At 39.8% G+C, this 115343-nt stretch carries 91 protein-coding genes, 1 pseudogene and 1 riboswitch (2 of these 93 running past the window's edge); of the genes and pseudogenes, 49 read left to right on the forward strand and 43 right to left on the reverse strand.

All coding sequences use genetic code 11. The features are described 5' to 3' along the window. From radA to panC, 5 genes are all read right to left on the reverse strand, one after another. Positions 1–325, reverse strand: partial view of a DNA repair protein RadA gene (gene radA, locus MWU84_RS01990; RefSeq protein WP_246897626.1) — the 5' end (the start) only. 1037 nt of this gene lie to the left of the window's left edge; only the first 325 of its 1362 coding nucleotides appear in the window; its start codon is at positions 323–325; the stop codon falls past the left edge of the window. A 231-nt stretch (positions 326–556) separates the two neighbouring features. Then, a complete protein-coding gene (locus tag MWU84_RS01995; protein ID WP_246897628.1) occupies positions 557–1699 on the reverse strand; it encodes an alpha/beta hydrolase-fold protein in 1143 nt (380 codons plus the stop codon). A 25-nt stretch (positions 1700–1724) separates the two neighbouring features. Beyond that, entirely contained in the window at positions 1725–2690 is a 966-nt protein-coding gene (locus MWU84_RS02000; protein WP_246897630.1) for a lysylphosphatidylglycerol synthase transmembrane domain-containing protein, read from the reverse strand. 2 nt (positions 2691–2692) lie between these two features. Continuing rightward, positions 2693–3043, reverse strand: coding sequence for an aspartate 1-decarboxylase (gene panD, locus MWU84_RS02005; protein ID WP_072860413.1), 351 nt, complete (start codon positions 3041–3043; stop codon positions 2693–2695). Between the two features lie 77 nt (positions 3044–3120). Then, positions 3121–3963, reverse strand: coding sequence for a pantoate--beta-alanine ligase (gene panC / locus MWU84_RS02010; RefSeq protein ID WP_246897633.1), 843 nt, complete (start codon positions 3961–3963; stop codon positions 3121–3123). A 103-nt stretch (positions 3964–4066) separates the two neighbouring features. Here panC and MWU84_RS02015 point away from each other — a divergent pair, with 103 nt between their 5' ends. The 7 genes from MWU84_RS02015 to MWU84_RS02045 all read left to right on the forward strand — a co-directional run bounded on the left by MWU84_RS02015 (position 4067) and on the right by MWU84_RS02045 (position 14404). Then, positions 4067–4876, forward strand: coding sequence for a glycogen/starch synthase (locus MWU84_RS02015; protein ID WP_246897635.1), 810 nt, complete (start codon positions 4067–4069; stop codon positions 4874–4876). Positions 4877–4881: 5 nt separating this feature from the next. Beyond that, positions 4882–6720 (forward strand): DUF4270 domain-containing protein, encoded by a 1839-nt coding sequence (locus tag MWU84_RS02020; RefSeq protein ID WP_246897637.1) that lies wholly within the window; start codon positions 4882–4884, stop codon positions 6718–6720. A gap of 127 nt (positions 6721–6847) precedes the next feature. Beyond that, positions 6848–8695 (forward strand): glutamine--fructose-6-phosphate transaminase (isomerizing), encoded by a 1848-nt coding sequence (glmS, locus tag MWU84_RS02025; RefSeq protein ID WP_246897640.1) that lies wholly within the window; start codon positions 6848–6850, stop codon positions 8693–8695. 245 nt (positions 8696–8940) lie between these two features. Then, entirely contained in the window at positions 8941–11751 is a 2811-nt protein-coding gene (locus MWU84_RS02030) for a TonB-dependent receptor (RefSeq protein WP_246897642.1), read from the forward strand. A 194-nt stretch (positions 11752–11945) separates the two neighbouring features. After that, positions 11946–13454 (forward strand): F0F1 ATP synthase subunit beta, encoded by a 1509-nt coding sequence (gene atpD / locus MWU84_RS02035; RefSeq protein WP_246897644.1) that lies wholly within the window; start codon positions 11946–11948, stop codon positions 13452–13454. A gap of 80 nt (positions 13455–13534) precedes the next feature. Then, positions 13535–13813, forward strand: coding sequence for a F0F1 ATP synthase subunit epsilon (locus MWU84_RS02040; protein ID WP_246897647.1), 279 nt, complete (start codon positions 13535–13537; stop codon positions 13811–13813). Positions 13814–13858: 45 nt separating this feature from the next. Then, the gene (locus MWU84_RS02045; RefSeq protein WP_246897649.1) at positions 13859–14404 is read left to right on the forward strand and encodes a hypothetical protein; all 546 of its coding nucleotides are present in this window, start codon (positions 13859–13861) and stop codon (positions 14402–14404) included. Positions 14405–14886: 482 nt separating this feature from the next. Here MWU84_RS02045 and MWU84_RS02050 read toward each other — a convergent pair whose 3' ends face one another. The 5 genes from MWU84_RS02050 to MWU84_RS02070 form a co-directional block, all read right to left on the reverse strand. Beyond that, positions 14887–15897: an amidohydrolase family protein gene (locus tag MWU84_RS02050; RefSeq protein ID WP_246897652.1), complete on the reverse strand. Its 1011-nt coding sequence runs from the start codon at positions 15895–15897 to the stop codon at positions 14887–14889. 149 nt (positions 15898–16046) lie between these two features. Then, positions 16047–17153 (reverse strand): Gfo/Idh/MocA family oxidoreductase, encoded by a 1107-nt coding sequence (locus MWU84_RS02055; protein ID WP_246897654.1) that lies wholly within the window; start codon positions 17151–17153, stop codon positions 16047–16049. A gap of 80 nt (positions 17154–17233) precedes the next feature. After that, positions 17234–17530, reverse strand: coding sequence for a putative quinol monooxygenase (locus MWU84_RS02060; RefSeq protein ID WP_246897656.1), 297 nt, complete (start codon positions 17528–17530; stop codon positions 17234–17236). A 106-nt stretch (positions 17531–17636) separates the two neighbouring features. Further along, entirely contained in the window at positions 17637–18746 is a 1110-nt protein-coding gene (locus MWU84_RS02065; protein WP_246897658.1) for a serine hydrolase domain-containing protein, read from the reverse strand. 190 nt (positions 18747–18936) lie between these two features. Then, positions 18937–19308 carry a VOC family protein gene (locus tag MWU84_RS02070; protein ID WP_246897660.1) on the reverse strand — a complete coding sequence of 124 codons (372 nt, stop codon included), beginning with the start codon at positions 19306–19308 and terminating at the stop codon, positions 18937–18939. Between the two features lie 502 nt (positions 19309–19810). On the opposite strand from MWU84_RS02070, the gene MWU84_RS02075 reads away from it, so the two are divergent. From MWU84_RS02075 to MWU84_RS02095, 5 genes are all read left to right on the forward strand, one after another. Next, positions 19811–23089, forward strand: a complete 3279-nt coding sequence (locus tag MWU84_RS02075) for a TonB-dependent receptor (RefSeq protein ID WP_246897662.1) — start codon at positions 19811–19813, stop codon at positions 23087–23089. Positions 23090–23096: 7 nt separating this feature from the next. Beyond that, on the forward strand, positions 23097–24965 hold the full coding sequence (locus tag MWU84_RS02080; RefSeq protein ID WP_246897665.1) for a RagB/SusD family nutrient uptake outer membrane protein: 1869 nt from the start codon (positions 23097–23099) through the stop codon (positions 24963–24965). Between the two features lie 95 nt (positions 24966–25060). After that, positions 25061–28369 (forward strand): VCBS repeat-containing protein, encoded by a 3309-nt coding sequence (locus MWU84_RS02085; RefSeq protein WP_246897668.1) that lies wholly within the window; start codon positions 25061–25063, stop codon positions 28367–28369. 124 nt (positions 28370–28493) lie between these two features. After that, positions 28494–29693: a cytochrome c family protein gene (locus MWU84_RS02090; RefSeq protein ID WP_246897671.1), complete on the forward strand. Its 1200-nt coding sequence runs from the start codon at positions 28494–28496 to the stop codon at positions 29691–29693. Positions 29694–30032: 339 nt separating this feature from the next. Then, positions 30033–31934 (forward strand): AraC family transcriptional regulator, encoded by a 1902-nt coding sequence (locus tag MWU84_RS02095; RefSeq protein WP_246897673.1) that lies wholly within the window; start codon positions 30033–30035, stop codon positions 31932–31934. A gap of 366 nt (positions 31935–32300) precedes the next feature. Here MWU84_RS02095 and MWU84_RS02100 read toward each other — a convergent pair whose 3' ends face one another. The 16 genes from MWU84_RS02100 to MWU84_RS02175 all read right to left on the reverse strand — a co-directional run bounded on the left by MWU84_RS02100 (position 32301) and on the right by MWU84_RS02175 (position 64695). Continuing rightward, positions 32301–33842 carry a RagB/SusD family nutrient uptake outer membrane protein gene (locus MWU84_RS02100; protein WP_246897676.1) on the reverse strand — a complete coding sequence of 514 codons (1542 nt, stop codon included), beginning with the start codon at positions 33840–33842 and terminating at the stop codon, positions 32301–32303. Positions 33843–33867: 25 nt separating this feature from the next. Further along, positions 33868–37014, reverse strand: a complete 3147-nt coding sequence (locus MWU84_RS02105) for a TonB-dependent receptor (RefSeq protein WP_246897678.1) — start codon at positions 37012–37014, stop codon at positions 33868–33870. A gap of 390 nt (positions 37015–37404) precedes the next feature. Then, positions 37405–43041: a T9SS type A sorting domain-containing protein gene (locus tag MWU84_RS02110; RefSeq protein WP_246897680.1), complete on the reverse strand. Its 5637-nt coding sequence runs from the start codon at positions 43039–43041 to the stop codon at positions 37405–37407. 3 nt (positions 43042–43044) lie between these two features. Further along, complete coding sequence (locus tag MWU84_RS02115) at positions 43045–45105, reverse strand: hypothetical protein (protein ID WP_246897682.1); 2061 nt, start codon at positions 45103–45105, stop codon at positions 43045–43047. Between the two features lie 31 nt (positions 45106–45136). Further along, positions 45137–50152 carry a hypothetical protein gene (locus MWU84_RS02120; protein ID WP_246897684.1) on the reverse strand — a complete coding sequence of 1672 codons (5016 nt, stop codon included), beginning with the start codon at positions 50150–50152 and terminating at the stop codon, positions 45137–45139. 109 nt (positions 50153–50261) lie between these two features. Then, entirely contained in the window at positions 50262–50858 is a 597-nt protein-coding gene (locus tag MWU84_RS02125) for a transposase (protein WP_246897687.1), read from the reverse strand. 159 nt (positions 50859–51017) lie between these two features. Next, positions 51018–51368, reverse strand: coding sequence for a hypothetical protein (locus MWU84_RS02130; protein WP_246897689.1), 351 nt, complete (start codon positions 51366–51368; stop codon positions 51018–51020). A 142-nt stretch (positions 51369–51510) separates the two neighbouring features. Beyond that, a complete protein-coding gene (locus MWU84_RS02135; protein ID WP_246897691.1) occupies positions 51511–52083 on the reverse strand; it encodes a transposase in 573 nt (190 codons plus the stop codon). Between the two features lie 95 nt (positions 52084–52178). Further along, positions 52179–52742: a hypothetical protein gene (locus tag MWU84_RS02140; protein ID WP_246897694.1), complete on the reverse strand. Its 564-nt coding sequence runs from the start codon at positions 52740–52742 to the stop codon at positions 52179–52181. After that, on the reverse strand, positions 52742–57562 hold the full coding sequence (locus MWU84_RS02145; RefSeq protein WP_246897696.1) for an ADP-ribosyltransferase domain-containing protein: 4821 nt from the start codon (positions 57560–57562) through the stop codon (positions 52742–52744). The genes MWU84_RS02140 and MWU84_RS02145 overlap by 1 nt, the downstream gene beginning before the upstream one ends. Positions 57563–57619: 57 nt before the next feature. Continuing rightward, complete coding sequence (locus MWU84_RS02150) at positions 57620–60049, reverse strand: outer membrane beta-barrel family protein (RefSeq protein ID WP_246897698.1); 2430 nt, start codon at positions 60047–60049, stop codon at positions 57620–57622. Positions 60050–60445: 396 nt separating this feature from the next. Continuing rightward, positions 60446–61393 carry a HipA domain-containing protein gene (locus tag MWU84_RS02155; RefSeq protein WP_348647828.1) on the reverse strand — a complete coding sequence of 316 codons (948 nt, stop codon included), beginning with the start codon at positions 61391–61393 and terminating at the stop codon, positions 60446–60448. Continuing rightward, positions 61380–61715 (reverse strand): HipA N-terminal domain-containing protein, encoded by a 336-nt coding sequence (locus tag MWU84_RS02160; RefSeq protein WP_246897700.1) that lies wholly within the window; start codon positions 61713–61715, stop codon positions 61380–61382. The genes MWU84_RS02155 and MWU84_RS02160 overlap by 14 nt, the downstream gene beginning before the upstream one ends. After that, positions 61712–61921 (reverse strand): type II toxin-antitoxin system Y4mF family antitoxin, encoded by a 210-nt coding sequence (locus MWU84_RS02165; RefSeq protein ID WP_246897702.1) that lies wholly within the window; start codon positions 61919–61921, stop codon positions 61712–61714. The genes MWU84_RS02160 and MWU84_RS02165 overlap by 4 nt, the downstream gene beginning before the upstream one ends. Before the next feature lie 430 nt (positions 61922–62351). After that, the gene (locus tag MWU84_RS02170) at positions 62352–62885 is read right to left on the reverse strand and encodes a GNAT family N-acetyltransferase (protein WP_246897704.1); all 534 of its coding nucleotides are present in this window, start codon (positions 62883–62885) and stop codon (positions 62352–62354) included. A 1-nt stretch (position 62886) separates the two neighbouring features. Continuing rightward, positions 62887–64695: a PDZ domain-containing protein gene (locus MWU84_RS02175; RefSeq protein ID WP_246897706.1), complete on the reverse strand. Its 1809-nt coding sequence runs from the start codon at positions 64693–64695 to the stop codon at positions 62887–62889. A 124-nt stretch (positions 64696–64819) separates the two neighbouring features. Between MWU84_RS02175 and MWU84_RS02180 the strand changes: the two genes are divergently transcribed. The 8 genes from MWU84_RS02180 to MWU84_RS02215 all read left to right on the forward strand — a co-directional run bounded on the left by MWU84_RS02180 (position 64820) and on the right by MWU84_RS02215 (position 72503). Further along, positions 64820–65971, forward strand: coding sequence for an 8-amino-7-oxononanoate synthase (locus MWU84_RS02180; protein WP_246897708.1), 1152 nt, complete (start codon positions 64820–64822; stop codon positions 65969–65971). A gap of 3 nt (positions 65972–65974) precedes the next feature. Beyond that, entirely contained in the window at positions 65975–66358 is a 384-nt protein-coding gene (locus tag MWU84_RS02185) for a DUF2007 domain-containing protein (protein WP_246897710.1), read from the forward strand. Position 66359: 1 nt separating this feature from the next. Continuing rightward, positions 66360–66971 (forward strand): dethiobiotin synthase, encoded by a 612-nt coding sequence (gene bioD, locus MWU84_RS02190; protein WP_246897712.1) that lies wholly within the window; start codon positions 66360–66362, stop codon positions 66969–66971. Between the two features lie 139 nt (positions 66972–67110). Then, positions 67111–68379 (forward strand): adenosylmethionine--8-amino-7-oxononanoate transaminase, encoded by a 1269-nt coding sequence (bioA, locus tag MWU84_RS02195; protein ID WP_246897715.1) that lies wholly within the window; start codon positions 67111–67113, stop codon positions 68377–68379. 3 nt (positions 68380–68382) lie between these two features. Then, a complete protein-coding gene (locus MWU84_RS02200) occupies positions 68383–69552 on the forward strand; it encodes a beta-ketoacyl synthase N-terminal-like domain-containing protein (RefSeq protein ID WP_246897717.1) in 1170 nt (389 codons plus the stop codon). Positions 69553–69913: 361 nt separating this feature from the next. Then, positions 69914–71008: a biotin synthase BioB gene (gene bioB, locus MWU84_RS02205; protein WP_246897720.1), complete on the forward strand. Its 1095-nt coding sequence runs from the start codon at positions 69914–69916 to the stop codon at positions 71006–71008. 74 nt (positions 71009–71082) lie between these two features. Continuing rightward, entirely contained in the window at positions 71083–71940 is an 858-nt protein-coding gene (locus tag MWU84_RS02210) for a cupin-like domain-containing protein (RefSeq protein WP_246897722.1), read from the forward strand. A 65-nt stretch (positions 71941–72005) separates the two neighbouring features. Beyond that, positions 72006–72503 (forward strand): porin family protein, encoded by a 498-nt coding sequence (locus MWU84_RS02215; RefSeq protein ID WP_246897724.1) that lies wholly within the window; start codon positions 72006–72008, stop codon positions 72501–72503. 51 nt (positions 72504–72554) lie between these two features. On the opposite strand, the gene MWU84_RS02220 is transcribed toward MWU84_RS02215, so the two are convergent. After that, complete coding sequence (locus MWU84_RS02220; RefSeq protein ID WP_246897726.1) at positions 72555–73037, reverse strand: regulatory protein RecX; 483 nt, start codon at positions 73035–73037, stop codon at positions 72555–72557. A gap of 218 nt (positions 73038–73255) precedes the next feature. On the opposite strand from MWU84_RS02220, the gene MWU84_RS02225 reads away from it, so the two are divergent. Beyond that, positions 73256–74194: a DUF1080 domain-containing protein gene (locus MWU84_RS02225; RefSeq protein WP_246897728.1), complete on the forward strand. Its 939-nt coding sequence runs from the start codon at positions 73256–73258 to the stop codon at positions 74192–74194. Positions 74195–74271: 77 nt separating this feature from the next. On the opposite strand, the gene MWU84_RS02230 is transcribed toward MWU84_RS02225, so the two are convergent. Together MWU84_RS02230 and MWU84_RS02235 are read right to left on the reverse strand one after the other, a co-directional pair. Continuing rightward, the gene (locus MWU84_RS02230; RefSeq protein WP_246897732.1) at positions 74272–75819 is read right to left on the reverse strand and encodes a ribonuclease E/G; all 1548 of its coding nucleotides are present in this window, start codon (positions 75817–75819) and stop codon (positions 74272–74274) included. Between the two features lie 273 nt (positions 75820–76092). Further along, entirely contained in the window at positions 76093–76383 is a 291-nt protein-coding gene (locus MWU84_RS02235; RefSeq protein WP_031445631.1) for an HU family DNA-binding protein, read from the reverse strand. A gap of 130 nt (positions 76384–76513) precedes the next feature. Between MWU84_RS02235 and mutY the strand changes: the two genes are divergently transcribed. From mutY to gldD, 4 genes are read left to right on the forward strand one after another with little or no spacing between them, the layout of a single operon-like run. Continuing rightward, a complete protein-coding gene (gene mutY, locus MWU84_RS02240; RefSeq protein ID WP_246897734.1) occupies positions 76514–77551 on the forward strand; it encodes an A/G-specific adenine glycosylase in 1038 nt (345 codons plus the stop codon). A 24-nt stretch (positions 77552–77575) separates the two neighbouring features. Then, positions 77576–78043 (forward strand): single-stranded DNA-binding protein, encoded by a 468-nt coding sequence (gene ssb, locus MWU84_RS02245; protein ID WP_246897737.1) that lies wholly within the window; start codon positions 77576–77578, stop codon positions 78041–78043. A gap of 25 nt (positions 78044–78068) precedes the next feature. Next, positions 78069–79397 carry a gliding motility-associated protein GldE gene (locus tag MWU84_RS02250; RefSeq protein WP_246897739.1) on the forward strand — a complete coding sequence of 443 codons (1329 nt, stop codon included), beginning with the start codon at positions 78069–78071 and terminating at the stop codon, positions 79395–79397. Next, positions 79387–79941 carry a gliding motility lipoprotein GldD gene (gene gldD, locus MWU84_RS02255; protein WP_246897741.1) on the forward strand — a complete coding sequence of 185 codons (555 nt, stop codon included), beginning with the start codon at positions 79387–79389 and terminating at the stop codon, positions 79939–79941. Before MWU84_RS02250 ends, gldD begins: the two co-directional genes overlap by 11 nt. A 7-nt stretch (positions 79942–79948) precedes the next feature. On the opposite strand, the gene MWU84_RS02260 is transcribed toward gldD, so the two are convergent. Then, the gene (locus MWU84_RS02260) at positions 79949–80368 is read right to left on the reverse strand and encodes a hypothetical protein (RefSeq protein ID WP_246897743.1); all 420 of its coding nucleotides are present in this window, start codon (positions 80366–80368) and stop codon (positions 79949–79951) included. A 422-nt stretch (positions 80369–80790) separates the two neighbouring features. On the opposite strand from MWU84_RS02260, the gene MWU84_RS02265 reads away from it, so the two are divergent. The 3 genes from MWU84_RS02265 to rpmA all read left to right on the forward strand — a co-directional run bounded on the left by MWU84_RS02265 (position 80791) and on the right by rpmA (position 82168). After that, positions 80791–81246, forward strand: coding sequence for a DUF4199 domain-containing protein (locus MWU84_RS02265; RefSeq protein ID WP_246897745.1), 456 nt, complete (start codon positions 80791–80793; stop codon positions 81244–81246). A 100-nt stretch (positions 81247–81346) separates the two neighbouring features. Beyond that, a complete protein-coding gene (gene rplU, locus MWU84_RS02270; protein ID WP_246897747.1) occupies positions 81347–81883 on the forward strand; it encodes a 50S ribosomal protein L21 in 537 nt (178 codons plus the stop codon). 24 nt (positions 81884–81907) lie between these two features. Next, entirely contained in the window at positions 81908–82168 is a 261-nt protein-coding gene (rpmA, locus tag MWU84_RS02275) for a 50S ribosomal protein L27 (protein ID WP_031445623.1), read from the forward strand. An 81-nt stretch (positions 82169–82249) separates the two neighbouring features. Here rpmA and MWU84_RS02280 read toward each other — a convergent pair whose 3' ends face one another. Beyond that, positions 82250–83353 carry an SDR family oxidoreductase gene (locus MWU84_RS02280; RefSeq protein WP_246897749.1) on the reverse strand — a complete coding sequence of 368 codons (1104 nt, stop codon included), beginning with the start codon at positions 83351–83353 and terminating at the stop codon, positions 82250–82252. A 110-nt stretch (positions 83354–83463) separates the two neighbouring features. After that, on the reverse strand, positions 83464–84780 hold the full coding sequence (ahcY, locus tag MWU84_RS02285) for an adenosylhomocysteinase (protein WP_246897751.1): 1317 nt from the start codon (positions 84778–84780) through the stop codon (positions 83464–83466). Positions 84781–84972: 192 nt separating this feature from the next. Here ahcY and MWU84_RS02290 point away from each other — a divergent pair, with 192 nt between their 5' ends. From MWU84_RS02290 to MWU84_RS02325, 8 genes and pseudogenes are all read left to right on the forward strand, one after another. Continuing rightward, the gene (locus MWU84_RS02290) at positions 84973–85605 is read left to right on the forward strand and encodes a 4'-phosphopantetheinyl transferase family protein (protein ID WP_246897754.1); all 633 of its coding nucleotides are present in this window, start codon (positions 84973–84975) and stop codon (positions 85603–85605) included. A gap of 302 nt (positions 85606–85907) precedes the next feature. Then, positions 85908–86546, forward strand: a pseudogene (pnuC, locus tag MWU84_RS02295) (nicotinamide riboside transporter PnuC). Beyond that, positions 86501–87064 carry an ATP-binding protein gene (locus tag MWU84_RS02300; RefSeq protein WP_246897756.1) on the forward strand — a complete coding sequence of 188 codons (564 nt, stop codon included), beginning with the start codon at positions 86501–86503 and terminating at the stop codon, positions 87062–87064. The pseudogene pnuC and the gene MWU84_RS02300 overlap by 46 nt, the downstream one beginning before the upstream one ends. Then, positions 87064–88602, forward strand: coding sequence for a DUF4301 family protein (locus tag MWU84_RS02305; protein ID WP_246897758.1), 1539 nt, complete (start codon positions 87064–87066; stop codon positions 88600–88602). The genes MWU84_RS02300 and MWU84_RS02305 overlap by 1 nt, the downstream gene beginning before the upstream one ends. A 278-nt stretch (positions 88603–88880) precedes the next feature. Next, positions 88881–89192 carry a hypothetical protein gene (locus tag MWU84_RS02310; protein ID WP_246897760.1) on the forward strand — a complete coding sequence of 104 codons (312 nt, stop codon included), beginning with the start codon at positions 88881–88883 and terminating at the stop codon, positions 89190–89192. A 359-nt stretch (positions 89193–89551) separates the two neighbouring features. After that, the gene (locus MWU84_RS02315; RefSeq protein ID WP_246897762.1) at positions 89552–89854 is read left to right on the forward strand and encodes a hypothetical protein; all 303 of its coding nucleotides are present in this window, start codon (positions 89552–89554) and stop codon (positions 89852–89854) included. Positions 89855–90231: 377 nt separating this feature from the next. After that, positions 90232–90534, forward strand: coding sequence for a hypothetical protein (locus MWU84_RS02320; RefSeq protein WP_246897765.1), 303 nt, complete (start codon positions 90232–90234; stop codon positions 90532–90534). 149 nt (positions 90535–90683) lie between these two features. Further along, positions 90684–92042 (forward strand): sigma-54 dependent transcriptional regulator, encoded by a 1359-nt coding sequence (locus MWU84_RS02325; protein WP_246897767.1) that lies wholly within the window; start codon positions 90684–90686, stop codon positions 92040–92042. Here the strand turns inward: MWU84_RS02325 and MWU84_RS02330 are convergent. Further along, the gene (locus MWU84_RS02330; protein ID WP_246897769.1) at positions 92017–94488 is read right to left on the reverse strand and encodes an ATP-binding protein; all 2472 of its coding nucleotides are present in this window, start codon (positions 94486–94488) and stop codon (positions 92017–92019) included. The genes MWU84_RS02325 and MWU84_RS02330 overlap by 26 nt on opposite strands. A gap of 124 nt (positions 94489–94612) precedes the next feature. Then, positions 94613–94707: riboswitch (TPP riboswitch) on the forward strand. A 107-nt stretch (positions 94708–94814) separates the two neighbouring features. On the opposite strand from MWU84_RS02330, the gene MWU84_RS02335 reads away from it, so the two are divergent. Beyond that, entirely contained in the window at positions 94815–96986 is a 2172-nt protein-coding gene (locus MWU84_RS02335; RefSeq protein WP_246897771.1) for a TonB-dependent receptor, read from the forward strand. 128 nt (positions 96987–97114) lie between these two features. On the opposite strand, the gene MWU84_RS02340 is transcribed toward MWU84_RS02335, so the two are convergent. The 3 genes from MWU84_RS02340 to MWU84_RS02350 form a co-directional block, all read right to left on the reverse strand. Beyond that, entirely contained in the window at positions 97115–98491 is a 1377-nt protein-coding gene (locus MWU84_RS02340) for a Gfo/Idh/MocA family oxidoreductase (protein WP_246897773.1), read from the reverse strand. Positions 98492–98547: 56 nt separating this feature from the next. After that, entirely contained in the window at positions 98548–99549 is a 1002-nt protein-coding gene (locus MWU84_RS02345) for a PmoA family protein (RefSeq protein ID WP_246897775.1), read from the reverse strand. 148 nt (positions 99550–99697) lie between these two features. Next, the gene (locus tag MWU84_RS02350) at positions 99698–100294 is read right to left on the reverse strand and encodes a DUF1080 domain-containing protein (protein WP_246897777.1); all 597 of its coding nucleotides are present in this window, start codon (positions 100292–100294) and stop codon (positions 99698–99700) included. Between the two features lie 453 nt (positions 100295–100747). On the opposite strand from MWU84_RS02350, the gene MWU84_RS02355 reads away from it, so the two are divergent. Next, positions 100748–101737 (forward strand): Gfo/Idh/MocA family oxidoreductase, encoded by a 990-nt coding sequence (locus tag MWU84_RS02355; protein ID WP_246897779.1) that lies wholly within the window; start codon positions 100748–100750, stop codon positions 101735–101737. 6 nt (positions 101738–101743) lie between these two features. Here the strand turns inward: MWU84_RS02355 and MWU84_RS02360 are convergent, their stop codons facing one another. Further along, positions 101744–102181 carry a hypothetical protein gene (locus MWU84_RS02360; RefSeq protein WP_246897781.1) on the reverse strand — a complete coding sequence of 146 codons (438 nt, stop codon included), beginning with the start codon at positions 102179–102181 and terminating at the stop codon, positions 101744–101746. A 111-nt stretch (positions 102182–102292) separates the two neighbouring features. On the opposite strand from MWU84_RS02360, the gene greA reads away from it, so the two are divergent. Both greA and MWU84_RS02370 read left to right on the forward strand, forming a co-directional pair. Further along, on the forward strand, positions 102293–102766 hold the full coding sequence (greA, locus tag MWU84_RS02365) for a transcription elongation factor GreA (protein WP_246897782.1): 474 nt from the start codon (positions 102293–102295) through the stop codon (positions 102764–102766). Positions 102767–102948: 182 nt separating this feature from the next. Further along, positions 102949–103341: an HIT family protein gene (locus tag MWU84_RS02370; protein WP_246897784.1), complete on the forward strand. Its 393-nt coding sequence runs from the start codon at positions 102949–102951 to the stop codon at positions 103339–103341. Here MWU84_RS02370 and MWU84_RS02375 read toward each other — a convergent pair. After that, entirely contained in the window at positions 103334–103684 is a 351-nt protein-coding gene (locus MWU84_RS02375; RefSeq protein ID WP_246897786.1) for a hypothetical protein, read from the reverse strand. The genes MWU84_RS02370 and MWU84_RS02375 overlap by 8 nt on opposite strands. A gap of 4 nt (positions 103685–103688) precedes the next feature. Further along, positions 103689–104837, reverse strand: a complete 1149-nt coding sequence (locus MWU84_RS02380; protein ID WP_246897788.1) for a HAMP domain-containing sensor histidine kinase — start codon at positions 104835–104837, stop codon at positions 103689–103691. 118 nt (positions 104838–104955) lie between these two features. Between MWU84_RS02380 and MWU84_RS02385 the strand changes: the two genes are divergently transcribed. From MWU84_RS02385 to aat, 3 genes are all read left to right on the forward strand, one after another. Beyond that, entirely contained in the window at positions 104956–105858 is a 903-nt protein-coding gene (locus MWU84_RS02385; RefSeq protein WP_246897983.1) for a flavin reductase family protein, read from the forward strand. Positions 105859–106026: 168 nt separating this feature from the next. Further along, the gene (locus tag MWU84_RS02390) at positions 106027–106404 is read left to right on the forward strand and encodes a DUF3127 domain-containing protein (protein WP_246897790.1); all 378 of its coding nucleotides are present in this window, start codon (positions 106027–106029) and stop codon (positions 106402–106404) included. A 138-nt stretch (positions 106405–106542) separates the two neighbouring features. Beyond that, positions 106543–107178, forward strand: a complete 636-nt coding sequence (aat, locus tag MWU84_RS02395; protein WP_246897793.1) for a leucyl/phenylalanyl-tRNA--protein transferase — start codon at positions 106543–106545, stop codon at positions 107176–107178. Positions 107179–107204: 26 nt separating this feature from the next. Here aat and MWU84_RS02400 read toward each other — a convergent pair whose 3' ends face one another. The 3 genes from MWU84_RS02400 to MWU84_RS02410 are packed head-to-tail and all read right to left on the reverse strand — an operon-like array spanning position 107205 to position 109140. After that, complete coding sequence (locus MWU84_RS02400; RefSeq protein ID WP_246897795.1) at positions 107205–107771, reverse strand: hypothetical protein; 567 nt, start codon at positions 107769–107771, stop codon at positions 107205–107207. Next, positions 107761–108324: a DNA-3-methyladenine glycosylase I gene (locus MWU84_RS02405; protein ID WP_246897798.1), complete on the reverse strand. Its 564-nt coding sequence runs from the start codon at positions 108322–108324 to the stop codon at positions 107761–107763. Before MWU84_RS02405 ends, MWU84_RS02400 begins: the two co-directional genes overlap by 11 nt. 60 nt (positions 108325–108384) lie before the next feature. Beyond that, positions 108385–109140: a slipin family protein gene (locus tag MWU84_RS02410; RefSeq protein ID WP_246897800.1), complete on the reverse strand. Its 756-nt coding sequence runs from the start codon at positions 109138–109140 to the stop codon at positions 108385–108387. 259 nt (positions 109141–109399) lie between these two features. On the opposite strand from MWU84_RS02410, the gene MWU84_RS02415 reads away from it, so the two are divergent. From MWU84_RS02415 to MWU84_RS02435, 5 genes are all read left to right on the forward strand, one after another. Continuing rightward, on the forward strand, positions 109400–109570 hold the full coding sequence (locus MWU84_RS02415; RefSeq protein WP_246897802.1) for a hypothetical protein: 171 nt from the start codon (positions 109400–109402) through the stop codon (positions 109568–109570). Between the two features lie 102 nt (positions 109571–109672). Then, positions 109673–110989, forward strand: coding sequence for a gluconate:H+ symporter (locus tag MWU84_RS02420; RefSeq protein WP_246897805.1), 1317 nt, complete (start codon positions 109673–109675; stop codon positions 110987–110989). A 14-nt stretch (positions 110990–111003) separates the two neighbouring features. Further along, positions 111004–111468, forward strand: coding sequence for a RidA family protein (locus tag MWU84_RS02425; RefSeq protein ID WP_246897807.1), 465 nt, complete (start codon positions 111004–111006; stop codon positions 111466–111468). 16 nt (positions 111469–111484) lie between these two features. Continuing rightward, entirely contained in the window at positions 111485–112597 is a 1113-nt protein-coding gene (locus tag MWU84_RS02430; RefSeq protein ID WP_246897809.1) for a D-TA family PLP-dependent enzyme, read from the forward strand. A gap of 63 nt (positions 112598–112660) precedes the next feature. Beyond that, positions 112661–113725: a membrane dipeptidase gene (locus MWU84_RS02435; protein WP_246897811.1), complete on the forward strand. Its 1065-nt coding sequence runs from the start codon at positions 112661–112663 to the stop codon at positions 113723–113725. Between the two features lie 22 nt (positions 113726–113747). Here MWU84_RS02435 and MWU84_RS02440 read toward each other — a convergent pair whose 3' ends face one another. Continuing rightward, positions 113748–114665 carry an AraC family transcriptional regulator gene (locus MWU84_RS02440; protein ID WP_246897815.1) on the reverse strand — a complete coding sequence of 306 codons (918 nt, stop codon included), beginning with the start codon at positions 114663–114665 and terminating at the stop codon, positions 113748–113750. Between the two features lie 248 nt (positions 114666–114913). Here MWU84_RS02440 and MWU84_RS02445 point away from each other — a divergent pair, with 248 nt between their 5' ends. After that, positions 114914–115343: the start of an aldehyde dehydrogenase family protein gene (locus MWU84_RS02445; protein WP_246897818.1), read on the forward strand. 1094 nt of this gene lie beyond the right edge of the window; the window shows 430 of its 1524 coding nt (coding positions 1–430); its start codon is at positions 114914–114916; the stop codon falls past the right edge of the window.

The following is a 115343-nucleotide window of genomic DNA, read 5'->3' on the forward strand; positions in this document are numbered from 1 at the left end:
ACAATAAGGTACTTTTTCCAACACCAGGTTCCCCGCCCAAAAGGGTTAGGGATCCAGGAACCAATCCTCCGCCGAGCACTCTGTTAAACTCCAAATCGAAAGTGTTGAGCCTAATTTCCCGGTCCGTACTAATTTCATTGACCCTTAAGGGTTTTGCAACCTTTTTTGCAGAAGGAGAAGTACTTTTCCAAGATACTTTTTCCTCTTTTTGGATAACTTCCTCCACTACGGTGTTCCATTGCTTGCATGCCCCACATTGTCCTACCCACTTGGCGTATTGTGTTCCACAGTTCTGACAAAAAAAGGCGGTTTTTGTTTTGGCCATTATTTAAATTATGGTTTGCGCTAAGGTAATAAGAAGTTTGAAAAGGAGGTAGCGTTTTAAGCACTTGGGTTAAAATGATACCAAGTGTATTATAGTTAAATAAGTAATAGGAAGATATATTCCCCAACAACACGGATTAATGGTTATAGGATAGTGCCAATAGCTGGAATATAAACTTCTGCTTTTCAGGATTTATTAGTTCTCCCTATGCATTAAGGGCAAAGCTTTTTTTTAGTATCCAAAATCTGCTTTGAGGGCATCAATTTTTTCCAAGGCCATTTCTTTGGTAAGAAAATCTATTTCTTCCATGCCAAAAGCCTTTTCAAAAGTCCTAAGGGCTTTTTTAGGTTCGCCCAATTGCTCGTAATATTCACCTTCAAAATAAAAGCCCAACATGGTATTTGGATACTCTTTTTTACAGAGGTCTGATAAGGGCTTCAGGGATTCAAAGTCCTCCTTTTTTCTTGAGGCGGCATAAATAGCCATAATATCGTTTAGGCTAGTTGTTTTTCTAAAGCCGAAAAGATTTTCGATGGACGCTTGTTTATCTGCCAAATAATCAAATACAGGTCCTACTTGGGTCAAAATCTTTTCTTTGTACTCCTTCGGACTTATGGGTTTGAACATGCCGAAGATATTGTCGAAGGCTTTTCCAATACCGTAGGTGGCTACCGAAATATGGTCGGCATTCTCGTACTGATCAAAGAAATATCGGAGATTATCAGATTCCATACCTTTTAATGTTTCGTTCAGCGCCAATACTCTATTGCTATTTTCACTTTTTTCGCCTTCCAAAATCAATTGGTAGAAAATTTTCTTTTTCATGACCGATAACCTGGAAGGTACCCTGGTTTCCATTTCTGGGGCCAAATAGGGCGAAATGCTTATATAGGCATTAAATAAGGAATCGTCCTTAAATAGGTAAAAGTTTCCGAAATTGGCGGTAATATCATATCCCACGAACATTTTAAAAGGGGCCGTACTGAATTTGGTTTCCAAATAGGGAATAAGTTCCATCCCCAAAAATTCGAAAAACAATTTGCCCTTTTCGGAGGGTAGTCCACTATCGGGCTCAAAACCACAATCCAGATTCCTTAAATTATTTTTGGATTGTTGAACACCAACTACAATGGCTTCGGGCATACCGTGAAAATTACTGTAAAATTTTGCATTGGCCACCACTTGATCAAACAGGTATTCCCCATCTAGAACTACAATGATCGGATATTTTTTCTCGGCGGTGTAGCTTTCAGGAAAGTAGTATTGTACATCCCTTCGCTCCTGTAATTTAAAGGATTCGAATATTTCTTGGGTTACCTGTGCATTGCTGCCAAAGTAGACAAACAAGGCCAATAGAGTAAAAAAACGTTGCATAGAACAGTATTTGGGCAATAGAAGACTATTTGTTTCTGTTCCATAACGGTAAAATCAGAAAAGATATTGCACCAAAAACTACTATCATTAAAGTTTGTGAAATCCACATAATCCATCCAAAAGCATCCCCTGAAACCTTGCTAATGCCAAATATGGCCAATGCGCTACTGACGGCAATGGGATAAATACCAATTCCGCCATTGGTGGCAGACATGGCAAAGGCTCCTGCCACAAAGGCTACCAATAACTGACTTACGCTCAGGTCCACGGTTTCCAAAACCGTATATTTAATTACCCAAAACATGGCTATATAGGCGAGCCATATAAATAGGGTGTGTAAAACAAAACCCCATTTATTCTTTATTTTAAAAATGCTGAGGATGCCCTCTAATAGCCCTTTTAAAAATGTTTTTAGTTTTAGGGCAAATTTTGATTGTGATTTTTTTACGAGATACATCCCCAATGTCATGGCTATAATCGCGCAACCAAGTAGTACTAGAATGAATACAAGATTAAAGCCTTTTTGTTGGAGGAAATTCCATATAATTTCGGTTTGAAGAATGAGTGCTATGGCCACGATCAGAAAGAGCATAACCAAATCGATGACCCTCTCTGTAACAATGGTTCCAAATCCTTTTTGGAAAGGAACATGCTCGTAGGTGGCCAATGCGGTAGCCCTTAATATTTCTCCTGACCTTGGTATGCCCAAGTTTGTAAAATAGGCCGTTAATATGATCAATATATTGTTGAACAGTTTTGGCTTATATCCTAAGGGATCCAACAAATAATTCCACCTTACTGCTCTGGATAGGTGTGTAAGGATTCCTAAAAAAACGGATACCCCTACCCAAAAAAGATCGGCATTTTTTATGTAATGAATAATTTCCGATCTATCCTCCTCAGAAGTGGAATAGTAGGAATACCAAACTAAAAAAACACCCAATAGTATTGGGAGAATTGTTTTTAAGGTATTCTTAACGGAAGACTTCAAAACTAGGTCAAAAGATTGGTTTCCTCATTGGGGAAAACCAAGGATGGGTTGAATTTTTTGGCCAATTCAATGTCCATGGTAGCATAGGTTATTAGAATTAAAACATCGCCAACAGCTACCTTTCTGGCTGCAGCGCCGTTCAGGGTTACCTCACCACTACCCCTTGCTCCCGGAATAGCGTAGGTCTCCAGTCTTTCGCCATTGTCGTTATTGACAATTTGAACTTTTTCACCTCTAATAATATTCGCCGCGTCCATTAAATCCTCATCAATGGTAATACTGCCTATATAGTTGAGGTCAGCACCAGTAACTTTTACGCGGTGTATTTTAGATTTTACTACTTCTATTTGCATGGGACAAAGTTAATAATTTATGCTGATTACATTTCCAATTTAATTATTGGAAGCATTTTGGAATTGGCTTACAAACTTTATAGGGCAATGTTATCTATTAGTCTAACATCTGCGGCATAAACGGCAATAAAGCCCCTGTATTTTAATTTTTTATTTTTTCTTACAACTGGTTTCAATTGGTCTACATCGGCTATTTTAAAATATTCCAGTTTTAATTTTGGATGGGCGTTAAATTGTTTTTTAACCCAATCCAATACAAAATTAGCACTTTTCGTGCCAAATTTATGTTTGGCAGCTCTTAAGGTTTTGTAAATAAAGGCAGCCTCTTGTCTTAGTTCCTTGTCCAATCGTTCGTTTCTGGAACTCATGGCCAAACCGTTGGCTTCCCTAACAATAGGGCAGCCTATTATTTCTATAGGTAAATTGGCTATTTCGACCAGTTTTTTGATGATTCGAAATTGTTGAAAGTCCTTTTCACCAAAGTATGCCCTTGTTGGTGAGATCAAGCGCAATAGTTTTTCAACAATAGTTCCCACACCGTCAAAATGTCCTTTTCTAAATTCACCTTCCATAACATTTTCCAATCCTTCGAAATCGTATGTATTGGAGGTAACTTCACCGGAATATATTTCGGAGGCAGTTGGGGCGAAAACTACTATCTTATCCGTAACTGCTTTTAATAAGGTTATATCGGCTTCCAATGTGCTTGGGTACTTCTCAAGATCCTCCTTGTTATTGAACTGGGTAGGGTTTACAAAAATGCTTACCAGTGTAAGGTCATTTTCTTCAACCGATTTTTTAACCAAGGATATATGCCCCAAATGCAATGCCCCCATAGTAGGTACCAAACCTATTGTTTTTGTTTTTCCCTGGGAGGATAGATACGCCTTAAGTTCCTTTTTAGTGTTAATTAACTGCATTCGATTTACTTAAAAGAGAGCAAACTTACTATAATTACTGCTAATCTGCATAATTTTTGTAATTTTGCACTTTCTCTTACTCTATTAATAAAATATTGCTTTTATGAATGGCAAAAAGATATTGTTTGTATCTTCAGAATTAGTACCCTATCTTCCAGAGAACGAAGTTTCCTTAATGTCTTACGAAACCCCAAGAATGGTCAATAGCAATGGCGGCCAGATAAGGATTTTTATGCCGAGGTTTGGGAATATTAATGAACGTAGACATCAATTGCACGAGGTAATAAGATTATCCGGGATGAATTTGGTGATTAATGATATGGATATGCCATTGATCATAAAAGTGGCCTCCATTCCCAGAGAGCGTATCCAGGTGTATTTCATTGATAATGATGAATACTTTAAAAGAAAGGCGACCTTTACCGATGAGGATGGAAACTTATTTCCGGATAATGACGAAAGGGCTATTTTCTTTGCCAAGGGGGTGGTAGAGACGGTCAAGAAATTGAATTGGTCCCCGGATATTATACATGTTCATGGTTGGATGGCGTCCTTGCTTCCACTTTATCTTAAAAAATTCTATGCCGATGAGCCTTTGTTCTCCGAAAGCAAGATCATAATGTCTGTTTATGGGCAAGGTTTTGATGGTATATTGGATAAAGACCTTGTTAAAAAGATTGTCTTCGACGGTGTTCCGGAAGAAAGTATAAAAGCCCTTGCAGAGCCCAATTATAATAATTTGTTAAAAGTTGCTGTGGATTATGCCGATGCTGTTATTTTAGCGGCAGAAGATATTCCGACTGAATTGGAAGACTACATATCCAAGCTCGAAAAACCTGTTTTGCCATTTGTCCCCTTACAGGAGTTTGAGGAAGCTTACATGAATTTTTATAACACCAAAGTATTAAAATAATCTAAATGAATTTACTGAAAGGATTAAAATTACCTACTGTGGTAGGTATGATGCTTGTTGTGGTCCTTGGCTCCTGTGAGGAGGATCTGACAACTATCGGCAGCGGTGTGGTGGGAGATGTGCCATTTACTGCAGGCAGGGCCGTGTATGATGTTTTTGCCTATAACAAAAAAATAGAGGCAGTTAGGACCAATAAGTTACCGGTTTATCAATTAGGGAATTTTAACGACCCTCTTTATGGGAAAACGGAGGCGAGTATAACTACTCAAGTTCAATTGTCATCGGCGAATCCAATTTTTGGTAATTATTCTGCGAGTGTAGAAGAATCCGCTGATACGGATTCCAGTACTCTTACCATTATGGAGAACGAAACAGTTGAGGAAGTAATATTGTTTATACCATTTTTGACAAACCCAACAGGGGATATTGATCTGGACGGGGTGGCGGACAAGTTTGATGCTGATCCAGAGGATGCCAATAGTGATAGTGATGGTGACACTTTAACGGATATTCAAGAGAAAGCTTTGGGTACCGATCCATTGAATGCGGATACTGATGGGGATGGAACAAATGATAGTGTGGACGACGATACAGCGGTAAATAGGTTTCCGGTAAAATATGATTTGGACAGTATTTTTGATGCTGCGGGAAATATTCCTGAATCTTTTAATTTTAAGGTGGAACGATCTACCTATTTTCTTAGGGATTTAGATCCCAATACCAATTTTCAGGAAGCGCAACAGTATTATTCATCCCAAGTATTTTCCCCGACCTTTGTCTCTGACCAATTGTTTGAAGGTACTGTGGAGGTTACGGATGTAGAAGAATTAATTTTTCAGGAAGACGATCCCGAAACCGAGGATGTGGATGAATCAGAAGAAGCTCCTACCCGAATTGCCCCAGGTATAAGGGTTGCTTTGAATCCATCGTTTTTTCAGCAGAATATTTTAGATAAAGAAGGTTCCTCGGAATTATTGAGTCAGGCCAACTTTGCTGAATTTTTCAGGGGTGTTCATTTATCCGTTTCGGATGATGTTTTGGTGTTGTTGGATATTACCCAAGGTAATATTACCATTAAATATAAGTATGATAGTGTAACCAGCTCTGTAGATGACACTATTATAGAAAACGAGAGGGAATTTGTATTGAATTTTATTAGGCGAGATACTAGTACAGGTTCTGTAATAGGGAATGCCGTAAATACTTTTGTCAATGAGGCCTATCCGGCTGAAATTACTAGTGGGCTGGACAATGGGGAAAATGCATCTAAGATCTACTTAAAAGGTGGGGCGGGAAGTTTTGCCCAAATTAAACTTTTCGACCAAATAAATGGAGACGAGATCATTAATCAGATCAAATCCAAGAATTGGATCATAAATGAAGCAAATTTGGTGTTTTACGTAGATCGAAATACTTTGGATGCGGCCGGTAATGTTATTGAACCTTCAAAATTGTATTTGTTCAAGGACAATACCAATGGACCAGTCTATAATCAATTTCTGGAATCGGAAGAAGATTACAACGCTGGTAATTTCACTAATTATGATGGTAGTTTAAACAAAGTAAACGGCAAGGGTAAGAGTTATAAGATTAAGATCACCAACTATCTTAACGATATAATAGTAAGGGATTCCACTAATGCAACCCTTAACTTAACATTGACTTCTGATATAAGGATTAGCGCTACGGGAAAGGCCATGTTAGCCAATAGTACTGAGGGGCAAGTACCGGTAATGTCCTCTGTAAATCCTTTCGGGACTGTGCTTTTCGGTAGTGATAATTTACCTAGTGGGCAGGAGGAAAATAAATTGAAACTCGAAATTTTCTACACCAAGGCAAATTAAAAGCAAGAAAAATACCACTTATAGGTTTTTTACGTTAATTAACTAAAAGTTTAAAGGTTTTGTATAACAAGGTGCTAAATTTGTTATGTAAAACCTTTTTTTATTTACTAACCATTAAACTTTAATTATGTGTGGAATTGTTGGATATATTGGGCATAGGGATGCCTACCCCATTATTATAAAAGGACTTCAGCGTTTAGAGTACAGAGGCTATGACAGTGCCGGTATAGCATTATACGATGGCAACGAAATAAATTTATCCAAAACCAAGGGAAAGGTTGAGGATTTAAAGAATAAGGCCAAAAGCACCATTTCCGTAGAGGGGAAAGTGGGTATTGGCCATACAAGATGGGCTACACATGGTGTCCCCAATGATGTTAATTCACATCCACATTATTCCAATTCCGGAGATTTAGTTATTATCCATAACGGAATTATTGAAAATTATGATTCCATTAAAAAGGAATTAAGTAAAAGGGGCTATACTTTTTCTTCCGAAACCGATACGGAAGTCTTGGTTAACCTTATAGAGGAAGTGAAGCGCAAGGAAGGGGTTAAGCTTGGAAAAGCTGTGCAGATTGCTTTGAACGAAGTGGTGGGAGCATACGCTATTGCCGTTTTCGATAAACAAAAACCGGATGAAATAGTAGTAGCCAAATTGGGAAGTCCGTTAGCCATTGGTGTTGGGGAGAACGAGTTTTTTATAGCTTCCGATGCTTCACCGTTTATAGAATTTACCAACAATGCCATTTATTTGGAAGATGAGGAAATGGCGGTCATTAGACTGGGTAAGGAAATTAAATTACGAAAAATAAAGGATGATGCCATAGCCTATCCCTCCATCCAAGAATTAGCACTTAATCTGGAGGAAATTGAAAAGGGAGGTTTTGATCACTTTATGCTAAAGGAGATCTACGAACAACCAAGGGCAATTCTGGATACTTATCGGGGACGCCTTTTGGCCAAGGAGGGGATTATTAAAATGGCAGGTATTGACGATAACCTGGAAAAGTTCCTAAATGCCAATCGTATTATTATAGTGGCATGTGGTACTTCTTGGCATGCAGGATTGGTGGCAGAATATATTTTTGAGGATTTGGCTAGGATTCCCGTAGAAGTGGAATATGCTTCAGAGTTCCGCTATAGAAACCCGGTTATAACGGATAAGGATGTGCTTATTGCCATTTCGCAATCTGGGGAAACGGCAGATACGCTGGCGGCCATTAAATTGGCAAAGGAAAAGGGAGCTTTCGTGTTTGGGGTGTGTAATGTGGTAGGTTCTTCCATAGCTAGGGAAACAGATGCAGGTGCCTATACCCATGCCGGTCCAGAAATTGGGGTGGCCTCAACCAAGGCTTTTACTACGCAAATAACGGTACTGACTCTATTGGCATTAAAATTGGCTAAGGAAAAGGGAACATTTGATAATAGGAGATTCCATGAGTACTTGAGCGAATTGGAAAATATTCCTTCCAAGGTGGAAAAGGCTTTGCTTTCAAATACATTGGTAGAAATAATAGCCAATGTCTATAAGGATTCTACCAACTGCCTGTATTTGGGTAGGGGGTATAACTTTCCGGTAGCTTTGGAAGGCGCTTTGAAATTAAAGGAAATCAGTTACATACATGCCGAAGGGTATCCTGCGGCGGAAATGAAGCATGGGCCCATTGCCCTTATAGATGAGCAAATGCCTGTTGTTGTCATAGCCACCAATAAAGGCCATTATGAAAAAGTAGTAAGTAATATACAGGAAATTAAGTCCCGAAAAGGTAAAATTATCGCTGTGGTTACTGAAGGCGACGTGCAGGTTAAGGATTTGGCGGACCATGTTATTGAAATTCCTGAGACCTTGGAGAGCCTAACACCTTTATTGACTACTATTCCATTGCAGTTATTGTCGTATCACATTGCGGTAATGAGAGGGTGTAATGTAGATCAACCCCGTAACTTGGCAAAGTCGGTTACAGTGGAATAAAATCCATCTTAAAAAGGTTAAAACGACATCCATAAATGGTGGTTATTATAGCTACTATTTATGGATGTCGTTTTTTTTCAACCTATTTTTTGTCAAATTTTTATTAAAAAATGTTAAATTTTGAACAAAAAATACTATGCATGCATAATTTATTTGATTTTTTTATCGTCAGATTGAAATTTGGTGTATATTGGCTATTAGGTGATATCTTACCAATAACTAATACTAATTTAACTCAAGACTTTATGAGATCAACGCTTCTATTATTCTTTTTCATGTTTGGAATGTTGGCGCATTCACAAACGACAATTAAAGGGAATGTGGTGGACCAGAACAATGACCCGGTGCCAGGAGCCAATGTTGTAATTATGGGCAAAGCCATCGGTACAGTAACCGATTTTGATGGTAATTTTATTTTGAACACTAGTGAAGCCCCCCCTTTTACCTTAAATATAACTAGTATTGGGTTTGTAGCTTCTACAGCCAATATTACCCAAAGCAATCAGACTATTTCGATTGTTTTAAACGAAGAGCAGACCAGTTTGGATGAAGTGGTAATTTCTGCCTCCAGAACCCCTGAGCGTATTTTTGAATCCCCGGTTACGGTGGAAAGATTTGGGCTTAAGGATATCCAAAATACTGCCTCGGCCGATTTCTATGACGGCTTGGAGAATCTAAAGGGAGTGGACATCAATACCAATAGTCTAACTTTTAAGGCCATTAATACAAGGGGTTTTGCCACTTTTGCCAACACGAGATTTATGCAATTGGTAGATGGGATGGATAACTCTACGCCTGCTCTTAACTTCCCAATGGGGAACTTGATCGGGATGATAGAGACGGATGTGCTTAGTGTGGAATTACTTCCAGGCGCTTCTTCTGCCCTATATGGTGCCAATGCCTTTAACGGAATACTATTTATGCGCAGTAAAAATCCTTTTGACCATGCAGGTATAAGTGCCTATGTCAAAAGAGGAATTACTTCCCAAGAAGCAGCTGGCGATAATTCTTATACCGATTTTGGTATTAGGGCCGCGCACAAGTTCAGCGATAAGTTTGCCGGAAAAGTCAATTTCTCCTATTTAAGGGGAACAGATTGGGCAGCCAATAATGAAATGGGAAAGATTGGTGGCGGAGCCACGAGGGCTTCAACTGATTATGACGGTATAAACGTATATGGTGATGAAGTTTCCGAAAATATGCAGGTAGTGGCAGCTTCAATGGTGGAAGCTGGCCTATTGAACCCAGCTGCCGTAGCTTTAATTCCTTCCCAAGTAGTAAGTAGGACCGGATATAACGAAGGGGACCTTACCGATTATAAGGCGGAAAGTATAAAGGCGGATTGGGGCCTTTATTATCGTCCTTTTGAAGATGATTTTGAAATTGCCTATGTAGGTAAAGTAGGTAGGGGAAATACCATTTATCAAGGAACAAATAGATATAATATTGATGGGTTTTTTATGCAGCAGCATAAATTGGAAATCAGAAATGATAACTTCTTTATCAGGGGTTATTTAAATGAGGACAAAGCTGGAGGCTCCTATGATATGGTGTTTACTGGCGTCAATGTCAATGAAATTTGGAAGGACAGGAACACATGGTTCGGACAATACGTGGGTACCTACGTGGGAGCCGTATCCCAAAATGTTCCTTCTGAACAAGCCCATATTCTGGCCAGACAAGCTGCCGACACAGGACGTTACCTTCCAGGTACCCCAGAATTTGAAAGTGCATTTAATAGGGTAATCAATGATCCCGATCTAACAAAGGGGTCCAAGTTCCAGGATAATTCCAAGTTTTATCATGCGGATGCCAATTATAATTTTAGTCATTTGATCAATTTTGCGGAGATTCAGTTGGGCGGGTCTTACAGGCAATACCGACTAAATTCTTCTGGAACTATCTATACGGATGCAGATGGACCTATCACCTATTCTGAATATGGTCTTTATACCCAGGTGCAAAAGAAATTTATGGAAGATGACCGTTTAAAATTAACTGCTTCCTTGCGTTATGATAAATCAGAATTGTTCGATGGGTTTTTCTCTCCAAGGTTGTCTTTGGGATATACCGCGGGTGAAAGTGGAAATCACAATTTCAGAGCATCCTATCAGACAGGGTTTAGAAACCCTACCACCCAGGATTTATATATTGGGTTGAATGCGGGTAGGGGTATTCTTGTGGGTAGTGCTCCAGACAATCCGGCTAGAGATGTCAGGCCTTTTGATTTAAGTCCAACAGGAACCGCCATAACTGGAAGTCCAACTATTGATTTTAGTGGCGAAGGGGTATACAACAATTCTTTTACGGCCAGTTCGGCTACTGCTTTTTCCCAGAGTCAAAATCCAGCAGACCTGCAAATTGCCAACCCAGATTTGGTAAAGCCCGAGCAAGTAACTTCCTATGAAGTTGGGTATCGTGGTAAATTGAACAAGGTAACTTTAGATGTTAGTGCCTATTACAGTGCCTATAAAGATTTCTTGTCTGGTGAGAACGTGGTTGTGCCTTTTTACGGTGACGTTCAACTTACCCAGACGGTCCCAACTCCTGGAGGTCCATTGCCTGCCGCTATTGTGGCATTGGCCAGTGGCGATTGGCAAGGATATCAGTCTTACACCAATACGGATGCCAATGTAAATTCCTATGGAGCGGCGCTTGGCGTTGAGATGAAAATTTGGGGCAATTATGACCTTGGAATGAACTATACCTATGCAAAATTGGATTTTGATCAAGCGGATGATCCTGATTTTGTAACCAATTTTAATACCCCCGAACACAAGGTAAAGGCCAGTTTTGGAAATACGGAACTATTTAAGAATTTTGGGTTCAATGTAGCTTGGAGATGGAGTGATACCTATTTATGGGAAGCTACTTTTGGTGACGGACAGATTCCGGCCTATCATGTCGTGGATGCCCAAATAAGCTATAATGTGCCAAGTATAAAATCAGCATTTAAACTTGGAGCCTCCAATGTTTTGGGAGATGAATATTATACAGCATTTGGGACAGGTTATATAGGATCCCAATATTATGTTTCCTGGACCATTAATCCATAAACTTGGACAATCAACTATAAATATTTTAGCAAAAAATGGCGTCAAATTAATTGACGCCATTTTTCTTGGTAAAAAAAGGAGAAAAGTAGTTTCCATTTTAAGAAGTAAAACATATCTTTGCAGCCTTAAAAACAAAGCGGTAAGTCGCACTGTTTTTATTTTAAAGATATCAGTAAAACGTAAATACTCGAGTAATGTCTAAAGTTACAGGTAAAGTTTCCCAAATCATCGGCCCGGTAGTTGATGTTGAATTTCAGTCCGGAGCGGACCTTCCCAAGATTTATGATTCTTTGGAAATCATCAACAAGGATGGTTCCAAATTGATTTTGGAAGTACAGTCCCACGTAGGTGAAAATACGGTTAGGACTATTTCTATGGATTCAACGGATGGGTTAAGTAGAGGTGTTGCCGTTGAGGCTACAGAAAACGCCATCCAGATGCCAATAGGTGACGATGTATATGGTCGTCTATTTAATGTAATTGGAGATGCCATTGATGGTCTTGGAGATTTGCCAAAAGCTGGTAAAGATGGTCTTCCTATTCACAGGGATGCACCTAAATTTGAGGATTTGTCGACTTCTACGGAAGTTTTGTTTACTGGAATCAAAGTAATCGATTTGATCGAACCTTATGCAAAAGGTGGTAAGATTGGTTTATTCGGTGGTGCTGGTGTTGGTAAAACAGTACTTATCCAGGAATTGATCAACAACATTGCAAAAGGACACGGTGGACTTTCTGTATTCGCAGGAGTAGGGGAGCGTACCCGTGAAGGGAACGATTTGCTTCGCGAGATGTTGGAGTCCGGTATTATAAAATACGGGGATGATTTCTTGCATTCTATGGAAGAAGGCGGATGGGATTTATCCAAAGTAGATAAAAAAGTAATGAAGGACTCCAAAGCGACATTCGTTTTTGGACAAATGAACGAACCTCCTGGAGCACGTGCACGTGTGGCCTTGTCTGGTTTGACAATTGCAGAATATTTCCGTGATGGTGCAGGTGAAGGCCAAGGAAAGGATGTTCTATTCTTCGTAGATAATATATTCCGTTTTACGCAAGCAGGTTCCGAGGTATCGGCCCTTTTGGGACGTATGCCATCAGCGGTGGGTTACCAACCAACTTTGGCAACAGAAATGGGCGCCATGCAGGAACGTATTACATCAACCAAAAGAGGTTCAATTACTTCAGTACAGGCGGTTTACGTACCTGCGGATGATTTAACGGATCCAGCACCGGCAACAACCTTTGCCCACTTGGATGCTACTACCGTATTGTCTCGAAAAATTGCAGAGTTGGGTATTTATCCTGCTGTGGATCCTTTGGATTCAACTTCAAGGATTTTGACCGCTGAAATTTTAGGTAAAGATCATTATGCCTGTGCCCAAAGGGTAAAGGAGTTATTGCAACGTTATAAGGAACTTCAAGATATTATTGCCATCTTGGGGATGGAAGAATTATCAGAAGAGGATAAATTGGCCGTAGGTAGAGCTAGACGTGTACAACGCTTTCTTTCCCAGCCATTCCACGTAGCAGAGCAATTTACTGGTATTCCGGGGGTTTTGGTAGATATTAAGGAAACTATTAAAGGATTTAACATGATTATGGACGGAGAGTTGGATCATCTTCCAGAATCTGCCTTTAACCTTAAAGGAACTATTGAGGAAGCTATAGAGGCAGGTGAGAAAATGCTTGCTGAAGCGTAAATGAGTAGGCAGTAATCAGTTAACAGTCCGCAAATTGCGACTGAAACACTGAATACTGAACACTGAATACTGAAAAGAATATGTATCTAGAAATTGTATCACCAGAGGCTACTTTGTTTGCCGGAGAAGTTACTGCGGTAACAGTACCTGGAATTGATGGTGAATTTCAAATGTTGAACAATCACGCCCCTATTGTTTCCCTTCTTCAGGAAGGAAAGGTAAGAATAAAGGGTAACGTTGTCCTGGAAGAAGATTATGAGGATAAATTTTCCAAAGCGGCCAATGGCGACACGGTTTTGGCAATTACCAGTGGTACCGTGGAAATGAAGAACAATAAAGTAATTGTATTGGCCGATTAACCAGCAATTACGTCATAATGAATAAGCAAGAGCCATACGATAAGTATGGCTTTTGTCGTTTTAGGGCCAATGGAGGATAAAAAAATAATCATTTCGGAAGGGGTTAGACCCTTATGGCAGACCTTGATAGCTGCGACTTTCTTTACATTGGCTGTAATAATGTTGGGAATGTTCTTTTTTGGATATGAGCCTTTTCCGGTAGATGGGATTTCCAATAAGGGTAATTTTGGGGTATTCTATATTGCTACGGCCTGTACTGTACAGGGGATTTTGTTTTCCAGCGTAAAAAGTATTTTATTCGATATAAGGAAAAATAGATTTAAGAAGGAATATGGTGTAGGACCTCTTAGACTGGGCAGGTGGAAAAAATTACCCAAGATAGAGTATGTGTCGGTTTTTAGACAATTAAAGGAGAACAGCTCCCATACTTACGAAGTTAATATGTGGATGAAGGGGAATAAAAGTTTTACTATTTATGAAAGTGGGGATTTGGAAACTACATTTGCGATGGGGGAAAACACAGCCAAGTCCTTGGATGTTAATTTGTTGGATGCAACAGCGCCCAATGATTTTAAGTGGGTAGATCTTTAGATTTCGTTATTCCCAACTTTTTTTAGATTTGGATTGTGTTGTGATTTCGATTAAATGTTGGTTTTATTTTGAAATTTTATTTCATGTGTTCCCTCCAATAAACTTGGAATTTTACAAGTGATACCTTTTGGTCTTTTGCAATGCGTTAGGGACCGCGGCGGCATCCCCGCAGCAACACTAGGGATATAGCCAAGGGCCCGCCCGACGAAGGAGGGAACGCCCAAAAAATACATTAGGCAAGGATAGTTCAATTTGTATTTAATGGTTAATGAGTTATTTATGATTATTTTGTCCTGTCTAGCTTGCATATAATTAGACAGGTACATCCCGATGGTTATCGGGAGAGACCTCAATTAAAAAGTCGTTATAGTACAATAACCTCTCGACTCCTCGAGGGGACAGTAGTAATTTTTTAATTTACACGAAATCAATGTCTTGTAATTATTTTTTATGTCGAATTCACCTTAGGCAGTGTTGGGTGGTTAATCCGTTTTTTTTCCGTGGTGTATGGCAATTTCCTCATCACTAAGGCGGAGAAATCTAGCTGCATTGTTATAAAGAATGTCCCTTTTTTGTTGGGTATCCAGAAAATCAGCTGTGTTGATAGCTTCTAGACCAACCTCTATAGTTTCGGGCCAATTCATTTGGTCCGATCCAAACATAACCCGTTTTCCAAAACCTGCTTCAAAAATACGTCTTAGATATTCGTGAAAGGCATTTCTGGGTATGGCGTAACAAATTACACCTACATCTACATACACCTGTGGATGTGTCCACAGAACGGCAAGAAGATCGTCGATCATAGGATATCCCGCATGCATTAAATAGATCCTGAGTTTTGGATGGCGCATTAGCAGTTCCTCTACAACTAGGGGACTGTGAAGCTTGGCCCTATAGTTTCCAAGACCGGGTAGATAAGCGGCACCAGGAGGACCGGTGCCAACGTGTATTCCGATGGGAATATCCAATTCTTCGGCAATTTGCGCATAGGGTTCAAATTTAGGATCGCTGGGGGAAACGCCATTATATTGGATGGCCACTTCCCCAAATACCTTGTATTTTCCCATAGATAATGTTTCCCTTACTTTTTCTGGAGTCTTATCGGGCATAAAAAAATTGAAATGTAATGCCGGAAGTATACGTTCTCCACCATTGGCCATATAATCATCTATTAAGGACCCGCTGGTTATTCCGTAAATATTATGTTTATTTAGAATCTCCAGAGTTTTGTCCATAACTTCCTTATCGGTAATTGGTCCCCATACGGCATTTTCGCAGTCGGGATTTTTTAGATATTCAGTGAATCCATCGGCCCAGGAACGTAGGGGATCGTGAACGGGCATTTCTTGGGGTGGAGCACAAATGGCAGTGGGTGGAGGTCCATTGAGAGCAGCGGGAAGTGCATGCAAGTGCATATCCAATATAGGAAGATTGTCCTGGGCATGCCCAGTAAAACATAGTAATATCGCAAGACATAGCATTGTAATCCTCATTTTTGTATGCTTTTCAGTTCAACAAAATGATGGAGGGATTATAGTGTTGTAACCTATGGCGGGAGAAGAGAATATTATACAGTTCTAATATTCATTAAGATACAATTAATTTTTGATTTTAGTTTTCCTAAATGCCTTTTGGTCGCCAACTATTTATTTAGCTGTACGCTGCGCTGTGTTTGTGAACTTTCAACGGCAGCATCCAAGATTTCCATGGTAATCATATTATTTTCCAACGAATAGGGATCGTATGGGCCTAGGGTAGTTTCGCCTCTGATCACGGAAGCGAACAGGGCGAAGGGTTCGTCATAAGGGGCATCCCTTTCACCAAGTTTAAAAATTTCCTCGTCGTAACCGCTGTACCCTTCCGCAATACGTAGCCGAAGGTCATATCTGTTATCGGCATAGATGGCCCCTTTTTCCCCATAGATCTCCATATCCTTTCGTCCAATGGGCCAGTTCCATGAAGGTTCCAGAATAGCCATAGCACTATTATAGGTAAGTATTATGGTGGCATCATCGTCCACTTTGGGGTTGTTTTCTGGTTGTAACTGCTGCGTAACCGCTGTAACGGAATTGGGTCTTTTTCCTTGTTGTATCCAAGTCATTAGATTTGCCCCGTAGCAGCCAAAATCCATAATAGCTCCACCCCCATTAAGCTTAGGATCGGTTAGGAAATTTAAAAATTCTGAACTCACCCCTATTTTTTTGGGACCTTTATGTCCGTCCCTGACAATCACCTTTCTAAGATCGCCTATAGTGCCTTGTTGGAGAAGCTCATAAGCCTTTATATTCGTAGCATACCAGGAAGTTTCATAATTGGTAAGTAGATGAATATTGTGTTTTTTGGCCAAGGCCTCCATTTTTTTGGCGTGTTCCAAACTAACGGCCAAAGGTTTTTCCACCATTACATGGATCCCTTTGGGGGCACAGGTTTCTACAATAGACAAGTGGTCGTATATGTTCCCGAAGCCTGCCACAGCTTCTGGCTTTACGGCAGCGATCATTTCCTCCATGGTATTAAATACCATTTCCATGGGAAAGCCGTGCTTTGCTGATAAGCGCTGTGCCAGATCTCGATTGGTCTCCACTATGCCTACCATGATGATATCGTCTTTTGCCTCCCTGTTTAAAATCCAGCCAACATGCCCATGGGTAAGGCCTACAACGCCTAATTTTACGGGCTTTTTCTGAGAGAATGCGCTGGTAAGCGTCAATAAGATGATACAAAGGGATGCGGCAGTGGAGTTTTTCATGTTTATAAGTTACTTAGGGACTACAGTAAATGTGTTTACCGTGGTCCTTGAAAGATACTACATTTTTAATTGCAAAATAATTAACTGACCGGAGTTAATTGACCTATAATTACCTCTGCTACGGCCCCCTCGGTAGCCTTTCTGTGTGCCGCTATATGGGCGCTGTTATTATGTATCTGCCAATGATCATAACTGCTCCAATTTTCATAAAAGAAAAAACGATCTGGGTTTTGATTGTCCTGGTGTAGGTCGTAGTTAAGGCAGCCTTCCTCCTTAAGGGTAGGAGGAATAAGTTTTAATAAGGCTTGCTTTACAAATTCGCGTTTTTCGGTTTTTGCCAAAATACTGGCGGTGATGGTCAATTGCTTGTTGCTCATAGGTCATTATTTTTAAGTATCTAAATATACGGAACTCTTATGGGTTGCAAATAGATATTTTTGTTGTTTATACTATTCGATATGGGTTTCCGAATCTGCTGGTTTATTATTCCGTGTTTTTTAGACTTTCTATTAAGCGTGTACCAAGGTTGTCAATGTTCATACTGTTTTTATGTGCCGCTGAAATATTGGAGAGAATAATTACCCCGTTTTTGTTTTCTATATCAATTATAAGAAAGGATCTATAGCCTCCGGTTCCACCACTATGGGAGAAACTTTTTTTACCCAAATCGGTTTTAATGGCCCATCCCAAACCTATGCCCGATTTGTTTTCTTGGGTCGTAAAGGTCGATTTTCTGGTCAAGGCCAATACCTGATTGGAATTATTGAATTGTGCTAGCGCAAATTTTGACAAGTCGGAAACGGATGATACGATCCCGCCAGCACCCACTAAAACATTTAAATCCCAGTTTGGAGTTACGTTACCATTAGGGCCAAGCCCAATAACCAATTTATCCGCAATTTTTTTTCTATCGGTAGTGGTATGGTCCATATAGTATTGTGTACATATTTTGGCTTGGAGTAGGTCCTCATAGGAAGTACTGTCTATTTCACTCAAAATAAAGCCTAATAAGCCCACGCCCAAGTTTGAGTATTCGAATTTTTCCCCTGGATTTTGATGCAGTTCAAGATCTTCGCTCATATACTGTTTCAATTTTCTTTCGTCATAATCTTTATAGGGGTTCTGCAAGTCAACAGAATCTGGCAGCAGGTTAGAGGGCAATCTTGGAAGCCCAGAGGTATGGTTGGACAACTGTTTGAACGTTATTTTTACATCGTCCTTTAGTGGCCAGTTCAAATAATTGTCGATATTATCATCTAAATTAAGCCTTTGTTTCACCACCAAATCTGCCAATAGGGTAGCTGTAAATACTTTGGAAATAGAGCCAATTTCAAAAACACTCTCTCGATTGTCTAAGGAGATAATAGTATCGTTCTCACGTTTAATCCCATAAAATTGTGCTTTCCCATCCTTTATCATGGCGAGGGCCAACTGGGTGTTATTGGGAAAGTCTTTGCTTTCTGCAAAAATATATTTGGACTGAGGTTCCGTTAGGTATGGGGTGTAATCTTTCTGACCGTTTACGGCAATTTTTACCTTGCCACATCCGCAAGTGATTAAAAATAATAAGATGCAGATAAAATTATTTTTCAATGGCTTTAATTTTGTAAATGCTGCCAATTTAATTTTTTAGATTTTAAGTAGTGAACAAGTAGGGCTATTAGGAACAAAACTGGCAGTACTGTCAGTGGCTTCATACAATGGAGAATTTGTTGGCTTCAAAGTGTGCATCCAAGGCTGGCAGAGTTAAATTTCAGGATTTACGAATCGGCTGATTTCAATATTAGACATGCTGGTCTATTAAGATCTGATTTCCATCAGGGTCGGTCAGCATTATACTTGCCGGGCCGGTGGATTTTTCATCTGCCTCCTGCTCCAGTGGTAGATTTTTACTTTTTAAGTCGGCCTGAATTTTTCGTACATCATCAAAAGTTGTAAGGGTGTTGGCATTTTCATCCCATCCTGGATTAAAGGTAATGATGTTCTTGGGAAACATGCCTTGAAAGAGCCCCACCAAGGCATTTCCATTTTTCATGATCAGATAATTCATGCTTATATCCCCTGCGAAAACGGAGAATCCGAGTTTTTCATAAAACGCCTTCGAATGGTTAAGATTTTTAACATTAAGGCTAATTGAAAAGGCACCTAGTTTCATAGTTCTTTGGTTTTTCTAGCTAATAATTTCTTTAAAATAGGCTTGGGGGTATCCTACAGGGGAGCGTTTATCCTACTAATATAGGGAATTATTGGGATTTATGGTATGCCTACTGCTACTTGGTAGATTATAGTAATCTTAATTGATAGTAAAAGGGCAGTCCCTCGTATTATTGTGAACTTATTTAACAAGTTAGAATTTTTTTTAACATAAAATTGTATTATCTTAACAAAAGTTTAATAAATTTTATACATTTGCTAAGTAAGCGTTATTCTTACGGTTATTGTATGTTGAAAAAAGCAAAAGTTAAAAATAGGATGACTTTTGGTTTAAAAACCTGTTTGAAATAATAAAATTCCCACACACATTCATGAATTAATACCTTGTTTTATAGGGTCAATTGAAAATTGTATTGGGGATTCCATTTGCCAAACAAGACAAAACAGCATATCAAAAAACTAGTGGTAAGCGCTTTTAACTAACTAACTAAATAATGAACATTATGGAGAAAAAAACCTGGTTTTCTGTTCAAACAGAAATCATTCAAAGAAAAAAGCCCAAAACGAAGCTTTTGGTTTTGATGTTTGCCATGGCCTTGTGTAGTGTACGGGCATTTGCAAATTTTGAAACCGAGGTGATTAGTTCAGTTTGGGATCAACAGACAGTTTCCGGTGTGGTATCGGATGCCAACGGACCATTACCCGGGGCCAGTATTGTGGTCAAAGGGACCACCAACGGTACCCAAACGGATTTTGACGGTAACTATACCCTATCGGATGTTGCTGACAATGCGGTATTGATATTTAGCTACATTGGTTTTAAAACGCAGGAAATACCTGTGAACGGGCAATCTACCATTAATATTACCTTGGAGGAAGATGCCAGTCAGCTGGAAGAAGTGGTGGTTGTAGGTTATGGGGTGCAGAAAAAAGCAACCTTAACAGGATCTGTAGCCACAGTAGATGGGGAAGCGCTTGAGAAGTCTTCCTCTCCAAACTTAGGAGCTGCTCTAGCTGGAAAAGTATCTGGATTGTACATTGATACAGGACAGGCGATTCCTGGGGCCGATACACCTGGGATTAGAGTTAGAGGGACCAATACTTTTAATAATTCATCTGCTTTGGTCGTTGTAGACGGTATTCCGGATCGGGAGGGTGGAATTTCGAGAATTAATCCGGCAGACATTGAAAGTATCTCTGTACTTAAGGATGCATCAGCAGCTATTTATGGGGCCCGTGCAGCCAATGGGGTAATCCTTGTTACGACTAAAAGAGGTAAGGTCGGAGCTCCAACAGTTAAATTGAGCTCTACCTATGGATTACAGAGCTTTACAACTACCCCAGAGATGTTAACAGGCGCCGAGTATATGGATTTGGTGAATGTACTTAATGTGTACAAATTACCTGTAAGTCAGTGGAATGCAGCGCATGCTAGCAGGGGCGCTCCATTTACTAGGACAGACAATGGGGAAGTGGTAAATCCTACTTTTACAAACGATCGAATCCAGCAAACTGCTGCTGGTACCGATCCATGGTTGTATCCTGATACGGATTGGATGGAGGAAGTAACCACGACCGGAGCACCAATTTCTAGGCAGAATCTGCAAGTTTCAGGAGGTACCGAAAGCGTTAGGTATATGGCTTCATTGGGTTATATGAGACAAGATGTAAACTTTAACAATGCTCCAAAGGGATATCAGCAATTTGACTTGAGATTAAATTTGGATGCTAAAATTAGCAAGTCCTTAAGTGTTGATCTTGGATTATATTCAAGACAAGAAAATAATCGTCAGGCTACTAGGTCGGCAAACGGAATATTTGATGACTTGGTAAGACAATATCCATGGTTTCCTGCTTTCTGGCCTTCTGGGGAATTGGGGCCGGATATCGAAAACGGGAACAATCCGGCCGTACGTGTTACCGAAGGACCAGGTTATATAGACCGTGGTAATAACTTTGTACAAAGTAATATAGGTCTAACATATAAAGTGCCAGGTGCTGAAGGACTTGAATTTAGAGGGAGCGTTTCCTATGATAAGGCCAATTATGAATTTAAACAATGGGATCGGCCTTGGACACTTTATACATGGGATGGTGTCAATAGGAATTCTTCAGGGCTTACCGAAGCTGAACGGGGTCCTGTAGATCCAAGTTTGAGACAACAACATACTACCAAAACAGATGTCACAACTACCATGACCGGATCCTATGAAAAGGAATTTGGAAATCACTATTTTAAATTGTTGGGCGGTATTACACGTGAGCAGTCGGAACAGCAGTTTTTTGGTGCGTTCAAGCGCTTTTTCTTATCTAGTGATTTGGCCGAATTGGATCTAGGAGGTACTGAAGGTCAAAGTAGTGAGGGGAATGGATATGAAACTGCGAGGCTAAATTATTTTGGACGTTTGAACTATACCTTTAAAAATAAATATTTATTGGAGTTCTTATTTCGTTATGATGGATCATATCTTTTTCCAAAGGAAAATCGATTTGGATTTTTTCCTGGACTCTCTGCAGGTTATATCCTTAGCGAAGAACCCTTTTTCAAAAATGCCTTGCCATTCATAGATTACTTTAAATTGAGGGGTTCATGGGGGCAATTGGGTAATGATAACGTTGATCGCTTCCAGTATCTTAACGCCTATGAATTATCGCAAACTGGTTTGGAGTCCGTTGTGACAACGGCTTATGAGAGCAACGTGGCCAATCCGAATATTACTTGGGAAACGTCTACCTCCCAAAATATTGGATTCGATTTAAGAACCTTGAACAATAAACTTACTATTGGTTTCGACTTGTATAAAAATTCTAGAGAAGATATTTTAACTACCCCGCTAAGAACATTGCCGGAATATAGCGGTATTGCGGCACCAGCGGTAAACATTGGTGAATTTGAAAATACTGGTTATGAAATAAGCTTGGGTCTAAATGGAGGTAATCAAGATGGATTTAGTTATAACATTACCTTTAATTTTAGTGATTCCAATAATAAATTGGTATTCTTTGATGAGCCTCTTTTGGCAGATAGACCTTGGCAGAGACAAACAGGAGGAGAAATTGGAAGACCTTTACTTTATAAATTTGATGGGGTTTTTAGGTCCCAGGCGGAAATTGATTCCGAATCTTTGGACTATAGTGGAGTAACTTCCCTATTGAAACCAGGTGATGCGCGCGTGGTAGATGTTAGTGGAGATGGTAAAATTGGCCCTGAGGATAGAACTAGAGTTGGCGGAAGTGCTTTTGCGGATACGCAATTTGGATGGAATACTTCTTTAGAATATAAGAACATAGACTTTAGTATGTATTGGAATGGTGCTGCTGGTGGTTATAGTATGTATGAATGGAGTTTTATGTCGGGTACCCTTGCCAATGTACAACGGGAGGTTAGGGATCGTGCCTGGTCTATAGACAATCCTGATGCTTACGGTCCACGTTTGGCGGATAGGGGTGACCAATGGTACTCTGGACAGACGGATGCCTATCTTATAACACGAGATTATTTTCGTTTAAAAAACTTGGAGCTAGGTTATACTTTTGACAAGGGAATAATTGAATCAATTGGTGCAGATAATTTGCGTATTTCGTTATCAGGTACTAACTTAGTTACATTCACAGATTTCCCGTTTGATCCAGAAGTATTACAGGTAAGCAATGAAGAGCTTTCGGGTAATGACGCTGACAATGATGATGGTGTGCAAGGGGTTAGTGGTGGCCGGACCAATAATGGTGGGTCCTATCCCATGTTAAAGACTATTAATGTAGGATTTCAAATAACTTTTTAAAATTACTATGATGAGAAGAAAGTATATATTAAAATTAACAGCGCTGGTTGTTTTCACCTTTTTCATTGCTGGTTGCAGTGAGGATTTTTTGGAGACAACACCGCTCGCTCAGGCCTCAGAGGAAAATGTGTGGTCTGATAAAAAGCTTGCCGAGGCAGCTGTATTGGATTTGTATCAGGGAACATGGGCTGGAACCATGACTCGTGAGGAGACTACGGATGCTTTTACAGATCAAGCTGTATTTACCCATCCTGGTCGTGGCGTAGATGGCTACACGGAAGGAAAAATGAACCCTGCCGGTAACTTTATGGATATGCAATGGATGAGTTGGCCACAGTTATATCCCTTTATTAGAAGTGCCAATAAAGCTATTCAAAAACTTACAGAGAATGAGGCCGGCATGGCGCCAGAATTAGTGGATCAATTATTGGGAGAGGCCTATTTTATGAGGGCCCATTTTTATACCCAGCTGATGCGACAATTTGGAGGCGTAGTACTTTTGACCGAACCTTTAACTTTGGATAGCGAGGCCAATAACCCACGTGCCACTTTTGAGGCAACGGTCAACCAGATTATAGAGGATTTAGATAACGCTATAATTCTTTTGGAAGACGTACCTGTATCAAAGGCAAGGGCACACAAGATTACGGCTTTGGCTTTAAAATCCAGGGTGCTGACCCATGCGGCCAGCGATTTATATGAGCCTTCCAAAACTGGAGGTATAGCTACGATAGCAGGATATAGTAATCCAGAATTGATCCAATGGACAAGTGGATCCCAATTGCAAAGATGGGAAGCGGCCAAGGTTGCCTCTAAAGAATTGCTTGATGCAACTTCAGGTTATAAATTGGACTTAACCTCACCCGCATCTTTTGAAGAAGCCAAACAAAATACTGAGGATATTTGGTTACAAGGTTATCAAAATCCAGAGTTTATATGGGGTCGAATAGTCGATAACTTTGGATTTGATTCGCGTACCTATAACGCTACCGGTAACAACGGACCTGCAAGGCTAGCGCAGTTTCATGGACCCAATGGCTACCATGAATGGGCGGGAACAACTCCTACAGAGGCCTTGGTTGCTAAATATACCATGGCAGATGGTACGGAGTTCGATTGGGACAATCCCACACATGCCGCAGCACCCTATGATAATCGTGAGGCCCGTATGTACACAACCATTCTTTTTGATGGTGCACCTTGGAAACAACGAACAGAAGATGTAATCAAATTTGATAATTTCAATGAACTTCAAACTGGTTATTATACCCTATCAGATGGAACTACCATCAATGGTGTGGATACCAGACAGGGGCCTATCGAAGATTGGAACGGTTCAAGAACAGGTTATTATTTTAGAAAATTCATGGACCCGCGTTTACCAGCTTCATGGCCAGGGAGCCAGCAAAAAATTCCGTCGCCGTATATTCGATATACCGAAATTTTGTTGAATTACGTGGAGGCGAATATCAATTTGGGAGAAGAGGGAGAAGCTATTACTTGGTTAAATAAAATCAGGTATAGGAATGGTCTGCCAGCGGTCACCGAGTCTGGCGCTGATTTATATGAACTTTATAAAAGGGAGCGTGACAAGGAATTGGTCAACGAAGATGCAAGGCTTTTTGATATGAAAAGATGGTTGGAAGGCCCTAGATCACTGAACCAGCAGGTACAACGAGTGGACATTCAGGCTACCCAAAAGCCGGGTACCACCGTTACGAATTACAGAAAAGACACTGCATTATTTGATTATGAGTATAGGCCAACTAATATTGTTTTTGAAAATAGAATTTGGCAGGACCACGTGTATTTTATGCCCATAAAGCAAGAAGAAATAGACAAAGATCCTTCTATAATCCAGAATCCGGGCTATTAGTAATTGCAAATATTAATTAACATTTAAAATGAATAACCCTTAGCACATATGTGCGGGGTTATTCTTATTTTAGGGATGTTATGTAATACCGATTTATGATGCAAAGATTTATTTATTTTATTTTTTTGATACTCTTAATGGTATCATGTGAACCAAAGTCGTCCCAACTGTTTTCCAAATTGGATGCTACCGCGACTGGGGTAGATTTTAAAAATAAACTCACGGAAACCCATAAGTACAACTACTTTACCTATCCCTATATGTATTTGGGGGGAGGAGTTTCTGTAGGCGACGTAAACAATGACGGACTGGAGGATATCTTTTTTACCGGGAATATGGTGGCCAATAAGCTCTATTTAAATAAGGGTGATCTGAAATTTGAGGATATTTCAGAAAGTGCCGGTATAACGGGCGATGAGCGTTGGTATTCGGGGACTACATTTGTAGATATCAATAAGGATGGTTATTTGGATATATATTGTTCCGTAGGGGGGAAAAATGGTCCCAACAATAATGTACTTTATATAAATAACCAAGACAATACCTTTACCGAAAAAGCCGCGGAATACGGAATAGATTGTGATGGTATAAGCATGCAGTCTACCTTTTTTGATTATGATAATGATGGTGATCTGGATTTATACGTAATCAATTATCCTCCTACCAGTTTTATAGCACCTGTGGAGTATTACGAATATATGTTGGACAATCATGAATTAAAAGACTCCGATAGGCTATATCGAAATGACAACGGCCATTTTACGGATGTAACACTAGAGGCGGGTCTAAGTACTTTTGGTCTTAGCTTGGGGGTTGTTGCATCGGATGTAAATAACGATGGCTATATGGACATCTACGTTTCCAATGATTTTAGTGCCCCGGATTTTTTATTTATCAACAACCAAGATGGTACTTTCACCAATCAAATCAATTCCTCACTGCAGCAGACTTCTTTTTATGGCATGGGCGCGGATATTGCCGATTTTAATAATGATGGGTTTATGGATATTTTTCAGTTGGATATGTCTGCCGAGGACAACTTTAGATCCAAGGCCAATATGTCCTCTATGAATCCAGAAGCATTTTATAGATCGGTAGCGGTCGGTTTTAACCATCAATATATGCAGAATTCCCTTCAAATGAATAATGGAAATGAAGCTGGTGAGCTACCCCTGTTCAGTAATGTAGCCAGACTGGCCGGGGTATCGTCCACAGATTGGAGTTGGGGCGGACTTATGGCAGATTTTGACAATGACGGTTGGAAAGATCTGTTTATTACCAACGGTATCCGTAGGGATGTAAACAATAAGGACTTCTATGCCAAGCATAGGGAGTTTTTCAATAAAATGGAAAAGGATCCAGAGTATAAAGATAAGGAAGAGGAGGTCGGGTTGTTGGAATATTTGGAACAGTTGCCCTCAGAAAAGTTGAGCAATTATATGTTCCAGAACAACAGGGATCTGACCTTTACCAAAAAAACGGATGAATGGGGTTTTGAAGAAAAGACTTTTTCCAATGGAGTGGCCTATTCAGATCTGGACAATGATGGGGATTTGGACCTGATCATCAACAATTTGGAAGATTCGGCCAGTATTTATCGCAACAATTCAATGGGTAATAATCAATTGTCCATAAGCCTCAATGGAGGGGAAAAAGTGTTGCCGAACGGAAGTAGGGTCTCAATTTTTACAGATGATGGAATGCAAGTGCAGGAATATAGTACGGTGCGCGGATATTTATCTTCCGTCACCCCTTTAATGCATTTTGGTCTTGGTAAAGTCAAGGAGGTCGATAGTATAGTGGTGCATTGGCCTAATGGAACAATTACGAAATTAAATCAAATTAAGGCCAACCAACGATTGAACATTAATTATGAAGTTAACAAGGTCGTCAACTCCCACCCTGACAATAAAAAGGAAATCAAACAATTTGAAACGTTGGAAACACCAACTATTTTTAAGCACACTGAAAATAAATTCGATGATTTTGAGGCAGAGGTATTGCTGCCTCATAAAAACTCTACCTTGGGGCCTGCACTGGCCACAGGGGATTTAAACGGGGATGGTTTGGACGATTATGTGGTAGGAGGTGCAGTTGGTCAAAGAGCGGCTGTTTACACACAAACTACAGAAGGAGAATTTGTAAAAATAGAAGTTGATGACCTGGATGATGACCAGTATTATGAGGATTTGGGGATTTTGATCTTCGATGCGGACAATGACGGGGATAATGATTTTTACATGGCCAGCGGGGGCAACGAATATTTGCCACAATCGCCTGGATATGAGGATCGTTTGTTTGAGAATATGGGAACAAATAAATTTAAGCGCAACACAGAAGCTTTACCCGATTTTAAAATAAGCGGGATGAATGTTACAGCTTCAGATTTCGACAAGGATGGGGATCTAGACTTATTTGTTGGCGGTAGGCTTGTTCCCAAAAAATACCCCTTTCCGGCGGATTCCTATATCTTGGAAAATGTTAGTACGGCCAAGGGGATAAAATTTATTGATGCTACAGACAAAGTCTTTCCCGGCCTAAAATCTTTGGGACTGGTAACCTCCTCCACTTGGGTCGATTTTGATAATGATGGATGGGAAGACTTGGTAATCGTTGGGGAATGGATGCCCATCAAATTCTATAGGAATGTAAAAGGTGTTTTTGAAGATGTATCCGATCAACTGGTTCAAGGCAATACTTCAGGTTGGTGGTTCTCGGTAGAAAAAGGGGATTTTGACAATGATGGGGATCAGGACTTGGTAGTAGGTAATTTGGGTAAAAATTATAAATATCAGGCCAGTTCCAAGTCGCCCTTTAAAGTGTATTTAAATGATTTTGACAGCAATGAAACTTCAGACATAGTGCTTAGCTATAAGAAAGGGGAAACGGAATTTCCGGTTAGGGGACGGCAATGCTCTTCCCAACAAATGCCAGCTATAAAGGTGAAGTTCCAGGACTATAATTCGTTCGCAAGTGCAACATTGAAGCAAATCTATACTCCTAAGATGTTGGAGGAATCATTGAGCTATGAGATTAATTCTTTTGCCAGTATTTATCTTGAGAACAATAATGGGGTGTTTACCGCAAGGCCATTGCCCCAATTGGCGCAGATTTCAAGTATCAACAAATTCGTGGTAGACGACTTCAACAAGGACGGAAACTTGGATGTGGTCTTGGCGGGTAATTTGTATAATGCCGAGGTGGAAACACCCAGGGGCGATGCTAGTTTTGGACTCTACCTTCAAGGGGATGGCAGTGGAAATTTTATGGCCAAGACCATGATGGAATCCGGTTTAAAAATTGTGGGAGATGTTCGCGGCATGGAGCTATTAACTGTAAAAGGTCAAAAACATATTTTGGTGGCCAAAAACGACGATTTCATGCAAATGATAAAGGTGAACTGATTAGTTGGTAATAAAATTAGACCCAACACTCAATACTAGTGTTGGGTTTATTTCAGCATAAAAAAGAAAAGCGTAGGGGTTTTATATGGCTATAATCAATAAAAAATTCTTTAAGAATGTCATAATGGTTATAGCGCTGTTGGGTCTAAGCACTTTCGTGTATTATTGCAAAAATGTAAAATCGGAATCCGATTATTACAATCCCCAAGTATTGGCAACGCATGACAATGGAGGGCATTTTGTAGGTTCCAAAACCTGTATGGAGTGCCATGCGGACATTTATAACACCCACTTAAAGACAGCACATTTTAATAGTGGGGCCATAGCGGATTCCTCCAATATAAAGGGTAGTTTTGAGGAAGGTTCAAACATTTTGGACCTTAAGAATGTGGAGTTTGTTATGAGGGCGGATGGGGAAGATTTTTATCAACATACCAGGATCAAAAATAGGAGTGCCGAGATTCCACCTGCAAAATTTGATATTGTCATTGGATCGGGAGTTAGGGGGCAGTCCTATCTTACATGGGAAAAGGACAACTTATATCAATTACAAACTTCCTATTATACGCCTACGGACAGTTGGGTGAACAGTCCGGGCTATCCTACCTATTACGATGAGCCTAGGCCCATACGGGATGCCTGTCTTAAATGCCATATCACCTTTGCTAAAAGTGTAGAACCTTCCCCTAAAGGCAACCACTTTGACAAATCGCAGTTGATTTATGGGATAGACTGTGAGCGCTGCCATGGCCCGTCTGTTGAGCATGTAGTGTATCACAGGGAGAATCCCGAGGCAATGGAGGCTAAATTTACCCTAAAAATTGAGGACTTAAACCGCCAGCAGCGCTTGGATCTATGTGCCCAATGTCATTCTGGACCACGAAGCATAGTTTTGAAGGGGAATTCCTTTTCTTACGCTACGGGAGAAGATCTGGACCAATATACCAAGAATGTTGATCGGGGAGATAGGGTAGCTAAATTGGACGTCCACGGCAATCAATATGGGCTGCTGACCAGAAGCGAATGTTTTAAGCAGACCGCTACAATGGACTGTAGCACCTGTCATGATCCCCACAAGAAAGAGCGGGGAAATACCTCATATTTCAATGCGAAATGCATAGGATGCCATAGTAAAGACGCTATGCTATGTTCCAAGACTACCACGGACAAGCATATAATGGCAAACAATTGTATTAGCTGTCATATGCCTACTACCCCTTCCCAGGCCATGATGGTACAGTTGGACCAAGATAGTCTGGAAACCTCTTTTAATATTAGGACCCATTTAATAGCGATCTATGACAAAGAGTTGTGGCGGGATTAGGGAGAGGGTTAACTTGAATGGATACCTCCATGCCAAGAAAGTGCACGTTCTACCAATTATATACAAGATATCATTGACTTCGAGACCGAGACCCTAATTTTATCTAAATAGGAATTTATGCAAACCTTTGCATAATTAATACAAACCTGTCTATAATTTTACATTATATTTATCTACCTATATGTATATTTAACAATATTTTACTGACATACAGATGTTAAGACTTTAGTATAATATTTTTGACCGTTCCAACAATAAAGGCATCATATGATCTAAAAAAATAATAGATAAGGTTCGCTTAAGTACCCCCAAAGACATTAAGAATTAAAAAAACCAACCATGAACTTGACCAAAACCATATTTCTGCTGTCCATATTTTTCTTTTTTAATCATTTATGCGCTATTGATAGGCAGATAGATTCTGTGGACCACTATTTAAATGCTGTCGAAAATTTAGTCGATTATAGGGATGTCTTTAAGGAGGAGTTTTTGGACATTGAGTTTTTGCTCCAGAAAAATGAACATGCTCAGGGCAAGGACAAAGCGTTAACTTTATTAAGCCTATACACTGCCTATATCTATAAATCTGCCGAATTGGCCAACAATTATAACGATCAGGCCATGGCCCTTTCGGAGAAATTGGCATTTAGGGAAGGAGTACTCAAGGCAAACTACAACAGGGCCTATTTTTTGTTTGTCCTAGGTGATTTTGAGGAGTCCATGAAAATGGTCCTTGAAATTCAAAAAGTAGTTGGCACTACAACTTACCCGGAGATTTTCGCTGATATTTCAACTTTAAAGTCCTACATTTATACGGAACGTGGAGAATATGACAGGGCACTGGAAACAGGTCTAAGACTTTTGGATAGCGGAGAAAAAAGCAAAAACGACTATCTTTTAATGAAGGCCAATTCCGCTTTATCCCATTATTATTTAAGAATAGAGAACTATTCAAAATCCTTGAGCTATTGCCTCAAAGGCCTACACTATATCCTTAAACTCAAGAAAACGCAATACATCTACCCAAAAATAGATGAAATTGCCCGAATGACGGCCAAATTGAACGACCCCAAAGGAGCCCTAAAAGTATACGCATTTTTTCTAGAAATGGAAAAAAAACTCCCTCCTGCAGGCAGTTATATCTCAGCCTCCGTACATAGTAATATGGCACATATTTACATGACCACAGGGGAGCATGAAAAGGCCTTAAACCATATTTCCAAGGCATTGGAAATTAATTTTGAAAATAATTATCGTTTTAGAATTCCAAGGGCATTGACGGTACAAGCTGAATTATATTTGAAGACCAAGGACACCTCTGAGGCAATTATAAATTATGAAAAAAGTATTGAAGCAGCTGAGAACATCGATGCTTTCGACGTTATAAAGCGCAACAGCTTAGTACTGAGCGAACTTTACGAAAAAACAGAACAGCCAACCAAATCCAAGGATTATAAAATATTATACCAAGCGCTAAATGATTCACTTTTCTCCAATGAAAAGGAACAAAAAATTGTAATTCTAGAGACTAAAAGAAAAATAAAAGAGGTGGTGCAAAGGAAGAAAATCCTGGAATTGGAGAATATAGCCCAGAAAGCAAAATTTAGGGGCATCATCATTATTTTAATTCTACTGCTGATCACTAGTAGTATTTCACTTTTCTCTTATCTGAAAGTGAAAAAGAAAAATAAATTATTGCTTCTCAGAACGGTCGACCTGGCAGCAATTCAGCTGAGAATGAGTGAAAAACTCAGTGAAATTCAATTTGCGGAAACCCAATGGTCCGTAGAAAGAAAAAGTGCGGATATCCCAAAGACACAGCCTAGAATTGACAAGGATATTAAAAATATTATTTTGACCAAACTGGCAAACTTGGAAAAAGAAAACTTTTTCTTGGACCCACAATGTAATTTACATCAACTTTCCGAACAATTAAAAACCAATCCCAAATATTTATCACAAGTCATAAATCAGGAAAAAAAATCCAACTTCAACAACTATATAAACGAACTAAGGATAAACTTCCTACTGCCTAAATTACTCAAGGATATAGAATTCAGGAACAGTAAATTGAGTTATATCGCGTTTTCTTTGGGCTATAATAACTTAAACACCTTCAACGCAGCTTTCAAAAAAAGGTTGGGTATTCTGCCGTCCAACTTTATCAATGAACTTAACAACAGCTTCGAAATTAAGAATAAATCCCTTAAACCTCCATATAAATTAAAAAGGATAGGCTAGTAAGGCAAACAGTATATTTAAAAGATAGTTATATTTTAAATGGCTCATTTATGGTCCTTTGTTCTTCAAAGCTTTGTATTCTGGTTACTGCTTATAAATCAATAGAAGTTCATAAAATACCTTACAATTGGTCCTGTCCCAAACCATACCGTTTTTTCCAAGTACAGTAAGTTATAAGTTAAGTGGCCCCATGTGTTTAAATAAGGCTGATTACCATCCGTTGGTCGCATTCCTATATCAATAGGCATAACAAAAGAAAAAGGCAGCATCCATACTGGATACTGCCTTTACATTAAAATAATAAAAACTAATTAACTCAAACCTTAACCCATATTGCCATATGAATTAATCTTTTTAAGGGCTTTATTAATTATACCCGGGGTTTTGTGGTGTTAAGTTTGGATTGTTGATCATTTCTTGTTCAGGTAGAGGAAACAGCAAATGCTTTTCCTGCAGCGCCTGATCCGAACTAAGGTTAACATGTCCTACAAAATCATCAAAAGTCCCTGTTGCACTGTTCAGTACTTTTCTAAGACGTACCATATCGAACCATGTAATTTGTTCATAGCATAGCTCATGCCATCTTTCCTTCCAGACAGCCTCCCTTAAGGAAGCTTGAGTGAAAGCTCCAAGAAGAGGGGTTGTCAACTCGGCACGATCCCTTATTCTTGTCAAGGCATCAACTGCAGCCTGATTGGGTCCTGTGGCCTCATTGGATGCTTCAGCATAGATCAACAATACCTCGGCAAAGCGAATAATAGGCATATTCAGGTTGTCCTTTGCCGTACCTGGAACACCAAAAGTACCGTTGGCAGTAACATTGAAGTGCTTAAAAATATAAGGCGCACCCAAATCGAAAAGTTCACCACTACCATTAGTATAGTAATTGCTATAAAACCAGCCTTCACGGTCTACCGCTCTAAGGTCTCCGGCCTCATAGGAGTTATAGAATTCAATTTCAGGTACCGTACTTCCTGTTCCTGATGGTCCTCTATAAGTAACTGGCTGGAAATTGGGGAACATATTGCCCATTGGGTTTCCAGCAACTTCATCATTGTATTGTAGGCTAAAAACATGCTCAACGATGTTTTCTAGATTTTCATCGTGGACCTCGCCATAGGTATCAAAAAGACCTAATGTTCCGGCGTTATCGATAACTTCTTTAGCCTTATTGGCAGCATCGGCATAACGTGCGGTCTCATTAAGAGGATTCCCGGCCATAGTAAGATATACCTTGGCCAATAAGGATTTAACCGCAGCCTGGGATACCCTGCCACTTTCATCTGTCCATGATAACCCTGCACCTTCGGCCGCCAACAGATCAGCTACAATTTGATCGTACACGGCTTTTTGTGGGCTACGTGTTGGATTAAAATCCTCTGAAGTAGCACTTTGTGGCAATGTGATCAAAGGAACATCACCCCAAAGTCTAACAGCGTAAAAATAACCCCAAGCCCTAAAAAATCTGGCTTCCCCCAATACTTTGTTCTTCTGTGCCTCGTCCATATCAATACCGGGTACATTTTCAAGTACCAAATTGGTATTGGCTATAAGCTTGTACACTCCTCTCCACCAGTTCCTGATATGTAATGTATTTGCATCGTAGGACAAGGAATACAAGTTGTTCAAATCGGAGTTCTGTGCCGTTTGGGTAGTGGAAGTTCCGGTGGGAGCTTCCAATAACTGCCAGTTCGATGAGAAGATCCCTGCACCATTACCCACAAACCTAGCATCAGCATATACAGCAGCAATAGCCGATTCGGCATGTTTGGCCGTAGTGTAAAAACTGTCCGGAGTTAGATTTGATGGATCGGATTCATCCAAAAAATCGGAACAACCCACTGTTGTAAGCAACATTAGCAAACAGAGGTAAAACTTTCCAATGTGTTTTTTTATATCAAATTTCATAATATCTTATTTTAAATTTTATTAATTACAGACCGACTTGCAGACCAATTACGAATGTTGTCGATTTTGGATATTCATGCCATTTCATTCCTTGTGAAAAGACATTGTTACCTTCGCCACCACGAATAGGGGTTACCTCGGGATCTCCTAGTAGTTCATCATGGGTCAACAAAAAGAAATTTTGTGCCGAAGCGTACAGTCTCAATTTATTCAAATGCATACTCTCAACCAAGTTTTGATCAAAAGTATAGCCTAACATAATGTTCCTACCACGTACAAAAGAACCGTCCTTTACCCAATGTGAATCCACGTTGGTCACATAACCGGCACGTGTATCCCTAACCTGGGCAATCATGGTGTCTTGATTATCAGGAGTCCAGGCATCCAATACTGTGGTGTAACTATTGGCAAGAGCCTGCCTATCTTCACTGGAGTGCAGGTTCATATCCATAACATCGTTACCCCAAGAATATTGAAGTTCCAAGGTAAAATCAATGTTTTTAAAGGAAACATAGTTGGTAAGTGTTCCCCATGCTGTTGGGTAACCGTTTCCTATAATGGACCTATCCTCATCATTTATAATATAATCCCCGTTAAAATCCTTATATTTTATATCTCCAGGTAAAATGGTAAGACCGTTTCTATAACTTACAAATTTAGCGGCTTCTGCGGCCTCATCTGTACCCCAAGTACCCAAACGGGTAAGGCCCCAGAAGGCACCTACAGGCTCACCAACCCTAATAATACTGGTTTCGTTGGTTATTCCAGGTCCACCTACACCAAAAATATCCGATGGTGTGGCCAGAGAAAGTACTTTATTCCTGTTCATAGATATATTAAAGGAAGTATTCCAAGTTACATCATTCGTCATTATGTTCTTTGTAGAAAGTCCTAATTCAAGACCCTTGTTCTCCATAGATCCAACATTTCTTCTTATGGTAGCATACCCACTGGATTGTGGTACAGGGGCATCCAAAAGCATATCTGTGGTTTTCCTATAGTAATAATCAGCTTCCACGCTAATTCTATTATCAAATAATCCTAATTCTAACCCAACATCGTACTGCGCGGTTTTTTCCCATTTCAAATCTGGATTCGCCAATCTATTTAGACCGGTTCCTCCCACACGACTGTCGTTCCATATGGTTGCATAGTTGGAGCTCAAAAGTGATAAGGAAGAATAGGGTGGTATTTCGGAGTTACCTGTAACCCCATAACTGGTTCTAAGTTTTAGGTTGGAAATTAGAGCATTGTCTACAAGAAAATCCTCGTCCGAAATCCTCCAGGCAACTGCGGCTGAGGGGAAGAAGGAAAACTTATTGTTGTCTCCAAATTTCGACGAACCATCTGCCCTACCCGTAACTGTAAATAGGTACTTGCCGTAGAGGTTATAATTCAATCGCCCAAAATAGGAGTTCAATGCTTCCCTGTCAGCAAAGGATTGTACTGCTATATTATCGGATCCTGCACCCAAGTTGTTGAATTTAAAATAATCAGTAGGGAAATTTCTGGAATCCGCATTGACAAAGAATTGATTGGATTGTTGCCAGGACACCCCCAATAAGGCCGTCAATGAATTGTTTTCATTGATTTCCTTATTATAGGTCAAGTAGTTTTCAATAGACCAGAATGTCTGCTTTTCATTGCTCGCTTGAGCTCTGGCTACCGCATTGTTATCCAGTACACTGTTTCGGAATTCATTGTTCTCTTGGGTAAGGATATTGGCGCCGATTACAGTCCTCATTTCCAACTCTTTGGTAAAATTAAGATTGGTATAAAAACTACCGGCCGTTGTTTGGGTATTTAATATATACTCATTATTATCAAGCCAGTTCACAGAATTTCGGGTACCTTCTGCATAGGGGTAATCCCTGTTATTGGCATATAGACCTTCCAATGGGCCTCCAGTATGAAAAGGAGCTGGGTAAAAAGGATAATCTTCCACCATTCTACGTGGCACTTGGTCATTGGTGTCGGCCAAGTTCTCTGTTTGGTTATTATAGCTAAGGGAGCCTCCGATCTTTAACCATGTTTTAATTTGATCATCTATTGAAAAACGTCCTGAATAGCGCTTTAGATATGTGTTTTTCAAAAGACCTTGTTCATCCCTAATACCAAGGGAGATGGCATATGTTGTTCTTTCGTTACCGCCTGAAAAGCCCACCTGATGGTTTTGTGATAACTTATGTTGTACCACTTCTTTGGACCAATCCGTATCATAGATTGCCTTGCCGTCACTATCAAACAAATAAGCAACATTTGGATTAGCTCTTTTCAGTCTTGGCTCGTACTGTGCATAGTTCCCAGCTGCCCATCCAGCAGGATCAAATTTCTGTGTGTTTTCCCATGAAAGTTGTTCTATCATGGCATATTGCTCGGAATTTAAAACCTTGGCCCTGTTGGGTCCAAATTGGTTAACACTGTACTCCACATCGTAAGTAACCCTACCTTGCCCCGCGCGACCTCTTTTAGTGGTCACCAAAATAACACCATTGGCACCACGAGCACCGTAGATGGCAGTTGAGGAAGCATCTTTTAATACTTCAATGGATACTACATCGTTGGGATTTAGATAATCAATAGCCGAACTAAAGTTAGCTTGATTACCCTGTGGCAACTGAACCCCATCTATAACGTATAGCGGGTTGTTGGAAGAGTTTATAGAACTAAAACCCCTAACCCGAATGTTGGATTTACCACCTGGACGACCCGAGTTGGTGTTTACCTGAACCCCTGCAATCTTACCGGATAAGGCCTGATTCAATGAGGTTGCAGGACGCTCTTGAAGCTGTTCGGCATCTACTTGGCCTACGGCACCGGTAAGATCCGATTTTCGCTGACTACCGTAACCGATTAATACTACCTCTTCCAGTTCGCTGGCATCTTCTTCCATAACGGCATCAACCGTTGATCTTCCGTTTACACCAATTTCCATGGTTTTGAAACCAATATAACTGAAAACCAAGGTGGCATTACTACTTACATTATCCAATGAGTAGTTACCGTCAAAATCTGTTTGGGTTCCGTTGGTTGTACCTTTAACCAATACGTTCGCCCCAGGCAAGGGTCCGGATCCATCCGAAACATTTCCTGTCACTGTTTGTGCCCCCGCCAGTCCGAAACATAAAAATGCTCCTGCCAGCAGTAGGCATTTACCTAGTGTAATCTTCATAAATAAATTTTTTAGTTAGTTAATTGTTTTTAATTGCATGCCAGCCGAGTTAAAAGCATAGCACATACGATCGTTAAATATATCTTAAGGAAAATGGATTGTTGCGGAATAGTAAAAAAAGAACTCTAAAATTCATGAATTTTAGAGTTCTTTCCTACATTTTTGGGACATCCCTAATTAGGGCCTTATTTTTTGGACCTTTTCAAATCAATACTAGAATTGGTTGCATTGGCTTTAAAATTTAGATTCCAATTCTATTAAACAGGGTTATAATATATCCAACAATATGATTTTTCCTATTTATACAACCATATAGCGATATACAACTATAGTTACAACATGTAAAACTTGACAGGAAAAAATCGGTCCTTATCTCTTCTTTTGAATATTTTATTTTAGGATTACTTTTCTTAGGGAATTGCCAAATGGGGTCTCCAGCAGAACTGCATATACCCCAGATGGCAATCCAGAGATATCAAAAGGAATGGTATAGGAAGATTCCCCTCTGGCTTTTTGAGAAGCCATTAGGGCGTTGTTGGCGAAGTTGAAGATTTTGATACTTATATTTCCTCTTTCGGATAGGGTTATATCGGCAGCGAATTCCCCACTGGATGGATTGGGGTAAATGATAAAGTCTTCTATAAGTTTTCTGGGATCCTCTTCGCCCTCTCCTGAAGTAAAAGCTTCATTTTCCATTACCAGCACTTTCTTGGTCTGTTGAGCCCAACATTCACCAATTTTTGTGATTATTCCAATTTCGTATTCTCCGGCTTCGTTAAATATAAGTTCGGCTTCATCAGAATCTTGTTTTATAACCGTACCACCATCTGGCAAAATCCACTCTTGGGATTCAGGTAAGGGATAACTAATATCCACTGCAATAAGTGACTCCCCGACAAAAACTTGACTGGAAACTGCGAATTCAGCATTTATTTCATCATCGTTAACATCTACAAAAATACTGCCTGTTGCCGTACAGCCATTTTGGTTGGTAACCACAACAGAATAATTGCCACTTTTCTCTATAGTAACGCTTGGTTCGGTGCTATCAAAACCTGTATCCGAGGTCCAGGAATAAATGGCGGAGGCATCTTGCACGCTTGCATCCAAAAACAACTCTTGTCCTGAGCATAATGTTCTGTCTCCTCCTAAGTCGACAGCCATGGAAATAGGAGCCTCAAGGACATATGTTCTGATTAGAGGTCCGTCTTCAATGCCGGTAATGCTTACCGTATAATTTCCTGGAGATAAATTTGAGATACTATTGGTTGTTTCTCCTGTATTCCAGCTATAGGTATAATTCCCATTACCTTGATTTACTAAAATGGTAATACTACCATCGGAAATGCCCTCGCATGTTGGAGTCAAAATAGTTTCTTCTGCAATATCCGGTTCGGTTATGACATAGGTTTTAGTTATATAGCATCCATTGGCATCAGTAATGGTAGCTTCGTAGGAGCCCATGGGCAGATTTGTAATTTCTTGGTTATTCCCCAATTCTAAGTTGTTCGAGAGACTTATCCAATTGATAACGTATGGGGTTGCACCCCCTTCTATTTGTAGAGAGATGCTACCATCATTCGCCATGTATTGGGAATTATTACTTACCGCGGCATTTGCAATTCGTATTGGATCTGTAGCAGGATTAATGGTTACGGAGGTTTCTGCAAAACAACCATTATCATCATATACCTCCAAAGTGTATTCTCCTGGTTCCAAGTCAATTAAATTTTGACTGGTGGAGCCATCGCTCCATAGATAGCTGTATGGGCCAGTGCCACCTAATACGGAAATCGCAATTGCTCCCTTCGGGTTATCTTGGCAAAATACATGGGTGATATCGTTAACGGTTATTTCCAAATCGTCTGGCTGTGTGATGGTTAAGGGAATGGCATCTGCCGAAACCCCGTTGGTATCAGTAACCCTAACAAAATACTGTCCGGCGGGGAGATTGCCAATAATTTCTGTATCCTCCTCCAAGACAGTATTACTGTTTGTTACCTGAAACCATTCGTAGGTATATGGCGGGACTCCACCTTGAACGGTAGCAATGATTTCACCGAAATCATCGCCATTGCATTCTAGGAAGACACTTTGGTCTATTGTAATTAGGAGCTCACCTGGTTCGGTAATACTAATGGGGTTGGACATCAAAATACAACCTGCACCATTGTTGAGGGCATAGTTTTCGTCTGTGATAGTAAGGATATAATCCCCTTCTTCCAAATTACTTATATCTTCATTGGAAGAAGTAAAGCCTCCCGGACCGATCCAACTAAATACTAAATTCCCTGTGCCCCCTGAGGCCGTGATGCTAATTGCTCCATCTCCAGCATTAGCTTGGGAAAGCGGGCGCTGTTCATCAATTCTAAAGTTTAATTGTGCAGGTTGGTTCACTAAGGTCTCCATAGTAATTATACAGTCATTATTGTCAAGAAGATAGACGGTATAATATCCAGCTGATAAATTATTGAAAATATTGGAATTCTGATAATTATTGCCATCCAAGGAATAGGTATAGGGAGCCGTACCTCCTGTCGCGTTTAATTGTAAGCTACCGTCGTTGCTCCCGTTACAGCTCGCGTCAGTTGTCAATGGTACGGCTGTCAAAACCTCCAATGGCTGGTTTACTGTAATAGTCTGGGAAACAGTGGGGGTACCGGTGGAATCGTCAACCGTTAGGGTGTAGGTTCCAGCTGGGATATTATCCAGTCTTGGGACGTTTGGAACACTTAATATATTTCCACCCAAGGACCAGGTATAATCTATAGGAGCTGTACCCATAACTGTTGCAGAAATACTTCCTGTTGAGTTTCCATTACAATCTACATCAACAGCATTTAAACTGTTAATGGCCAAAGGTCCCGGTTCCGAAACTTCAAAATCTTGGAAAATAAAACATCCGTTGATATCCCGAATTTCCAGGGTGTAAGTTCCCGCCTCAAGACTTGTGATATCCATTATTGTATTCGTATACCCGTTTGGTCCGGACCAAGTAAATCCATATGGTTCAGTACCTCCAATTATTGTCAAGGTAATGGCTCCATCATTGCCTCCTGCAACAGAAACTGGTATAATCGTATTGTCGGATATTTGAATTGCAGTTGGTTCAGGAACAAAAACATCAAATGGTACGGATGTACAATTGTTTTCATCGGTTATGGTTATGCTATAGGTGCCAGTTGTCAGGTTGTCAAATATTGGACTTGTTTGTTCAGGTAGCCCACTAATATTATAGTTTAGAATTCCTGTTCCTCCGAATGCATTGATTGTTATGCGGCCGTCATTACCGCCAAAACAAGAAACTGGACTTATGTCTGCCATAGTAGTTATAGGTAACGGTGAGGCTATAGTAATTACTTCGCTTTCCAGAGGGTCAATTAAGGATCCGTCGTTTAGGAAAAGTTGATAATCACCTGGCCCTATACCTGATAAGGTATTTTCATCAGTAAGGGTGCGAAATGTGGCACCGTTTAGTCGCCATTCAAAAGTAATTGGGGAGGTCCCGGTTACATTGGCACTGATTATTCCATCTGCGGCTCCTAGGCAGGATATTTCTTGTTGAATGGAAATACTATTAATTTCCAATGGACCTGGCTCATCTATTATAATAGGTAGGTTAATAAGTGGAGAACAGCCATTGGCATCGGATATTTGGGCAGTGTATTCACCGGCTTCCAAATCCATAAGATTGGAACCGGTTGGTCCGGTAGGAGGTGTAAAGGGTTGACCGTCCTTGTTCCAAGAAATGGCATATGGTTCGGCCGGTGCTGAAAATGGTGTTCCTCCTAATATGTTAAGCGTTATACCCCCTTCATTTCCCCCGTTTGAAGTAGCGTTTTCAGAAGTTGACGTGACGGTAAGTTCATTTGGTTCAGTTACCAATACACCCATTATAGGGTCGGCCTCACAATTATTTTGGTTTCTAAGATAAACATCATAGAATCCGCCATTGGTTATCGGAATTAAACCGTTATTGAGGGGTTTCCATGTATCGAAAAAGTCCAATTTGTATTCGTAGCTTAAACCCCCGGAAGCAATGATTGCTATACTTCCATCTTGCGCTCCAAAGCAGCTAATATTATTTTGGGTCGCAGAATTTATTATAACCTCTTCAGGGATATTTAAAGTGATAGTAGTACTGTCGTAACCTGATGGGTCATTAAAATCGGTAAATCCAGTTGAAGCGACTTTTAAAATATATTCTCCTGGCTCTGATAGGTTGTTTAAAGAAATTGTTTGATTTCCTGTGGTTTGAATGGGGGAAATTACTCCGTTGATTGTCCATTGGTAGTTGTAATTCAGCATACCCCCAGAAATTGATAAAGTTATATTCCCATCATTTCCATTTGGACATAATATTTGATTCACTTGCTGATCAACTATCTGTGGGGGAGGTATTGTTGTAACCTCAATATTGTCAGAGGTGAGACTACAGCCGTTACTGTCTGTTATAGTTATTTTATAGGTGCCTACTCCTAATTCTTGAAATTCAACTGTTTGGTTTAGGTTATTGTGAATTAAAATAGGGTTTGTTATTGATTCGAAATCGAGGGTAGTTTCATTTTCCTTGGTCAGTTCAAAAGTATAATTGGGAGTTCCACCATTATAGAATATGCTGATGACCGCATTTGAAGCATTAATTGATGATGTTATGCCGGGGTTCGGATTTTCAAAACTAAGACTTGGTGGCGCGGCAGTGATCTGACCGTTAAGTAGTACTGGGTCACTTTCGCAGTTTCCAACGGAATAAAAGGCCTTAACTTCTACATTTTGCGCCATGGCCCCCAACGAAATATGCTGAGGGTTTTGTTCGGCGAGAAACCATTCTCCTCCATTTAATCGGTATTGATACGTATAGGAACCAGATGAATCCAAATTGTCGCCACCAATGGCGCTAAAGGCTATTTTCGCGGTATCACCACAGGTTTGGGGGGCAATTATACTACCAGAGGCTACTATGGTTGAGGGGCTTTCTATTCTAAAGGAGTTTGGTGTTATCTTTCCACCCTTTACAGTAACATCTACACCGTTAGGGTCATAAAGTACTTCTTGATAAACGATATAGTAGTCACCACTTTCCAAGTTTTGATTAGATTTCCCACTAAATGTACCGTTGCCATTATTAATTAGTTCACCTATCCTTAGTTCATCAAACGGAAGAGGTGGAAATACATCATCTGGTTTGCCCGTAAAATCACTAGGGCTTCCTTGGTACACAAAATATCGCATTTCATAATCTTTTGCTGTGTCCACATTCCTATCAAAGTTCAATGTGACACTACCGTCATTGTTGCCATAGCAAGTTTCATTGGTAGGGTCTGGGTCCTCAATTAGATTCGGGGAGCAGTTTATAACATCGTATAACACTGGTCTCGTGAATTCTGAACCATAACCTGTTCTTATACTTATCTGAATTAGACCGTCCAACTCAGAGGGACTGAGAAAATCTTCCAATTTAACACGAAATGAACGTCTATTTTGATATGAATTTTCAAAATCAGTCCAAGATCCACTGTAATTTTCTTTAATAATTTTATACTGCCAGTTCCAACCAACTTCTAGGGTGATATCATCCGATGCACAAATTGTTGACTCTGCAATTGTTGGTAATTTAATATGTATAGGGTAAATCCTGGAAAATGAAACACAAGAACTATAAGACTTAGGTGAAATTCGATTTTTTAATTCATCCAAATCAAAACTAACAGGTTCTGGAGTTCCACATACCAATGCATTATCACCTCCTAATATGAAGGATATACCCGCACTATCAAATCCATTGGGGATTAAGAAAAAATCGTAATATGTTTGATTGTTATAAAGTGGACTATATTGTTTGACAAACCCATAATACCGATTATTTAGAAACGAATTTATTGTCAATTCGGTATAGGGAGAATTAGAGCCAATGCCTTGGATCTTGGTTTCGATCAAATAAGCATATTCATTTGCTTGGCCATTCAATAAACTTGGGCTCGCCATACATATGAACAATACTACTAAACAATAATAAAACTTGTACATCTCTCAATACTTTATATTAAACTTCTTAATTAAAGTTGTCCGACCAGTGGGGAGGATAATTTGCAACCCATAAGTATAATTTGAATTTATCTCCAAATCCACATCGTTATAACCCCCGGTAGTTCCATTCAAGGTCTTGTATAATCTTAGATTTCTATTATTTTTTCCCTTGTATAAGCGGTATTCCAAAACATTAAAATCTTTGACATTCCATGTAAGGTTAATAAATCGCAATTCGCGATTTACGGTTCCGGAGAACTTAATATCCTCCTCCTTAATAGACCGGGCGTTCCACATAATATTAATAGGTTTGGATGGTAGACTTTCCAATCCAATAGAATCTGTAGCCACCACGGTATAGCTATAAACACTTGGTTCCTCCACCGTAGAATCAATAAAAGTGGAATCAATTGGGGAACTAGATTCGTGTAGTTTTTCCCAGAGTGCTTCTTGTGCACTTCCCTTTTTTCGATACACCTTGTGGGAAGCAACATCAACGCTACTACTTGGAATCCAAAACAGTTTTATCCCATCCGTTGTAACTTCATAATTGTTAAGTAATGGAGAAGAAGGAGGTATATTGTCAGGTTTTTCAATAGTCAATAGATTAGAAAATTGAGAACGATTATAGCGCTGGTCTTCCGCCAATATTTTATAGTATATTTTTCTGTTTAAATTTGCAGCAGCAATAGTATCTGCATAGCTTGTTTTTATTAAAGTAGCTCGAGTGACTTCACTAAACTCATTATTCGGATTATAGGAACGGTAAATACGGTAACCTCCCAAATCCTCCTCCAAATTATTTGCCCAGCTTAGTTTAACGATTCCAATGGTATCCACCACACCTTCCAAACCACTTGGTGGGGAGGGAGGTATGGAGTCCACCGGCTGAACTAAGGAAGCATAGGATTCACTTTCTACACCGTTTTTGCCTATCGCGGCTATGACAAAGTAATTAACCCTGTCCAAGCCTTCATAGGTGATTTTCCTTGCCGCTATGGGAATATTATCAATCACGGTCGAAAAGGGACCTTCGTTCGTATTCGCTTTGCGTAACTCAAACTTATCAATTAGCTTATTGCCTTCCTCCTTAAATTCCCAGTGGAGGATTACCTTATTGTCCGTAGGTAGCTGCTTTTGATATATACGAGGGACAAAACCTAAGTCAGCCTCTGCCATACCTTGAATTACTTCGGAATTTGGTCCAGTTTCCCCAAAAGCCGTTTTTCCTTTAACTCGATAATAGAAATTGGTATTATTGGGGATAGAATCTTTGTAGAACAAAGATATCTCTGTGGCGTCCTTGGGTTGTTGGGCACTAAAGAGGGGAACGCCGTTCAATTTTTCAAAGCTAACATTGTCTCTAGATCTCTCAACTTGGTAATTGGTGTAAACATGTTGCAACAGATTAAAATTCCAACTTAGCCCCACTTTTTTGTCAGAAAAAATACCGGTTAGACCAATGGGTTTGGGTAGGGCTTCAAACAAATCCGGACTGGCATATACTGTCCCATTTTTGATGTTGGAGATGCTTTGTCCTGGGGTAGCTACGGAAACTGAATAAACATATTTTTCACCTGCCATAACAGTTTCATCTTCAATGGCCCAGCCGGCTAGTTTGGAGGCCTCATAATTTTGTTCGGCAGCTACCAAGGCGAAGGTAAAACGCTGCTCCAATTCATCGTTAATTGCAAATACCTGCCCCATTTGATTTCCGGGGGTACTTACCTCAAAAGAATCACCATATAGTGCTTGTGCCAATATTGCTACACTTTGATCTTGATTGGCCAATGCCTCCCAGTCTTCCAAGGGTTTTGGCTTAAGGGGTTGGGCGACCATTTGTTTCCTTTCTATGGGCACCACAGCTTCCCGATTTCTTGAAATAGTAGCTCTTTCGATCCAAAAACCTACCTCATTGGCGGTCTTCCATGCCAAAGGCTGATCTACTGCCCATCGAAGTAAAACCTTATTGGGCAAAGAGCGTGCAATAACCTTAACGGATGCAGGATCTTGGGCCCAAAGGCTTGAGGTTATGGAGAATAATATTAAGATGAGTCCTTTCACGGTATTACGGTTTGTTTCAATAGGCTTTCTACTAGTCGTTTATATACTTTATTTTATATCCTTTTTGATAAATATCCCCTGGTGTTCTGTAAATAAGCTCTGCGTTGAAAGTGCCCAATGGTAAAGGGGGAAACGAACTTTCAATTAGATATTTATACCTTTCATATTGGGAGCTATTGCCATTACTGGCATAATATTTATTGAGTATTTTATCCCTTAAATAAACCATGTCTACTTTATACTGATATGGTAAATTATATACAAAAGGAATCCTATTTTTTACCCAAGACGAATTGGGATTGTTATCCAAGTTTGCCAAATATTCGTTTCCTACATAAAAGGAGCGAACAGGAGGTACGCCCATAAGTGATTCCTCCCTATTCACCCTGATGTTACCATCAAGGGGGTAATTTTGGTATAGTAGAGGGTAAATTTTCTTTTTATAATAGGCATCGTCCAAAACAGCTTGGGCATAAACCAATGGCTTAGAGTTGGTATATTTGCCTCCAACTACTTCCAATTTCCTTAGATATTCATAGTCGGCCACTTGAACCGAAAGTGAGTGAACATCTGCAAATATGTAGTTTGTAAGGTTGTTGGTAACCGTTAATTCCTTGATCTTTTCCTTAAAGGTGGCATGCTTACTAGTATTGAATCCGTATTCCAAGATTGATTTAGGTGCTCCATTCGATATGGTAATATTTGCGGCTTTTTTGTTGGAAACAACAGCACTACCAGATACGTTTCTCATTTCTTGGTTACCGGAGGAGGGATCGAACCAGTTGGTGTCTCCGCTTTCTAAATCGCTAAGAAGTTCTGTATTTTCCACAAGTATTTCCGTTTCAATATCCGATCCTGGGGGGAAAGCCATCAGATTTAATTGATAAGCTGAGTTAAGTAGCATGCCTTTGGGGACTTCATAAAATATGGTTGCTTTTGATTTGTCATAGGATAAATTGGTACGAATGCCTTGTCCGCTTACAACGGAAGCAAATTCGGCCCTCATTTCAAAAGCACTATCAAAGAGGTAATTCTGCGCGGTAATCATTTTAACATATCCATGGTCATATTCTTCCGGATAAAAACTTTTTTGATCCATGACGGGATACATATAAGCTATATTTTCCAATGGAATATAATCGGGAGCCCGGTCCGTTTTAAATACGATTTCCTTTTTTTCAATCACTGGCTTTCCATTTTCTATCATGGTCTGATAACTATCCCCTATTTTTTCATCAAAACTAACCTCAACGATTACTTTTATTTCCTTTTCAGATGGTAGGGTTTCTTCAGGTTTGAAGGTTACGGCATCGTTGGTTTCGTTCCATTGTAAATTTCCCTTTAGTTCACGGCCTTCGGAACTGACTGTAAAATTCTTAAGTTGAAGTTTGAAAGTACGGACTCCATTATCCAATTCTACTGTAAAATCGGAATTGGCGGCATAATTGAAAACGGCTTGTGGGGCTGCAAAAACAGAAATATCGTCGCTTTTGTCCTGAGGTGTTACATCGGATATCATTGGTACTCCCACGGCGTTATTGATGTTCTCCAATTCACATTCTTCCCCGACTTCCACTTTTAAACGCATTCGGCCTGATACCAGTCCGCCTAATATTCTATAATACATGCCGACATATCCTTGAATATATACAGGATTAGGGAATTGACCCCTTAACATCGCAGCTACCCCTGCCTCCGCAATAGGGAATTTGCCTTTAATGAATGCCAGATCCACCTTTACCCCGAATTCTCCATAGAGATAGGCATAGACTTGCCCCATGGAATACCAGCCGTTATTACCTATAGGGCCTGGGCGACCTACACATTTTGCATTGGGGTAATAGGCGTGCATCACATCAAAACCGGCACCCAATTCCACAAAGGCATAAAAAATTAAGTAATCGAAACTATAACCATATCCAAAGTTCAACCCAAAGGCAAAACCTTTCCCAGATTGCAACTGGTTTTCTTGACGATTACTGTTCAACATATCATCTCCTAGAATTTTAACAACCATAGGATGAGGGTCTAATTGTGCAGGTAATTGCGTACCTGTCATAAAATAACCACCTACCCTAAGTTGAACTCCTACCTGAAACAATAATTCTATTCTTTTTTGTGGAGTACCAATATAAATGTACCAGTCTTCGGGGCCTGTGTGCATTTTGGCATAACCCGCAAGATTGTTTTCACCTCCGCCTTTTACCCCTTCTAAATCAAGATATAGTTCAAATTCTCCATCAAAAGTCTGATTTACAAAATCCTTTTCAATTCCCACATAAACCCCGACTTTCCCTGAAGCGGCAACATCATGGACCGGGATAGCCTCTTTGGCAAGTCCCATAAAATTGCCATATTTGGATAGTTGGTCCGCTATACTCTTATTATCTTCAACAAAATCGTTTACCTTTTCAAATGTTTTGTTTAACGCACCAAAATCCGATGAGTCGAGCCCGCCACTAGTATTGTCGCCCATAAAGGCACCCTCTCCTGTAAATCCAATTCTATTTAATCCACCATGACTATTAAAGGCCATCTCCAAATAGGCCTTGCCACTAAAAGTGTCGGAATTTTGAGTGCTGATATCTACGCCAGCACGGACTCCCAATCCATACTCTGCATTTGGTCGATAAACGGCTGAGGAAGGTGAAAAGCCATCTGTGTTGCCACGAATCTTTTTCATGCGATAGGAAATACCACCTACCATGGAATTTATCATGAACTTTGTACTGCTCTTTTCATCGTTTTTGGCCCAAACATCAACATTCCAATATCTAAAATCCTTTGCTCCAAAAATTGCCTTACCCTCAACTTTTAGGTTTATGCTTTTAATGGTTGCCGCAACATTACCACGAAATCCATCACCATACCAGCTATGGTCCTGCATTATTTCCAGTCCCCCTTTTATGGTGATGCCACTTTTTTCATAATCTATTTCTATACCATTGACCTTAACCTGTTCAAATTGCCATTTCTGAATTTTGGCACCATCCTCCAATTTTCCCATTACCTGCATGCTAGTCGTGGCATGGGATCCTTCACCGTCCAAATTTATTTTTAGGTCGAAGGAAAGTCCAGCCTGGTTGCTGGGTGTCACCAATTCCAACTTTTCCACTGAGGCCGGAAAATTCATCAACTTCATTTCCCCCTCAAATCCAAAGCTTTTGGCACTGATGGGTTTTTTGCCGGGTTCTGTTTCCAATTTTAGGCCCTCGAATACGATACCGGGAAAATGAAATCCTTTGCCACTATTTTTGACCGATTCTGCTGAGGGCGATTCTTCCCCTTCTTTTTGACCAATTTTGCCTATAATTGACAATTGTCCCGTTAGGTTTGCCGAAGGATATACATTGCCATCCTTTATATCTATAGCCACGCTGGAATTGCGTTCCAATTGCATTTCACCTAGAAAGACAGGAGTTTTATAATTGCTGTTGATTCCTACTTCAAGGCCATAACCGTTTGCCGCTATGTAGCCTGAATAATCCATGGGTTTCTCAAAAATTGGAACAGCAATATCACCAGCCAAAGAGCCACCGATTAAGGAATTTCGGGATAATGAGATACTCACATCTTCTATGGTAAAGGCCCATTTCCCGGCAGCCCCATCCCCAGTCTTCAAAACATTTTCGGCAAAGAAAGTGCCCGAGACCCCCTGACTATCCAGTATCAAATCCTGTGCACCGAATTCTACGCGACCCTCGGATTTTTTGGTGTCCTCAATTCCTTTAGGCAGCATCACACTTATTTCCTTGGCATAAAAGCCTCGCCAAAGTTCGCGTTGACCACGGGTCAATACCTCACTATAATCTTTTGGGAATTTTATTCCTGTTGCATTGCGACTGTCGCTTAAGTCCAATACTGCACTTTTTATATTGAATCCCCATCCCTTTAAGCCCCTAACTTCAAATTGGGGGAGAGATACCTCTGTTAACAAATCGTTCCAGCCATTGGCTTTTACGCTAAAGGATGCGCCTACATAACACTTGTTGTTTACAACATCCGAGTCCTTTAAATATTTGTTATCCGTGCTTTCACCACAGACATAATTTCCTCCACTGGTTATGGGGAGGAGAATGTTTCTGGAAATTCGGAGGTCGGCCTCAAGGCCTATGGATTTTAACCCGGCGCAGTCGAACTCTACGAAGGATTGATCCCCAAAGGCTCCATTTTTTAAGTCTATACCACCCTTAAGGGTAAGTAACCAGTTGTCACCGTTCAGAGGAATGGCCTGATCGCCCAACAAGACCAATTTCATATCGCCCAGTAGGGCACCATCATGGGAGAGTTTTATGCCTTCTCCACCAAAATATATTTCCCTACTTGGTTCCCCATTAGGGCCTTTAACGGGAATGATCATTTTGGCCCAGGCCTTGAATTCTGCATATTGCGGTTTAAAATGTACTTGGGTAATGGCTAGTTCTACACGGTTGCCGGAGGTGGAATCTTTTTTGCTTAGTCCCACAGGAAGCTCCAATAATTCTTTGCCTGTAATAATATCGACAAAATTGCCCAATTCCTTTACCGCCTCAAAAGCTCTTATGGCTTGGGCCACAAGGGTGTCCGCTTTGGGGTTTCTGGAAAAATTAGTTGAAATATATTCGGGAGTAAACTCAGGTTTAAGGTTGGCGAAGGAAACATTGAAGTTATTGTTTTCCGCCAGTTTTTGGTCTAGAGAAGGAAAGGAGCGGACGCTTTTTTCTTCTGCTGTAGTTGCTATTGAACTATTGTGCCTTCGGCCACGCTCAGGCTCCGTTGGGATAACGAAAACTGATCTTTCACCAGCATTGCCCATTCTTGCCATGGCCATTTGCTGTAAATTGGCCAAATGTTTTGGGTCTACTTTAAGTATTTTGGTGGTGTCTTTATCTTTTGGGTTTAGGGTGTCTTTGGAGATGGTAATTAAGGCTTTTAAGAGACAAACCTCGGCTTCGCTACCCGTACTCAGAATGGACTCAGTACAGTACTCAAGAGGGGAGTTGGTTGGTCCAGCCCATAGTAGGCCGCAACATAGGAATAGGATGATATGTATGTAGTTTTTATTCATAATTCTTGATTATGATTGATTATTTTAACTGGGCTTACTTTAGTTTTCCTTCCTGATAGTTTCTTCCTTTTAAAAGCTCCGCAAAGTCTCCCGACTTTGAGGGCTGTTACTATTCATTTCTATTAAATGACGATGGTCGTAAAACATTTATTATTGGATTTGCCGCTAACTCAATATTACTCAATACCCCTTTGCCATCTATATAATTGGTGGCGCTGGAATAGAGATAATGTGATGCCTTTTCCACAATTCCCGCACGTACTGGGTTAAGATGTATGTAATCTAATTTTGACCACAGGAACTTTTCAGAATATATTTCCTCAGCATGGTTCCCGTATCGCCAGAATTGATAGTTTTTGTTCCGAGAATGGGTTTTAGTCGCTTTTTTGAAACGTTCCAGCATCCATTCGCTTCTACTTTCCGGCTTTGTATTTATTTCTTTTAGTATTGTCGTTGCAGTGAATTTTTTAAAATCGCGAATTAAGTCAGATAGTTTTCCATCTTTTGATTGCATAATTAGATGGACATGGTTGCTCATGATTACATATCCATAAAGGATCATGCCTCTTCTTTTTATGCAATAGTTGAGAGAATCAATAACCACATCCTTATAACTCTTGTTTGTAAAGACATCAATCCAATCTACTACTGTGGCAGTTATGAAATGAGTTTTTTCCTGATCTCTGATTATGTAGCCTTCTTTCATGTGATTTTCTTTTCTGTCTTATACTATTCGTTTTTTTTTGGCCCATTTTATTCTCCACTCCTAATTGTGGCCTGGATAGCTCAAAGTCTGGAGACTTTGCGCAGCGGGCGTGACGCTCGCGCTAGCAGGGGGTCACAAATTCTGCTAATTTGATATTTTCTAATTTCGGATAAAATATTTTTTGATAAATGTCACATAATAGTCAATTAGCTCAGTACACAAGGTTAATCTCCATTTAGAATCTTGTTCAGGAATACTTTTTAATATTGAATTATATATTAAATAGCCCAGCTGTATTTGATTGTTGTCGTAATAGAGACTCAACTCCAATAAACCTCTATCTTTCGTAAAGTGAATTTTATTTAAATCTTTTACAAAAGAAATCTGGAAATTATTATTGGGTTGATTTTCGTATACAGCATCCATCTCATGCCAATCAGGAAAACTTTTTTTCATTTCACCTCGGATGTAGGTTATGTAGCCTATGTTATCTTTTAATTTTTTTACCATTCTAATTTCCAATATTGATCGTACCGGACAAATTTTGCTGATTTGCCATACTTTTCTTTTACAAAATTCTTTATAAATTCCTCCGCTGGCGCGAGCGTCACGCTCGTGCCCATAATATGCATCTGAACTTTTATCCTTTTCCTCATAATTCCAACAAACCTAAATGAATGCCTTCATTATCTATTTTTAAAACCGAGTCATCCTCCGCATAGTTCCTTGCACTGCTATATTTCCAATCCACCGGGTCCGTAACAAAACCTTGTTCTACGGGGTTGTTGTGGATATAATTAATTTTTTGTTTGATAACTTTTCCACTCCAAAGTTCAATAGGCTTATTATGCTGTTGCCAAAATTGTCTTTTACTTATATTGCTATTTTTCTTGCCAGCCCGTTCCATCATCCATAGCAGCCACTCTTTTCTGCTTTCTTGTGGATTTTCTTCGATAGCTTTAATCATTTTTTTTGAGGTAAAACCTTTAAAATCCCTTAAAAGTCCCGAAGGATTATCATTTCCGGACCTAAAAACTAAATGAATGTGGCTTGGCATAAAACAAAAGGCAAAGACTTCCATGCCCTTTTTTGCCCTGCAATGGTCTATTGCTTCATGCAATATTGAAAAATATGTTTGCCTTGTAAATACATCTATCCAATATACGGTCGCGAAGCTTACGAAGTAGGCCGCGGTTGGGTTTTGGAATTTGTATTTTCTGCTCATCCTTTTTTATTAACTACCATTTTTTACTTATTCATTCTCTGTGCTTTTCACTGTTGACGGCACGAGCGTGACGCTCGCGCTAGCGGGGAATTATCTTAATCGGCTAGTTCCAAAAACATCTGATAGAGTTCTTCAATTTTTTGATTTACTTCTGGTTGTTTATAAACTTTTAAACTGGGTATTTTGTTAGGTTGTATCATTTCTATGTAACTCCTAAATGCCTCATTAATTTCTGACTTAGTAGGAAATATAATTTTCTTCTTATATGGAGATGCATCAATTATCTCCAATTGATTTTCGCAAAATAGGAGTAGATCTTCTGTGAGGTGTTTTTGCTCATTGTTGATTTTATAACTCGCAGCTTGGATATAAGGGATTACTTCTCTTATCTTTGAGTATAAATTAATTTCGCGTAATGGCTGGGAGACGTCAAAACTTTCTTCACGATATTTAGCTATTTGAAGAATTCGATTTGATTGTTTGTTATCTTCCTCGGCCAATCCCCAATCAAAAGCTCTCCTGATTTCCTGCACAATTTCAAGTCTCATTTCCATTTTTTCCTTTTCTCTTGCATTTGTAATTTCCATTTCTTTTCTTAAATGTTTTTTTAAATTGCTGATAATAGAGTCGATATACTTTAATATTTGTTTATCTTTCATTAGTCTATTAGTTTTAGTGTTATTTTTGTAAAGGGATTTTTTTGAGAGAATGACGGATCATTAATAAGAAAATCGTCAACAATATTGATTACCTTAAAGTTTTGACCACTCAACAATAATACTTCCATTTCGCCCGGAAGACAGGATATTTTGCATATGTTAGAGCCATTTGCATTTATTATTTCCAAAACAACATCATACCCATAGCGATAGCTGAACCTATATGCTGCAATTTCAATGCTTGTTGAAGTAGATTTAAAATCTTTAAAAATTATATTATCCCCTATTTTCCAGTTGTTAATGTTTTTAACTTCTTCTCCTGTAATGCCCCTAAACACTTGATTATGAAAACTGTTGGAAAGTTTAGATAATCCTGAACTTAATAGTTCATTTAATGCCTTGTAATAATCGTCCAACTTACCATCTCTTAACTGAGAATTTAGTTCGTAATGAATCTTAACTCCCTTTCTCGACATATCACTTGTATATACTTTAATAGCAGTCAATTCGTCGATTGACAGGTTTGGGAACTTAGAGGTTAGTTCACTGGATATAACCTCTGTTCTTTGTGTAATAACAAAAGTATCATTTAGAAATATTGATAAGTTGGAACTGGGATTATCCAATATTTCAGCCCATTTGGAATATCCTCCAGAATGCATAATTTCTTGGGCTATATCATCTATACTCTTTCCCAGGTTATAATCAAGATATTTGCTCAGCAGTTTGAGTTCTCCGTTTTTTCCAATTCTAATGGCGCCATCCACATTGACCCTTCTCAATACTTCCCAAGCCTCTAGTAATTTGGGATTATTGGCAACAGCCTTTGCAAAGTCAATATTGGCTAAGTCCGTATCTAGAACTTTAAATACTGTTTCATCAAATTCCAATTTTTTTATGAATTCTCCTATTTGTTTGGTCGCGTTGTCGGAGAATTTCAATAACGAATAGTTTCCAGTATCAATTTTTATTATTTTACCAATGTTTTTAACGCTTGTGACATATACAAAAGGTAAGGTGGATGCAAAAGAGATAGCAGCATTTTGCCCGTCGCCTTCCCATGTGTACCATGCACCGTTTATGGCATCAAATAGTTCACCTGCTACTGGTGTCATGCCTGCTGTATCCAATAATAAATGTCCAGCTTCGGAAGAATAAAGCATACCGAAGAGATATTTAAGGTCTTCGGTGGTATTCACATCATAAAAGGGTTCTTTTGTCAATTGCCATAATCCATTGCCCTTGTTATACTGATATGTTTGAACTTGACCATTTTCACCATCAGCAATAGTGTATATATATACCAAATCTCCATTTGTAGATTGTGACAATCTTAAAAACCCACCACTTCCGAAATAATTATAATAACCAAAAATGTACTCTGTAAATGAGGAATAATCAATTTTGCGAAGGCATGTTTCGTAGTTTTGATCTTGTATTTTTAAAAGATCTGCAGGCCCATCAAAATCCCATTTGGTAACAAGAGGCCCAGTACCCGTTTTATTAATATCAATGGGAATAAATTTACCTTCAAACAATAAGTGGGAGCAGCCCAAGCCACTATCTATAGATCTTACTAATATATTGTTATTGTCCGGAAGTTCCGGAAACTGATATGGCTCATCTTCCTTTGCCCTTTTATATCCAGTAAAATCAGATTCTCGATTGTATCCAAGATAAATTCCTTTAGCAGGCCCATCTGGAATTGAGAAACTGGCTAAAACTCCATAAGCTGTTATAGGTTTGCTTTTAACTTTATAAAATGCAGGAATTGCCTCCTTAGGCAATGCAACAGGTATGCCAGCAGGGGAAACATATACAAAAGAACTATTTTTATTTGAAACATTATCGATTTGTATTAAATCGGTGTGTTCGAAAGCTATATCTGAGGAGGAAATCTCCCCATCCTCCTCATCTTGAAATACATAAAATTTTAAGGCAGGGTCGTGAATCTGGGCCCAATGCATATGGGGTAGTATAGTCCCACCATTATAGTCCATTAGCCAGTCGGTCTTCTCACGAATGTCCTCACCATATTGGCCGAATGGGTGTTGTAAGGCGAAAATACCATGCCCGAGTTCGTGGGCGAGTACCTTGCCCTTATCGCCACCCTTGCCTTCTTCATCTGCACTGCCACTAAATACAAAGCCCATTTGCCGTTGTAAGGGCATAAAGCCTGCAATGGAGCGGGAAGGGGTAATATCACCAAAGACCAGAATATAATAGGTGTCGTTTTTATACCCAGGAAGTTTTTTTGCAGCACTTACCAGTTGTTTTTGTTCATCGTTATAGGCCGCAGCCCATGCGCTTTCACCTACATCCAATCCGTTAGTGCCTAAGATATCTTTATCAAAACTTAACGCCAGTGTTTCTTGAAAATCAATTTTGGCTACACCTTGATTAAAGATGTTGGTGACCGTATTTTCAATATCACCTAGAGAGGCATTATTTACCGATACCAAGGCTACTTTTACTGCCCTTTCGGTCAAATGCCAAAGGGTAAAGGCCCCGGCGGTCAGCTGTTTGGTCCTGTCCGTCATGGAGGGCACTACGGCATAGATGATTTCATTCTCGAAAGTGTAACGACCTTTGAGGGTTAGCCGAATAGTATTATTGCCTCTAATTTCAACAGGGATTTTTTCACCCTGTTTTGTTTTAAACACAATACTATCCAATGCATATTGGTTGCTGCCTGTTTGTTCTATTATGGCATCAACATAAGCTGTCTGGCCATTTTCAACGGCCTGATGAGCCAAAGTGTAATAATTACCATCTGCATCTAGTATGGTGGTGTATTCCTTTTTTATACTGGCATTTGTGGTATTAGGTATCTCGTCAAAACTAAAATCGCCTGGCACCTCTTTGAATGTTATCTGGATATCCTTTGCTGTCAAGCGTTCCAGTTGCCCGTTCGTGGATATGCCTTCCACATTATTGGAGGTTACGGCCCCTCCAGAATCAATTTGCCCACCTACGGTAATATTGCCTCCGGCATCAATATGATAGATCTGGCCTTCACCATCAACCACTACTTTGTCATCACCCAAAGGTTCCGAGATAGAGGCTTCATTTTCCGGATTGGTTATGGTCACCATTCCGTCCTTTATTTTAATGTAATTTCCAACACTGTCTCTTGGAATCATGAAGTTGACCCGCATTTCATCAAGGTCATTGTCACCTTCAAAGGGTTCTGATACCAAATCGCTTACCGTATCTACCGTCTCCACCACCTCATCCACATCGAGAATACTTGCTAAGTTGGGGTCATAGACCGTAACCACGGTGCCCTCGGACATTTGCTTATCCGTATTGATCTGCACATTGGTGAATTCTACACCAACTTTTATATTGTTCAAATAGGGAATGGTGACATGACCTTTGCCTGTAAACCGGCCATTGCTACCACTTACCTCCAGGACATGTATAGGAAAATCCCCGGCTACAAAACTTTCGCCTGTACTTAATTTGGGAAGGGGTTCCTTATTCGTGAGGCTAAAATTGGGGGTAATACCACATTGATATACACTTGCTTCATTATCGGCTAAAAAGGTGGTGAACTGTTTGGCCATGCTCCAGTCGCTACCGGTAACCACGCATTTTTTCTGCAACTGATATTCGTAAGTAGTACCGGCCTTGAGATCCCAAAGTGTAAGTTGATTTGTATTGGTCTTGCTTAAAAACCACTCGTTTGTATTGCCTTTTTGTCTATAGCGTATGGTATATTCGGGAACATCTGTAGTAAAATCATCCCAAAAAATATTGGAATTGGTGCTTCCTTTTACCTCATGGTTTATAACGATTGGCAAGTCGCATGACCCGGCATAGCTAAAGGAGAATATCTCGCTATAGCCCTGATTTTTAAATAGTCCAATTTCTTCCGCACCCTGTTTCGCTTTTGCCTGTATTCGCCATGCGTAATTTTTACCCGATAGCAGTAGAGGGTCTGCTGGTCCATATACATATGTGGTCGAAGTAGTGATGGTCTGAAATATTGGAGGGGAGCTCAAAAAGGCAGCTTGGGGATCTATTTGGGTGTCCCAAATTTCCACTAAGCTTAATTCGTATTCTACGTTGCTAACGTTAATACTCCTAGGTGTCCATTGGAAAATTATATTCTGAGGGTTGTTCTCGGCTACTAGGGTTTTGTTCCTTGGGGATATTAAAAACGGAGGTTCGTTCTGGAAGACTACACTTATGGCACAGCTTTTTTGGGAAAGGCGGTTGCCGGTAAGAACATCATAAACCTCATAACAAAACTGATATGCCCCTTCGGGTATGGCTTGTCCATAGACATTGGTTGAAATGCCCGTTATATTTTCATAGCGGAAATAAGGTGCCAGCTCTGCATTGGTCAGAACCAACGGGATACCACCTTCCAAGAATAAGGGACTTGCGCCAACTACCACATCATTACTCTGGAATGAAATTCCGTTGCCTTGAAAATAGGTCTTCAGCCGTATTTCACGATTGCTGATATCTAAATCGTTCAGTATTATTTGAAGCCGAAGTGGACTGTTTGTGGTGCTGGCATCGGCATATTGTGTAAAGTAAATGGGTGGTGGTGGGCTAACCTGTGGAATTAATTGTACGGGAAAGGATTGGGCACTTACAAACAAGCAGTTTATTGTTATCAGAAGCCAAAGGAACCCTTTCACTAAACCACCTAACTTAAACGTTTTTGAACTGGAGGAAACAGTGGAATTCCAGTTGATAATAGCAGAACATTCCTGTTTCCATACGTTTGCGCACAACCAATTTAAAGGGTAATTCCCTATAAATTTGGTAAGTATTAAAACATACAAGCGTATAAGTTTTGCCATACAATATTTATATCCACTCGGATAATAAAATTATTGGCCAATAGGGGGGGTAGGGCCTTAATTCTTGTTAATATATCTCAATTCAAAATCATCAGGATTTACAAGGCCCAAGGATTTTTTGTAATAAAAATCAATAATCCCGTTTTCTAAATAATCTTTCAATTCATCTACATCTTGACTTTGGTCATAAATTTCGAATGATCTTATGGAGGCCTGTCTTTTATAATCCTTTAAATATCCATCAGGTTCCTGAACAACATCAATAGAATTGAATTCTGTGAAAATCCTTTGCATCCAACGGTGGCCTACCAATTTTTGCAATCGCTCTTGCCGCTCTTCCAAAAGTGCCTTAAAAGTCGACTTTTCTTCTTCGGATGCCTCAATTTCCCCATCTTTTTTATTCAAGGGGTGTTCGTCTACCTTCACCTTGGTCTCCACAAAACTATTTTCCAAGGTCAGGTCTATTTTGCGCATATCGAACTTAATCTTTTGTATAACAGCATATAGGGCATCATTGTAGGTGGTCAAGAAATCTTGAAAGGAGTAAAGTTCCTTTAAAAATGTAATGGCATTTTCCTTATAGGCTTGCTCTTGATTTTGTTCTTTTACCAAGGCCAATAAAATGGTCAGTTCGTTTTTTTTGAATTGTGGAATATCCGCAAATTGGGAACTTTGGAATACATTGGATAATTGTCGGTTTAATTCGGGCATGGTGCCACTGTAGGTGACATTCCTGTAGCGGAAGCTCAGGGTATTTTCGCTAATACCTATAGGGTTTGCCTGTGGCGAGCGTGCTCCAGGATCCAAATTTAGTTTGAAGTTATCAAATGCATAACTATACCCTAAGGTAATGGTGAGGTCTCGACCTGTGTTTAGAGTAGAATTTCGAAAAAGTGCCAAAAAATTTAGGCTAAGGTTGTGCTTTTTCAACAGGGCATAATTACTACCCAATCTAAAATTATATATGTTGTTCTGTTGCTGGCCGTTGGCATAGGATGTGTTGTAGGAGGTAGAGAGATGGGTACGGAGTTGTTTCTCAAAAAATTGCTTGCCAATTGCCAAGGTCGGACCCAAGGTAAGGCTGTTGTCGGTAGTACCTATCGTATTATAAGAGGTGTTTGCGGCTAAGGTAATCGTCAGATTCTGTTTGGGATAACCTAGGGTGTAACCTGCCATACCGTTATAAAAGGTATTATTTCCTCCTTCAATACTTTGGCCTTCTTGCTGATTGTTGGAATTTTGGTACACCAAATTAAGGTTGGTATTATATTGTTTGTTTTCGGTCTTCTTAATTATATAGTTCATTCCTAGGTTGGCATTCTGTGAGATTTGCCTATAATTCAGGGTATCTATATTATCGAATTCACCTACTTGGTTGATATAGTCGAATTGGTCCCGAATATTGGTATAGGATTGAAAGTTGGAATATCCAGCATTGATTCCCAAACGTTCCGATGCTGTATAATTGAGGGTAACAGCACTCACTATACGTTGTTGATCGGAGGTTTTGGCATTGTCAAGATTGTCCTGTTGAAGCCCTGCGTTCACACTAAGGTTTACTTTGTTATTAAACAAGGTCTGACTCGCATTTAGGGTAATATTTTCTAGGTCATTATTAAAGTAGTAGGCACCCAAAGTCTTGTATTCAGGGTCTATGCGCTCGTAGCCTGCGCCCACGGTGCCATTACCGGCAGGATAGCTAAAAGAGGCATTTAAAGCATTGTAATAATTGGTGCTGATATTCTCTTTGAGCAAAAAAGAAAGAAGCCCGTTCGATGCCGGGGCGTCGGTTAGCCTAGTATCTTCCGTAACTCCAGAAATGGCGTATTCAATTCTTATTTGGGCCTTGTCCAATAATCGGAATTCCGATTCGAACGAAAGTACGGCATTATCTTTAGGGGTAAGTCCCAGTTCTACAGGGAAAGGATTTCCCAAGGAATTTTCATCATCGTTTGCCTTAAAAAGGATAACACCCAATTTCATAAAATCGAAATCATAGGCCGTTTTTATTCCGTAGCCAATACGCTTATAGGCAGTAAGTGCTCTTGGTTCCTCGGGATTGTATTCCGTTGCTTTAAGAAAGCGACCGTACATGGCACTGATCTGGAATTTCCCTTCGGGATTTAACTCGATTCCGCCTCCAGTAAACTGGTGTCCGCTTAGGGTATATGGGGAGAAGGTCATGCTTACATCTCCGATGTGCGCGGTGGCCCATTTGTACGATGGGTGAAGGCTTAAGCGATTAAATTTAAAGGGATTTGGGAAGTTAAAATCTTGATTGGAGTAGGTAAAGGAAAGTGGAACATTATATAGTCCGGCCAGATTGAGGTTGAGGTTACCTGTGAGATAATAGGTGAAATTCCGTCTGTTGGCATTACCATCGTAATAGACGGCATTTGCAGAAATCCCTCCATTGTACCGCACCCACTTTTCCTTGCCCAATTGGTCAAAATTGATACTCTGGGAAAAACCAAACGTACAGCACATAACAAAAGGGCATATAAGTTTGAACAATGGCGTGTTCTTAGAGTTTTAAAAATAAGTTAAAATTTTAATTTTAACATAATTTTTTCGACGAACTACCTCTTGTTATTTGTAGGACTCCTATTTTTTATTTATCAGATTATTCTTATTAGGGGGTATAGAGGGTAACGCCTTAAATTTTGAAGGTGGAAATAGGTAGTGGAATTTATTTGTGATTTAGTGAATTGAGGGGGGCTATCATTGGATTTTAATGGGGGAAATCAAAATACCGTTATGAACCGATTGTGATACTTTAATAACCTATGTACACTCCATTGCCTAATCATGATTGTTGTTGCCTTATGATTATAACGGCACAAAGTCAAGAGACTTTGCGCAGCTGTTTAGTTTAGCTTTTGATCAATTGTTTTTTAATTGGTCATATCTGTTTTCGAGGACATTAAGATAGGCTTTTTTCATTTTGTTGGTTAGGAATGATTTATTAATCCATTCAATGGCTTTTGGTTTATTATTTATTATGCGATTAAAGGCCCCTTCAATTTGCTTAGGAGTTAGACCCATGCCGTTGCCAAATTGAACAAAATGTTTCTTTTTAAGTTTTTTCCTTTTTCCATCAATAGTAAGTGCTAGCTCTTCCTCATCACCAGGGTTTATAATGGAGACGTTAAGTAAGTCATAGGCAGGGGCCAGTACCCATCCCGAAGGGCTTTCTATCATTGAAAAGTTCTTTAAGTGCATATCATTGTTTCCAGTAAGAAAGGAAAATAAGGTTAGTTCAAAATAAAAGATCTTATCAAGAAATGTATTGGCTGAATAGCTGCCAATGGCTTTGCCAATTTTTTCCATAGAGCTTTTATATTTATCGAATGCCTCTGTAATCTGAAACATATCTATCATGTGGATCTTATCTCCCGTTTCTTTCCGGTCAACACGTTTTGTTATATAAGAGAGTTCTCCTGATGCAAGACGGATCAATGAAGATTGGACTACCGAAATTCCAAAGGTTTCCGCTATTCGCATAGTTACATGTTCGTTTTCGGGCATTGCGGGAAAGTTATCGGATGGAGGTTTAAAAATGTACAGTCCGCCCAAAGCTCCAACCACAGTAAGTCTAGAATGCGTTTCGCCCTTTGTTTCCTTTACTAATGTCATTGATAATTTCGCTTGGACACCTGGTACCGAGATACTACGTTCTACCACACTTTTGGCAAGTTCATTCATTTGAAAGATAGAGTATTCTATTACGGGAGGTGTTGGTGTACCAAAGAATTCTCTTGAACATTTTTCATGAAAATCTTTCCCTTCCTCTATAGAATTGTAACAATATAGACATCTATTCTCCATCATTTTCTGCAATTGGTTCAACACTTACCGCACCGATGCAATTCTGACAACAAGCCAGCAATAACCCCATACGATCGTTTCGATTTATCTTCCAGTTTTTCGAAGCTATGTCCAATAACCATCCTTCGGGAATCAATCCTTCAAAAAATGGAAAGAGTTGTTTATCGGTATACGGTACATGGGTCACGGGCATTGTGAATGTGATGAAATCATCTTGATGTTCTTTAACATATTTCTCCTCATATTGGAAAACGTATTCTCCTTCATTGGTCTCTGTAATAATCCCTGCCAAATTATCTTTATAATATACCCTTCCCCGTCTCATTTACTCAATTCTTTTTGGTTTACAGGACCTAATACATGTCCAAACATTCGTAGAACGAGATTTACCTTATCCAAATTAAGATTAGTTTTGCCCTGTTCAATTTTGCGCACTACCGTTAATGCAACGCCTGCACGTTCCGCGAATTCTTCCTGGGTAAGATTAACTTCTTTTCTGCGTTCTTTCACAAATTCCGATAACTGTTTCATTATATGTAATTAGATATAAAATTGCATAAACATACTTAATTATATGTAAATAAATATAAAAGTAATAAAAAATTATTAATTATATCTTTTTACATATAATTGTTTTCTTGATTTGAGTTAATAAGTTTTTCGATATTCCTCAGTTGACTTGTAGCATTGGTCAGGCACTTGACTTAATGAACTATTCATTTTTAGTTTTTAGGAAGGAAAACTTGACCAGCGCATCTCAATAAGTGTGCACCTTTACGTCCTTGAACATGTACGAATTACTGCTTATAATTAGGTTCTTACCGCTTGTAGTGGTCACATTTTTAATGATTATTTCCTCTGCTGGCGCTCGCACTAGCGGGGCGGTATAAACTTGACAACTGTGAACGGGCTATGGCTGACTCGAGCTAGCAGCGAAAAGCTGATTTTGGCAATGGTTAATTTACTCCAAAACAATCAATTTCCAATCCTGTCCCCCGGCATGGTAGGTTTTTAAATCCCTAAACCCCACCGCATAATGGGCCTCCAACGAACGCAGGTTGGTGGCGTCCACCTCGGTGATGATGCTGTTAAATTCTGGATGTACGGCATTTTTCATGGTTTCGTACAATTTTCTAAAAATACCCTGTCGCCGGTATTCCTTGTCTATACAGATCTGCCCCATGGCTATATAGGATTTGGTTTCGGGTACCACGGAAGCTATCTCCAAAAACATGGGCTTCAATACCTCAATGTCATTGCCAAAACTGGGGTGCATGCAAAGGGCATAACCCACTACCTTTTCTTGGTCTAGGGCAACGATATGCGGGCAAGCTGCGTTCATGTCGGCCAATTGTTGCAAGCTGTGGGAAACCGTAACAAATCCCTCTTTTTCCTTTTCACCAGAACTTACGTTAGTGATCAAATTCTTTTGTTGCAGGCTCAGTATTTGTTGTAATTGGCCGTCCTTGGTGCAACTTGTGCAGATTACCCCCATATTATTCCACTTTTAACCAATCTTTTCTATTTTTTAACTGCTGTTTACTGGGTTTTTCCCCTTCCTTCTCAATAAATTGTATGGTGTAGGCAGGGTTTCTAGCGAGTACAACAGAAGTAGTTTTTGGAAGGCCATGGCGGGTATAGGCTACCTGCAAGGTGTCGCCTACCTTAAATTGTCCTATAACCTCCCCTAAATTCTGATTTGCGGTCAAGGGAATATTGTTAATGGCCGTGATTACGTCACCTGCATCCAAACCTGCATTGTAGGCCGGACTCCCTATGGGGGTATTCCGTTGAATAATACCGGCACCAAATTGGTTGATGCTTACACTGGCCCCAAAATAGGGTTTGTCGGTGGCCTGCTTTAAAGCTACTCCAACGGCCGCAAATAGCTCCTCGTAATTGGGCATGCCACTTTTGAAGATGTAGCGATCAAAGAAAGTATTTCCAAATTCTTTGCCAGCATATTGTCCCAAGGTTTCCTGAAGGTCGCCCACCGTATAGGGCACTTCTTTTTTGCCATAGGTCTGCCAGACCAATTTCATATAATCGTCCAAATTAAGTCCTTTTTGTCGCAACGAAAGATCCAGGGCCAGTCCCAAAACACTGCCATAGGAATAATAGGAAACAAAAGTATTTTCCCTGTTCACCGGATCCACAGAAGTGGCAGCGTCCACAAAAGGAGCCTGATAGCTCATTTCTATAGGGTTAAAGAATTGAAGCGCCGGGGAGTTCCAAACATAGTTGAAAGTGCCCCTAAGGCCCTCTATGTATTCTTCCGGGGTAATGATTCCGGCGCGACAAAGGATGAAATTCGTGTAATAACTGGTAAAACCCTCGGCAAACCATAGTTCCCCGCTCATATTGGCCTCTGCAAAATTGAAGGGCTCCAAGGCCTCAGGTCGAATTCGCTCTACATTCCATCCATGAAAAAATTCATGGGCCACCGTGCCTATATTGTTCTTCATACCCCCTTCGGCCAGGCCTTCCCTATCCGTAAGAATGGTAGAATTCCTGTGTTCCATGCCGTCCCCGGAGGCATTGGGGATATAGCATCCTAGAAAGGTGTATGTTCCATAATCGTAGTTGGGAAGTTCGCCAAAAACCGCTTTCTCTGCCAAAACCACTTTTTTTACCTGCTCAAAATAGGTGTCCAACTCGGCTTCCGTACCGTTGTGGTGCAGTACAAACTGTATGGTTTGGGGAGTGCCATTGTCGTCCACCACAAATTGACGAATTCCGTAGTCGCTGATCTCCGTAGGGCTATCCATAAAGTACTGTAGATGGGGCGCCGTATAGGTAGTGCCCGAGACCTTGGGCATTTGGGTGGCCACCTTCCAGTTGAGGTCTTCCCGCACCTTGAAATCCACCTCTATTTTCCGATCGCTTAAATTGGCCACGTACATAAAAGTGGCAGGAATATTCAAATGGGCATGGGTCTCATCGATCTGTGCGTAAGTGCCATCCCCACGGTTGGCAAACAGGGTATAGCTTATGTTCACATGCCCGTCATGACCGCTGATATCCCATTCATAGGGATTGGGCCTATGTACCTCCAAGGCCTTTCCCTTACTGTCCGTAGCCTTGAAATTGTATACATTTTTTGCAAACTCGTGCAGGGCATAGCGTCCAGGGGAGGAACGGCCCATACGCACGGAAAGAACGCCGGCTTCCAGTTCTGGAAAGGTAGCGGTGATTTCAGCCTCGTGATGTACGGCATTTTCAAAGGATATAGTGTAGCGGTTGGTTTGTCCCTGCAGGTTTATGCATAGGGCAAGGAATAAAAGGCTAAGGCATTTTATTTTCATATTGTTCGATATAGATAATTATTCAATATTGGGAGAAGCGGCAATTTATTACTTCCCCAATAATATTCCACGGCTTTTAATAACGAATATACTATTTAAATACAGGATATACTACATTTGCAATATGACGGAATTCCCAAAAAAATTGAAGGCAAAACTCACGGAAAGGCGGGACAATAATGCCCTTCGGAAGTTACCAATGCCCAAGGGCCTGATCGATTTTTCTTCCAATGATTATTTGGGACTTGCCGGGAATGAGGCCATATTTATTAAGGCGTCCAAACTTTTGGAAAAAAAAGGTGCTAGAGCCAATGGCGCTACAGGATCCAGATTATTGACAGGTAATTATAATCTTTATGCCGAGTTGGAAGAGGCACTGTCCAGTTTTTTTGGCTCGGAATCGGCATTGGTCTTCAATTCGGGATACGATGCCAACATAGGGTTTTTTAGTGCCGTGCCACAACGGACAGATGTTGTTTTTTATGACGAACTCTCCCACGCCAGTATCCGTGATGGTATTGGGATGGGCCGTGCACAGAGCTATAAGTTTAAGCACAACCAATTGGAAGATCTAAGTCGGCAGATAGACCGTGCCCGGGAAAACAAAATCGATAGCGATATTTATGTGGTTACGGAGTCGGTCTTTTCCATGGATGGGGATACCCCGGATTTAAAAGCATTGTCAGTATTGTGCCTTTCCAAAGGGGCCTATTTGGTGGTGGATGAAGCCCATGCAGTTGGGGTATTTGGTAATAGGGGAGAGGGACTTCTAAATGAATTGGGATTGCAGGACATGGTATTTGCCAGGGTTGTCACTTTCGGCAAGGCCATGGGCTGCCATGGTGCAGCGATTCTGGGGAGCGATGTGCTTAAGAGTTATTTGGTGAATTTTGCACGTAGCTTTATTTATACTACCGGAATGCCCCCACATTCCTTGGCAACGATATTGGCGGCTTGTGAACATTTATCTGCCCCAGGCGTTGAGCAGCAGGAGCTTCGGGATAATATCGGTTTTTTTAAGGATCAATTGAGGGCCCATGAGCTTGAGGCCTATTTTATTCCGAGTAATTCTGCCGTGCATTGCTGTCTGGTAGAAGGCAATGAAAAGGTAAAAAAATGGGCGCAACACATACAGGAAAAAGGCTTTGACGTAAAACCAATTCTTTCCCCTACAGTGCCAAAAGGCCAGGAAAGATTGCGGTTTTGTTTGCACAGTTTTAACAGGGAAAATGAAATTAAGGATGTACTTTTAATATTGTCAGATTTATTTGATTAGAACATGAACCAAGAATTTTATACCCTGGTTGCTTTTGAATATGTAGCCGACGTTCAAATCCTAAAAGGCCGATTGGAGGCGGACGGTGTCCCAGTTTTTCTTAGGGACGAGAATACGCTAAATTCCGACCCCCTGATCAGTAATGCCATAGGCGGTGTGAAGCTGCAGGTGTATTATTCCGATAAGGAAAAGGCCACCGAAATTTATAATGAGGTTAGGGCATATGCCGTAGATGACCAAGGTAATTTAAGGAGCTGCCCCAATTGCAAGGCAGAGAGAATGGAGATATATTATAACAGGAAGGGGCTTTTTTATAAACTTTTTCCATTTTTTGAAAAAAGAAAGTATAAATGTCTAAATTGTGAATTTATAACAGAACCGAGCTAGAATGAAACAATTTTTTGTAACAGGAATATCAACGGATGTAGGAAAGACAATCGCCTCGGCAGTAATGGTCGAAGCCTTGCAGGCAGATTACTGGAAACCGGTCCAAACAGGGGACGATTCCGATAGTGAAACGATTTCCGAATTGATCTCCAATACCAAAACCGTAATACACAAGAGTAGTTATTCCCTAAAGGCACCCGTTAGTCCTCATGCGGCCGCTGCTTTGGAAGGGGTGTATATAGATCACAATAAAATACATGAGCCTAAAACGGAGAACCATATGGTCATAGAAGGGGCAGGTGGCGTTTTGGTGCCGCTGAACGATTCCGATACCATATTGGACATTATTATGCCCACCTATCACGTAATTGTAGTGGTAAAGCATTATTTGGGAAGTATAAACCATTCCTTGCTGACCATTAAATGGCTCTTGCTAAAAGGGTATGATGTTGCCATACTTTTTAATGGGGAGCCCAACGAGGCCTCAGAGGATATTATTACCAAGATAACCAAAGTTCCTGTCTTGGGTAGAATAGGTCAAGAAGCCTCCCTAACCAAGGATGTTGTCAAGAAATACGCTGAAGAATTACGTCCCGCCTTAATGGCATTGTAAAATCTTAGGTCGATGCAATGTTTGCTTTAATCTGACTAAGATTATGGTATGGTTGTCCCCCTTAAATGAATTGGGATCGGGATAGTGTTTTTAGTCATTATTCCCCATCTTTGCACCTCTATTTAAAAAGGATATTCAATTGAAAAGTCTTTCGGAAAGGGATCAAAAGCACCTTTGGCACCCACTTACGCAACATAAACTGCACCCCAAAATGCTTGGCATTGTTAAAGCGAAAGGGGCAATCTTATATGATGAGCAGGGCAAGGAATATATTGATGGTATATCTTCTTGGTACACCAGTGTCTATGGTCATTGTAATGATACTATTGTTGCCAAGGTTTATGCGCAAATGCAGCAGTTGGATCAGGTGGTCTTTAGTGGGTTTACCCATGAACCGGCCATAGCGCTTTCCGAAGCACTTATTTCCTTGTTGCCGGCAAATCAGGAGAAATTGTTTTTTTCGGACAATGGCTCCACCGCAACCGAGATAGGGATAAAGATGGCGTTACAGTATCATCATAACCTAGGAAAAAAGCGGTCCGTATTATTGGCTTTTGAGGATGGTTTCCATGGGGATACCTTTGGGGCGATGTCCGTCTCGGGACTTTCGGTATATAATGGTCCCTTTGAGGATTATTTTATAGAGGTCAAAAGGATTCCCGTTCCTACGGAAGAAAATTTGGAGAGCCTGTTACATCAATTGGAAAATACCATGGATCTTGATGCTGTTGCCGGATTTATTTACGAACCCTTGGTACAAGGTGCTGCAGCCATGAAAATGCACAAGGCTGAGCATTTGGATAAAATATTAAAAGTGATAAAATCCCATGGGGTATTGGCCATTGCCGATGAGGTAATGACCGGATTTGGTAAGACCGGAAGGCATTTTGCCTCGGATTTTATTGATGAGAAGCCAGATATTATCTGTATGTCCAAGGCTTTAACGGCAGGAATGTTGCCTATGGCGGTGACCAGCTGTACCCAAGAAGTTTACGATGCTTTTTATAGCGATGATATTGCGAAGGGACTCTTTCATGGACATACCTATACTGCAAATCCTTTGGCATGTGCCGCGGCATTGGCGGGAATTGAACTGCTTACGTCAGAAGAAATTCAAAGAAATATTCGAGAAATTATACAATGGCACAAAGAGTTTGACGACGAAATAAAGGATCACCCCAAGGTAGCTGCCACCAGACAGACCGGGATAATATATGCTTTGGATCTTAATATTGTTATGGAACGATATGGGAATGTTAGGGACAAATTATTTCAACATTTTATGGGTTCCGGTATCTTTTTGCGCCCCCTGGGCAATACGATTTATATTTCGGCACCATATATTACTACTAAGGATCAGATGCAAAAGATCTATTACAGTATAAAGGAAGTTCTTAATAATTTTTAGACCATGGAGAACGAACCTATTTTTATAACGGCATTATCCTCTATATCACCCTTGGGAACATCCTTAGAGGAGACTTGGGAAAATTATAATCGGCCAGAGCATTTTGTACGGGAGAAAACCTATGACAATATAATTGCTTGGGGAGCTTCCTTGGCGGAGGATACGCAGCAAAAGATATTGGCTTTGGCCAACTCGGATACCAAGTATAAGAATTTAGACCCATCTGTGCTATACGCTATTTATGCCGCCAGGGAAACTATTTCGCAAGCTGGATGGCAGGATGCAGATTTTGGTGTAAACATTGGCTCATCCAGAGGCGCTACCGGACTTTTTGAGAAGTACCATAGCGAATTTATCCAAAAAGGGGAGGCCTCTACCCTGTCTTCCCCGACCACGACGTTGGGAAATATTTCCTCTTGGGTTGCCCATGACTTACAATCCCAAGGTCCGGAAATATCGCACTCCATTACCTGTTCCACTGCCCTGCATTCTCTCTTGAATGGGGTGGCGTGGCTGAAAAGTGGTATGGCCAATAAATTTTTGGTAGGGGGGAGTGAGGCACCGTTAACACCATTTACCATTGCCCAGATGAAAGCTTTAAAGGTATATTCCAGATTTTCCGGGAACAACCCTGAGGGCTATCCCTGTAGGGCCTTGGATTTGGAAAAGAAACAGAACAGTATGGTTTTGGGCGAAGCTGCTTCCATGGTATGTTTGGAGAAGGGTAATTTAGATCGTTCCCTAGCCCGCATTGAAGGTTTGGGATACGCCACAGAAATTTTGGAGCACAATATCTCCATCTCTTCGGATGCCGTATGTTTTCAGAGGTCTATGGCAATGGCATTGGGGAAGACCGATCCCAAGGAGGTGGATGCAGTAGTGATGCATGCACCAGGGACCATTAAAGGGGATTTGTCCGAAGTAGCGGCTATAAAAAAAATATTTGGAAAGGACATGCCTGCCTTGACCACCAATAAGTGGAAAGTAGGGCATTCTTTTGGCGCCTCGGGGATGTTGAGTTTGGAATTGGCGGTGTTGATGTTGCAGCACCAGAAGTTTGTCCAAGTGCCGTATGTTGAGTACGATTCCGTTCCTAAACAGATCAACAAAGTAATGATCAATGCAGTGGGCTTTGGGGGGAATGCGGTGAGTGTTTTGTTGGCTAGGACTTAGTTTATGGTTGGTTTTTTTCTAATTTGGGGAATGGCTTGCCAAGTCTGTTTCTGGTTGGTTTAAGTTGGATTAGGTTATTGTAAATTTCCCTAATCTAAGAATTAAGGAATCGATTTTTGCAATTTCTGCGGATATTAGGTTATTTTTGAGCCCTAAATAAATGTTGGCTTAGGGATTGAAGCGTCATCCTTTTTTTGTTTACAGAGCTAAGCGAAGGTGAACCAAAAAAGATATAGCGGAAAGCCCGTCCCCGACTTCCTTTCTCCTGCAAGGTATAGACCTACAAGGTCACCAAGACCATGCAGGTCCTCCTTGTAGGTATCGGAAAGAAAGTCGGGGAAAGCCCCAAGAACTATAAAGTATGAGCGAAGTAAGACATAATTGGACCAAACAGGAAATACTGGATATATATAACAAACCGTTTATGGAGCTGCTCTATGAGGCGGCCACTGTACATAGAGAAAACCATGATCCCAATACGGTGCAGGTGTCTACCTTGTTGTCCATTAAAACAGGAGGTTGTCCCGAGGATTGTGGATATTGTCCACAGGCCGCACGTTACCATACCAAGGTAGAGGGCAACGACCTAATGTCCGTTTCCCAGGTGAAGGCCCAAGCTTTACGCGCCAAGACAGCAGGAAGCTCCAGAGTATGTATGGGGGCTGCATGGAGAAATGTTAAGGATGGACCGGAGTTTGACCAGGTATTGGAGATGGTGCGTACCATTAACAAACTGGATATGGAGGTTTGCTGTACTTTGGGTATGATTACCGAGAATCAGGCGCATCGTTTGGCAGAGGCCGGACTATATGCTTACAACCATAATTTGGATACTTCAGAGGACTATTATAAGGATGTTATTTCTACCCGTGCTTTTAAAGATCGTTTAGATACTATAGATAACGTACGTAAGAGTAATGTTACCGTTTGTAGCGGTGGTATAATTGGTATGGGCGAGGCTCTGGAAGATAGGGCGGGGATGTTGGTGGCACTGTCCACTTTGGACCCACAGCCGGAATCGGTGCCGATAAATGCATTGGTAGCCGTGGAGGGTACGCCCATGGCCGACTTGCCACCCATTCCAATATGGGATATGGTGCGTATGGTGGCCACTACCCGTATTGTAATGCCTGAAACCCAAGTTCGCTTGTCGGCAGGACGTACACAAATGAGTAGGGAAGGTCAGGCCATGTGTTTCTTTGCAGGGGCCAACTCTATTTTTGCCGGGGACAAGTTATTGACTACGCCCAACCCGGATGTAAATGAGGATATGGCCATGTTTAAGCTCTTGGGGCTAAACCCACAAAAGGCTTTTACCAAGGTTTCCCAACCCAAAACTGTGGAAGCTGAGAATTCCCAGTACCAAGCCATAGGCGAAAAGCCAAAATGGACTAGGCCGGGACATACCATTGATAGGAACGAAGCCGCTAAAAAGAAAGCCGATCTTACGGAGTAAGCCCCTATCGGATGGTTCTGTAAAAATATTATTTTAGGTTTTTTAACTTTGCTAGGCTAAACAATCAGGTTATATTGAACTTAAAAGAGATTCCAAGGGTAGCTAATATTACCAAAGAAGAGTTTCTCAACAACTATTTTAGACCACAGATACCAGTGGTCATAGAAAAGTGTATTGAGGAATGGCCTGCCTATTCCAAATGGGATTTTGATTATATAAGGCGTGTTGCCGGAAACAAAATAGTTCCGCTATATGATGATAGGCCGGTACATCATAAGGACGGGTTTAACGAGCCACATGCCAGCATGAAAATGTCCGATTATTTGGATCTTTTGCAAAAAGGGCCCACAAAATATCGTATTTTTCTATGGAATATCCTCAAGGAGGTTCCGGAGCTTCAGAAAGATTATACGTTTCCGGATTTTGGCCTTAACCTAATGAAGGGCTTGCCCATGCTTTTTTTTGGGGGGACCAATTCACATACCTTTATGCATTACGATATTGATCTGGCCAATATCTTTCATTTTCATTTTGCGGGAAAAAAGGAGATCATTCTATTTCCTCAGTCCGAAAATAAATACCTGTATAAAGTACCACATTCACTGATTACCCATGAGAGTATAGATTTTTCGAATCCGGATTATGAAAAGTGGCCGGCATTGGCAAGTGCTGCCGGATTTAAAACCCATTTGGAACATGGGGAGGTGTTGTACATGCCGGAAGGGTATTGGCATTATATGAAATACATTACCCCTGGTTTTTCAATGAGTTTAAGGGCCATTGCCAGAAATCCGGCGAATTTGGGAAGGGCTTTCTACAATGTATTGATCATGCGTTATTACGATAATATAATGCGAAAATTGAAAGGGCAGGAATGGATAGATTGGAAGAATGAACAAGCCATAGAAAGGACAAATAAGCAGTTGTCCTAAGTGCTATGTGCAAGGAAAGGAATATCTTTGTGCCTTTTAAATAAAATTATAATACGCGTAGCGCTATGAGAAAATTTTTAATTGCAGTGATATTGATATTGGCAGTAGCATCTCTTAATGCACAGGCTTTTGATGGTAAGGGAGATATGAAATTCCAGATAGGGGCCAATTTTCAGGACAATGGTTCCGGAATTGTCGTTACCTATGATTATGGATTGGGAGAAAATTTCTCTTTAGGGCTATCTTCTTCCTACGTTTTGGGAGTGGAGGAACTTATCGATGCCGATTTTGGCGATAGAATAGACTTTAAGGCAAGATTCAATGCCAATTTGGGGAGTGTTTTTCAGTTAGGGGACAAGGTTGATATTTATCCCGGATTGGACCTTGGCCTTAAGAATTTTGGAGGTCACTTGGGTGTCCGATACTTTTTTAGCGATGGCTTTGGCATATTTACCGAATTAGGCGCGCCAATTGCAAAGTATAAAACGGATACCTTATCCCCAGCTGAAGAATTGCACAACCAGTTTGTATTCAGTTTAGGCGCTTCCTTCAACCTTAATTAAAACATATGATCCTTTGCCCCCTCCATACGGAGGAGAGGTGAAGGTGAAGCTTTATTTGTTGGGGACGAGTTCGAATACCTTTTCATACACCATTCCACTTTCCCAGCCGCGGTACAAAAGGTAATCGGCGAGTTTTTTTCGCCGTTTTTGTATATCCTTTTCCCTTATTTCCGACAAACGTTTTTTGGCCAAAGCATTGAATGTTTTTAAGTATTCCGTGGGCTCCAATTCCTCCAAGGCCTTGTTTATATTGTATTTGGAAATTTCCCTTTGCTTCAACTCATTGACAATTCTATTTTTACCCCATTTTTTTATATTGAATTTTCCCCTGGCGAAACTCCTGGAAAAACGTTCCTCATTTAGGTAATTCTCTTGTATTAAGTGCCCCACTATGAGGTCTATGGCTTCAGGAATCATATGCATTTCCCTTAATTTGGAAAGTACCTCCTTATGGCAACGGTCCTGATAGGCGCAATACCCTTCCAATTTTTTGGTGGCTTCATTTACGGAATAGGAATTTTTTGGTGATATCATTAGTTTAAAAAGGCTCTCAATGGTCAATGGCTCCCGTTAATTTTGTGGAGTATTTCTGTAAATATACGGTGGTTTGGGGAATTGATAGATCCACCCTAATATTTTGTTCGATGTCCTAGAGCTGCTAGGACATAAGTGTGGTTAATTTAAAGAATTATAGTTGGTGCTGTTATTATATTGTATTTATATTTACGATTCAATAAAAACAAGCTTTTAAAATGAACAACAAATTAAAACTGAGTTTAGCGGTCTTGAACATGATGCTGGCCATGGCTACTTTTTCATATGCCCAACAAATAAACCCCATAGAAGGGCGTTGGGACATGGTAATTTCCCAAGAAGGCAAAGAACTTCCGTCTTGGTTGGAAATTCGACACTCGGGCAACCATACTTTGGTAGGAAGGTTTGTTTATGCCAATGGTAGTGCCCGTCCAATATCAGAAGTAAAAATGAAAGATGGGCAATTTAGTTTCGCCATCCCCCCGCAATGGGAAGACTCCCATGCCTATTTGGAGTTTGAAGGTGGCATGAGCGGCGATGAACTAAAAGGGACTATGTTGTATACGGACGGCGAAACGTATAATTGGGTGGCTAAACGTGCCCCTAAATTGGAGTATACCAAAAACCCTAAGTGGGGCAAACCAATTAAATTGTTCAACGGTAAGGATTTAAGTGGATGGCAGGCCATGGGCGAAAATCAGTGGGTCGCGGAATCTGGAGTGCTAAAAAGTCCCAGATCTGGTTCCAATTTGGTTTCCGAACAGAAGTTCGATGACTTTAAATTGCATTTGGAATTTAAGTATCCAAAGGGGAGCAATAGTGGTGTATATCTACGTGGACGCTATGAGGTGCAGATTACCGATAGTAAAGGGGCAGAACCTTCGGATGTGGAATACAGTGGTGTATACGGCTTTCTTACGCCTAGTGAGGTAGTTGCCAAAGCGGCCGGGGAATGGCAGGAATATGATATTACTTTGATCGGTAGAAGGGTAACCGTTGTAGCCAATGGAACTACCGTGATCAGTGACCAAATAATACCGGGAATTACTGGTGGCGCTCTGGATAGTAAGGAAGGCGAGCCTGGACCATTGTATTTTCAGGGAGATCACGGTCCTATAGAATTTAGGAATATTGTGGTTACCCCTAGGATTAAGTAATTTTTGGTCGGATTTTAAGGCTACTGAAAAGTTTCAGAAACAAAAAAAGCGACTCCGTTTTGGAAGTCGCTTTTTCTTTAATATATAGTTTTACCGTCTTTGTTCTTAAAACGATATTCAAGATACGTATAGGCATCCCTAGGTTGTATTTTAACCCATCTTTTATGTTCCAGAAACCATTTGGAACGTATAGACGGAAACCCTTTGGTTAAATAAGCGGCAATAAATGGATGTATGTTTAAGATAATTCCATTATCCTTTGCCGGACCTTTTAAGAGTTTTTCCAGATCTGCATTTATCTTGTCGATCAAAACAATAGGGGCTTCTACCTCTTGGCCGGAGCCATTGGGATTTTCCTCACTTGTTTTAATGTTCATTTCGGGTCTAACCCGCTGTCTTGTAATTTGTATAAGTCCAAACTTACTTGGGGGCAGTATTTTGTGTTTGGCCCTGTCGTCTTTCATCTCATTCCTAAGGTGATCAAAAAGGCGCCTTCTGTGTTCGCCTTTACCCATGTCGATAAAGTCTACCACAATGATTCCTCCCATATCGCGAAGTCGCAATTGTCTGGCAATTTCGGAGGCGGCCAATAAATTTACTTCTAGGGCTGTGTCTTCCTGATTCTTGGCTTTATTGGAACGGTTACCGCTGTTAACGTCTATAACGTGCAGTGCTTCGGTATGTTCAATAATTAAATAAGCGCCTTTGCTCATGGAGGCCGTACGGCCGAACGAAGTTTTAATTTGTCTTTCTATCCCAAATTTTTCAAAAATGGGCACATTAGAATTATACAATCTTACAATAGATTCCTTTTCTGGTGCAATTTCATGCACATAATCTTTTACTTGCTCAAAAAGCGTTTCGTCATCAACATGGATACCGGTAAAGGAATCGTTAAAAACATCCCTAAGAATGGAGGAAGCTCTTGTAAGCTCTACCAAAACTTTGGATGGATGCGGTGCTCTTTGGATCTTGTTGCACATTACTGACCATTTGTTCAGTAAATTCTGCAAGTCTTTGTCTAGTTCTGCTACTTTTTTGCCTTCTGCTACTGTTCGGATAATAACGCCAAACCCTTTTGGTTTAATACTCCTTACGAGTCTTTTTAACCTATCTTTTTCTTCTTTGCTTTCAATTTTTTGAGAAACGGAAACGCGGTCTGAAAAAGGGACCATGACCAAGTATCGGCCAGCTATGGAAAGTTCAGAGCTTATTCGTGGTCCTTTTGTGGAAATGGGTTCCTTAACTATTTGTACGAGTAAGGATTGATTGGCTTTAATAACATCATTGATGCTACCGTTTTTGTCAATATCTTCTTCAAACTGAAAATTGCTTAAAGAATAGTCCTTAAGTTTTCCAGTGCTAACTTTTTTAATGAATTTCAACATAGAAGCTAATTTCGGTCCTAAATCGTGGTAATGTAGAAAGGCATCTTTCTCGTACCCTACATTTACGAAGGCTGCATTTAGTCCAGTTACCGGCTTTCTCACCTTGGCGATTAAAATATCGCCAACGGCAAAGTCGTTACTGTCTTCTTCTTTGTGTAATTCAGTGAGTTTTCCATCCTTTAGCAAGGCAAAATCAACGGCATTGGAACTAGATCTTACGATTAATTCTCTATTCACCTGAATTAATTTATATTCATCCGGCCACTCAATAGATCTCAAGTGGGGACAAATGATTAAACAATAATTTGTACAGGTTGTATAAACCCGTCGAAATTCTTTTACGAATTTCTATGTCAAGGAACGTATAAAAGGAAAAAGTAGTTGATACAACTACTTTTTCTTGTGTCGGTTAGCTCTCCGGCGTTTTTTACGCTTGTGGGTAGCTACCTTATGTCTTTTTCTTTTTTTACCACTAGGCATAGAGGTCTACTTTTTTAGATTAATATTATTTTATTTGACTTGTACATTACTTTTTACACCTTCTACAAAAACCTTGGCCGGTTTAAAGGCTGGGATGTTGTGTGCAGGGATCTTAATGGTAGTATTTTTGGATATGTTCCTACCGGTTTTTTCAGCTCTTGTTTTAATGATAAAACTGCCGAAGCCTCTTAGGTAAACATTGTCTCCGCTTTCTAATGATGTTTTAACTTCATCCATGAAAGATTCCACAGTTGCTTGTACATCTCCTTTTTCAATTCCCAGTTTTTCTGAGATTTTCGTTACAATTTCCGCTTTCGTCATTTTAACTAAATAAATTTCTAAAGAATTTTTTTTCGGGATGCAAATATATGAATTAAATTCAATCTTTCATTGCTAAGGAACTTAATTTTAAGTTAGTAAACCATTACTTTTGTTAATTATTCCCAAGTAAATGAACTTTTCCAGAATTATTTTAGAGTGGTACGAGCTAAATAAAAGGCTTCTTCCTTGGCGTAACACTAATGAGCCCTATCTTATTTGGCTGTCAGAAATTATGCTTCAACAGACCCGTGTAGCTCAAGGTATACCTTATTATTTGAAGTTTGTGGAGGCATTCCCGGAAGTGCAGGATTTGGCCTCGGCATCCGAAGAAAAGGTGCTTAAATTATGGCAGGGATTGGGATATTATTCCAGGGCAAGAAATTTACATGCCACTGCAAAAATTATTACAGAAAAATATAATGGAAAATTTCCAAATACCTATAAGGAGCTTTTGGAGCTGAAAGGTATTGGCGATTATACGGCCTCCGCAATAGCTTCTATTTGCTTTAATCGGCCGGAGGCTGTGGTAGATGGAAATGTATATAGGGTTTTGGCCCGATATTATGGAATAGACCTCCCCATTAACAGTTCGGAGGGTATTCTATACTTCAAGGAATTGGCAAAAGAAATTATGGATACCGGTAATATAAGGGACTATAATCAGGGGATAATGGAATTTGGGGCCCTTCAATGCACGCCAAAAAATCCGGATTGCAGCCGTTGTCCCTTACAGCCAGCTTGCATAGCCTATACACATAATAAGATAGATGTCCTTCCGGTAAAAATAAAAAAGAATAAGGTCCGTAATCGCTATTTTAATTATTTGGTCTTGTTGGATGAAAATAATAAAACCCTTTTGCAACAGCGAAAAGGGAATGGAATTTGGCAAAATTTATACGAATTTCCATTGCTAGAAACGGAACAGTATATTGATCAGGGAGAAGTGACAGCGAATTTGAAAGATTTGGTGGCGTTGGAAGAACCTTCGGAAATATACCTTTATAATGAAAATAAAATAGTTCATAAACTATCACACCAACATTTGCATACTAGGTTTTGGATCATCACCTTTGAAGCTAATCTTGAAAATGGAATACAATTGGCTGAACTTCATAAATATCCTGTTCCAGTTTTAATTGCAGATTTTATAAAAACGTTTAAAATTTAGTACTTTTGAACTTTATATTGAGTTATGAGCGGAACACTAAATAAGGTAATGCTGATCGGGCACTTGGGAGATGAGGTTAAAATTCACTTTTTTGAAGGTGGAAACTGTATAGGTAGATTTCCATTGGCTACCAATGAGACCTACACCAATAAGCAGACTGGGGAAAGGGTGACCAATACGGATTGGCATAATATTGTGGTGAGGAACAAGGCCGCTGAAATTTGCGAAAAATACCTTAATAAAGGGGATAAAATTTATGTGGAAGGCCGACTTAAAAACCGTCAATGGCAAGGGGAAGATGGTAATACCAGATATACCACGGAGATACACGTGCAGGATTTTACCTTTTTGACTACCAAAAACGAGAGTACGGCCAACGCCCAATCAAGTAATCAGAATCAACCTCAGCAGGGAACATCTGCCACAGCAAATAAGGCTAACGAACCGTTGGGTAACAATGGACCCGAGGAGGAAGATGATTTACCATTCTAGACAAATTAAATTTAAAGACTGACTATTGGACCCAGACCCCCTTAGTTTATTATTGAATTTTATAGCACTCGACAGCGGTTTTGCTCTAAAAATCGCAATACTTTTTATTCTCTTATTTTTCTCTGCTCTTATTTCTGGGGCCGAAGTTGCTTTTTTTGGTCTATCCCAAACCGATATTAATGAGATAGAGGAAAAAAAGACGGCCAAAGGGAAGATCATTGTTGAGCTATTGGATCGCCCCAAAAAGCTTTTGGCTACCATATTAATTGCGAATAATGCCATAAATATTGGTGTCGTTTTGTTGTTCAATAATATAGGGGACACCATTTTTGCGGACATTACCTATGTAATTTTAGGACTTGTTCCCGTACGTTTTCTCTTGGAAGTCGTAGTGGTTACCTTTTTAATATTAATGTTTGGGGAGATTTTGCCCAAGGTTTATGCCAATCGAAATAGATTTACCTTCGCCTATTTCATGACTTTTCCTTTGAAGGTGTTGGATTTTGTCTTCTCTCCTTTAAGTTTGCCAATGAGGTCTGCCACAATTTTCCTGTACAACAAATTGGGCAAGCAGAAATCTAACCTTAATGTAGGCCATTTGTCCCAGGCACTGGAGCTAACTTCGGAGGGCGATACCACGATAGAAGAACAAAAAATACTGGAGGGCATCGTCTCTTTTGGAAATACCGACACCAAACAGGTGATGCGGCCGAGGATAGATATTTTTGCCTTGAACGAGGAAATGAAATTTTTGGAGGTCTTGGCGGAAATAAAAACTCAGGGCTACTCTAGAATACCGGTTTTTTCTCAAAATATGGACAATGTACTGGGGGTACTTTATGTTAAGGATCTCCTGCCCTATATAGATCGAAAAACCTTTAATTGGATGTCTTTGATCAGGGAGCCCTATTTTGTTCCCGAGAATAAAAAATTGGACAACTTGTTGCTGGATTTCCAGACCAAGAAAAATCATTTGGCCGTTGTGGTGGATGAGTATGGGGGTACTTCCGGAATAGTTACCCTTGAAGATATTATTGAGGAAATTGTAGGGGATATCAGTGATGAGTTTGATGATGAGGACTTAATTTTTTCCAAGTTGGACGATTTTAACTATGTCTTTGATGGCAAAACTGCTTTGAAGGATTTTTATAGAGTGGCCAAAATTGAGGATGAGGATGATTTTGAGGAGAAAAAGGGAGAATCTGAAACGGTTGCCGGTTTTGTTCTGGAAATTGCCGGAAGTTTCCCCAAAAGGGGCGAGGTGGTAATCTTCAAAGATTATAAATTTATTGTGGAGAGTCTGGATAAAAAACGTTTGAAACAAATAAAAATAACATTGCCCCATGAAGCGTAACCTCGGACTTATGATTTTTTTGACTTGTCTTGTGTCGGCATGCCAGGACAATTTTTTGCCCAAGCCCAAGGCCATGTTGAGGTTGGAATATCCCACTGGTAAGCAGGGAAAGTTGGAAACAGAACACTTTTCTGTCAAGTACAATGAATTGGCGAAACTAAAATCTGTGTCCAATACCTCTTTTACCTTGGACTATCCGCTAATGAAAGGGTCTATTTTTATTAATTATAAGCCGGTAAACGGTAATTTGGACAAGCTGCTTACCGATGCACAAAAATTAAGCTATGAGCATGTAGTGAAGGCTGATGGCATTTATGAAGAACCAGTAGTTAATGAGCCCGCTAAGGTATTTGGAATGTATTATGAGGTTAAGGGAAATGCCGCCTCGCAATCCCAATTTTATGTAACGGACAGTACAAAACACTTTGTTACCGGCTCATTGTATTTTTATGCCAAACCCAATTATGATTCAATTCTGCCGGCAGCGGTACATTTGCAACAAGATATTCGCAATATTATTGAATCCTTACGCTGGAAGGAGTAGCAATTGATTATTTGCTTTTCAATAAATCTTCAGCTTCCTTGATACTGGAATTTATTTGATCTCTTAGAGCCTTTACTTTGGTCTCTTCCTCATCCAGCCATTTTTGCTTTTCTTCCGTCAAGGTTTTTCCGTTCAATATCTCGTCCCCATCAAAACGATCGCCAAAGCCTTTCATCCAATCCATCATAGCCTTGTGGGCAGCCTTTAAGTCCTCCCTGGCGGCTACATAGTCTTCGGAAGAAGTATCGTTCGTGATTTTTTCATCCAATTGGGAGACCAGTTTGCCTATGGTCCCCATTTTGGGCATTACCTCGTCATGAATGGCCATTACACCTTTCATTTTTGAATTATCTTTGTTTTGGTCTTTACAGGAGTGGGCAACTGCAATTACAACTGAAAGAATAAGAATTAATTTTATTTTTGTCATCGGGTAAATTTTACTGCTATCAAAGTGGCCAAAGAGGCCTTTTAAGTTAATTTTTGAGTTAGGACGACTGTTTTTATAAGTTCAATACCCTCCTTTTAAAAAGAAAGCAAAGATACTGAATTGGTAGTGTTATAAGCGGGTTTTCGATTCTATTTTAACAAAAATACACGGGATTAAATTGTGCTTTGATTTATTTCTTTAATAATTGAACCTAAAAATTGGTTTAGGTCACAAAAATGATAATTCTTTAAGGGTCTTGTTAAAAAGTAGAACGCTGTATTCTTAAGGAATACAGGGAAATTCGCCTGGACGCCAATAGTTTGGGAAGATAAAACCACCTTTGAAATCAATTCCATGTTAATTTGCGTGTATAAATCATTAAAATTCTGTAAATTAATTGCATAACCTAAAAATTCTATATAATGAAACAATTTGCGCTCCCTATTAGGTTTGGTATAGCTGTTAGTGGTTCATTAATTGCCTATTTTTTATTATTGTCACTTTTTAATCTGCATACCAATATATTTTACAGTCTATTTAATGGTGTAATCACGGGCTTTGGAATATATGAGGCCATAAAATACTTTAGGGTTAAGGAAGGGCCTGCCTTTAATTATGGCAAAGGTTTTACTGCAGGAATTATCACCGGCTTTGTAGGTACGCTGATTTTTACAATATTTTTTGCCTTTTATTCTACGGAGATCAATCTCGGATTTTTGGATGAACTTTCCAAGGTGTGGTTCAAGGATTACAACACCTCAGAGGGCATTGTCTTCTTTACTGTGGCCATTATGGGCTTTGCTACTTCACTGGTATTGACCCTTTCATTTATGCAATTGTTTAAGTCTTCGAACAACCTCAAAAGAAAATCGGCTTAAAAATCTAAAAAATCACTTGTGGATTAAGGATTTAGGAGTATATTTGCACCCGCCTAAGTAAATATTAGGCTTGTTCTTAAATTTATAAATAACACAAGCTATGTACGCAATTGTAGAGATAGCAGGGCAGCAATTTAAAGTTGCGAAAGACCAAAAAGTGTATGTGCACCGTTTACAAGACGAAGAAGGTAGCAAAGTAACCTTTGATAACGTTCTTTTGTTGGAAGATGGTAGTAACATTACAATTGGCGCCCCAGCTATAGACGGAGCCGCTGTTGAGGCTAAAGTCATTAAGCACCTAAAAGGTGATAAGGTAATTGTCTTTAAAAAGAAAAGACGTAAAGGTTACAAAAAGAAAAACGGTCACCGTCAATATTTGACAGAACTGGTAATAGAAGGTATAGTTGCCTCTGGTGCCAAAAAAGCTGAGAAAAAGACGGAACCAAAAAAAGAAGCTAAGCCCGCCGCTAAAAAAACAGAGGTAAAAGCTGATGCACCAAAGAAAGTGGAAGCTAAAGCAACTACTGAGGATTTGAGTAAGAATACGGTTGCTGAGCTAAGGGAATTGGCAAAAGCTAAAGGAGTTGAAGGTTATTCTTCAATGAAAAAAGCAGAATTAATTGCCGCTTTAAGTTAATAACAAGAATTAAAACAATATATCATGGCACATAAGAAAGGTGTAGGTAGTTCTAAAAACGGTAGGGAATCAGAATCAAAACGTTTGGGCGTTAAGATTTATGGTGGACAAGCTGCCATTGCTGGGAACATCATTGTAAGACAACGTGGTACTAAGCATAACCCAGGTGAAAATGTTTATGCTGGAAAAGATCATACTTTGCATGCAAGGGTAGATGGTCTTGTAAAATTCCAAAAGAAAGCAGGAGGTAAATCCTATGTTTCTATTGAGCCTTTTGAGGCTTAATACTTTACAGCTTTTAAATATTAAAAAACTCTTTCCATGGTCGGAAAGAGTTTTTTGTTTTTACTGAATACTATATTTGTTTTACCATTTTTGATTTCTGAAATTTTTCGCTTTGGCAAAGGCAACGGTTTCAGATAAATAGTCTACTAGGTTGTAGCTAGGTATGGGCAAGATACTCTCCAATAGGCTTGTGTCCCATTCATTGGGTTTAGAGGTCATATACGGGTGTAGATGTAGGCCGATGGTTTCATAGTAAAACTCTTCCAATTTTGAGGAAAACCCTGTTGAGGTGTTAATTTTATCTTCGGTAAAACTATAATTGGAGAACCCAACGACTTTTAAAATTTTGGCTATGCCATTTTTCATGTTCGTTTCCTTGGAATTAACAATGTTTAATTGTTGAATCTCCGTAGTTATCACCATGGCAATAACCCGAGCGGCATAATCGGTGGGTATAATATTTAATCCTGTTTCCGCGTTGGTCGTTATTCGTATGGCCTCCTTGGAATTACTATTATGAAAGAATTTCGCAAAAAGGTAAAAAACCATGTATTTTGAAATGAAGTAATTTGGGCTCTCATTAATATTTCCTCCGAGAACGCTGGGCCGTAAAATTTGAATAGGAATATTGCTCTCCCTACCGGCCTTAAAGAGAAATTTCTCGGAAGCGTGTTTCGAGGCCTCGTAATGGTTGCGATAGTTGCCGTTCTTTATGTTGCTATAGTCATTATCCAGGAGCCCGCCGATATTTCCCGCGGCGAATGCCGTGCTTATATAAACGAATTTATCAATGTGCTTGCAATATGTATTGAAAATATCTTTGGTGAACTGTAGATTTTGAACGAATATTTCCTCCTTGGCGGCAGGGTCTGTGGATAAGTTGACAAAACCGGCTGAGTGAATAAAGTAGTCCAATTTATGGTTTCCTAGGAAAGAAGTTGGATTAAATAATTCTTCCGCATCTACTGTGCTTATTTTCTTTAAGATTTCAGGAAGGTTCTTTTTTACAAAATCCGAGGCAAATTCACTTGATACTACATTTATTATACGTTGTACAGGGCTAACAGAAGTTTTACTACGAACAGGGAGAAAAATGGTTTCAATATTTTGGAAGTGAAGTTCCAAAAGTGAAAATAATACTCTAGAACCTAAGGTTCCAGTAGCTCCGGTTAAGAGTATGTTCATTAAGTTGGTTTGGGAATTAAAAAGTCAAAATCCTTATCTGTTTGATTATGATAAGGATTTTGGCTTTAAGTAAAAAAGTTTTCTTGAATCTTTCCGAACAAGAATAGCAGCTAGTACCTGTAATAATCGGGTTTAAATGGACCATTAACAGTTACGCCTATATATTCGGCCTGTTCTGGTCTTAGGGTTTCCAATTCCACTCCCAATCGGGATAGGTGCAAAGCGGCTACCTTTTCGTCCAAATGTTTTGGAAGCATATAGACCTCGTTATTGTATTTGTCACCGTGGTTCCAAAGTTCCATTTGTGCTAAGGTTTGATTGGTAAACGAGTTGCTCATTACAAAACTTGGATGGCCGGTAGCACATCCTAGATTTACCAATCTACCTTCGGCCAAAAGAATAATATCCTTACCTTCAAGGGTGTATTTATCTACCTGTGGTTTTATTTCGTCCTTGGTATGGCCGTAATTCTTGTTCAACCATGCCATGTCTATTTCATTGTCAAAATGGCCAATATTACATACGATGACCTTGTCTTTCATCGCCTTAAAATGCTGTGACTGAATAATATCCTTATTACCTGTAGTGGTTATTACGATATCTGCATTTCCAACAACAGTATCCATTCTTTTCACCTCAAATCCGTCCATTGCTGCCTGAAGCGCACATATTGGGTCAATTTCCGTAACGGTAACAATAGAACCGGCCCCTTTAAAAGATGCAGCTGTACCTTTACCTACATCTCCATAACCGGCAACTACTACTCTTTTACCGGCAAGCATTGTATCTGTGGCCCTTCGAATGGCATCTACAGCACTTTCCCTACATCCGTATTTGTTGTCGAATTTGGATTTGGTAACAGAATCGTTAACATTGATGGCAGGCATTGGCAAGGTTCCTTTTTTTACTCTTTCATAAAGCCTATGGACACCTGTAGTGGTCTCTTCGGAAAGGCCTTTGATATTCGAAGCCAATTCGGGGTATTTGTCCAATACCATATTGGTAAGGTCGCCACCGTCATCCAAGATCATGTTCAATGGCTGGCGATCCTCGCCGAAAAATAGAGTCTGCTCTATAGCCCAGTTAAATTCCTCTTCGTTCATTCCCTTCCATGCGTATACGGGTATTCCGGCAGCCGCAATAGCTGCAGCGGCCTGGTCCTGGGTTGAGAAAATATTACAGGAACTCCAAGTGACATCTGCTCCTAGGGCTACCAAAGTTTCAATAAGCACGGCAGTCTGTATAGTCATATGCAAACACCCGGCAATACGGGCGCCTTTGAGAGGCTGATCGTTTCCATATTCCTCCCGCAAGGACATTAAGCCCGGCATTTCGGCTTCCGCAAGTTCAATTTCTTTTCTCCCCCATTTGGCCAAGCCAATATCTTTTACTTTATAAGGGACGTAAGGAATGGTTTTAGTACTCATATATTTTTTTGTTATAATTAATTGGTCATATTCTTATGCAAAATAAAATTAGGAGTAATTGATCAGAAAATAATATAATTGAAGAATATCTTCGATTAGTCTATTTCTTCTCCTTTTTTATTTTTATTTTAGTAATAGTACAATTAACTTAATTTTTGCATTTGCAAAGGTAGTAATAACTTAAATAATCCAATGCCTCTTTACAAAACAATAACAGTTGATGACAAGGCTAAAGTCTTGATTTGGAAAGTTGAAGAAACGGAATCCCAGCTTTCAGAAGGGGTTGTGCTTACTCCACATTGCCAAGAACGCATGATGGGGATGAAATCGGAACTGCACAGAAGGGGTTTTTTGAGTATAAGGCATTTAATGGCGGTAGAGGGCTATGTAGATCATGATCTATTCTACGATGATGCAGGCAAACCACATTTGAAGGATGGCAAGTTTATCTCCATTACCCATTCCCACGAATTTACAGGCATTATTATTTCGGATTCCACAGAGGTTGGAATCGATATTGAAATGCAGCGTGATAAGATTCTAAGGATTGCCAATAAGTATACTCCTTTAGAGGAATATAAAACTGTGGCAAATTCAGATGCTCTAATTAGAAAACTGACTATTGTTTGGGGCGCCAAGGAATCCTTGTTCAAGATATATGCCCAACACGGACTAAGTTTTTTGCACCATATAAATATTACGGATTTTTCTTTGTCCGACTCCGAGACCACGGGGACCATTCTTTATAAGGGAAAATCTTCCCATTACAATATTATATTTTTGGAGTTTGAAGGATATACCTGTGTGTATGCCATCAAAAATTAGTGGTATACACCAAGGTTAACACGGCAATATTCAAATAGCAAATATCATAGTTCCTTTTTCTAGGTTAAGTTAAATGGCTTAATCGGAAATCAATGGCCTAGCCAAGGCACTTAGAAGTATTTTTCTTAAAAACATCCTAAAACTTAAATGTGAAAAGTTATTTTTGAGGTATGTTGAACGTCAATACGTCTCAAAATCACCCAAGATAAACAGCTGCTGACAAAGGAGATAAAATTGTCTTTTGAGTTGATTGGAAAGAGTTTGGTTGACCCTGAGAATAATTAGATTTGACCTGAGTAACTATGAGCCCCATTTTCGATTGGATTTTTGCCCAATATCAAGATACGCCAACCTATTTAATAGTTTTGGAAATGGTAGGGGTGCTTTTTGGATTTTTAAGTGTTTGGTATTCCATGCGAGAGAACATTTTGGTATTCCCAACAGGAATTCTTAGTACCGGAGTGTTCGTATATATACTTTTTGTTTTTGGGTTATTGGGAGATATGCTGATCAATGCGTACTATTTTGCAATGAGTATCTACGGATGGTATATATGGACTAGAAAGGTAGATGAGACACATTTTATTCCAATAACAAAAACAACTGCCAAGGAAAGAAAATGGATAGTTGTTTTATTTGGGTCTACGGTTTTATTTGTTGTTTTGGTATATGTGGTATTTAATTAGTTGGACAGTTGGACAGCTTATGTAGATGCCCTAACAACGGCCGTATTCTTTGTGGGAATGTGGCTGATGGCAAAGAAAAAACTTGAAAATTGGGTATATTGGATAATCGGTGATGTAATATCGGTTCCACTATATTTGTATAAAGGACTTATATTTACATCTCTTCAATATTTATTGTTCACCATTATTGCCATTTTCGGATACCTTGCATGGAAGAAAAGTTTAAACAAGAGCCCTCAAGTATTATTAAAGTAGTTTTATTTGGTCCGGAATCTACGGGAAAAACTACCTTGTCCCAAGATTTGGCCAGACATTACAATACTGTTTGGGTACCCGAATATGCACGTGATTACCTCCAGGATAAATGGGACAATGAAAAGAAAACCTGTGAGCCCAAAGATTTATTGCCCATAGCTGAAGGGCAGATTAAATTGGAGAATTCCTTGACCAAAAAGGCTAATGAAGTTTTAATATGCGATACCGATCTTTTGGAGACCAAAGTTTATTCCGAAGCCTACTATTTGGGATATTGTGATCCTGTTCTGGAAACTTACGCACTACAGAATAGTTACGATATTTATTTTCTAACCTATATAGACATTCCGTGGGAAAAAGACGATCTAAGGGATAAACCGGAGGACCGTGAACGAATGTTTCTTTATTTCAAGGATACTTTGGAAAAATATAACAGGAATTTTATTATCTTAAAGGGTGATAAAAAAACAAGGCTTACAACGGCCCAGAACTACATTAACCAACTATTAAAAAAATAATGGAATTAACGGAAGCAGACAAAAAACAATTAGAAAAAAAAGGTATTTCCAAAGAAAAAGTTCTTGGTCAAATAGAGACATTTAAAGAGGGTATTCCCTTTGTGAGATTAGAAAAGGCGGCAGTGGTATCCGACGGAATTTCAAAATTTTCCAAGACCGAGGAACAAAAGTTGATTAAAAAATTTGAGGATGCAAAAAAGAAGACTTCACTGCTAAAATTTGTGCCGGCTTCCGGTGCTGCATCCCGAATGTTCAAGGCCATGTTCAATTTTTTGGATACCTACGACCCCAAAGCCGAAAAATTCGAGGTCTATTTGGATAGGACCAAGGATAAGGATGTTAAGGCTTTCTTTGATGGGTACAAAAATTTTGCCTTTTACGACCATATTCAAAAACGAATAGCTGGTAAAACGAGCTCCAAGGATGAGGAAAAGTACCTTTTTGTCAAGGAGATGTTATTGCCTGAAGGCTTGGATTTCGGATTTTACCCAAAGGGCCTTTTGCCTTTTCATGATTATGGCAAGCACGGTGCTACCCCTTTCGAGGAGCATCTGAAGGAGGCAGTTGCCTACGCTGAGGTAAATAACGAGGCAAATCTACATTTTACTATTTCGGAACAGCATGGTGAAATGTTCAATAAAGAATTTAAGACTGCTGGGGAGCGTGTGGCAAAAGATACCACAACCTCGTTTAAAGTAAACTATTCATTTCAAAAACCTTCTACGGATACTATCGCAGTAACTTTGGATAACAAGCCGTTTAGAAATTCGGATGGTTCCTTGTTGTTCAGGCCTGCTGGACACGGATCTTTGATTGAGAACCTCAACGAACAGGATGCGGACATTATTTTTATAAAGAATATAGATAATGTGGTAGTTCCAAGATTTTCCGACGAGGTGGCCCAGAGTAAAAAGACATTGGCCGGACTGTTGTTGGAATTACAAAGTAAGGCTTTTGAATACGCCAAGCTATTGGACGGGGACAATTTAACTTCCGAATTATTGGAAACCGTAAAATCGTTTTTGGAAAAGGATTTAAATGTCCGGTTTTCAGATAAATTCAGTGGTTTTAGTATTGGTCAGCAAATAGAAATTTTAAAAGATAAGATCAATCGTCCCATTCGTATTTGCGGGATGGTCAAGAATGAGGGTGAACCGGGAGGCGGTCCATTTTGGATTAGGGATGCCAACGATCATATCTCACTTCAAATTATTGAGTCGGCACAGATAGATATGGATAATCCCGCACAGGTTGACATCTTGAAGAACTCTACCCATTTTAACCCAGTAGATTTGGTCTGTGGGGTTAAGAATTATAAGGGCGAAAAATTTGATTTACTCAATTTTGTGGATACCAAGCAAGGTTTTATTACCCAAAAGACTAAAGAAGGCAAGGATCTGAAAGCCTTGGAATTGCCCGGTCTCTGGAACGGTGCCATGGCCTTTTGGAATACCATTTTTGTGGAGGTTCCCTTGGTGACCTTTAACCCGGTAAAAACGGTCAACGACCTTTTGAAACCGGCCCATCAGGTAAAATAGTTTTGTGTTAAACATTTTGGATTATTTGCCCTGACCTTGTTTGGGTGAAACTCTTCTTCAAACCAACATATTAGGTATTGTATCCAAAAAGTGTATAACTTTTATACACTTTTTTGGGTGCTATACATATTTACACATACCCTAGGGATGATAAAAATAAGTTAAGTAATTGATTGTCAATTATTTGTAAGTTATTTTATTTAAATTTTTCTGTTGGCATAATTTTACGTCTATGTTCTGTAAGAAAAAATTAGTATTCACACAAAAATATTAGAGATATGAAAAATGATATGAAAAGTTTCGTTTTCGCAACAGCGTTGGCAATGGGAAGTTTAAGTCCAGTTTTGGCATCACCTCCAATTTTTCACGATGGAATTATGGAGATTATTATTGCTCAGGAGTTTACAGAAATAGACCTTGATCAATTGCCCGACACCATCACAAAAGCTTTGGAGAAAGATCACGCAGGTGCGGTAGTAAATAAAGCCTATGTAAATGAGGAGGCTGAATATAAGTTGGAGGTTACTTTTTCTGACGGCACCAATTCCGAATTATACGCTGATGCCGAAGGCAACTGGATTGAGATGTAATACATTATCAAGGTGAGTTATATTAGTAATTTGAATTAGCAGGGCTACCGTTTTGGTGGCCCTTATGCGTTTCTATAGGGAAGTAGCACTCAACTATTATTAATGTCTTAGTAGTATAGTGTTAGCCGTTGCCACATTTAGTCCTGTTCATGGGATATCAAGTTGTCATTGTTCCCCCCCTATCAGAGGTCATGGTGTGTAATTTTAACACAATTGAATTCCTTAATACCCATTATTACACAGTTTTTGTGCAATAGCAAATCTTCTTTAAGTTATTGAAAGTCAAGTTAATGAAGTTTTTTATTGGTTTCGGTATTGTTTTTCCATAGTTAATGGTAATAATTATTAAAAATGGAACTATGAGAACATTATTTTTTGGAATTGCACTATCGTTAACAAGTTTAACCGCCTGTGCACAGGAGAACAAATCAGTAAAGGGGGCGGTTACGGAAATTAGCATGGCCCAAGGTAAATTCTCCGAAATAGGTGCTGCAGAATTGCCCGAAGCAGTGACCAAGGCAATAGACACCTATTATTCTTCTGCGGTTATCAATAAGGCTTATGTTAACAATTTTCAACAATTCAGGTTGGATATAATTTTGAAAGAAGGCAATAGCGGTACTATATATGTCGATAAGGATGGGGATTGGATAGAAAGATAGGATGTGTTTATTATGATATCATTGGTACGCCCAATGATAATGGGATCGTTTGAACGATCCCATTTTTTGTTTTTGGTGTTTTACAAGGTGAAGTATGGCGGTTACTTGATAGCATTATCATTTGATTGGCGACATTACACAATTAGTTATTAGGTAATAAAGAATCTGTTTCTGGCATACAAAAAGGATACATAAGAAATAGTGTTTAGTTTTTACCCATTAAAAAAGTTTAATACCCAAAAATACACAGTCCAATTTTTTACACACAACTCATAACATTCACATATATAGTATGTTATGTGTATTTTAAGTGTTCGTTTAATTTTGGTACCATATTTTCAATAGCTATAGCAAGTTTAACCATTAAAATGAAAATCATGAAAAAATTATTTTTTGTTGCAGTATTATCATTTGGAAGTCTAACAGCATTTGCCCAAGCAGGGGAAGAGTTAGCGGAGGCAACTACGCAAATTGCTGTTGCACAGGACGACTTCACGGAAATAGAGAGCAGTGATTTACCAGAAGCGGTTACAACAGCTGTTTCTACTGACTATCCTTCAGGTACCGTCAGCAAGGCTTATGTTAATAAGCAGGAGCAATATAAGTTGGAAGTAACATTGGAGGACGGTACTACAGGTACTTTGTATGCCGATAAAGATGGAAATTGGATTGAACTATAAGAAAACTTGAATAATTTGTTTGTATCAAGTTGGTTTGGTAAGAGGGGGATGTTTTATGCAATCCCCCTCTTTTTTTTATGAAAATTTTTAAAGGCAAATAACTTTCTTATGGTATTTTTACTATTCATAGTAAATAGCAATAAAAAGGTATGCCCAAACTCCTCATCATTGAAGATGACTCCGCTTTTTGTCAAATGCTTCAAAAGTTTTTGATTAGAAACGGATACGATGTCGACGTTAGTTTTACGGCCCGGGATGCCAAGACTAAATTCACGACAACCACTTATAATCTGGTATTGACAGATTTACGTCTTCCCAATTATGATGGGCTGCAACTGCTATCCGATATCAAGGCGGTAAATCCAAAGACACAGGTTATTGTGATGACGGGTTATGCTGAAGTAGGTTCGGCCGTAGAGGCGATGAAAAAAGGTGCCTACGACTATATTTCCAAACCATTTACGCCCGAGGAAATTTTAATGCAGATTAAAAGCGCCTTAAACCAAGAGACCAAGAGGGAATTGGATAGTAAGCCAAAGCATAGCCATAAGAGTGAAAATTCAGTAGTTGATCCCCAGGACGATAGGGTTGTTATTGGAATAAGTGGGGCTTCCAAAAAATTGCACGAGTACATTAAGCTTGTTGCTCCTACAGACATGTCCGTTTTAATTACAGGGGAAAGTGGGACAGGAAAGGAGGTGACTGCAAGGGCGATACACGATAACAGTAAGCGCAAGGAACACAGTTTTGTGGCTGTTGATTGCGGTGCCATACCCAAAGAAATTGCCACGAGTGAATTTTTTGGTCATATCAAAGGAAGTTTTACTGGAGCAGTGGAGGATAAGATTGGCCATTTTGAAGCCGCAAATGGGGGTACACTGTTTTTGGATGAAATAGGAAACCTTAGCTATGAAAACCAAATACAATTGTTAAGGGCACTTCAGGAAAGAAAGATTAAAAGAGTAGGTAGTACCAAGGAGATAGAGGTAGATGTGCGTATAGTTACGGCAACCAACGAAGACTTGACTGAAGCCGTTGAAAAAGGTAATTTCCGGGAAGATCTATTTCATAGGATCAACGAATTTTCTGTTGAAATCCCGTCTTTGGAGGATCGCTTTGAAGACCTGCCACTTTTCGCTGATTTCTTTTTACGAAAGGCCAACCGATCCTTAGGAAAAAAAGTAGAAGGTTTTTCAGAAGATGTGGAGGATATATTTAAGCAATATCATTGGCCAGGAAATCTACGGGAATTACAGAATGTGATAAAAAGGGCAGTTCTGTTGACCAGCGGGGATATGGTGGAGAAAGGGGCACTGCCCAAAGAAGTATACAGGAGCAAGGAAAGTAGCGTTAAAGTCGATCACTTTTCCAAGGCCGATTATGAGAAGGAACAAATAGTAAATGCTTTAAAACAATCAAATTTCAATAAATCCAAAGCGGCCAAACTACTTCAGATTACAAGAAAAACGCTTTATAATAAAATTAATCACTATAATTTGGACTTGTAGCCAGATACGATTTAATGGCCAAGATCAAAACGGTGGACTTATTATGTAGGTTCCTGTAGGTTTGATTCAAGACCTTAGGTTCCATTTGATCAATTTTCAAAATCTCCATTTGTTCTAAAATTGGAACTATTTCCGTACTATTCAATTGCCGGAACATAGGGAGCATTCGGTGCGAAACAACATTCACCGTCTTAATGTCCATATCATCTACTGCTACTTTCAATTTTTCCATGTTTGTTTTGGTGTCTGTAATAAAGGTCTCTAAAACTTCGGCTATGCTCTCCTCATCATTTCCTAAAAAAGAGGATATAACCCCTAAGTGGAACAAGATGGAACCGGAGGCGATATTAGGTTTAGCTTTATTTTTAGTGTTTTTACGAACTGCGTGGGGGAACAAGTTGGTCAATACTTCCAAGAACATATCTTTGGTAAAGGGTTTTTGAAGGATATCTGAAAAACCTGCTTCGATATACTGCTGTCTTTTTAAATCCTTTCGCCCGGTCATGGCTACTACGGGTTGCCCGGCATAATGTGAGTAGGTGCCGTTTTGTAGTTTGCCCAATACTTCAAAACCCGTCATATTGGGCATTTGTATATCGGTCAAAACCATGTCGTACTCAAGTGTCCTAGTTTTTAAAACGTGATCAAAATTATTGTAGGTGTGGGCAGAGAGTCCCAAATGTTGACAGACTTCCTTCAGTAGTTTTAGCATAGCAGGGTCATCGTCAATGACTAGAAGGGACAAGTTCACTTCAGGGCCTATTTCAATTTTGTTTGGGGAAATCAAAGGTTTTTTTGATATCTCGAGAGGAAGTTCAACCGAAAATGTACTTCCCCTATTTTCTTCGCTCTTCAGACTAATTTGTCCACCCAACAGTTCGGTAAGTTTTTTGGAAATGGTTAGGCCAAGACCATAGCCGCCGTATTTCTTATCGGTATGGTCCTCCGCTTGGGTAAACTCCTTAAATATATGCTCTTGTTTTTCTTTTTTAATACCAATGCCGGAATCTGTGACCTGAATTAAGGTTTGGTAGTTGCCATTGACCTCGCTTACCACCTTGGCTTCAACTTTTATGAAACCTTCATTGGTAAATTTATAGGCATTGCCAATTAGGTTGGTCAATATTTGTCTTACCCTAAATGGGTCCCCTAAAACGGGATTATTCAGTTGCGCGTCTATTGTTACAATTAGTTCTATAGGTTTTTTAGAATGTATTTCCTTGAGGTTTTCGGAAGTTTCACGGATAAGATCTGAGAGTATAAATGCCTTCTGGTCTATTTTAATTTTTCCTGCCTCCAATTTGGAAAAATCCAAAAGATCGTTTACCAGGCTATCGACATATTTGGAGGCGGATTTTACATTTTTTAAATAAGAAACCTGCTTCCCGGACAGCCCGGTACTTTCCATGAGTTCTGAATATCCGGTTATTGTATTCAAGGGGGTGCGCAGGTCATGGCTTACCGTGGAGATCAATTGTTCCCGACTTCTTAAAAGGGATTCTGAAAATTTCTTTTCCTTTTCCAATTGCTGCCTGTACAATTGTACCTTCCAGTAATCTTTGGTAATCAAAAAAGTGAAGAGTCCTACAATGGCTAAACCGAGTAGGCTGGCAAAACCGGCAACACGAAGACTTTTTTTAAGTGCGGTTTGTTTTTTTAGGTTGTCATTGTACGATTTTGTGATCACTTCCTGTTCAAAGGCAGAAATAATACTGCGCAACTGCTGTGAAATTTCCAGATCGGCCCTGCTCAATTGTAATTCTTTTTGGGCCACCGAACGTAAGGTTTTGGTATTGCTTTGTTTGGCCTCGGCCAAAAGCGATTTGGATGCCGTTAACACCGAATCTACCTGCTGCGATACAGGAATGCTACTGCTATCTTTTGGGACATTCTCACTAAGGTATTCTGCCCACTTTTTTATGGTATTCTGTGTTTCGGGCGGGAGGTCCTTATAATTGGGATTAAGGCTTTCCGGGGTTATTTTGCCCAGGGATTCCTCTATTTTACTAAATTCCTTAAGGGCATTGTCTATGGAATTGTTGGCTTCGTTTTTTCTTTTTAATCGGAGGAGTTCATTGCTGTTGAATACCTTTTTCTTAAGAAGCCCCTGCACGCTGTCCAACATTTCTTTATGGTATTCATTCACCGTAAGTAGTTTAAGAGAGTCTATGGTAATAAAAATTGAATCTATCTTTTGGGCGTAGGCCGTAAAACTTTTTGGAGTCTTTTTTTGTAGTGCCAGTTTGGAAAGACTTTCGGCCTCATAAAGTTCTGTAAGTAGGGAGCCTGTTTTTAGTAATTTGGCATCGTTTTCCGTAGCGGTGTCGGTAGATACAAAGACCTTTATTTCTGCAAATATAAAATAAGCCACCACAAGGGTTAATACCCCGAGCATTAGGTAACTGAACATTATTTTAAAGGTAAATTTGTTCTTCGTCTTGTTCATTAATGGCTCGGTTTTAGCGGCTTATATTCTAAATTACGTATTTCAGGTCCCAATGGCCTATAAATAAAAGTTAATTATTTATCGCCTTTTATTATGAAAATAGAATGTTCGGATGTAAATTTGCGCCCGTCTCAAAGGGGTGCTTGTTAGGTCAGGCTGAGATTATACCCAAGGAACCTGGGCAGGTAATGCTGCCAAGGGATGCGAAAATCGCGTTTTGGAATTTCCAACGTTTTATTTTCGATACAATTTTGTAATCGGAAAAAACAAAAATCAATTTTTAACCAGAATAATAGCCCCTTTTATTCGTAACAAATGTATTACGAATGAAAACTATGTTCACAACGGTCGCTGTTCTTGCGACTGCATTTACGGCCTATGGCCAAGAGAAACCCAAAGATTCTTTGGAAGGAAAAGAAATTGCCTTGGATGAGGTATTGGTATCCGCTGTTAGGGTTACCAAGCAATCTCCGGTAACCTTTTCCAATTTGACCAAAGAACAGATCAAACCCAGAAATTTAGGACAGGATATTCCTATTCTAATGAATTTTTTACCAGGCGTGGTTACTACTTCCGATGCCGGGGCAGGTGTAGGCTACACAGGTATACGGGTTCGTGGTAGTGATGGTACACGGGTAAATGTTACCATAAATGGGATTCCCTACAACGATGCGGAGTCACATGGATCCTTTTGGGTAAACATGCCCGATTTTGCCTCTTCCACAGAAAGTTTGCAATTACAGCGTGGGGTAGGAACATCAACAAACGGATCAGGAGCCTTTGGTGCCAGTTTAAATTTGTTGACCGATGCCGTTTCCGACGAGGCCTTTGGTCAGATTTCGTCTTCCATAGGCAGCTTTGGAACACTCCGGAACAATTTGAAGTTTAGCACCGGTCTTTTGAACGATCATGTTGAAATTGCGGGACGTTTGTCCAGAATAACCTCCGACGGTTATATTGATAGGGCTTCTTCCGAATTGGATTCCTACTTTTTGCAAGGGTCCTATGTTGATGACAATACTTTGGTAAAGGCATTGTTGTTCGGAGGACATGAAATTACATATCAGGCTTGGAATGGGATAGATGCAGAAACATTGGAGTCTGATAGAACATTTAATTCCGCGGGAATCTATACCGATGAAAATGGAAATACCCAGTTTTATGACCACGAAGAGGATAATTATAGGCAAAATCATTTTCAATTGCATTGGAATGAACAAATTGCAGATAATTGGAATACCAATCTGGCATTTCATTTTACCAAGGGAAGAGGTTTTTTTGAACAGTATAAGGAAAATGATGACTTTAGTACCTATGGAATTGAGCCTATAATGGTTGATGGGGAAGAAGTGGATAAGACCGATCTAATAAGAAGACGTTGGCTGGACAATGATTTTTACGGCACCACTTTTTCTGCCAATTATGACAAAGAGAGATTGAATTTAATTCTTGGGGGAGGTTGGAACAAATATGAAGGAAGCCATTTTGGGGAAATTATTTGGGCCCGTTTTTCCAACAATAAGGATTATGAAGACAGATATTATGATGACAGTTCCACCAAAACAGATCTAAATCTTTTTGCCAAGGCGAATTATAAATTTAGCAACCAATGGAGTGCTTACGGGGATTTACAGTATAGGACCATAGGCTATACGGCCAATGGCGAAGATACAGGAATCGTAGATGACACCTTTAATTTTTTCAACCCTAAGGTTGGGATTACCTACGATCTTAACATGAACAATAATTTTTACCTCTCTTATGCCAGGGCCAATCGTGAACCCAACCGAAATGATTACGAAAATGGTAGTCCCAAGCCTGAAAAGCTGAACGATTATGAGTTGGGATGGCGCTATATTTCCCCAAATGTGCAATTGAATACCAATGTATACTATATGGGATATAAGGATCAATTGGTGCTTACCGGCGAGTTAAACGATGTAGGAGGTCCTTTGCGTGCCAATGTTGGGGATAGTTACCGCTTAGGTTTGGAAGTGGATGCCACCATAGCTTTGGGGAATCAATTTAAAATACGTCCCAATATAGCATTGAGCAGAAACAGAAACAGGGATTTTGTGTTTCAACGGGATGGTGAACTGGAAAAACTTGGTGAAACCCATATTTCCTTTTCGCCAGATATTATAGTAGGAAACGTTTTGAGCTATCAGCCTAAAGAAAATGTGCAACTTAGTTTGTTGACCAAATTTGTGGGAGAACAGTATATGGGTAATATAGATTCTGAAGGTTCTAAATTGGATTCGTATTCACAAACCGATTTTAACGTTCAGTACGAAATCAATACCAATGGTTTTATTAGGAGCATAGTGCTATCTGGGTTGGTCAATAATATTTTTGACTCCTTGTATGTGTCCAACGGATATTTTTATACGTTTGATGACGATTATTCAGTGCCCGATACCATTACGACCTATGAAGGAGCCGGTTATTACCCACAGGCAGGGATTAATTTTCTCTTAGGGGCAACCTTTAGTTTTTAAGTACATACTCTACTCTTTTGTTCCAGAACTAAAAATACCCCTATGATGGTCCGTTAGGCCAACATAGGGGTATTTTACATTTTACTCCAAAGAATAGTATCTATTTCTAATATAGTAAGTTGTGTTTATTAAACATTTTCCGGCACTATATACGGGTATCTGTACTTTCTGGTAAGCAAAAGATCAGCTTCTTCATTGTTTATAAATTTCTCGAACTCCCCATTAAATTTTAAGGTTTCCCCCACCCTCAGGGCAATATTTGCTATCAATGGCAGCACCGTGGACATATGTCCTGTCTCTATATCGCAGTTTAAATCATGATGATTTCCTGAGCGTACCCCGTCTATAAAATTGCCATAATGTCCCTTGCTATCGGGGGCGGTCAAAAAGGAGGTGTCACCACCAACGGCAGCACTTCCGGCCATTTCAGAACCTGCAAAAGGTTCGGTCTCCTTGCCTTTGTATGCTTTCCAGGTAGAGCCGTTTACTTCCATCCACCCTTCCGTTCCGTAAAACATATTACCAATTTTCACTCCTAAATTGGCCTCATGATTGGTGTATCTGCCCCTAGTTTCAAATTCCAATATTTTTCCATCCCCATACTCAAATACCGAAGTTTGGGTGTTAGGTGTTTCCTGCGAACATTCCTGTGGTGTAAATCCAAAAATACCTCCCATGGACTGAACCTTTACCGGATGTATTTTTTTATTCAGGCCCCATCGGGCAATATCAAATTGGTGTGGTCCTTGGTTGCCTGTGTCACCATTGCCGGTATCCCAGTGCCAGTGCCAATTATAGTGTCCCTTTTTTTCATTATAAGGCCTATAGGTGGCGGGACCCAGCCAAAGATCGTAGTTCAAGGTTGATGGTGATACACTATCTGGGGAAATTCCAAAGGAATCCCTGGGTTTAAAACATGTGCCTCGGGATAAGAATACTTCTCCAATGCCACCACGATGTAAGAAATCCATGGCCTGCATAATATTGCTTATAGATCTATTTTGGAATCCTACCTGGACTACCCGATTGTATTTTCGGGCGGCCTCTACCATTTTTCTTCCTTCCCATACATTATGGGAACTAGGTTTTTCAACATATACATGTTTTCCGGCCTGACAGGCCCAGATAGTGGCCAGTGCATGCCAATGATTTGGAACTGCCACGACTACGGCGTCTATTTCCTTGTCCTCAAAAACACGGCGCATATCCTCCTCGGTACCTGGTTTGTTCCCTTTTTGGTTTTTGGTAGCCGTTTTTACATTGTCGCCCAAAACGGCCGAATCCACATCGCACACGGTTTTAATCCTTACTCCATCATCGTACATCTCGGAAAAATTTTCCAGCAAATTACTTCCACGGCCTCTTACACCTATCGATCCCAAGACCACACGGTCATTGGCACCTAGGATGTTCCCGTAAGATTTTGCGGAAAAGGCAGATGCGCCAACGACAACGCCAGTACTGGCAAGGGTAGTTTTTTTAATAAAGTCTCTTCTGTTGTCCATAATTGTATTTTATTAATAGTATAGATGATTATTTAATTGAAAAGCAGGACAGAAGTTTAATGCTCTGAAAAGTTGTTAAATTCCGAATCAAGCTCGGCCTTTTCCAAATTCTTGCTGGCAACTATAATTCGGTGCTTAAAGGTTACATCCTCACCTTGATTTAGGCTTAGATTTAAAGACTCCTTCCCTTCGCTAAAGACTTCCTGCCCTAGGGGATTGGCGGCAAAAAGGCCATAGCCGCGGGTGTGCCAATAGGTAGGATAGCCGGCATTGGAAGTGTGGTCCAAGATAGCCAAGGAGATTTTTTCATCTCCTATAGTTGATCTTAGATTTACCCAATTAGATCTTTTTCCCCAACAGTCGTTGCCTTCAATATTTTCGCTATTGATGTAATTTCCGTTTACACCTTCGTTGTTTAAGACTGGAACCCCGGTGGGTATTCCATTGGAATCGGTAAAAATATCGGGCTTGTCAGTGGGGTGCTCCAATTCGCGCGTTACCCTTATGCCCAGTACACCTTCCTTATTGTCCTTAAAAATTACTTTTTCGTTGGGAGCAGTAAGATTGGTAATGCGATCTATTGAATATTCATCATGATTCCCCCTAAATATAAAAGTGGTATTTTCTTTTAGCAACACCTTTCCCATGTTGGATACCCAATCCATGGCCACTTGTAGACTTGCTTCCTCATTGCCGTCTTTCATGCCCAGTATTTCCTTGTGAAGAATAGTACCGTAACTTCCTCTCTTGTCTACTTTAATGGAATCTGAATTGTTCCAAAAATCCAATCCGTTAACATCACCGTAATTAAACCAAACTCCAACGTGATGAGGATGGTCCACCCTTTCTCCCACCGACGGTTCCAGGGGATACTTTCTGGTAATCTTGGTCCCCTTAGGGGTGATTAAAGGATATAGTACTGGTTTTTTAATGTTGGTAGGATATATATAGGAGGTAAATAGATTGCCATCAATAAAAACATCTACTTTTCTTTCTTGGTCGTTTCTGACCAGTTTTATTCTTTTTTCTGCCTCGGGTTGATTGTTGCTTTCTGCCATTTTATTAGACTTGGCCTGCTTGCAGGATACCATAAATAAAAGGGTTAAAACACTGCATAAACCCAATTTAAGCAGTAATGAAGGTGTATTCATTTTTTGTTGATCGATATTTAATTAGATTAATTTGTTTCATGGGATGATAGTTCCACTACATTTTCCCAATTTTGATATTTCGGAAGCTGGCAGTCATTTCTGTGTTTGGATGTAGTTGCAATCCTATGGGCCCTGTTTTAACATAATCGTCAGAGGTATAGCTCATTACGTGTTTGTTGTTGAGCCAAACTTCATAATAACCGGCAATGGCTATCACTTTTATAGTATTCCAGTCGTTGGGCTTTAGAATTTCCTTGACATTTTGTGCCTCTACCGGATATTTTTTTCCCACGATATAAGGCGAGCCTGTCATGTCTCTTTTTAAGGAACCCGACATTCCCATTTGAATTTGTTGAGACTCGTTCCTGATGAAGATACCCGTGTCTACCGTGCCCTCATCATATCTAAAGTCGGTTTCTATTACAAAATCGGTATATTCTTTTTCCGTCCATAATATGGAGCCCTTCTTTTCAGGACCACTTTTGGCCTGTAATATTCCGTTGTCCACGGACCACCAAATATTGTTTTCAGGAACAATCCACCCCTTCAAATTTTTTCCGTTGAAAGCACTTTTAAGTACTGGGTCTTGTGCAAATAAGTTAAATGCAATAAAATGTACTATCAGAAATGTAAAAAGAATTTTTGCTTTCATTTATTTAAGGTTTTAAGGGTGATACTACAAATTGGAATGTGATCAATGATTATCAAAATCAATGTTTAAAATATTGAGCAGTACATCAAATTATTGTTAATATCGCGCAGTTATATTATAAAATTATTTAAAAACAATGTGATTTTCCAATTTTATCTACTAAAATTTAAGGAAAACCCAAGGATAGGTAAAATACCATTAAGTAGGGTTAAGAATTGTGGGGTCGGGTATGGCAGGTCAGGAAATAATGCCCTTTGATGTCTTGCATTCCAGATATTGAAGCTATTGCTCTTAAAGCTTCTTTTGGAAGATTGTTATTTGGGATTTCTTTTATATGATCGATGAATTCTCGACATATTTGTGGAAAATCGCCGATTTTCGTCCCTTTTATTCATATTTTAACCGTATTTTTTGTGACTCAAGTAGATAGCTATAAACTATAAATTTTAGATAATGAACAATATTAAATATAAGAAACCACTGCGATGGGGAATAATTGGTTGTGGAGCGGTTACTGAGGTAAAAAGTGGACCACCATATCAACAGACCCAAGATTTTCAATTGATAGCCGTTATGCGTAGGGATGATAAAAAGGCCGAGGACTATGCCAAAAGGCATGGTGTTCCAAAGTTTTACTCCAAAGCAGAGGACTTGATCGGGGATCCAGAGGTAGATGCAGTGTACATTGCTACGCCCCCGGACACCCATAAACATTATGCCCTAATAGTGGCTAAGGCCGGCAAGCCTTGTTGTGTAGAGAAACCTATGGCGCCGAGTTATGCGGACAGTCTGGAGATATACAATGTTTTTAAGGAAAATAAGTTGCCACTTTTTGTGGCGTATTATAGGCGCTCCTTGCCAAGGTTTTTAAAAATTAAGGAATGGTTGGATAATGGTGAGATTGGGGAAGTAAGACATATTCGATGGCATCTCTCCAAACCCCCAAGTGCAGAAGATCTTGAAAAAACTTATAATTGGAGGACCGATGGTGAAGTTGCTCCAGGGGGTTATTTTGATGATTTGGCCAGTCATGGGTTGGACCTTTTTTCGTTTTACCTTGGAGATGTAGAACATGTTTTTGGGATAAGTACAAACCAGCAAAAATTATATAGCGCAAAAGATGCGATTGCAGCTTGCTGGATCTATAAAAATGGGGTTACCGGAGAGGGTAGTTGGAATTTTGGCACCGCGGGCCGGGAAGATAAAGTGGAGATCATTGGCAGTAAGGGCAAAATAATATTTTCCGTGTTTAATGAAGAGGATATTACCCTGGTCAATGACAATGGAACAACAAACCTCTTTATTGATCACCCAAAGCACGTACAACAGTTCCATGTGGAAAATATACGGGAGCATTTGCTGGAAAACAGTGAGCATCCTTCAACTGGAAAATCAGGATTGCATACCAGCTGGATAATGGACAAAATCCTAGGTCAGATCTAAGGGATATTAATTGGAGATAATCACGGAATTGCCACTATAGGTGGCGCGGTAAAAAAGTAGGTCGTGATAGGTCTTGCCGTCTTCAGGCCTATTCATCATTTGTCCGGTAAATAAGTTGTATTCATAGCCTTCACAGGAACAAGTAACCAATTGCCCATCTAGGGTCATTGTGGAGCAAGCATTCGGGGCATGATTGGGGCAGCTGGCTTCCCAGGCCATATATGAATTGAATCCGGTATTGATAACGAATGCACCTCGGGTGCCTACTGCGGCGTTTCCCACATATACGGCGCTACCCGTATTGGTCAAAGCACTGTAAAGCGGTAAGTTCAAGTTAAGATCAAACCTAAAGCTAACTTCCTGTAAGTAAGGGTTTCTATTGGTTGAGTTGTTGTCGCAGGACAATAAAAAAAAGAAAAGTAATATTCCCAATACGCGTTTCATACCGCTATGCCTATTTATTTAACTTGAACAAAATTGAACAAAATTTATGTATATTTGTCTTAAATCCTCTTTAAAAAAAGGGGATTTTCCTATTTATTTAACGCAGAACTTATGAGTAAGGTGTCTTATTATACAGCAGAAGGCCTAAAAAAATTGAGAGAGGAACTTAATTATCTAAAGGACGTTGAGCGCCCAAAAGCTTCACAGGCAATTGGCGAGGCAAGGGATAAAGGAGATTTGTCGGAAAATGCAGAGTATGATGCCGCAAAGGAGGCACAAGGTTTGTTGGAGATGAAAATTTCCAAGATGGAAGAGACTTTGGCCAATGCCAGATTGATAGATGAATCACAATTGGACACTTCCAAAGTGTTGGTACTGTCTACCGTTAAATTGAAGAACATGAACAACGGTATGGAAATGAAATATACCCTTGTAGCAGAAAGCGAAGCTGATCTTAAGACGGCAAAAATTTCTGTGAGTTCGCCGATCGGGAAAGGGCTATTGGGTAAAAAAGTGGGAGAAACTGCTGAAATCACAGTTCCCAACGGAACCTTGAAATTTGAAATTTTGGAAATTTCAAGATAGATCATTTCACAGAATAAGTTGGGGCCTCAATTGACTTGTTCAATTGAGGCCTTTATTTTTAAGGAGCTCTTAATTGATTTTAGTGGTATTTGTTAAGGCTGTTTAAACCATACTAAGTATATGTTTAGGGCTTGGTTTTAAAATATTTGTACTATCTTTTAAATTGATTTAAGTTTGGTTATATGTCATCAATATTTACGAAAATTATAAACGGTGAAATCCCGTCCTATAAAATTGCCGAGGACGATAATTATTATGCCTTTTTGGACATTAATCCCAACGCTTTGGGGCACACTTTATGCGTCCCAAAGAAGGAGGTGGACAAGCTTTTGGATCTGGACGAGGAAACCTACCTGGGGCTTATGGCCTTTTCAAGGAAAATAGGCTTGGCCATCGAAGCTAGCGTGCCTTGCAATAGGGTGGGCCTAACCGTAATAGGCTTGGAAGTTCCCCATGTACACGTACATTTAATTCCTTTGAACGGAATGCGGGATGCTACTTTTCAGCATAAGGCATCTCTTGCCCCCAAAGATTTTACGGATATAGCAGAAAAGATTAAGGCCAATATTAAATAATTCCCTCCAAGGAAATATAAACGCCAGCAGCTACCACTATAATAAGAAGAAGGGTTAAAACATAAAATAGTGTGGTAAAACGTATGGAGGCGCGGTCAGGGACAATCATTTTCTGGTAATAGTCATATACCCGGTCTATGTCCTCCGTCCAAGTTACGGGATAAATCATGGAATTGCATTTATTGCATTTAATTTCATGGGTAATATCCTTAGTGGTCCGGTCAAATAGGCGCCCATAAGTATGTCTTTGATAAAAGGTCAACTTTAATTCCTGATTAAAACATTCCGGACAATTGTTCGTTAAATCCGCTTCCTTAATTATAACCAATTTCTCCTTTGCCATCACCTTAATTTTTAACTTTAAATGTAATTTGCATTATGGTACCGTCCTTTGTGGATGTCAGTACTTTTATTTTGCCCTTATGATATTCTTCTACAATTCTTTTCACTAAGGAGAGTCCTAAACCCCAGCCCCTTTTTTTAGAGGTAACTCCGGGGTTAAATATAGTCTGAAAATTCTTCTTTGGGATACCACTGCCTGTATCCGAAATTAGGATTCTTACCCAGTTGCCATTGGGAACAATTTCAATGGCAATATTTCCCTTGCCCCTCATGGCATCAATACCGTTTTTCACTAAGTTTTCAATGGTCCAATTGTACAAAGCCTTGTTCAAAAGCACGGGTACATGATCCACTTGTGAATTAAACGAAAAATGAATGAGTTTGGAACTCCTTAATTTTAAGTAATCATATGCATTTTTAGTTTCTTCAACAATGTCGTACTCATTAAGGATTGGTAATGAGCCAATTTTGGAAAAACGTTCGGTTATGGTTTCCAATCGGCTAATATCCTTTTCAATTTCCTTGGTAATCTCAGGGTTAATATTTTCGGTCTTCAATAATTCGTTCCATCCCAAGAGGGAAGAAAGGGGGGTTCCTATCTGATGTGCTGTTTCTTTGGCCATACCGGCCCAAAGTTTATTTTGTTCGGATGTTTTATTGGTCTTGAACAAAAAATAGATTACCGTTCCAAAAAGGAAGATTATCAATAAAAGGGCAATGGGGTAATATTTTAATTTGTTGAGTACTTCGGAATTCCCGTAATAAAGGGTTGCCAAGTTTTCTCCCTTATATTCAATCAGGATGGGTTTGTTTTCTTGCTTGAATTTATTTATTTTTCCGTGGATAAATGCGGTGTCCGTTTTCTGGATGCCGGGCATGTTGTTCACTTTTACGGTACTGTCCTTGTTGACCAGTATCATTGGAGTGGAGGTGTTGTTCTGAAAGATTTTGATGTGTAGGTTACCTGGGTCGGCGTCAACGGGTAAGGACAAAAATTCAGATTGTGCCGTAGCCCAAATTTCCATTTTGTGGCGTTCCTCTTCCTTGAATTTCTTAAAAAAACTGTTGGTGTTCCACAGTATTAAGCTCACGATAGCAAAAGAAGCTATTAATAACAGAAGGTTCGAGGTTTTCTTTTTAGGACTAAAATCCATCCATCTATAAAATTATTCTTAAAGATAACGCAATTTGGACAAAGATATTCTATTTTGATGTCTACCTATTTATTTCAATTTGCTTACATTTTACGTACCTTTACCTGCTATGAAAAAAATGGTTTCCATCAAGGCTTCAGAAGTACCCACGGCCAGATTACATGGGTATTTATTGGGTGCCGTTGGGCCAAGGCCCATCGCTTTTGCAAGTACTGTTGATGGGAAGGGAAGGCCTAATTTATCGCCTTTTAGTTTTTTCAATGTATTTAGTTCCAATCCGCCCATTTTGATATTTTCTCCCTCCCGCAGGGTGCGCGACAATACCACTAAACACACCTTGGAGAATGTTCTTAAAAATATGGAGGTGGTCATTAATGTGGTCAATTACGATATGGTGCAACAAATGTCCTTGGCAAGCACGGAGTACGGGGAGGGTGAGAACGAATTTGTCAAATCTGGACTAACCATGTTGCCTTCGGATTTGGTAAAGCCCTTTAGGGTGGCCGAATCACCTGTGCAGTTCGAATGTAAGGTTGTGAAGGTGGAACCCCTAGGAAAAGAGGGCGGCGCAGGTAATCTAATCTTTTCGGAAGTGCTAAAAATACATATGGATACCGATATTTTGGATGAAAACGGGAGCATAGATCAATTTAAAATTGATCAGGTGGCCCGAATGGGGGGCAACTGGTACAGCAGGGCCAATTTGGGATTGTTTGAAGTGCCCAAACCCAATTCTAGCTTGGGGATTGGGGTAGACCAAATTCCTGGGCATATTAGGTTGAGCAATGTCCTTACTGGAAACGATTTGGGTATGTTGGGAAATATAGAAAAATTGCCATCCCAGGAAGAAGTGAGGGATTATATTGAAAATAATCTGGAGTTGAGATCCATTTTAAGTTCAGGTGACGAAGCTTTACTCCATACAAGGGCGCAAGAGTTGTTAAAAACTAAGGCCGTGCTCTCTGCTTGGAAGGTATTATTGGCAGATATACCTACCCATAGGGATGGACAAAAAGAGTAAACCTAGTTAAATATTTTAAATGAAGTTGTAAATGGACTTCGTAGTTGATCGATGCCTAGGGCTGAATCCCAAATTTTTAAGATGGGATGTTTTGTTTTAGGTGTTCCTGATCAAATTGCTTAATATTGACAAAAAAAGAATACAAAGTAGAATTATATAAATAGCAAAATGGAAGTACAAGGGAAAATTAAAATGGTAGGTGAGACCCAAACGTTTGGGAATAACGGATTTAGAAAGAGGGAAGTAGTAGTAACTACCGAGGAACAATATCCACAGCATATTATGGTAGAGTTCGTACAGGATAAATGTGATCTTTTAAATAATTTTGGAGCTGGACAAGCTGTTAAAATTAGTATTAATCTGAGAGGTAGGGAATGGGTAAACCCACAGGGGGAGACCAAATATTTTAATTCCATACAAGGTTGGAGAATAGAAAGTTTACAAGATGAGGCGAATGCTCCAGGGATGCCCCCGGTACCACCAATGGATGCATTTGAACCAGCGGATGATGTAAATGACGATGACCACGACGATTTGCCATTCTAATTATTGATGACAAATATTCTTTGGAACAGACTTTAGCTGTTCTTAAAAGAGGTGTAAAGTCAAAAAAAAAGGGAAAACCTATTCAGTTCCTAACTGAATAGGTTTTCTTAATTTTAAGGAGTGTAAATTAACTTCAAAATGTTTCTCCTTTCCCATCGCTTACTGTTTCCGGATGTAGAAAATGCCGATGATGACGGATTATTGGCCGTTGGGGGCGATCTGTCCCCAGCACGATTGCTCTTGGCCTATAAGAATGGGATATTCCCTTGGTTCAATGAGGATTCCATGATTCTTTGGTGGAGTCCCGACCCACGCATGGTTCTGTTTCCAAACAACGTAAAGATTTCGAAAAGTATGGCCCAGGTAATAAAATCCAATAAGTTTAGTATTACTTGGAATACACAATTTGAAGATGTGGTCAATGCATGTTCTAGCATAGAGCGCAAAGGGCAGGAAGGAACTTGGATTACCCCGGAAATGAAAAGCGCATACTCAAAATTGCATCAAATGGGAATAGCAAAGTCTGTTGAAGTATGGGAAAATGAACAATTGGTAGGAGGGCTATATGGAATTGACCTTGGACATGTGTTCTGTGGGGAAAGTATGTTCAGTAAAAGGAGCAATGCTTCCAAATTCGCATTTATAAGCTTGGCCCAAGATTTGGAAAAAAAAGAGTATAAACTGATCGATTGCCAAGTGTACACAGCACATTTGGAAAGTCTAGGCGCTGAAGAAATTCCTCGAAAACAATTTATAAAAATCCTTAAAGAATAGCTGCTTGCAAGACGATATCAATACTATTAGTAAAGCACATGATCATAATTGGCCGGTAAGGCCATGGCCATATTTTCTAGGTTTCCCTCTGCATTAAATATGGCAATATAGTCTTCCCCTGTATCCGCTTTTTTGCCGCGCAGCAATACTTTGTAGGTGTTACTGGGCAATATCAGATTTTGGAAGGTATTTTTTAGAACATTCTCCCCGGATCCAGGATAGCGTTGTTGGATATATTTAATTTTTGTTTTTTTAAATTTCTCCTTCAATACGGAACTTATGTTGGTATAGGTATCCGTTGGAATGTCAACTTCCTTTACCATGAACCCCGTATTTTGAATAACCCCTTTTTCGCTGTAATCTATATGGTAGCGCATTTTTCCTTTCTTAAACTTTAGGGTATAGGTAATTTTGGAAGTGTCAACTTCTCGGTAGTACCTAATAGATTTGGTATTCTCCATGGGTAAGTTATCCATGTCTATAGAAGGAAATTGTGATTTTTTGATGCGATGTTCCCGCTCTATTATTGGTTGGGAAAAACAATTTAGGCCAAGCATCAAAAACAGCACTAAGGTTGTATAGCTATACTTCATTATATCTAAAGCAATTTATTTCGTGATCGTTTACCATACCGGTTGCCTGCATGTGGGCGTAAATTACCGTGCTCCCTACAAATTTGAAACCCCGTTTCTTTAGATCCTTACTTATAGTGTCGGACAATGGGGTATGAGCCGGGGCATTTTTATAATCCCTATGGTTATTCTTAATCGGCTGGCCGTTGACAAATTTCCAGATATACTTGCTAAAGCTGCCAAATTCCTTTTGAATGTTTATAAAGGCCTGGGCATTGGTAACAGTGGCCCTTATCTTGAGTTTGTTCCTGATAATTCCCGCATCCTGTAACAGGGATTCAATTTTCGGTTCTCCGTATTTAGCTATTTTTCTGTAATCAAAATGATCAAATGCCATTCTAAAATTCTCCCTTTTTCTTAAAATGGTAATCCAGCTTAATCCGGCTTGGAAGGTTTCCAAAATCAAAAATTCAAACAACAGGTCATCATCCTTTAAAGGAACACCCCATTCCTCGTCGTGGTACTTTTCGTAAAGTGCATCGCCCTTGCACCAGCCACATCTATGTTTTTCCATTTTTAATATTCAAACTGGCCTTAAAGATAAAGAAACCCAAATTCTAATAATGGGATATATCTACTTTTTCTTTTTTGTGGTAATATTTGTGTTTCTGGGCAAAACCTCTTCAGGGAAGGGAAATAGTATGGTAGAATTTTTTTCTGCTGCTATATTGGATAGGGTTTGGTAGAGCCTTAGTTTTATGGCCGAGGGCGATTGATCTATCAATTTACCTGCTTCCAATAATTTACCTGCGGCCTGTTCTTCGGCAAGGGCCAAGATAATTCGTGCCCTTCTGGACCTTTCGGCCTCTGCTTGGTTGGCCATCATACGCTTCATGTTTTCCGGTAGTTGAATGTCCTTAATTTTAACATCAATAATTTCAATGCCCCATTCTTTGGTCTCCAATTCAACAATGGCCTTGATGTTTTTTCCCATTTCCTCACGTTTGGATAAAATGGTATCCAGTTCAACCTTTCCACAAACATCCCGTAATGCCGCTTGGGCCAATTGGGTAATGGCAAACCTGTATTCCTCCACCTCCAAAACAGCTTTCTCCGGATCGTTTATCTTGAAGAAGACTACACCGTCAATACTACAGGGGACATTGTCCTCCGTCATTACTTCCTGGGAAACAATATTAATGGTTATAACACGAATGTCCACAACCTGAATGGTTTCCACAATGGGAATGATCCACCTGAAACCAGGCTGTAATGTTTTTATATACTTGCCAAATCTAAATTTTAGTGCTCTTTTATATTCGAAGACTACGCGTATTCCGGCCAACAAAAATAATATGATAATGGTGATAAGAATAAAAGGTGGTGCCATAACATGTTGTTTAAAATTATTCGGACCTAGGGAAAACTTGTAACTTTTGTCATAGGCCATATTCAATATCAGAAAAGAAAATTAAAATTTCTATTCTGTAAATGTCGTTTCTATTAAAGATACGAAAATTGTAGGGTAGGAAAACTATAACCACCCATTAATTAATATGGGTCAATATGTTAGATGTCTTTTAAAAAGAGATGTGTACAATTATGCCTATTTGCTGGTCACAAGGGATTAAGGTGTTTATGTATGTTACATGGTTATCGTTGGGTTTGGTGGAACTGAAGCCCAGGACGGTTACCATGAACTTTGGGATGTATATGCCGGTGCTGCCATTGGCATTGGAAGCACTGGATTTTTACAAAACCCCATAAAAAGCAATCAATGTCTCTTGGTTGTACTAATTATCGGGATACCCATTCCTTAAGTTTTTTGTATAAATTTTAATTTATTATTAAAAAGGATATTGATTTTTTGGTTGATATAGTATATTTAAGAATTGTATTCAATTAAATACCAAACCAATACTATGCCATTACTTATTGTTATTCTAGGGTTATTTCTCCTTTTTTTACTCATTGCAAAATTTAAACTTAACGCCTTTATAGCTTTCATAATTGTCTCGCTTGCCGTGGGGATCGCGGAAGGTATGGATCTGGACCAGGTGGTGAAATCCATAGAACACGGAATAGGCAATACCCTCGGTTTTTTGGTGATGATTTTAGGATTGGGGGCTATGTTGGGCAAGCTGGTGGCAGATAGTGGTGCCGCGCAACAGATAACCACCAAGTTAGTGGCCAAATTTGGTGTTAAAAATATTCAGTGGGCCTTGGTGTTGACCGGATTTATTGTGGGTATTCCTTTGTTCTATGAGGTTGGTTTTGTGATATTGATTCCCTTAATTTTTACTATTACTGCCTCTACTGGTTTGCCACTTTTGTATGTGGGCCTGCCCATGATAGCCTCTTTGTCCGTGACACATGGCTATCTTCCGCCTCATCCTGCCCCAACGGCTATCACCGCCATGTTTGAGGCAGATATGGGGAAGACACTGTTATATGGGATTATCATTGCTATACCGGCTATTACGGTTGCCGGGCCATGGTTTTCGAGAACCATCAAAAATGTTAAGGCTACTCCCTTAAAGGATTTTGTAAATCCTACTGTTTTAAAGGAAGAAGAAATGCCGGGAATAAACATCAGTATTTTTACGGCCCTCCTACCCATTATTTTAATAATGTTATCTACAGTAGCCGATCTTTTATTTCCCAAGGATTATGGATTTATGCCTTTTGTCAACTTTCTGGGAAATCCAGTAATCGCCATGTTGATTTCCGTATTGGTAGCCATTTATACCTTGGGCTTGGCTAGAGGTAAAAAGATGACCGATATTATGGGGTCTATGTCCAGTTCTATTTCCGGGATTACTATGGTACTGCTCATTATTGCAGGTGCTGGGGCCCTTAAGGAGGTCTTAATAGACAGTGGTGTAAGTTTGTATATCGCCGATAGTTTAAAAGACTCTACTGTTTCACCGTTATTATTGGCGTGGTTTGTTGCCACTGTCATTAGGGTATGCGTTGGTTCGGCAACAGTGGCCGGATTGACCACTGCAGGTATCGTAATGCCCCTGATAAACGCTACAGGGGTGAGTCCGGAATTAATGGTGCTGGCCATAGGCTCGGGAAGTTTAATGCTTTCCCATGTGAATGATGGAGGGTTCTGGCTGTTTAAGGAATATTTTAACCTATCCATTAAGGATACTTTAAAAACTTGGACGGTTATGGAAACTACCGTGGGAGTAATGGGGTTGATAGGAGTAATGATTTTAAGTTTGTTTGTTTAATTAAAGAATAAATTATGAGTAGTTCACCCACCGAAAAAATTAAGGAATTAGGATTGGTTTTTCCCCCGGCTCCAAAACCTGCCGGTGTTTATAGACCAATTTTGGTCGTAGATAGGTTTTTATATGTTTCTGGCCAGGGCCCAATTCAAAATGATGGATCCCTAATGATCGGGATAGCAGGTTTTGATATGAACGCCGATGAAGCCAAAAAGGCTGCTAGGCAGGTGGGACTTACGATGCTTTCCACTATTCAGACACATTTTGGAAGTTTGGACAAAATAAAAAGGGTTGTAAAAGTTTTGGGAATGGTAAATTCTACTTCCGATTTTGGACAACAACCCTATGTAATAAATGGCTTTAGTGAATTGATGGCGGATGTTTTTGGCAAAGAAAATGGTATTGGAGTGCGTAGTGCCGTTGGGATGATGCTACCCAATAACATTCCAGTAGAAGTTGAGGCCATGTTTGAACTTTATTGAAGCTGAACACAATTTTATGATGAACCAGGATTGGTATAAGATTACGGCCCCGGATGATATAATTACTCCTGCCCTTTTGGTATATCCAGATCGGGTAGAAGAAAACATAAAGACCTTGATAGCTATGGCCGGAGGTACCCAGAACCTCAGACCGCATATAAAAACACATAAGACGGCAGAGATTGTTCAGCTGCAATTGAAATATGGGATTCAAAAATTTAAGTGTGCCACTATCGCCGAGGCCGAACTCTTGGGCGAATGCGGGGCAAGTGACATATTGCTCGCCTTGCAACCGGTAGGTCCCAATATAGACCGATTGTTTAGACTGATGGCCAAATTCCCCAATAGCACCTTTTCTACTATTGTAGATGATCGTCAGATTATAGAGCTATTTTCCAAAACCGCGAGGAACAAAGGCATTCATGTGCCACTGTGGTTGGATATCAACAATGGCATGAATAGATCTGGTATTTTGCCAAATGCCAAGGCCGTGGAATTATATAAAAAAATAGATGAAGACCCTAACTTGCAAGCTGCGGGCTTACATGTGTATGATGGGCATATCCATAATAAGGATCTATCGGAAAGAGAGAAGAAATGCAATGAGGACTTTGAAGGGGTTTTGGGTTTAAAAAGAACATTGGAAAAACTTGGATTCGCTATCCCTACTATTGTGGCCGGTGGTTCCCCAACCTTTCCGATACATTTAAAGCGTGAAGGGGTGGAAACTAGCCCAGGAACAACACTGTTATGGGACGCTGGCTATGCCGCCTCATATCAGGATATGGATTTTTTACCGGCCGCTGTTTTATTGACTAGGGTAATTAGTAAACCTAGCAACAATTTGGTATGTTTCGATTTGGGGCATAAACATCTGGCTTCAGAGATGAATTTTCCAAGGGTATTGCTATTGGAAGGGGAAGGCTGCTCCCAAATGGGACAGAGTGAGGAGCATTTGGTGGTTAAATGTACCAATGATGAAAAATATGAAGTAGGGGATCTGGCCTATGCTATTCCAGTACACATTTGCCCCACGGTTGCCAAATATAAGGAAGTCTTAACGGTAGAAAATGGGAGCTTAACCGGTGCTTGGCAGGTAGCTGCCAGAAACCTTAAAATAAATATATAAACCTCTCTTTTAAAAGGACCAATAATTATCGGTTGGGCCTTAAGTTGGGATAAATTGAAAAATATGTTCGTATTTGATGCCCATTTAGATCTGGCCATGAACGCCATGGAATGGAATAGGGATTTAACATGGAGCGTGGCCCAAATTAGACAAAGTGAATTGGGCATGACGGATAAACCGGATAGGGCAAAGAATACAGTGTCCTTAAGTGCTATGCGAGAGGGAAATATTGGTCTTTGCTTGGCTACCCAAATAGCAAGATACGTAAAGAGGGAAAACCCCCTTCCCGGGTGGAACTCTCCCCAACAGGCTTGGGCCCAAACCCAAGGACAACTGGCTTGGTACAAGGCCATGGAAGAAATTGGGGAAATGGTTCAAATTAGTAATACGGAGCAATTGAATTCGCATTTGGAACTTTGGGAAAATGGCAAGGGTAAAAAGCCGATCGGCTATATCCTTAGTTTGGAAGGAGCGGATTCCATAATTGCCATGGACCATTTGGAAAGAGCTTATGAACAAGGCCTGAGGGCCATTGGACCGGCGCACTATGGTCCCGGCACCTATGCACATGGCACGGATTCGGTAGGTGGCATTGGCCATAAAGGCAAGGAGCTATTAAAAGAAATAGAGCGATTAAACCTAATTCTGGACGCTACACACTTATGCGATCTTAGTTTTTGGGAAACCATGAAGGTATACAATGGTCCCGTTTGGGCAAGCCACAACAATTGTCGAGAATTTGTGGATCATAACAGACAGTTTTCTGATGAACAAATATTGGAGCTAATAGGAAGGAATGGCGTTATTGGGATAGCACTGGACGCTTGGATGATGGTCCCCAATTGGGTTAGGAGTGTTTCGACTCCTGAGGGGATGGATGTTACTTTAGCCCAAATGATAAACAATATAGACCATATTTGCCAGTTGGCAGGAAATTCCCTGCACGTTGGAATAGGGACCGATCTGGATGGAGGCTTTGGAAAAGAGCAATGTCCCACTGACCTAAATACGATCGCAGACCTACAGAAGATACCTGGACTATTGTTGGAAAAAGGGTATTCGGAAACGGATATAGAGAATATAATGAGCAAAAATTTTATTCGGTTTCTAAGAAAGGTATGGGGATAATCAACCTACCGATCCGTTATTTTCAATATCTCTTTTCCCTAACCACATTGGCTTGATATTCGCCAGGGGAAACATTTTTCTTTCTCTTGAACACACGGTTAAAATATGACCTACTTTCAAAACCGCATTCCATGAATACTTCTTTTATTGTACGTTTTGGATCTTGTAAAAGGCTAACAGCCAGATTGATGCGTTCATTGTTAATGAATTCTACAGGAGAAATGCCAAGTTCATTTTTAAAGACCCTGTAAAAATGGGACTCGCTCATATGGGCCTTTTTGCTCAATGTTTCAATACTTAGAGGCTGGTATATATTTTCCCTAATAAAGGAGACAATAAACCCCAATCTACTGTTGTTGCTGACCTCCAACGTTTGTTCCGTGTAAATCTTGCGCTCATTGCTCTGTAATATCCGCACTATCAGTTCGCTTAGCATATTGTCTACAAAGAGGTCTTTGGACGGATGGTTTTCCGTAAATAGAAAGAGCAATCGTTGTAAAATTTGATAGAGGCCAATATCATTTGTAAAATGAAAATTATAATCCATCAAAGCCCATTCTTTCCCATCCAATTTAGGCATGGTTTCATTCATTACCCTCAACATCTGTTTTATTTTATCCTCAGAAATGGCCATGGCCAGGCAACGGGTAGGGTTGGTAGCCTTTGCTTCGGGAAAATCTATACACATTATTTCTTTGGATGGCAGTATTAGTGACTCACCGGGTAAAAAGTTAAATGACTCATGGTCCCTAAGGTGCATAATTTTTTTGCCACTTAGCATACTTGCCAGGACAGGCTGGTCAAACTGCAGCAATATCTGCTCCGCCTGCTGATGGGTTTCAAAAACGTGCATGGCAGCATTGTTCAACGTATAGGTCGTTTGGTTCTCGACCAAAGTTTCCAATCTCCTATTATTAAAGTAAGCGTTGGATAGCTGCATCCCAGATATATTTAAATTGTCATTAATTATTATTCAACGAGCTTATTTTGTTAAAAATACAAAATTAATCACCTCAAATTGGGATATAAACAATTATTGATAGGATAGTTCATGTTATTGATAGAATGGGTCAGAATTTTAACAAAAACGCTTCATACATTTGAAAACAAGCCACTTACACTTACAATATGGCTCGGCCAATAACGATTGGCAAAATGAAATCTAATATTAATTAAAAATATACGATCATGGGAGATGTAAAGACCACAACACAGAATAGGGTCGAAAGACCAGTATTTAAAAGTCAGTATGAAAATTTTATAGGCGGTACATGGGTGTCGCCCACCAAAGGGGAGTATTTTGATAATATTTCACCAGTAGATGGCAATAGTTTTACCAAAATAGCGCGATCTACCGCTGAGGATATTGAACTGGCGTTGGATGCCGCATGGGCTGCAGCCCCGGAATGGAATAATTCCTCCGCAGCATCAAGAAGTAATTTATTGTTGAAGATTGCGGATATAATGGAGCAAAACCTGGAAGTTTTGGCGCGGGCGGAAACCTGGGATAACGGAAAACCCATCAGGGAAACCATGGCTGCAGATTTACCTTTGGCCATAGACCATTTTCGCTATTTTGCGGGGGTCATAAGGGCAGAGGAAGGTACTGCCAGTGAAT

It is taken from the genome of Arenibacter sp. F20364 (genome assembly GCF_023015905.1).
Classification (GTDB): domain Bacteria; phylum Bacteroidota; class Bacteroidia; order Flavobacteriales; family Flavobacteriaceae; genus Arenibacter.

Coding starts and splice junctions, on each gene's coding strand:
- MWU84_RS02215 (WP_246897724.1), top strand. CDS start 72,006: ATGAGAAAATTTTTAATTGCAGTGATATTGATATTGGCAGTAGCATCT.
- MWU84_RS02325 (WP_246897767.1), top strand. CDS start 90,684: ATGCCCAAACTCCTCATCATTGAAGATGACTCCGCTTTTTGTCAAATG.
- mutY (WP_246897734.1), top strand. CDS start 76,514: ATGAACTTTTCCAGAATTATTTTAGAGTGGTACGAGCTAAATAAAAGG.
- MWU84_RS02105 (WP_246897678.1), bottom strand. CDS start 37,014: ATGAAGATTACACTAGGTAAATGCCTACTGCTGGCAGGAGCATTTTTA.
- MWU84_RS02435 (WP_246897811.1), top strand. CDS start 112,661: ATGTTCGTATTTGATGCCCATTTAGATCTGGCCATGAACGCCATGGAA.
- MWU84_RS02045 (WP_246897649.1), top strand. CDS start 13,859: ATGGCTTTTGTCGTTTTAGGGCCAATGGAGGATAAAAAAATAATCATT.
- MWU84_RS01995 (WP_246897628.1), bottom strand. CDS start 1,699: ATGCAACGTTTTTTTACTCTATTGGCCTTGTTTGTCTACTTTGGCAGC.
- MWU84_RS02015 (WP_246897635.1), top strand. CDS start 4,067: ATGAATGGCAAAAAGATATTGTTTGTATCTTCAGAATTAGTACCCTAT.
- ssb (WP_246897737.1), top strand. CDS start 77,576: ATGAGCGGAACACTAAATAAGGTAATGCTGATCGGGCACTTGGGAGAT.
- MWU84_RS02375 (WP_246897786.1), bottom strand. CDS start 103,684: ATGGCAAAGGAGAAATTGGTTATAATTAAGGAAGCGGATTTAACGAAC.
- bioB (WP_246897720.1), top strand. CDS start 69,914: ATGAGCGAAGTAAGACATAATTGGACCAAACAGGAAATACTGGATATA.
- MWU84_RS02040 (WP_246897647.1), top strand. CDS start 13,535: ATGTATCTAGAAATTGTATCACCAGAGGCTACTTTGTTTGCCGGAGAA.
- MWU84_RS02180 (WP_246897708.1), top strand. CDS start 64,820: ATGACGGAATTCCCAAAAAAATTGAAGGCAAAACTCACGGAAAGGCGG.
- MWU84_RS02430 (WP_246897809.1), top strand. CDS start 111,485: ATGATGAACCAGGATTGGTATAAGATTACGGCCCCGGATGATATAATT.
- panC (WP_246897633.1), bottom strand. CDS start 3,963: ATGCAGTTAATTAACACTAAAAAGGAACTTAAGGCGTATCTATCCTCC.
- MWU84_RS02390 (WP_246897790.1), top strand. CDS start 106,027: ATGGAAGTACAAGGGAAAATTAAAATGGTAGGTGAGACCCAAACGTTT.
- MWU84_RS02355 (WP_246897779.1), top strand. CDS start 100,748: ATGAACAATATTAAATATAAGAAACCACTGCGATGGGGAATAATTGGT.
- MWU84_RS02125 (WP_246897687.1), bottom strand. CDS start 50,858: ATGAAAGAAGGCTACATAATCAGAGATCAGGAAAAAACTCATTTCATA.
- MWU84_RS02420 (WP_246897805.1), top strand. CDS start 109,673: ATGCCATTACTTATTGTTATTCTAGGGTTATTTCTCCTTTTTTTACTC.
- MWU84_RS02315 (WP_246897762.1), top strand. CDS start 89,552: ATGAGAACATTATTTTTTGGAATTGCACTATCGTTAACAAGTTTAACC.
- MWU84_RS02290 (WP_246897754.1), top strand. CDS start 84,973: ATGCCTCTTTACAAAACAATAACAGTTGATGACAAGGCTAAAGTCTTG.
- panD (WP_072860413.1), bottom strand. CDS start 3,043: ATGCAAATAGAAGTAGTAAAATCTAAAATACACCGCGTAAAAGTTACT.
- MWU84_RS02185 (WP_246897710.1), top strand. CDS start 65,975: ATGAACCAAGAATTTTATACCCTGGTTGCTTTTGAATATGTAGCCGAC.
- MWU84_RS02060 (WP_246897656.1), bottom strand. CDS start 17,530: ATGAGCAACAAGCAATTGACCATCACCGCCAGTATTTTGGCAAAAACC.
- MWU84_RS02235 (WP_031445631.1), bottom strand. CDS start 76,383: ATGACGAAAGCGGAAATTGTAACGAAAATCTCAGAAAAACTGGGAATT.
- MWU84_RS02260 (WP_246897743.1), bottom strand. CDS start 80,368: ATGACAAAAATAAAATTAATTCTTATTCTTTCAGTTGTAATTGCAGTT.
- glmS (WP_246897640.1), top strand. CDS start 6,848: ATGTGTGGAATTGTTGGATATATTGGGCATAGGGATGCCTACCCCATT.
- MWU84_RS02145 (WP_246897696.1), bottom strand. CDS start 57,562: ATGGCAAAACTTATACGCTTGTATGTTTTAATACTTACCAAATTTATA.
- MWU84_RS02220 (WP_246897726.1), bottom strand. CDS start 73,037: ATGATATCACCAAAAAATTCCTATTCCGTAAATGAAGCCACCAAAAAA.
- MWU84_RS02130 (WP_246897689.1), bottom strand. CDS start 51,368: ATGGTAAAAAAATTAAAAGATAACATAGGCTACATAACCTACATCCGA.
- MWU84_RS02415 (WP_246897802.1), top strand. CDS start 109,400: ATGGTTATCGTTGGGTTTGGTGGAACTGAAGCCCAGGACGGTTACCAT.
- MWU84_RS02200 (WP_246897717.1), top strand. CDS start 68,383: ATGGAGAACGAACCTATTTTTATAACGGCATTATCCTCTATATCACCC.
- MWU84_RS02265 (WP_246897745.1), top strand. CDS start 80,791: ATGAAACAATTTGCGCTCCCTATTAGGTTTGGTATAGCTGTTAGTGGT.
- MWU84_RS02350 (WP_246897777.1), bottom strand. CDS start 100,294: ATGAAAGCAAAAATTCTTTTTACATTTCTGATAGTACATTTTATTGCA.
- greA (WP_246897782.1), top strand. CDS start 102,293: ATGAGTAAGGTGTCTTATTATACAGCAGAAGGCCTAAAAAAATTGAGA.
- MWU84_RS02300 (WP_246897756.1), top strand. CDS start 86,501: ATGGAAGAAAAGTTTAAACAAGAGCCCTCAAGTATTATTAAAGTAGTT.
- MWU84_RS02410 (WP_246897800.1), bottom strand. CDS start 109,140: ATGGCACCACCTTTTATTCTTATCACCATTATCATATTATTTTTGTTG.
- MWU84_RS02380 (WP_246897788.1), bottom strand. CDS start 104,837: ATGGATTTTAGTCCTAAAAAGAAAACCTCGAACCTTCTGTTATTAATA.
- MWU84_RS02440 (WP_246897815.1), bottom strand. CDS start 114,665: ATGCAGCTATCCAACGCTTACTTTAATAATAGGAGATTGGAAACTTTG.
- MWU84_RS02345 (WP_246897775.1), bottom strand. CDS start 99,549: ATGGCAGAAAGCAACAATCAACCCGAGGCAGAAAAAAGAATAAAACTG.
- atpD (WP_246897644.1), top strand. CDS start 11,946: ATGTCTAAAGTTACAGGTAAAGTTTCCCAAATCATCGGCCCGGTAGTT.
- MWU84_RS02030 (WP_246897642.1), top strand. CDS start 8,941: ATGAGATCAACGCTTCTATTATTCTTTTTCATGTTTGGAATGTTGGCG.
- gldD (WP_246897741.1), top strand. CDS start 79,387: ATGAAGCGTAACCTCGGACTTATGATTTTTTTGACTTGTCTTGTGTCG.
- MWU84_RS02225 (WP_246897728.1), top strand. CDS start 73,256: ATGAACAACAAATTAAAACTGAGTTTAGCGGTCTTGAACATGATGCTG.
- MWU84_RS02155 (WP_348647828.1), bottom strand. CDS start 61,393: ATGATGGAGAATAGATGTCTATATTGTTACAATTCTATAGAGGAAGGG.
- MWU84_RS02310 (WP_246897760.1), top strand. CDS start 88,881: ATGAAAAATGATATGAAAAGTTTCGTTTTCGCAACAGCGTTGGCAATG.
- MWU84_RS02020 (WP_246897637.1), top strand. CDS start 4,882: ATGAATTTACTGAAAGGATTAAAATTACCTACTGTGGTAGGTATGATG.
- MWU84_RS02135 (WP_246897691.1), bottom strand. CDS start 52,083: ATGAGCAGAAAATACAAATTCCAAAACCCAACCGCGGCCTACTTCGTA.
- MWU84_RS02425 (WP_246897807.1), top strand. CDS start 111,004: ATGAGTAGTTCACCCACCGAAAAAATTAAGGAATTAGGATTGGTTTTT.
- MWU84_RS02360 (WP_246897781.1), bottom strand. CDS start 102,181: ATGAAACGCGTATTGGGAATATTACTTTTCTTTTTTTTATTGTCCTGC.
- bioD (WP_246897712.1), top strand. CDS start 66,360: ATGAAACAATTTTTTGTAACAGGAATATCAACGGATGTAGGAAAGACA.
- rplU (WP_246897747.1), top strand. CDS start 81,347: ATGTACGCAATTGTAGAGATAGCAGGGCAGCAATTTAAAGTTGCGAAA.
- MWU84_RS02160 (WP_246897700.1), bottom strand. CDS start 61,715: ATGAGACGGGGAAGGGTATATTATAAAGATAATTTGGCAGGGATTATT.
- MWU84_RS02120 (WP_246897684.1), bottom strand. CDS start 50,152: ATGAATAAAAACTACATACATATCATCCTATTCCTATGTTGCGGCCTA.
- MWU84_RS02370 (WP_246897784.1), top strand. CDS start 102,949: ATGTCATCAATATTTACGAAAATTATAAACGGTGAAATCCCGTCCTAT.
- MWU84_RS02400 (WP_246897795.1), bottom strand. CDS start 107,771: ATGAAGTATAGCTATACAACCTTAGTGCTGTTTTTGATGCTTGGCCTA.
- MWU84_RS02110 (WP_246897680.1), bottom strand. CDS start 43,041: ATGTACAAGTTTTATTATTGTTTAGTAGTATTGTTCATATGTATGGCG.
- rpmA (WP_031445623.1), top strand. CDS start 81,908: ATGGCACATAAGAAAGGTGTAGGTAGTTCTAAAAACGGTAGGGAATCA.
- MWU84_RS02170 (WP_246897704.1), bottom strand. CDS start 62,885: ATGGGGGTAATCTGCACAAGTTGCACCAAGGACGGCCAATTACAACAA.
- MWU84_RS02150 (WP_246897698.1), bottom strand. CDS start 60,049: ATGTGCTGTACGTTTGGTTTTTCCCAGAGTATCAATTTTGACCAATTG.
- MWU84_RS02385 (WP_246897983.1), top strand. CDS start 104,956: ATGGTTTCCATCAAGGCTTCAGAAGTACCCACGGCCAGATTACATGGG.
- MWU84_RS02335 (WP_246897771.1), top strand. CDS start 94,815: ATGAAAACTATGTTCACAACGGTCGCTGTTCTTGCGACTGCATTTACG.
- MWU84_RS02320 (WP_246897765.1), top strand. CDS start 90,232: ATGAAAAAATTATTTTTTGTTGCAGTATTATCATTTGGAAGTCTAACA.
- MWU84_RS02095 (WP_246897673.1), top strand. CDS start 30,033: ATGAACTTGACCAAAACCATATTTCTGCTGTCCATATTTTTCTTTTTT.
- MWU84_RS02050 (WP_246897652.1), bottom strand. CDS start 15,897: ATGAGGATTACAATGCTATGTCTTGCGATATTACTATGTTTTACTGGG.
- MWU84_RS02090 (WP_246897671.1), top strand. CDS start 28,494: ATGGTTATAGCGCTGTTGGGTCTAAGCACTTTCGTGTATTATTGCAAA.
- MWU84_RS02305 (WP_246897758.1), top strand. CDS start 87,064: ATGGAATTAACGGAAGCAGACAAAAAACAATTAGAAAAAAAAGGTATT.
- MWU84_RS02140 (WP_246897694.1), bottom strand. CDS start 52,742: ATGAAAGATAAACAAATATTAAAGTATATCGACTCTATTATCAGCAAT.
- MWU84_RS02100 (WP_246897676.1), bottom strand. CDS start 33,842: ATGAAATTTGATATAAAAAAACACATTGGAAAGTTTTACCTCTGTTTG.
- MWU84_RS02085 (WP_246897668.1), top strand. CDS start 25,061: ATGATGCAAAGATTTATTTATTTTATTTTTTTGATACTCTTAATGGTA.
- MWU84_RS02280 (WP_246897749.1), bottom strand. CDS start 83,353: ATGAACATACTCTTAACCGGAGCTACTGGAACCTTAGGTTCTAGAGTA.
- MWU84_RS02075 (WP_246897662.1), top strand. CDS start 19,811: ATGGAGAAAAAAACCTGGTTTTCTGTTCAAACAGAAATCATTCAAAGA.
- ahcY (WP_246897751.1), bottom strand. CDS start 84,780: ATGAGTACTAAAACCATTCCTTACGTCCCTTATAAAGTAAAAGATATT.
- MWU84_RS02055 (WP_246897654.1), bottom strand. CDS start 17,153: ATGAAAAACTCCACTGCCGCATCCCTTTGTATCATCTTATTGACGCTT.
- MWU84_RS02405 (WP_246897798.1), bottom strand. CDS start 108,324: ATGGAAAAACATAGATGTGGCTGGTGCAAGGGCGATGCACTTTACGAA.
- MWU84_RS02165 (WP_246897702.1), bottom strand. CDS start 61,921: ATGAAACAGTTATCGGAATTTGTGAAAGAACGCAGAAAAGAAGTTAAT.
- MWU84_RS02175 (WP_246897706.1), bottom strand. CDS start 64,695: ATGAAAATAAAATGCCTTAGCCTTTTATTCCTTGCCCTATGCATAAAC.
- MWU84_RS02070 (WP_246897660.1), bottom strand. CDS start 19,308: ATGAAACTAGGTGCCTTTTCAATTAGCCTTAATGTTAAAAATCTTAAC.
- aat (WP_246897793.1), top strand. CDS start 106,543: ATGTTTCTCCTTTCCCATCGCTTACTGTTTCCGGATGTAGAAAATGCC.
- MWU84_RS02340 (WP_246897773.1), bottom strand. CDS start 98,491: ATGGACAACAGAAGAGACTTTATTAAAAAAACTACCCTTGCCAGTACT.
- MWU84_RS02080 (WP_246897665.1), top strand. CDS start 23,097: ATGATGAGAAGAAAGTATATATTAAAATTAACAGCGCTGGTTGTTTTC.
- MWU84_RS02330 (WP_246897769.1), bottom strand. CDS start 94,488: ATGAACAAGACGAAGAACAAATTTACCTTTAAAATAATGTTCAGTTAC.